Here is a 113,235-nt window from a genome sequence, read left to right on the forward strand (position 1 = left end):
GCTGCACATCGACATGGGCTCACGAAAGGTGGCGGCCTTTCCACCAGACATCCGCGAGCGCATTGCGGCGGTGGTCAAGGCCCACAGTGCCGTGCCGCGGCCCGAGGGCATCGGCCGAAGCGTGGCGATGCCCTCGAAGCGGTAGTGCATGATCCGGAAAAGTGCGAAGCGGTTTTCCGGCAAGATCATGCACCAAATCAAACCGCGCTAGACCCTGGTACGGCCGCGAGCCAATCCAACAACGGCCGAGACCAGGAACAGCACGACCGCGATGAAGAAGATGATCTTGGCGATTTCGATCGACGCGCCGGCGAGGCCGCCAAAGCCCAGAATACCGGCGATCAGGGCGATAACCAGAAACGTCACAACCCAGCTAAGCATGATCCGAACCTCTGTTTCGATGTCTGTCTGCGATCGGCGCGGCTGACGCGCCTCACTTGCAGGACCAATCGCCAACTCGGAACAATGGTTCCGGGCCGCTGAAGCCGGAAATTCGCCTGACCGACAGGAACAAATTGGCTTTCCACGCACGTGGAAAACCCTTCCCCGCCGCCCCATATAGGGATCGATCCCTGTTAAGAAGGCTCCCCTTTCACCACCCCGCGGTGCCAACGTGGGGCCAAATGATTCGCATGACCGAGCCGAGCAAGATCACGTCCCAGAGCGTCCCCGACCACCAGCCCGCAGCCGGCGGCATCGCCGCGCGCGCGCGCGCCTCGGTGGGCCCGAAATATCTGTCCGGGCTCAATCCGGAGCAGCGCGAGGCGGTAGAGACGCTGGACGGCCCGGTTCTGGTGCTGGCCGGCGCCGGCACCGGCAAGACCCGCGTGCTGACCACGCGCATCGCCCATATCCTGAGCCAGGGCCGCGCGCGCCCCGCCGAGATCCTGTCGGTGACCTTCACCAACAAGGCCGCCCGCGAGATGAAGCACCGGCTCGGCCAGATGCTCGGCCATGCCGTCGAAGGCATGCCGTGGCTCGGCACCTTTCACTCCATCGGCGGGCGCATCCTGCGCACCCATGCCGAGCTGGCGCAGCTCAAGTCGAACTTCACCGTGCTCGACGTCGACGATCAGGTCCGGCTGCTCAAGCAGCTCCTGCAAGCCGACAATATCGACGACAAGCGCTGGCCGGCGCGCATGCTGGCCGGCCTGATCGACGGCTGGAAAAACCGCGGCCTGACACCGTCGCAGGTGCCGTCAGGCGAAGCCGCCGTCTTCGCCAACGGCAAGGGCGGCAAGCTCTATGCGAGCTACCAGGAGCGGCTGAAGATCCTGAACGCCGCCGATTTCGGCGATCTGCTGCTCGAGGACATCCGCATCTTCCGCGAGCACCCCGATATCCTGCGGCAGTACCAGCAGCGCTTCAAATTCATCCTGGTCGATGAATATCAGGACACCAACGTCGCGCAGTATCTGTGGCTGCGGTTGTTGTCGCAGGCGCCATCGAAGCCAACTACACCCGCTGTCATTCCGGAGCGGCTCGTAGAGCCGAACTCTTACGTACAATTGCACGTCGGAGAATCCAGAGGTGAGTCCGACAATCGAGATTCCGCGCCTTTGGCACATCCCGGAATGACGACTCCTTCCCCCGTCAAAAACATCTGCTGCGTTGGCGACGACGACCAGTCGATCTATGGCTGGCGCGGGGCGGAGGTCGACAACATTCTGCGCTTCGACCATGATTTCCCCGGCGCCAAGGTCATCCGCCTCGAGCGCAACTACCGCTCGACCGGCCACATCCTCGCCGCCGCCTCGCACCTGATCGCGCACAACGAGGGCCGGCTCGGCAAGACGCTGCGCACCGAGGACCAGGACGGCGAGAAGGTCACGGTGACGGGTTCTTGGGATTCGGAAGAGGAAGCCCGCGGCATCGGCGAGGAGATCGAGCAGATCCAGCGCCAGGGCGACAAGCTCAACGAGATCGCAATTCTCGTGCGCGCCTCCTACCAGATGCGCGAGTTCGAGGATCGTTTCGTCACGCTCGGCCTGCCCTATCGCGTCATCGGCGGCCCGCGCTTCTACGAGCGCGCCGAAATCCGTGATGCGCTGGCTTATCTGCGCGTCATCAACTCGCCGGCCGACGATCTCGCCTTCGAGCGCATCGTCAACACGCCCAAGCGGGGCCTTGGCGACGCCACCGTGCAGATGCTGCACGACCACGCCCGCAAGCGCCGCATCCCCTTGTTCGAGGCGGCGCGCGCCGTGGTCGAGACCGACGAGCTGAAGCCGAAGGCGCGCGGAAGCCTGCGCGAGGTCGTCGCCCAGTTCGACCGCTGGCGCGCCCAGCGCGAGGTCACGGCTCATACTGATCTGGCCCAGATCGTGCTGGACGAGAGCGGCTACACCGAGATGTGGCAGAAGGACCGTTCGGCGGACGCCGCGGGCCGGCTCGAAAACCTCAAGGAGCTGGTGCGCTCGATGGAGGAGTTCGAGAACCTGCAAGGGTTTTTGGAGCACATCTCGCTGGTGATGGACCGTGACAGCGGCGCCGATGAGGACGCGGTGTCGCTGATGACGCTGCATTCGGCCAAAGGCCTGGAATTCGACAACGTGTTCCTGCCCGGCTGGGAGGAAGGCCTGTTTCCGAGCCAGCGCACGCTGGACGAACAGGGCCGCGCCGGCCTCGAGGAAGAGCGCCGACTCGGCCATGTCGGCATTACCCGCGCCCGTCGCCGCGCCAAAATCTATTTCGCGACCAACCGCCGGATCCATGGCACCTGGTCGACCACGATCCCGTCGCGCTTCCTCGACGAGCTGCCGGCGGCCAATGTCGAGATCACGGAATCCAAGGGGGGCTCGGCCTGGGGCGGCACCGGCGGCTACGGCGCCTCCCGCTTCGACGACATGGAGGCGTTCGGCTCCACCTATTCGACCCCGGGCTGGCAGCGCGCCCAGGCCAATCGCAATCGCGGCGGCGGCGGGGGCGGCAATGGCGGCCGCGGCAGCTTCGAGGAACAGGCCTCGTCGTTTTCGTCCCAGTCGTCCTCGCCAGATTTCGGCAGCTTCTCCTCGCGCCGCCGCGGCCCGATGACGATCGAGGGCGAGCTGGTCGCCAAATCCACCGGCACGACCTCGGAATTCTCCCTCTCCGACCGCGTCTTCCACCAGAAATTCGGCTACGGCCACGTCACCAAGATCGACGGCAACAAGCTCACCATCCATTTCGACAAGGCAGGCGAGAAGAAGGTCGTGGACAGCTTTGTGCAGCGCGCGTGAGCGATTGCGGCGCGCTCACTAAGCGCTAGTTGGCCCGGACTAGTTTTAGGTCAGATGATTCTTTGGGAGAACGTCATGGCTGACCGCGAGCCGCGATATCATTCGGCGCCCGGAACGAGAGGGGTGGAAGCTTGTGCGCGTTACCGGCTCCCACCACGTGTTCAAAAGCCCCGTCTCAGGGGAAACGCTCGTCATTCCGTACCCCAAGAAGGACTTGGGAAAGCGATTGGTCCGTGCCATCTATAAGGGCGCGGGTTGGAAGCCCGACTGAGGTCGAAATGGCTCACTACATTGCCATCATTGAGGACGCCGGTCCGGACCACGCCGTTGGCGTATCGTTTCCCGACCTGCCCGGCTGCGTTTCCGGTGGCGACGATATCGACGAGGCCTTGCACAATGCGCCCGAGGCTCTGGAGCTCTACGCGCAAGATCTGAGTGGGGATGGCCGCCAGCTTCCCCGGCCCAGGACCCTGACCGAGCTCAAGGCCGATCCGAACGTCGCCGACGATCTCAGGAACTACATGGTCGTCCTGATCGAATTGCCGGCCCGCGCAGACGCTGCGGAGTGAGGACTGTTCGCCGCACTGGCCGGCCTGTCGACAGTTCTGGTCCGAACAGGCCTTGACCACCGCGAACTTCCCCGTATCAGATGCAGCCATGGTCCGGGGCTCCATCACACTGATCTTGCTGGCATTGGGTATGCCGTCGCTTGCGGCGGCGGAGACCATGAGCTTTGGCGATTCACTCGGGCTCCTGGCCAAGAGTTGCGGTGCGGAAATCGTTGCCAATTGCCGCGGCGTCAACCCGGACTCGACCCGCCTGAAGGAGTGCCTTTCCCGCAATCGCGACGTGCTCTCGCAGCAGTGCCAGAGCGACTATCTCGGCGCCTTCGATGCCATCCAGAAGCGCGTTGCCGCCCGCGTCACCGTGGCGAACGTCTGCCAGCGCGAGATCGTCAAGGTCTGCGGCGGCTCGACCAAGGAGACCAGCAAGGCGATCCCCTGCCTGATCTCGACGCCCAAGGGCATCAGCAACAACTGCCTGAAGGCCGTCGACGACGCGGGATATCGGTGATGCGCGCGAACAGGCTTTCCACCGCCGCAATTGGCATCGCGCTCGGTCTTGCCCTGCTCGCGGGCGCGGCAGAAGCGCAGACGGCGCCGCCGACCCGCGACGACATCGTCGCCAAGCTCAACCATTTCGAACAACCCGCTGAGATCGATATCCCCGCGCTGAAGCTGCAGGTGATGGAGCGGGCCAAGGCCAGGATCAAGAACGATCCGGGTCCGGTGAACCGGCCGCTGATCGCGCCGGATCTGGCCAATTTGCCGACCTTCACCGCGCAGATCCAGTTCGACGCCGACACGCCGATCATCCAGCCGGCGTCCTACCAGGCCGTCGGCCGCATTGCCGACGCGCTGGTCCATGCCTCGCTGCTGCCCTACACCTTCCTGATCGTCGGCCATGTCGAATCCAACGTGAAGACGCGCGAGGCTAACGCGATCCTGAGCCAGCGCCGCGCGGACGCGATCCGCGACGTGCTGGTGAACACGTTCAAGATTTCGACCAAGCGGCTGCATCCGATCGGCCTCGGCGAGGAGCAGTTTCTCGACCGGGCCAGGCCGACTTCGGCCGCCAACGGCCAGTTGCAGATCCAGACCTTTGCCAAGCTGCCGGAGGACGAGCCTGCGCGCCCGGCTGCGGCGCCTGCGCCTGCGACGAAAAAGCCGGCCAGGAAGCACTGAGCGCATGCGCCCCGGCGCCTGACGGAACCCTTTGAAGTGTTGCCGTTTTGTGACCTGTCTCACAGCGCGACAGACCGGCTTTGCGCGACAATAACGCCGGTTTGTGCACCGCGCTATCAGGTGCTATAGGCTTTTTTCGCCCTTCCCCGACCCCATGCTGCACGAGACCGAGATGGCCAGTTATTTTCAACGCCAACTGGCCGACTACGTCGAATATCATCGCGATCCCTGGAATTGCGCGATGCACGTGGTCGGCATCCTCCTGCTCTTCACCGGCGCCGTACTGCCGCTGACCCTGGTGCACGTCCCGCTGTTCGGGATCGAGGTGAGCCTGGCCGTGATTTTTGCCCTGCCCGTGCTGGTCTACTGGCTGATGCTGGACGCCGGGATCGGGCTCGGCATCCTCGCCTCGATGATCGTGCTGCTTTCTGTCGCAACCGCGATCGGCAATCAGGTCTCGATCGTCATGATGTGGTCGATTTTTGCGGTGCTGATCGGGTCTGGCGTCGCATCGCAGATCGTCGGTCACAAGGTTTTTGAGGAGCGGCAGCCGTCGATGGTTGACCACCCCGCCCATTTCTTGCTCGGACCGATGTTTGTCATGGCGAAATTATTCATTGCATTGGGCTTCCGTCGCGACCTTGCCGCGATTCTGGCGCCTCTTCCGACCAATTCCCTTTCAACCCGATAGTTCTAGACGCGAAACAAGCAAACCTCTGCATGGCTCTCGTACTGGTTACCGGTGGCAGCGGCTTCATCGGACATCATCTCGTAGAAGTGCTCCGCGCCCGTGGGCAGCGGGTGCGTGTTCTCGATGTGCGTGCGCCGGCGACGGCGAATGCCGACGTTGAATATGCCCATGGCTCGGTGCTGGACGGCGCCGCGGTCGATGCAGCGATCATGGGCGTCGATCAGGTCTATCACCTCGCCGGCCTGCCCGGCATGTGGGTCGCCGACAAGCAGGCCTTTCACGACGTCAATTGCCGCGGCACAGAGATCGTGCTCGCGGCGGCGATGAAGCGCGGCGTCTCCCGCTTCCTGCACTGCTCGACGGAATCGATCCTGTTCCCGTATTCTGACCTGGGCGGTGTTCCCGCCGAAGAAGCGCTGCAGCCGGCTGATGCGATGCCGGGCGCCTACACGCGGTCGAAATCGCTGGCCGAGCATTGCGCCGCGAAGGCCGCGGCTGAAGGTTTTCCGCTGGTGATCGGCACGCCGACCATGCCGATCGGTGCCGCCGACCACAATCTGACGCCGCCGACCGCGATGCTGTGGTACTTCCTCCAGAAGAAGGTGCAGCCGCACCTCAACTTCCTGGTCAATCTCGTCGACGTCCGCGACGTGGCCATGGGCCTCGTGCTGACCATGGAACGCGGCCGCATCGGCCAGCGCTACATCCTCGGCGGCGATTGCGTTCCGCTCGGCCAGATCCTGCGAATGATGTCCACGATGAGGGGCCGCCGGCAGTTCCCGGTCGTCGTTCCCGGCAAGATTGCCGAGCTCTCCGCGATCATGCTCGAATATCTATCCGATCACGTCACGCGCCGGCCGCCCAACGGCACCGCCGAGGGCGTGCGCATCGCGCTCGCCGCGAGCGACCTCTCGATCGACAAGGCGCGCACCGAGCTCGGCTACTCGCCGCGCCCGGTCGAACCGGTCCTGCGCGAAACCATCACCCATCTTCTCGCCCGCGGCGGCGCGCTTGCCTCCAGCGCCATCGAGCATCACGCGCTCTCCTCGCGCGCCAGCTGAGCTGCCGCCAACCCAAAGAACCTTTCCGCATGTCCTTCGATTTCAGCAAGCTTCTCTCTGTCGCCTGGGGTGGTTGGACCACGACCTGGCCGACGCAACTGCTCGCCCTGATCTGGCTCGCCTGGCTCGCAAGCTGGGTCGGCGCCTCGTTCTGGCAAGGCCGCACCCAGAAGCAGGTGATGACGCTGGAGTCCGGGCGCTATCGCATCCCGATCCTGGTCGGCGGCATCCTGTTCACGCCGTGGACCGCGGAAGTGCTCGGTGAGAAGCCGCTCTGGGTGTTCAGCAATACCGCTGTCTACATCACGGCCCTGATCGTGCTGGCCGGTATCTCCTTCACCTGGTGGGGACGGCTGCATCTCGGACAATTTTGGTCCAACACCATCACTCACAAGCAAGACCACCGCGTCATCGACACCGGCCCGTACGGCATCGTGCGCCATCCGATCTACACCGGCCTGATCCTCGGCATGCTGGTAACCGGCATCGCGGTCGGCACGGTGACTGCGATGCTCGGCGCGATCCTGATCTCGCTCGGCATGTGGCAGAAGGGCCGGATGGAAGAGGTGTTCCTGTCCAAGGAGCTCGGCGAAGACGCCTACGGCGCCTATTGCCGCCGCGTGCCGATGATCATCCCGTTCCTGGCGCCGCGGTGAAATTCAGTCTCGTGTCCCGGACGCGTTGCAATGCTCTTGCGTTGCGACGCAGAGCCGGGACCCAGATGGCGAGGCATGCACTGTCGTAAGATGGGCCCTGGCTCAGCAGCGCACCGCGGAAGGCGCGCTGCGTTGCGTCCGGGGCACGAGCGCACAGCCCGACGCGCTAAGGAACCGCCTCTCCACTCGTCCGTTAGCCCTCGACACCTGCACTGACCGCAGAGCATCGAGCATGTCCGACGCCTACGATTATTTTCGCGAGCACGCGATCGCTGCCGTCCGCAAGGCGCGGGCACTGCCGCCCGGGCAGTCGAAGCAGAAGCAGCGCACGGTGGCGCGAGTCTATCAGCTCCTGTCCAAAGAGGCTGCGCTCGCGCCGACCATCCATCATCTGGATGATTTTCGCGCTGCGCGCGGGCGGGAGCGGCAGATCGGCCGCTGATCTCCGGGCACAGCCCGTCGGCGGTCGTCCCATGCAAATTCGAACGGCTGCCATTCCACGGGAATAGAGCCCGACGGCGTGCCACACAGGTTGACGTCTGCCCCGTCAGCCAGTTGGATGCGCGCGCAAACAGGGGCTTCTCATGACTTTTTCCAGCATCTTTGCGCAGTTCGTTGCGCTCCTCGGTGGCATCGCGCTGCAATGGCGGAAGCTGTCGGGCACCGTGCCCGCGCCGGCCTGGGGTCAGTCGCCCGCCATTCCCCAAGCAAAGCCGCAAGGCGCCATCCCGACATTGAAGATGCCGACGGCGCGCGGCTGGAGCGAGGGACAGAAGCCGACGGTCGCTCCCGGGCTCAAGGTCAATGCGTTCGCGACCGGCCTCGACCATCCGCGCTGGATCGAAGTGCTGCCCAATGGCGACGTGCTGATTGCGGAAGCGACGCAGATCGCGGGCGCGCCGAGGTCGGTGTTTCATTACGCGATGCAGGCGACGATGCGGCGCGCCGCCGCGCTCGGCGTCAGCGCCAACCGCATCACGCTGCTGCGCGACAAGGACGGCGACGGCGTCGCGGATTATCGCGGCGCGTTCATGGAGAACCTCAGCCAGCCGTTCGGCATGGCGCTGGTCGGCGACACCTTCTATGTCGGCAACACCGATGGCGTGATGGCCTTCCCGTACGTGGCGAACGCCGACCGCATCACCGCGCCGGGCAAGCGCCTCACCACATTCAAGCCGAACGGCCACTGGACGCGCAGCCTGCTGGCAAGCCCCGACGGCAAGAAGCTTTATGCCGGCGTCGGCTCGCTCAGCAACATCGCCGAGATGGGCATGGAGGTCGAGCAAGGCCGCGCCGGGGTCTACGAGCTCGATCTCGTCGCCGGGACGCACCGCATCTTCGGTGCCGGCCTGCGCAATCCGGTCGGATTGGCCTGGGAGCCAAACACGAACGTGCTCTGGACCGTCGTCAACGAGCGCGACGGCCTCGGCGACGAGACGCCGCCGGACTATCTGACCTCGGTGCGCGACGGCGGCTTCTACGGCTGGCCCTATTGCTACTGGGGCAAGACGGTGGACGATCGCGTGCCGCAGGATCCGACGCTGGTCGCCAAGGCGCTCACGCCGGACTATGCGCTCGGCGGACACACCGCTTCGCTCGGCCTGTGCTGGATGCCGGCGGGTACACTGCCCGGCTTCCCGGACGGCATGGCGATCGGCCAGCACGGCTCGTGGAATCGCAGCAAGCTGTCCGGCTACAAACTGGTGTTCATCCCGTTCGAGAACGGAAAGCCCTCCGGTCCCGGTCGCGACATCCTGTCGGGCTTCCTGGCCCCGGACGAGAAGGAATCCTACGGCCGCCCGGTTGGCGTCGTGATTGGCCCCGATAAGAAGTCGCTGCTGATGGCCGACGACGTCGGCAACGTGATCTGGCGCGTGACGGGCGCGTGAAGGTTACGTTCCGACGCAGAGCGTGGCGCGCTGCTTGCGGAGCAGCGCGATCACGGACAGCGCCGTGATCAGGCCGGTCTTGGGATTCTCGGACGGGATGTTCTCGATCGACATCGAGAACCGCGCCGAATCCGCCTCGACCTCGAGGCGGTGAACATTGCGTGTCACGGTCGGGTCGGCCCAGATCTGCACCAAGGTGCGGTCCGGCCCGACGCCCGCGAGCGACAGCGCGACCGCGACGTTGAGATTGGCCGGAAAACCCTTTGCAGCCTCGCGCGCGGAGCCTTCGAACAGCTTGAGCGGCTCGCGCAGATTGTCGATATCGATATTGTTCTCGACGATGAACGGCGCGCCCCGCAAGCCGTCGATCGGCTTGCGCGTCACCATCTTCACCGAATGAATGGTGCCGATGGCGGCGGCGTTGACGGCGTCGAGTCCGATCAGCGCGCCGGTAGGCACCAGGATGCGGCCGCCATTGGCGCGGGCGAGATCGACAAGATCGAAATTGTCGAGCAGCCCACCGACGCTGACGACGACCGCGGCCTTGCCGCGCTTCACCGCGGGCTCGACGATCGCGCGCAACTGGCTGCTCGGCGCACACTCCACCACAATATCGGCGGCGTCCCCGAGTTGGTCGATCGGCATGATTTGCGGCGGATGACGCAGGCCGGAGAGGAATGTCTGATGCTTTGCGGGATCGCGCACCGCCACGGCAGAGAGAGTCAGGCCCTCGATGCCCTGATCGAGCGCGGTTGCGATCTTGGTGCCGATCGAGCCGAGCCCTGCGATGGCAACCCGCAATTCGTCCGAAGCTCGCCGTTCAGTCATCGCATCCACCCTCTCGCCAGCCGATGTCATAGCCGCTCAGGCGTCGCGCGCATAGCTGCGCAGGCGCGTCTCGAGCACCGACAGCATCGCGTCGCGGGCCGGGTCGCGCGAGCCGCGCAGCCATACGGCAGCGAGCGGCAGCCGGCCGACGGGACCGATCTGCTTGGGCCGCAGCGGCACGAAGCGCACGCCTGATACCGCCATCCGCGTAGTCCAGCGCGGCACGATCGCAACCCCGAGCTTCGTTGCGACGAGATTGATGATGGTCTGCTTCTCGTCGGCGACCTGCACGATGCGCGGCGTCAATCCGGCCTGCTCGAACAGTTTTATCGTGAGGTCGTGGCTGTGCGGCCGCGAGCGGCGATCCGGCACCAGCATCGCCTCGTCGGCGATCTGGGACAGCGTGATCGCCTTGCGTTCGGCGAGCGCGTGGCGCTGCGGGAACGCCACGATGGCTGTCTCCTGCAGGAGATCGCGGAATTCGAGCCGCTTGTCCCGCTGATGGGGGGGACGCACGAAGGCGAGATCGAGCGCGCCGGTCAAAATCTTCGGCAGCAGCCGCACCGTCTTGTCCTCGAGAAGCTGCACCGCGACCTCCGGATGCTTTCCGCGAAAATCGCGGAGTAACGCCGGCAGAAGTCCTGCTGCGGCACTGTCGATGGCACCGACCCGGAGTTTTCGAGCAGCCCCCGCGCGCGAGCGATTGCGCAGATTGCTCTCGACCGCCTCGACGCGGGCGAGGATGGCACGCGCATCGCGCAGCAGAGTCGCGCCATCTTCCGTCAGCGACACCGCACGCGTCGTCCGCGCGAACAGCCGCGTGCCCAGATCCTCCTCAAGCAGCCTGATCTGGCGGCCGAGCGCGGAAGGCAGCATCTGGAGATGCTGCGCCGCGCGGCCGAAATGCAACTGCTCGGCCGCCGCCACGAAGCATCGAAGCTGATGCAATTCCATTCCCTATCCTCTCGTCCCGCTCCCCCGAGACGATTATATCATTTTTTTGTATAAACCAGCGCCAATTGAGTCCCGGGCCTTCCTCCGCCTAGGCTCCTTGTCGGCATGGACCACCGGGTCTGCCGATAACGAGAAAAACGGGACAGGGAGGCTGGGATGGCGAGCGAGATTCAGACGCGCGTGCTGCGCAAGATCACATGGCGCATCGTTCCGTTCATCATGCTGCTCTACTTCGTGGCCTTCATCGACCGCGTCAATATCGGCTTCGCTTCGCTGACGATGAACAAGGACATCGGCCTGTCGCCGACCGTCTACGGTTTTGGCGCCGGCATCTTCTTCTGGGGCTACTTCCTGTTCGAGGTGCCCTCCAACATCATCCTGCACAAGGTCGGTGCGCGGATCTGGATCGCGCGGGTGATGATCACCTGGGGCATCGTCTCGGCCGCGATGGCCTTCGTGCAGGGCCCGACCAGCTTCTATGTGCTTCGCTTCCTGCTCGGCGTCGCCGAGGCCGGGTTCTTTCCCGGCATCATCCTCTATCTCTCCTACTGGTTCCCAGCGCGCCAGCGTGCCGCGGTGACCGCGCTGTTCATGGCGGCGGCGCCGCTCTCGACCGTGCTGGGCTCGCCAGTCTCCGGCGCGCTCCTGGAGATGGACGGAATGCTCGGCTTCAAGGGCTGGCAATGGCTGTTCGTGCTGGAAGCGTTTCCGGCCGTGCTGCTCGGCTTCGTCGTGCTGGCATTCCTCACCGACCGCCCGGAGAAAGCCAAATGGCTCGCGGATGACGAGCGGCGCTGGCTGGTCGAGACCATGAACGTAGAGAGCACCAGCAAGGCTGCGACCTCGAAGCATAGCATCTGGCGCGGGCTCGCCGATCCGCGCGTGCTGGCGCTGGCGCTGATCTATTTCGGCACTTCGGCCGGCCTCTACACGCTCGGCGTCTGGGCGCCGCAGATCATCAAGCAGTTCGGCCTGTCCACGCTCCAGGTCGGGTTCCTCAATGCGTTGCCGGCGAGCGCCGCCGTCGTCGCCATGGTGCTGTGGGCGCGGCATTCGGACCGCACGGGCGAACGCACCTGGCACGTCGTGCTGGCCTGCCTGCTCGCGGCCGCGGGGCTTGCGTTTGCCGGACTTGCGACCGGCGTCGTGACCGTGCTGGTCGCGCTGACACTCGTCAATATCGGCATCTCCTCGGCAAAACCGCCGCTCTGGAGCATGCCGACGCTGTTCCTGTCGGGCCCTGCGGCCGCAGCCGGCATCGCCACGATCAACTCGATCGGCAATCTCGGCGGCTTCGTCGGTCCCGCCATGATCGGGTGGATCAAGGAGCAAACCGGCAGCTTCGTTGGCGGGCTCCACTTCGTCGCCGGCCTGCTCGTTCTCTCCGCGGTCCTGACCCTGCTATTGTCGCGCGTGAAGACCGCGCCCGTCGAACCCGTCACACAATCCCATTGATATCTGAAACGGAGCACCCCATGCGCAGCCATTCGATTGCAGCGATCCCCGCCGACGGCATCGGCCCCGAAGTCATCTCCGCCGGCGTTCGCGTGCTGGAGGCGCTGGCCAAACGCAGCGGCGATCTCGCCTTCAACATCAAAACCTTCGACTGGGGCTCGGACTATTACAAGAAGCACGGCGTGATGATGCCGGCTGACGGCCTTGCCGAGCTCAAGAAATTCGACGCGATCTATTTCGGCGCGGTCGGCGCGCCCGACGTGCCCGATCACATCACGCTGTGGGGCCTGCGGCTGCCGATCTGCCAGGGCTTTGACCAATACGCCAATGTGCGGCCGACCAAGATCTTGCCGGGCGTCGCCTCGCCGCTGCGCAATGTCGGCGTCGGCGATCTCGACTGGGTGATCGTGCGCGAGAATTCGGAGGGCGAGTATGCCGGCATGGGCGGCCGCGCCCACAGGGGTCTCCCCGAAGAGGTCGGCACCGAGGTCGCGGTGTTCACCCGCGTCGGCGTGACGCGGATCATGCGCTACGCGTTCAAGCTCGCGCAGTCGCGGCCGCGCAAATTCCTGACGGTCGTGACAAAGTCGAACGCTCAGCGGCACGGCATGGTGATGTGGGACGAGATCGCCGCCGAGGTCGCGGCCGAATTCCCTGATGTCACCTGGGACAAGATGCTGGTCGACGCCATGACCGTGCGCATGACGCTGCATCCCAAGAGCCTCGACACCATCGTGGCAACCAACCTGCACGCCGACATCCTCTCCGACCTCGCCGGCGCGCTGGCCGGCAGCCTCGGCGTGGCGCCGACCGGCAACATCGATCCGGAGCGCCGCTTCCCCTCGATGTTCGAGCCGATCCACGGTTCGGCCTTCGACATCACCGGCAAGGGCATCGCCAACCCGGTCGCGACGTTCTGGACCGGCGCGCAGATGCTGGAGCATCTCGGCGAGAAGGACGCTGCAATCCGATTGATGGCGGCCGTCGAGCGCGTCTGCGCGGCCGGCGTCCTGACGCCCGATGTCGGCGGCAAGGCGACGACACGGGAAGTGACCGACGCCGTGATCGACGCGATCCACGGATCGAACGCTTAAGATCGCTGCCTCCAATTGAGGTTAGTCTTGCGGCAGATTCGCTGCACTTCTCCCGCTTGCGGGGGAGCTCGACGCGCGAAGCGCGGCGGGTGGGGGCTCTCTCCTCTGGGGGGTTCTCGATCGCGGAGGCACCCTCTCCCCACCCCGCTCCCGCACGCGGGAGAGGGAGCGCACGGCCGCCGTGGTCGCGATGAGACCAGGCTTCTACCTCCGCCCAGCAGGCGGAGTTGCCATCGCCGCAGCCGGCGCGGGCGGCGTCAGATGGCGCGGGACGATGATGGACTGGCCGGGGGTGAGCTGTGCGTTCTCCGCCAGCGAATTGCTCTGCGCGAGCGACCACAGCGGCACGCGATTGGCTGCGGCGATGCTCTCCATGGTGTCGCCCCTGCGCACCGGTAGACGCACGCCGCTGTCCCACAATTCGACCAGCGTATTCGCCGGCACGAGATAACGCAGCGGCACGGCATCGATTTGGGTCTGGGGCGGGATCCGCGGCAACTGCGTGACCATCTCGATGATCTGACGATGGATGTCGTCGGACTTCTCGATGTTGATGTGCGAGACTCGCGAATTCTCCTTCAGGTCGTAGCTCGCATAATGACCGCGATAGCCCGGCACGGCCACCACGTTGCCACCGCCGAGCACGCTGTCGGAGAGGAAGATGTTGATGAAGCGCTCGACATTGAGCGGCACGTCGCCGGTCGCATGCGCGGGATCGATGGTGATGACGAGGCTGATCGGGATGTTCTCCTTGGCCGCCATCTCGGAGATGACGATCGAGCACAGCCCCCCCATCGAATGCCCGATCAGCACGATCGGCGCCGGTGCCTCCTTGTAGCTGGAGATAGCGCGGTCACCGATCCATCGGCAGATGGTGAATTCATAGACGTTGGCCGAAAAGCCGGCCTGCGTCAGCTTCTCTTCGAGCCGGTCCATGCCGGTGGAGAAGAACGGCCCCATGGCGCCACGAAAGAGGTAGATTTTCGGCGGCGCCAATGGCTCGAACGGTGGGGGCGGTGGCGCGGCGGGTGCGGCCGCAATGGGCTTCGATTTGGCGGGTGAGGCAACGGCCATGCCGTGGCTGAGGGCGAGCAGCGCAACCGCTGCCAGCACGACTGGTCGCCTCAAATCCATCATCAGTCCAGCAGTCCCACCACGGAAGGCAGCAGCCTCCCCCGGGGGCTTAATGACCACCGATTGGGTGGATTTTGGGGCACGGAACCGGCCCCTGCGGAAACTCGACCACGCGCCTCGCTTTTGCCGGGGGCCGTCCGCGAGCTTAAAGCGGCAGAAGCAAGCTGCACCACAAGCCGGAGCTGGCCCGCAACGCGTTCGGGGAAGGGCTGCGTTATGATTCACCAGTGCAGACGTTCTTTCGCACCACCTCGCGCGATCGAAATCGGCGGCGGCGTGATCCCCGCACACCGCAAGGCGCTGCTGTTCATCGCCTCCGCCAATCGCGACACCGCGCGCTGGGACAGACCCGACCGCTTCGACGTCGAACGGCTCGCGACCGGGCATGTCGGTTTCGGCGCCGGCATCCACGCCTGCGTCGGCCAGATGATCGCACGTCTGGAGGGCGAATTGATCTTCAGCGAGCTCGCAAGGCGTGTGAAGACCATCGAGCTCACGGCAGAGCCGAGGCGCAGACTCAATAATTCCCTGCGTGGGCTTGAGAGTATGCCCGTGCGGGTGACGGCCGCCTAGTGCATAATCGGTTCTGATTGAATCAGAACCGAAGCTCTCTAGATTCTCTTTTTTGACGCGTTTTCTTCCCGCGAACCGGTGCGCACTTCGCTCGAAAACGCGCTAGTTCCTGGCCGGAGCCATTGCCGCCGCCGACCGTGCCGGCCTGGGCCTGCCGGGCTCGGCAACCGGAGCAGGTGCGCGCGAGTGCATGATTGCGGCGTCGATCTCGGCAATCACGCGGCGCTGGATCGCCTCGTTCTTGTCGATCGAGATGTGGCCGACGCCGGACCCGCGGACGTCGACATTGTCGAGCTTGCCGCGGAAACCGTCCGCGCGCTTCACCGGTTCGCCGGGGCCGTCGCCGATGTAGATGTTGATGTAACGCTCCGCGCCGGTCGAGAGCTTGGTCTTGAACACGGAGTCGAGCCCGATCGCGAGCTTCACGGGAACGCCAAGACGGTTGAGCTTGGCGATCATGTCCGGCAGCGCGGTCGCGCCGGAGGAGTGCCCGACCAGCACGATGGTCTTGAGCCGCCCGGCCTTGTAGGCGATGGCGGCTTCATCCGCGAGCGAGGACCAGGACACAAAGTTCGAGACGGTCACCGGGATGCCCTGCGCCTGGAGCCGGGCGCCGATCGTATCGAGCCCGAGCGAGAAGATGTTGAGCACGCCGCGGAGCAGGTAGACATGCGTGGTCGCGGCCGCGGACTGGCTCGGAGCCGCGTGGGCGGTGGTCGGGCTCATGGCAACAGCTGACAGCAGGAGCAGGCTCATCGCCCACACACGGAGAGCAGACAACTGGCTGGTGCCGGCGGTGTGACGGCCGTTCGGTCTCATCGATCTTTTCCCCGGGGAATACGCTTCGCGATTGGCCGGAATCGTAGCCATGGCCTGCTCGCAGACGCAACAAAGAGCCGCGTGAACGACGATCTTAGCAGCAAGCCGTGACCATCGCGCAACACTTGCCCGAAACCTGCCACGGAAGGGCCTGCTTTGAGACCATTTTTCTCTCGGCAATTGCAGCCGGGCAAGGGCATTCCTATCTGAGGGCTCCGCTGACCCGCCCTTCCCGGCTGGTTCCAGCCTCCCCTCCCCAGCATTCAGCCCCTCAGACTTGCGGCCATCATGTCCTCCATCATTTCCGTCGCCAATTTGTCGAAGACCTATGGGTCCGGCTTCAAGGCGCTCAACAACGTCAATCTCGACATCAAGCCCGGCGAAATCTTCGCATTGCTCGGTCCCAACGGCGCGGGCAAGACCACGCTGATCTCGATCATCTGCGGCATCGCCAATCCGAGCGAAGGCAAGGTTCTGGTCGGCGGCGAGAACATTCAGACCTCCTATCGCAAGGCGCGTTCGCTGATCGGGCTGGTGCCGCAGGAATTGCATACCGACGCCTTCGAGAGCGTCTGGGCGACCGTGAGCTTCTCCCGCGGCCTGTTCGGCAAGCCGAAGAATCCTGCGCATATCGAGAAGGTGCTGAAGGACCTCTCGCTGTGGGACAAGAAGGACAGCAAGATCATCACGCTCTCCGGCGGCATGAAGCGCCGCGTGATGATCGCGAAAGCGCTGTCGCACGAGCCGCAGATCCTGTTCCTGGACGAGCCCACCGCCGGCGTCGACGTCGAGCTGCGCAAGGGCATGTGGGAAGTGGTGCGCACGCTTCAGCAATCCGGCGTCACCATCATCCTGACCACGCATTACATCGAGGAAGCCGAGGAGATGGCCGACCGCATCGGCGTCATCAACAAGGGTGAGATCGTGCTGGTCGAGGACAAGGCCACCTTGATGCAGAAGCTCGGCAAGAAGCGGCTGACGCTGCATCTGCAAGGCAAGCTCGATGCGCTGCCGGAGAGCCTTGGCCATTACGAGCTCGACCTCTGCGATGGCGGCGCGACGCTGGTCTACGACTACGACACCAAGGGCGAGCGTACCGGCATCACCAGCCTGCTCGGCGACCTCCGCACCGCCGGCATCCGCTTCAACGATCTCGACACGACCCAATCGTCGCTCGAGGACATCTTCGTCGACCTCGTGAGGGCGTCATGAACTACCGGGCCGTCCGCGCCATCTATCTGTTCGAAATGGCGCGCACCTGGCGCACGCTGCTGCAAAGCATCGTCTCTCCGGTGGTCTCGACCTCGCTGTATTTCGTGGTGTTCGGCGCCGCGATCGGCTCGCGCATCAGCCAGGTCGAGGGCGTCAGCTACGGCACCTTCATCGTGCCGGGCCTGATCATGCTCTCGGTGCTGACGCAGAGCATCGCCAACGCCTCGTTCGGCATCTACTTCCCGAAATTCACCGGCACGATCTACGAGATCCTGTCGGCGCCGATCTCCTATTTCGAGATCGTGCTCGGCTATGTCGGCGCGGCCGCGACCAAGTCGATCATCCTCGGCCTGATCATCCTCGCCACGGCCGGCCTGTTCGTGCCGCTGCACATCCATCATCCGGTCTGGATGCTGGCCTTCCTGGTGCTGACGGCGGTGACGTTCAGCCTGTTCGGTTTCATCATCGGCATCTGGGCCGACGGCTTCGAAAAGCTGCAGATGATCCCGATGCTGGTGGTGACGCCGCTGACCTTCCTCGGCGGCAGCTTCTATTCCATCGACATGCTGCCGTCCGCCTGGCGCACGGTGGCGCTGCTCAATCCGGTCGTTTATCTGATCTCCGGCTTCCGCTGGAGCTTTTACGAGATCGCCGATGTCAGCGTGTCTGTCAGCGTCGGCATGACGACGGCGTTCCTGATGATCTGCCTGGTCCTGATCTGGTGGATTTTCCGGACGGGATATCGGTTGAAGAATTGACCCTGGCCGTCATTCCGGGGCGCGCGCGCCTCGGAATTGCCAGCGGCTACCGATAGCAGTGGAAGCGGTGGTACCCGTCGTAATAGCCGCGGCAGCGTCGATGGCCGCGATGGGGAATGCCGAACACACCCTCGACCGCGCCAACGGCACCGCCGACACCGGCGCCGACGACGCCTCCGACTGCACCGCCCACCGGGCCGGCAATACGATTGCCTTCATAGGAGCCTTCCTGGGCGCCGCGCACGATACCCTGGGCGTGGCCAGCTTGCGGCAGCGACAATAGCGCGAGGAGGATGGCGGCGGCTGCGAGCAGCAGGCGGAGGGGCAGACCCGCCGGCAATGACGCGGCGGCGATGCGGGCTTTGTTCATCTTCAATCCCAAGGAAAATATAAAGGGTAACGGCGGCGGGCGCCGCCAGTCGAGCGTGGCCACAGTCAACGCACCGAGCGGCCAAATGGTTGCGCCATTGTGACGAATTGTCGGCGTTGTGAACGCATCCCCGCTCGCGAAAATGTCAGCACCGCCGCTGGCTTTGCGGCACAAAGCGGCCTTGCTTACGCCGGGCGTCCCGTTAACGATGGGCGAGGCAGGCCGCTGGAACGAAAGCCGGATTGCAGGCATAGTGCACGCCGGGGACGGAGAGCCGCGGCGCCTAGCGTGAACAGGCCGGAGGCCAGAAGTCAGATGCGTTCGTTTTTTATTGTTTTCACCTCGCTGATGCTTTTGACCGCGGGCACCGCGCAAGCCAAGGTCGAGATCACCATCGACAAGGACAATCAGCAGATGACCGTCGCCGTCGACGGCGTCGCCCGCTACCACTGGCCGGTGTCGACAGGCATCCCCTCGCGCGAGACGCCAAACGGCGCGTTCCGCACCTTCCGCATGGAAGAGGATCACTACTCCAAGGAATTCGACGACGCGCCGATGCCGCACGCGATCTTCTTCACCAAGGTCGGGCATGCCATCCACGGCACGGACTCGGTCGGCCGGCTCGGCTCGCCCGCCTCCCACGGCTGCGTACGGCTGTCGCGCCAGAATGCCACGACGCTCTACGCGCTGGTGCAGCAGCAGGGCGTGCTCAACACAACGGTGACGCTGACAGGATCGGCGCAGGTGGCGCTTGCGCGCAATCCGCGCGGCCGCAACCCCACAGCGGTGGCCCGCGCGCCGCAACCCGCCGAAGAGCAGTACGCCACATCAGGCGATCCCGTGAACCTGACGCCGCCGGCCGCACCCGCCCGCCGCTACATGCCGCAGGACGACAATTACATCTATCCCGCCGACGGCAGCGACAACGGCGCGCGCTATCCCGCGCCGCGCGCGACGAGCCGCCCGCTCTACGACGCGCAGGTCTATCAGCAACAGCCGCAGCAATACTACAATCAGGGCAACGGCCAGCAGGGCAACTACTACCAGCCGCAGCCCCGGCAGGTTTATCAGCCGCGCGGCTATTACTATCAGAACTGACGTTATCTGAACGCGGCGTTGCCGCGCTCGACGATTTTTCGCGCAGCTTGGACGAAGGCACGGGCGACCGGCTCGAGGAGCTCGGGCCCGGTCGCGGGGAGATCGTCCGACGGCGTGTGGAAAGTCCGATGGCGGCCGGCCATGCCGAGGAAATTGGCGTAGCCCGCCGCATGCACATCGCGCAGTTCGCCGACCGCCTGCTTCTCCGTCACCAGCCGTTTTGCATCGACCTTGGCGAAGGCTTCGTCAGTCAGCGCGACGGCGGATTTGCTCAGCACGAGATAACGCTCCTCCTCAGGCCGATCGGTGCGGGCGCCCTCCGCGAAGGCGTAGCAGGCGTTCGATGAGCCGAAGTGAATCCACGCCAGTGTTTCCTTCGGCGCGGGCGCTCCGTTCTTCAGGAACAGCTCCATGCCGCCATGGCCGATCTCATGGCCGATCTCATGGCCGGCGGTCGCGATGAAGACGACATGCGCCGGCCATTTTTCGGCAGCGACCGTGCGCGCCAGCGCAAGGAAGTTGGCAATGCCGGGGCCACGTTCGCACACGCAGCCAAGCACGACGGGCTGGGATCTGACCTCGAATCCGGCGGCCTTGAGCTCAGCGGCGATCCACTCGCCGGTGGCGCGATCGCCGGGCGAACCGAACCGGTGCAGACCGAAGGACGCATAACGCGTCACGTCTTCATAGAGGCTCGCACCCGAAAGCACATCCTTGGCTGCCGCCTGCCCGGCCATAAGAACCGCCATGATCGCGATGAACATATGCCGCATGTGGGTTGCACCCGGTGCCGATCATTTTTTCTTGGCGGCCAGTTTCGGCCCTCCGCGGCCGTCGTCAACCGCCCTCGCCGAATCAAATCACTGCCGCGCTGGATGGACGCAGGCAGGATCCGACAAGAACCGCGGGGACAGAAGCGCCTCGCAAACGAGCCCAAGCACGGAAATCGCGCCAGCCTGTGCACGGATTGAGCACTCGGACGACGCAGGAAAGCAACAGTCCCCAACCTTCAACGCTGCGGCGTTCCGGCCAAATTGACAACCAGTAGGTCGCCCGTATTGTCATTCTGATTGTTTCTGGGACATGACATGACACGCGAGCAGATTTCGGATTTCTGCGTTACCGCCCTGGCGAATATCCTGCGAATTTCGAGGGACCGAGTTGACATCGGCACAAAATTCAATCGTCTCGGCCTCGATTCGGCGATGTTGGTCTACCTGATGATGGAACTCGAGGAGAAGCTCGACCTCGAACTGTCGACGGACGACTTTTACGACCATCCGACCGTTGAGGCCTTGTCGCGATTTCTCGCTGACAAGCGTGCAATCCGCCCCGCCGCCTGAGGGCGGCTGAAGCCGCCGCAATCCACATGGAAACCTTCCGCTCGCTGGTGGCACTGCTGGCCCGGCGTGCGGCGGAGCAGGCCGACGACCGTGCCTATGTCTTCGTCTCCGATCGCGGGACGGAGGAAGCTGTGCTCACCTTCCGCCAGCTGCATGACTCCGCATCTACGCTTGCGTCGCGCCTGACCGCGGCCGCACGGCCCGGCGACCGCGCCATCCTGGTGTTTCCGCCGGGCATCGAATTCATGGTGGCGTTCTTCGGCTGCCTGATGGCCGGCATCATCGCCGTGCCGATGATGATGCCGCGGCGAAACAGCGCGCGCGATGCCAGCGCCGCCATCCTCGCCAATTGCACGCCGGCGCTGGCGCTGACCAATTCGGCCGTCGCGCTCCGTGGTGAACTGAGAGCACGCTTCGCGCAGGAGAACATTCGCTGGATCGAGGCCGATCTCGCCGTGGCCGACGGTGAGACATTCGAACTTCCCGAGCCGGCGCCTGACGACACCGCCTTCCTGCAATATACCTCCGGCTCTACCTCCGAGCCCAAAGGCGTGATGGTGAGCCATGCCAATCTGCTCGCCAATCTCGAGATGATCCGGATCGCGCTCGGCAACACCCGGCAATCGACTTACGTCAATTGGGTGCCGCTCTATCACGACATGGGGCTGATCCTGAACGCGCTGCAAGCACTCTATGTCGGCGCGACCTGCGTGCTGATGGCGCCGAACGCGTTCATGCAGCGGCCGCTCGGCTGGCTGCGCGCGATCTCGCACTATCGCGCGGAAGTCGCGTGCAGCCCGAACTTCGGCTTCGACCTCTGCGTCAACCGCTTCCGCGCCGATCAGATGGAGGGCATCGACCTGTCCTCGCTCAGGATCGCGCTGAACGGCGCAGAGCCGGTGCATGCGGGAACCATCGAACGGTTCATCCAGACATTCGCGCCGCACGGCTTCGATCCGCGCGCGATGTATCCCGCCTACGGCATGGCGGAAGCGACGCTCCTGATTTCCGGCGGACACCGCGGCGACGGTCATGTCACACGCAGCGTGAGCCGCACGGCGCTTCAGGCGCACGCGGCGGAGACGCCTTCCGATGCGGAAGACACGCAAGCCGCCGTCGGCTGCGGGCGCGCACTCACCGGCGAGCGGATCGCCATCGTGGACGCGGACGACCGCACACGCCTGCCCGCCGACCGCGTCGGTGAGATATGGGTGAATGGCGCCAATATTGCCCGCGCCTATTGGCGCAACGACGAGGCGACGCGCGAGGGGCTCAATGCGCAGATTGCCGGCGAAGGCGGGCCGTGGCTGCGCACAGGCGACCTCGGCTTCGTCGACGTCACAGGCGAACTGTTCGTCACGGGTCGGATCAAGGACCTCATCATCATCCGCGGCATCAACCATTATCCGCAGGACGTCGAGCGCACCGTGCAATCGCTCGACGGAGCTTTGCGCGAAAACTGCGGCGCGGCGTTCTCGGTGCAGGACGAGAGCGGCGAAGAGACGCTCGTCATCGTCCAGGAGATCGAGCGCACCGCGCGCCACTCGATCGACACCGATGCGATCAAGGGCCTGGTCCGCGAGGCTGTCGCCGACCACCACGAGCTCTCCGCGCGCCACATCGCGCTGATCCGTCCCGGCGCGCTGCCGAAGACCACCAGCGGCAAGATCCAGCGCAAGCTGGCGCGCAGGCTCTGGCTCGACGGTGGCTTCGAGGGGATCGGCTGAGCCGGCTCAGAAATCGATCTTCGCACCCTCCCCGTCGCGCAGGCTCGCTGCGATTCCCTGCTCGAGCTTACGCGCGTGGATTGCGCGGTAGTGGATGAAGTCGGCAAAATTGGAGCGGTCGCGCGTGAGATCGTTGTCGACGCGATAGCTGATGAAATTGCTGCGCGGCCGGCCCGCGACCACCTGTTTCAGCGCGGCGTCGCAGGCGCTGCGCTCCAGGGCGGTTTCTGTCCCGGGCTTCGGCACCGTGGTTGCGAGGGTCGGCGGCACGATGATCACGACGGGCACATCGGCCGGCAATGTCCTGACGGTATGTGCCAGCACAGCGATCTCGGGAAATGTCGCCCGCATCTTGGCGGACAAGGACGGCGCCGGATCCCTGGGCCAGCCGACTTCCTTGAATTGGCCCGGCGGCCAGATATCCTCGTAGCTGACAAAGCCGTCGGGGTTCATCCGTGGTCGCCGGCCGAGCCCGATACTGATCCGTTGAAAAGCCTGCTCGATCGCCTGCCAGGAGATCAGACGGGCAGCGTAAGTGACGACGCTTCTGTCATAGAGCCAGTCGGGAAACGGGACGCCGCCCACCTCCTTCGCCCGCGCATGCTCGCACCAGCCGGGGTCGGCCACGATCACCAGTGCGCCGACCTCCCGGTGATTGCGGAGGAAGAACTCCAGCACCGCAAGCTCCTGGCGGGGAAACGCGCCGGTCATGTAGAGCTGCACGAATCGCAGGCCGGTCGCACGCGACAATTCCGTCGGCTCGATCATCTGCGCTGTCGAATTGCCCAGGATCGCAGCATTGAAATCCGGATTCCTGGCGCGGCTCGCGGCCGTGATTTGGGTGAGCCGATTGTCGACGCCGTCGATGCCGAGCAGGCCGAGCTTGCCGCTGTCATAGGGATCGACCGCCACCATCAGTGCGAGCACCAGCAGCGCAGCGCCGATCAGCGTGCCCAGGCACGCGAGCAGGCTCCGGCCCCAGCCGGGGTCGGTCTCAGAACTTGAAGTAGACGAAGTCATGGAGATCCCGACCACCCATGTGGAGCAGCAATGCGAATAGCCCAAGACCGAGCAGACCCGCGAGCCACGGATTGGGACGGCGCGTGAGCACCGCCACGATGTCCTGGCTCGCCGGCAGCAGGAAGGCGAAGAGCGGCGCTGCAATCAGCGGCCACAAATGCTTTCCGCGCGCGAGCGGCAGCGGCGAAACCAGTCCGGCAAAGACATGCCAGGCCGCTTCCACCGATCCCGCACGGAAGATCACGCCGGTCGCGAGCACGAACAGCACGGTAAGCGCCCAGCCGAGCGATGACGGCAAATCCGGGCCATAGCGGCGCCACAGCGTGCAGGCGACCAGCGCAAGCCCGTGCAGCACGCCCCACAGCACGAAGGTCCAACTCGCGCCGTGCCAGAGGCCGCACAGCGCCATAGTGATCATCATCGCGGCGAAAAACTGGACGGGAAGCCAGCGCCGCGGCAGCAGGCGCAGATTGACCAGCGGATAGAACACGTAATCGCGCAGGAACAGCATCAGGGTGATGTGCCAGCGCTGCCAGAAATCCTGGATGTTGGTCGAGCGCAGCGGCGCATTGAAATTGTACGGCAGCTGCACGCCGAACAGCAGGCCAAGGCCGATCGCGATGTCGGAATAGCCGGAGAAATCGAACAGGATCTGGAAGGAGAAGCAGAAGGCGAGCCAGGCATCGCCGCTCGGGAGCGGCCCGTTCGCTGCCTGGGTGTAGATGGGATCGAGCAGATGCGCGATGCCGTCGGCGATCACGACTTTCTCGAACAGGCCGATCGCAATGAAGCAGGTCGCGACGCAGAACTGACGCTGCCAGCCCGGCACGTAGACCTGCCTGCCGAACTGATGCATCACCTCCGACCAGCGCGCCAGGGGGCCGGCGATCGCCTGCGGGAAGAAGGCGATGTAGAGCGCGTAGCGGTCGAGCGCATAGAGCGGCGCCCTGCCGCGCTTCAGATCGACCAGATACATGATGTGGTGGAAGGTGAAGAAGGAGATGCCGAGCGGCAGCCCGATGTCGAGCGCCGGCAGCGTCATACCGAGCACGAGGCCGAGATTGGCGAGAAGGAAGTTGGCGTATTTGAACAGCGCCAGCACCGCGAGATCGAGCACGATCACGAGCGTCAGCAGCGTCGGCCACTTCACGCGCCCATAGGCGACCGAGGCAAGCCAATTGATCGCGATCGAGCCGATCAGGAGCAGGATGAAGGACGGGCTGCCCCAGGCATAGAAGGCGAGCGACAGCGCGACCTGCACGCCGATGCGCAAATGCGGATAGGGATCGGCCAGGCGGTAGGTCAGCAGCGCCGCCGGCAGGAAGACCAAGAGAAAGGGATAGTCGTTGAACAGCATCGGTTCAAAGCTGAGCCATCGCCGGCGTTGCGCCGGCCGATGATGCTCAGCCCGTTTCCAGGTCGGGCGTCGCCTCGCCCGGCTGCCGCGACATGCGCCGGGCGATCTTCTCCTCGCTGGGCACCTTGACGTCCCAGGCTAGTCCGAGCGCTTCCAGTGCGCGGATGAAGATAAAGCCGGGATCGAACTCGAACCAGCGCAGGCCGAAGGCCGCGGAATACGGAAAGGCATGGTGATTGTTGTGCCAGCCCTCGCCCCAGGCGAGCCAGGCCATCACGCCGAGATTCCTGCTGCTGTCGTCACGGGTGACGAAGGGCTGCGCGCCAAAGCTGTGCATGACGGAGTTGATGGCGGACATGGTCTGCTCGACCACGAACATGCGCACCACGCCGCCCCAGAGCAAGCCGGTCAGCGCGCCCCACAGGCTCATGGTGGCAAGGCCGCCGATCGCGGCCGGCAGCACCAAGCCGAGACCGACCCAAGTGTAATAGTAGCTGTTGACGGCAACCAGCCTGCGATCCGCCATCAGATCCGGGACATAGTGCGCGACGTTGGGATAATCGTGCGCGATCATCCAGGTCAGGTGCGCGTGCAGGAAGCCGCGCAGGCGGCCGAACGGGCCGTCGCCATGCAGCCGCGGCGAATGCAGATCGCCATCGTGATCAGACAATTCATGATGCCGGCGGTGCATTGCCGCCCAGGACAGCATGGGACCGCGGCCTGCCATCGATCCCATCACCGTCAGGATCGCGCTCATTGCCGTAGAGGTCGCGAAGGCGCGGTGGGTGAAGAGGCGGTGATAGCCGACGGTGAGGCCGAGGCCGGTGACCAGCCAGAAGCCGAAGAACAGGCCGAACTCCATCGCGCCGATCGGGCGGTAGAACAGAAGGGCCAGTGCCACCAGCGTGCCGGCCAAGGGTAAAACGTCGAAAAGGATGAAATGCCGCCGCTGCATCCGATGAAAATGCCGGCTGCGGATAATGCGGTGATCGCGTTTCTGTTGCACGTCGGGATTCCAGGGCAGCTTCCATGAGTACATACCCGCCGGGCGAGCGCAACCCAAGCCACCCCCCAAGGTTTCAACAGGCGCGAAAGCCTATAGAATGGATCCGCCGCGCCGAAATGCGTTCAGATTCGGCTCTTTTCCGCTTGCCCTGCGAGCCACCATGCCATCACGTGCTGCGACAATCTTGACCGTGCTGTTACTTCTCATTGCGGGAAAGGCCATGGGATCTGATTCGGGATTGGGATTCGACCTCGAGGCCCATCGCGGCGGGCGGGCACTGTTGCCGGAAAACACTCTTCCGGCCTTCGCCAATGCGCTGTCGATGGGCGTGGGCACGCTGGAGCTCGACGTCGGCATTACCGCCGACGGCGAGGTCGTTGTCTCGCATGAGCGCGGGCTGAATCCCGATCTGGCGCGGGATGCGAGCGGCACCTATGTCGCCCCGCCCGGCACGCCTTTCGCAAGATTGCGTTTCGCCGAGGTCAGGACCTACGACGTCGGCCAGATCCGGCCAGACAGCCCTTACGCCAAGCAATTCCCCGACCAGCGCGCCGTGCCCGGGACACGCATTCCGACCTTGAGCGAGCTGTTCACGCTGGTGCGCAAATCCGGCAACACGCGCGTGCGCTTCAACATCGAGACCAAGATCGATCCGAACCATCCGGACGAGACGCTCGATCCGCAAGCTTTCGTCACCAAGCTGCTCGGGCTGATCGAAGCCGAAAAATTCTCCGACCGCGTCATGATCCAGTCGTTCGACTGGCGAACCCTGCAGCTCGTCCAGCAGCGGGCACCGAAGATGCCGACGGTGTACCTGACGCTCCAGCGCGGCTCGGGCCAGACGGTGGCGCTGGACAAGGCGACCAGCTGGACGGCGGGATTCAGCCCGGCCGACCACGGCGGCTCGCTGCCGCGAACGATCAAGGCTGCGGGCGGCGCGATCTGGTCGCCCTATTTCGGCGATGTGACCACAGCGCTCGTCTCGGAGGCGCACGGGCTCGGGCTGCGCGTCGTGGTCTGGACCGTCAACAAGCCGGAAGACATGGCGCGCATGATCGAGATCGGCGTCGACGGCATCATCTCCGACAAGCCTGACCTGCTGCGACAGGTCGCGGGCGAGAAGGGAATTGCGTTGCCCGCGGGGACACCGGTGGAGCCGTAGAAGCGGCCCCTACTCCCCGTCCCGCAAACGCCGGTACAGCGCGCCCAGAATATTGGAGTAATCGTCGGTCCAGACCCGCACCCTGTCGTCAGCTTCGGTCTGCTCCCAAACTTTCGACGATGCGAGCCTGCCGACATCTTCCTCCTCGCGGGCGGAGATGACGACGTCGGTCGAGAAGATGTAGTCACCATCGCGGCCGGAATCCTCGTTGTAGACCCAGCTCTTGAGATCGTTGGCGTCGGCGATGCCGACCACGACGGTCTCGAGATCGAGGTGCCGGTTGGAGACGTGCATCACCACGGCGCCGTGCGGAGCGAGCTTGTCCTTGTAGATCTTCATCGCCTCTTCGGTCGCAAGATGGATCGGGATGGCATCCGACGAATAGGCATCGACGATGATGAGATCGTAGGCACCGTCGGGCTCCTTCGCGAAGGTGAGGCGGGCATCGCCGATCACCGGCTTCAAATCCGGCAGGCAACTCGAGATATAGCGGAAATTCTTCGGATCACGGGCGGCATCGACCATGGACTGATCGATCTCGAAGAATGTCCAGCTCTCGCCGGGCTCGGCGGCGCAGGCGAGCGTGCCCGATCCGACGCCGATCGCGGCGACCTTCAGCGGCACGCCCTTGCGTTCCCGGATCGCGCTGACGGCCTGACCGATGCCGCCGTCCTTGTGATAATAGGTGATCGGTTCGGGCCGCCCGGTGACCGGCGTGCCGTCATTGTTGAGGAAGCGCTCGGCGCCGTGGATCGTGGTACCGTGCATCAAGACGTGGAAATAGCCGCCGGGCGTCACCACGATCTTGTGCACGCCGAAGAAACTGCGCACCGTGGTGACGCGGCCTTCGTCCGCCGGATAAATGCGGATCAGCGCCAGCGCCAGCGCGACGGTGGCGAAGATCTTCCAGCGGCCGGCGTTGACCGCCAGGACCAGCAACGCGGCGAGTACGCCGACGCTACCGGCCACCCAGACGCGGTGATCCTCGAACCAGGCCGACAGCCCCCCCGTCGTAATGGACGGCGCAACGAGCACGACGGCGAGCGCGGCCAGCGCCAGCCAGTACCATTTGACGATGCCCGCCAGCCGCTCGCTCGCGGGCGGCCGGCACAGCGCGGCAAGCGCAACCAGGATCGGATATTCGGCGATCCAGGAGAAGGTAAAGGGCGCAACGAGCCCTGCAAACAGGCCGCCGACCATGCCGCCGAACGACAGCGCGACATAGAATCCGGTGAGATATTTGGCGGCCGGCCGGGTCCGCGCCAGTTCGCCGTGGCAGGCCATGGCGATGACGAAGAAGCACAATTGATGGCCGCCAAGCGTCAGCAGCAGGTTCTGTTCGCCGCCGAACGCCAGCAGGAAGACAACGCCCGCGATGGCGACCGGCTGGAGCATCAGCATCCATTTGTGCGGCAGCAGCGGCCGCGACTGGAACACCACCACCCAGGTCAGGAGGTACAGCGACAGCGGCAGCACCCACAGCAATGGCGCCGCCGCAACGTCGGTCGAGATGTGCGCGGTGACGGCGATGAGCAGGCCGGACGGCACTCCGGCGAGAAAGATCCAGCGCAGCCGCGTCAGGAAACCCGGCGCCGGAGCATTCAGATCCTCGGTTTCCGCATCGACCATTGCGAGCTTCGGCGAGCGCAATAACAGCACACCGCATGCGGCGATCAGGAGGATCAGAATGCCATAACCGCCGGTCCAGAGCCGGTTCTGCGTGTGCAGCGTGAACATCGGCTCCAGCAGGAACGGATAGGATAGCAGGGCGAGGAAGCTGCCGATGTTGGAGGACGCATAGAGGAAATATGGGTCGTGTCCGGCAGGATGCCCGGTGCGGACGAACCAGGCCTGCAACAACGGATTGTTGGCGGCGAGCGCGAAGAACGGCAACCCGATCGAGATCACGAACAGGCCGAGCAGCCAGATCGCGTAGCCCGAAGCGGGCGGATCGCCATAGGCGGAGGCGATGCCGAGCGGCAACGTGACGAACGCCGTAATCAGCAGCAGGAGATGCACCACCACCGGAACGATGCGGTTCCTCACCTGCATCAACAAATGCGCATAGGCGTAGCCCGCCAGCAGCAGCGACTGGAAGAACACCATCGCCACCGACCACACCGCCGGCGAGCCGCCGAGCCGCGGCAGCACCATTTTCGTGAACAGCGGCTGCACCGAGAACAGCAGTAGCGCGCTAACGAAGATCGCGGCGGTGTAGACCGTCAGCAGCAGCCGGTTGCGTGACGAGGACGGCTGCTCCGTGGCGGCGGGTTGCACGATCGAATCCATGGAAGCTCCAGCAAGAACGTTTTCCAGCGAAATGGGCACCGGTTCGTGCGCGAAAACGCGTCGGATTACTCCTCCGGCGGGCACCGGACGCGCGCAATGGAGCACACGGCGCCTGAACGGGCAATAAAGGGTGTCGTGATGTTGCAGCGGAGAATGCTTGATATACAGATGTCATTCCGAACCTGGTCGTCAGACCGTCCCGGAATGAATGTGGAACAGCTTGGCGCCTTCATGATCGAAACCGACGTCATCATCATCGGCGCTGGCCATAACGGCCTGACCTGCGCGGCCTATCTCGCGATGGCCGGCTTGCGCGTGCGCGTGGTCGAGCGCCGCAAGGTGGTCGGCGGGGCCGCGGTCACGGAGGAGTTTCATCCGGGCTTCCGCAATTCGGTCGCTGCCTACACCGTGAGCCTGCTCAATCCGCAGGTGGCCCGTGACCTCAAGCTGGCCGAGCAGGGCCTGCGGGTCGTCGAGCGGCGCGCGCAGAATTTCCTGCCCGCGCCCGACGGCAGTTATCTCCTCACCGGTGAAGGACGGACGAAGGCGTCCGTCGCACGGCTGAGCGCCCATGACGCAAACGCGTTCGACGGATTTTCGCGCGAGCTGGAAGATATCGCCGACGTGCTCAGGCAATTCGTGCTGCGCGCGCCGCCCAATATGCTCGACGGTTTTGGCGCGCCTGCGATACGCGAGGCCGTGAATGCATTCCAGAGCGCCAACATCCTGCGCGGGCTGACGCTGGAGCAGAGCCGCAATCTGCTTGATCTCTTCACCCGATCGGCCGGCGAGATGCTGGACGAACGTTTCGAGCACGATCTGGTCAAGGCGCTGTTCGGCTTCGACGCCATCGTCGGCAACTACGCCAGCCCCTACGCCGCGGGCTCCGCCTATGTGATGCTGCATCACGCCTTCGGCGAGGTGAACGGCAAGAAGGGTGTCTGGGGCCACGCCATCGGCGGCATGGGCGCGATCACGCAAGCCATGGCGCGCGCCGCGCGCGACCGCGGCGTTGTGATCGACACCGATGCGGGCGTGCGCGAGGTCATCGTCGAGCGCGACCGCGCGGTCGGCGTGGCGCTGGAGAACGGGACGACCATCCGCGCGAAATATGTCGCGGCCAGCGTCAATCCGAAGCTGCTCTATACGCGGCTGATCGCCGCCGATGCCCTGCCCCAAAACTTCCTCGACCGCATCCGGCACTGGAAGAACGGCTCCGGTACCTTCCGCATGAACGTGGCGCTGGACCGTCTGCCCTCCTTCACGGCGCTGCCAGGCGACGGCGATCATCTCACCTCGGGCATCATCCTGGCCCCCAGTCTCGGCTACATGGACCGCGCCTTTCTCGATGCCCGCGCGCACGGCTGGAGCCGAGAGCCTGTCGTGGAAATGCTGATCCCCTCCACGCTCGACGAGACGCTCGCACCCGCAGGGCAACATGTCGCGAGCCTGTTCTGCCAGCATGTCGCGCCGGAGCTTCCCGATGGAAAGTCGTGGGACGACCATCGCGACGAGGTTGCCGACCTCATGATCGCAACCGTGGACAAATACGCGCCGGGTTTTGCGACAAGCGTGCTCGGCCGCCAGATCCTGTCACCGCTCGACCTTGAACGGCAGTTCGGCTTGTTGGGAGGCGACATATTCCACGGCGCGCTGACGCTGAACCAGCTGTTCTCGGCGCGGCCGATGCTGGGCCACGCCGATTATCGCGGGCCCCTGAAGGGCCTTTATCACTGCGGCTCCGGCGCCCACCCCGGCGGCGGCGTCACCGGCGCTCCCGGCCACAACGCCGCCCAGGCGATCCTGAGGGATCACCGATCGCTGTTCGGAAGCCGTGGATAGGCCTGTGGACAGGCTGTTGGTAGCGCGGTGGATGGGCGGTGAGTTGCCCGTCTCGAGCCGCCGGGTCAAGCCGGGTACAAGACGGTGGAAAATCTGGGGACGAACGGGGGATAAGGCCGTGGACAATGTCCGGAGAACGAGCGGATAGCCTGTGGGCATCTCCTTCGAAAACCAGTCCCCAAAACGACTTCGCCCGCCAGGGGCAATCCCCCGACGGGCGCTGGTCGAAATCAGTCTTATGAAGAAAGTAACGCCGCTGAAAAATGGGAGGCGGAAATTACTTCAAGGAGGTGCTAATCGAAGTGAACTTCTCGTTCATCGTGGTACCCAGGCTGTTCACCACCGTGATGATCGCCAGCGCGATACCGGCTGCGATCAGGCCGTACTCGATTGCGGTTGCACCCGAATCGTCGGACCAGAACTTCAAAATCATGCGCTTCAAGTTTCGCCTCCATTTCCATTTCAAGCTGTGTTGGTTGACCTCAACGTCCGGAAATATACGGAGCACAACCTGCGGTCGGGTTAACCCCAAGATTGCAAGTTGTGCGAAAAATTGCGAACAAAAGTTCCAAAAATTGAACCGGACAGAACCCTAGGATGCAGCCTTCCCCCACCCATCGCGCCAGCTTTTCGATCGGCAGCGAGATCGCCGCCAAGCGTGTTGTGGACGTGCTCAACGAGGTGTTTTTCGAGGGCGATGCCGCGGTCGCCGCCTTCGAGCAGCCGAACGGACAATGGGACGTCGCGCTGCATTTCGCGGACGCGCCGGACCAGGCATGGCTGCGCGAACTCATTGCAACCTCAGCAGGAAACGAGTTCGCGGCAACGCTCGCCTTCGACACGATCGAGGCCAAGGACTGGGTCAAGGCGAGCCTGGAAGATCTCGTCCCGGTGCCGGCTGGGCGCTTCGTCGTCCATGGCAGCCACGACCGCGACCGCGTGACGCCAAACAAGCTCGCCATAGAGATCGAGGCGGCCCTCGCCTTCGGCACCGGGCATCACGGCACCACGCGCGGCTGTTTACTGCTGCTTGACCATGTCCTGAAGAGTTCCCGGCCAAGGAACCTGCTCGACCTCGGCACCGGGACCGGCGTGCTGGGAATAGCGGCAGCGAAGGCGCTGCATCGCACCGTGCTGGCCTCCGACATCGACCCGGCCTCGGTACGGGTAGCAGCCGAGAACGCCTCCCTGAATGAGGTTGGTCACCAAATGCGGCTGATCTGCGCCACCGGCTTCGCCGCGCCTGATTTTGGCAGATGCGGCCCGTTCGACCTGGTGCTGGCCAACATCCTTGCCAATCCGTTACGGCAATTGGCGGGCCCGATGACGGCCCACCTCGCGCCCGGCGGACGCGTCATCCTCTCCGGCCTGTTGACACACCAGGCCCCCGCCGTGATCGCCGCCTACCGCGCGCGCGGCCTCGTGCCGCTGAAGCATTTGCGGATCGAAGGGTGGAGCAGCCTGTTGCTGCGGAAGCTTTCGTAGGATGGATTGGCGCTGCGTTCGGCGCCGCGCTACTTCGCAGGCTTCTCGTCACGGCGCGTCGATGCGCGCAACGCCCGCTTTGCGCGGCGTTCGGCGAAACGGTCGATCATCTGGCTGAGGAGGCCGCGCGGCTTCTTCGGTGTCGCCGCAACCGGGGCGCGGCGCACCGGCGGCGGAATCTTCTCAAACGTGAACGCTGGCATCGTGTGTCCCCTCGCCGTTGAGACGAACCACTTGCTCGAATTTCCCTGTTATCCGGACGAAGCGCAACTGCATCCTGTACTCCACTCAATTCGAATGGAACTTGTTCAAGCACAGTCCATGCCAGATGCGGCCTCGAATGCGTCTACATTGCGGACTGATCGTCATGATCCTAAAGTGATCCACCATGTTCGAAGCGCATTTCCAGACATTCGAGGAGCCTGAGGCCGGCGTCGCATTGGCGGCCCGGCTGGCCATGCTCCGTGAAGAGCTCGCCCGCCGCAAGTTGACCGGCTTCGTGATCCCGCGCGCCGATCAGCAGCAAAATGAGTATGTGCCGCCCTCGGAAGAGCGTCTGGCCTGGCTGACCGGTTTTACTGGCTCAGCGGGATTGGCGGTGGCGCTAACCCACGAGGCCGCATTGTTCGTCGATGGCCGCTACACGATCCAGGCGGCCAAGCAGGTCGATGCAAGGGCCTGGACCGTGGAATCCCTGATCGATCCCCCGCCGGAAAGCTGGGTATCGGCACACCTGAAGGCAGGTGACCGCCTCGGATTTGATCCGTGGCTGCACACTTTTGCGGCAGCCGAGCGTTTGTCCGCCGCCTGCGCCAAGGCCGGCGCCGAGCTGGTTGCCGTCGACAGCAATCCGGTGGATGCGATCTGGCAGGACCGGCCGCAGCCGCCGATTGCGCCGGTCGCGGTGCACGGGATGCAACATGCCGGCGTCACTGAAGCCGAGAAGCTGACGCGGATCAGGAGCGAGATCGGCAAGCTCGGCGCCGAGGCGCTGGTGCTGTCCGACAGCCATGCCGTGGCCTGGACCTTCAACATCCGCGGCGCCGACGTCGCGCATACGCCGCTGCCGCTGTCCTATGCGCTGGTGCCGAAGGACGGCCGGCCGACCATCTTCATCGACCACCGCAAGCTCTCCAATCTGACCCGCGACCATCTCGAGCAGTCCGCCGACGTGCGCGAGCCCGACGCGATGGCGCCGACGCTGATGGCGCTCGCCAAGAGCGGTGCATCGATCGCACTCGACAATGCGACTGCGGCCGACGCCCTCAGCCGGCTGATCACGGGCGCCGGCGGCAAGCCGGTGCGCGGCAGCGATCCGATTGCGCTGCTCAAGGCGGTCAAGAACGCGACAGAGATCAAGGGCACGCAGACGGCGCACCGGCGCGACGCCGTGGCGCTGGCGCGCTTCCTCGCCTTCATCGACCGCGAGGCGGCAAGCGGCAAGCTCACCGAGATCGACGCGGTCGAGGCGCTGGAAACATTCCGCCGCGACACCGGCGCGCTGAAGGACGTGTCATTCCCGACCATATCAGGCACGGGCCCGAACGGTGCCATCGTGCACTACCGCGTCACCCGCAAAAGCAACCGGCGGATCGTCCCCGGCGATCTCCTGCTGATCGATTCCGGCGCGCAATATGAAGACGGCACCACCGACGTCACCCGCACCATGGCGGTCGGCGACCCCACCGGCGAGATGCGCGACCGCTTCACGCGCGTGCTGCGCGGACACATCGCGATCGCACGCGCGATCTTTCCCGACGGCACCACCGGCGCGCAGCTCGACACACTCGCGCGACAATATCTCTGGGCCGCCGGCGTCGATTTCGAGCATGGCACCGGCCACGGCGTCGGCAGCTATCTCTCGGTGCACGAAGGACCGGCGAGGATTTCGAAGCTCGGCACCACAGCGCTGAAGCGCGGCATGATCCTGTCCAACGAGCCCGGCTACTACAAGACCGACGGTTTCGGCATCCGCATCGAGAACCTCGAACTGGTGGTCGAAGCCGACATCAAGGGCGCGGAGAAATCGATGAACGCGTTCGAGACTCTGACCCTGGCGCCGATCGACCGCCGGCTGATCGATGTGGCGATGCTGGGCAAGGACGAGCTCGACTGGCTCAATGCCTACCACGCGCGTGTGAGGGCCGAGGTCCGGCCGGCGCTGGACGAGGCGACCAAGGCCTGGCTCGATCAAGCGACGGCGGAACTAAAGGCGTAAGCACGCCGTCCCGAAGCCGCATGGCACCACGCGATTTGCGCAAGGCTGCTTTCGCAACGGACTCTCATTCTGGCGCGAACCGCGCCCAATTGGTCGCCATCGCGCTGTTATCATAACCGTCCCGGAATCTGGATAGCCGCATTCCGAAACGCCGATATCCGTCTTGCGCGAGCACGCTACAGTCCGATTCGAATTTCCACGAGACGGACGCGCATGCACGGCATAATCAGCAAGCCGCCGGAAACGGCGAAGAACATCGCGACCTCGCGCCTGGTGTTGCTGCTGCTCGTCGTCATGACCGGGATCGCGCCGATCTCGCTCTATATGCTGGTTCCGGCGCTGCCGGTGCTGGCGACAACATTTGGCAGTGACATCTCGGTCGCGCAGATGACGGTGTCGCTCTACATGGTCGGCATCGCGCTGTCGCAACTCATCATGGGCCCGCTGTCGGACCGGTTCGGGCGACGCCCGGTGGTGCTCGGAGGACTGGCGCTGATGGTGGTCGCCAGCATCGCCTGCATCTTCGCGGAAACCCTGCCGCAGCTGATCGCCGCGCGCTTCTTCCAGGCGCTGGGCGGCGCCGCCGGCATGGTGGTGAGCCGCGCCATCATCCGCGACATCTACGCGCGCGACCGCGTCGCCTCGATGATCAGCCTCGTGGTCGCGGCGCTGATGATCGGACAGATGGTCTCCCCGCTCACCGGCGGCCTGATCGAGACCGCATTCGGCTGGCGCGCGATCTTCTACGTCATCACCATCGCCGCGATCATTGTCGCCGTCGGCATCGCGGTCGCGCTCCCGGAGACGCGCCGCACCCGCGCCGCCAGCGGGGGGTTTCGCGGCGACGTCGGCATTCTCATTCGCAACCGCGCCTTCGTCGGCTACGTGATGTGCCAGGTGCTGGCCTCGCAGATCATCTTCACCTTCGCCGGCGGCGGTCCCTACATCGTGGTGACGCAGATGGGCAGGACCAGCGCCGAATACGGCGCGTGGTTTGCAACGACGGGCTTTGCGTATCTCGTCGGCAATCTGCTCTGCGTGCGCTTCGCGCCCAGGCATTCGCTGGAGAAGTTGATCTGGTTCGGCCTCGCGCTCCAGCTTTGCGGCAGCCTTTTGAACCTGCTCTGGAGCTTCACAGGCTGGAACGAGGCGCCGGCATGGCTGTTCGGCACGCAGATGATCGTGATGGCCGGCAATGCCTTCGTGATGGCGAACTCGGCCGCGGGCGCGATCAGCATCCGCCCGGAGGCCGCGGGTACCGCATCAGGCGCGATGGGCTTCCTCCAGCAAGGCATCGGCGCGCTGATGTCGCAGTTCGGCGCCTATCTCGGCGGCCATTCCGCGACCACGCTGCCGCTCACTTCCGCCGTGCTGGCAATCTCCCTGCTCTGCGCCTGCACGATGATCTTCCTCGTCCCCCGCCGCGAGGTGGTGGTGAGCGAGACCTTGATCGAGCAGGCGGAGGAGGAAGAGAGCGGGATGATGTGAGGGGGCGGTATGCCGCCTCCCCGTCATTGCGAAGGAGAACCTCACTCCCCGATCAGCGTCAACCACTCGTCCTCGGTCAGCACCTTGACGCCATGCTTGTTGGCTTCCGCGAGCTTCGAACCCGCTCCGGGGCCGGCGACGACGAGATCGGTTTTCTTGGACACCGATCCGGACACCTTTGCACCTAACCGCTCAGCGGTGGCTTTGGCCTCGTCGCGTGTCATCTTCTCCAGCGAGCCCGTGAACACCACGGTCTTGCCGGCGACGGCGGAGTTGCTCTTCGGCTTCTCGGCGTCGATGATCTCGACCTCCCTGGTGAGCCGCTCGACGATGCCGCGATTGTGGCTCTCGCCGAAATAATCGGCGATGCTCTTGATCACGGTCTCTCCGATCTGGTCGAGCGCATCCATCTCGGCCATCGCCTCCTCGTCGCCCTTGGCGACCTTGAGGCTGGCATCGTGGAAAGCGTCCCAGGAGCCGTAGCCGCGCGCCAGCGCCAGCCCTGTGGTCTCGCCGATATGGCGCATGCCGAGCGCGTAGATAAAGCGCTCCAGTGCAATCTTCCGACGGCTCTCGATCGCGCCAAACAGATTTCGCACCGAGGTTTCGCCGTAACCCTCGATGTCCTCCAGCTTGAGTTTTGCGTTGCGTTTCTCCAACGTGAAGATGTCGGCCGGCTCCTTCACAAAGTCCTCGTCGAAGAAGTACTGAAGCTGCTTCTCGCCAAGACCGTCGATGTCGAAGGCGCGGCGCGACACGAACAGTTTCAAATGCTCGATCTTCTGATAGGGACAGGCGAACTCGCCGGTGCAGCGGGCGCGTGAACCCTCTTCGCCCGCCGCCGTCTCCTCGCGCGTGACATCGGTGTGCAACGGGCACGGGCACTTCTTCGGAAACTGGAATTCCTTGGCAGCCTTCGGCCGCTTGTCGAGGACGACGTCGACCACCTGCGGGATGACGTCGCCGGCGCGCTGGATCACGACGGTGTCGCCGATCCTGATGTCGCGGCCCTCGCGCAGCACCTCGCCCTTGTTGCCGATGCCCTTGATGTAGTCCTCGTTGTGCAGCGTGACGTTCTGCACGATCACGCCGCCGACGCCGACCGGTTCGAGCTTGCCGACCGGCGTGAACGAGCCGGTGCGGCCGACCTGGATCTCGATGTCGCGCAGCACCGTCATGGCCTGCTCGGCCGGGAATTTGTGCGCGATGCCCCAGCGCGGCGTGCGCGAGACGAAGCCGAGCCGTTCCTGCCAGTCGATGCGATCGACCTTGTAGACGACGCCGTCGATGTCGTAGTCGAGTTTTGCGCGCTGCTCCTCGATCGAATGATGGAAAGCGAGCAGCTCCTCGACAGAGTGACAGAGCCTGGTCAGCGGGTTGGTCTTGAAGCCGCAGCGCTCGAACCAGTGGATCATGCCGCTCTGCGTGCCCTCCGGCATCGCGCTCATCTCGCCCCAGGCATAGGCGAAGAAGCCGAGGGGGCGCGAGGCGGTGATGGTCGGATCCTTCTGCCGGAGCGAGCCCGCGGCCGAGTTGCGCGGATTGGCGAAGATGGTGCTGCCTTCAGCCTTCTGCCGCTCGTTGAGCGCGAGGAAGGCCTTCTTGGTCATGTAGACCTCGCCGCGCACCTCGCAGATTTCGGGGACGTTGCGGCCCTTCAGCCTCTCGGGCACGTCTTCGAGCGTGCGGATGTTGGCGGTGACGTCCTCGCCTACCGCGCCGTCGCCGCGAGTCGCCGCGGTGACGAGTTCACCGCCCTCATAGCGCAGCGACATCGAGAGGCCGTCGATCTTCGGCTCGGCGGAGAAATCGATCTTGTCGTCGTCGAGCTTCAGGAAACGCACGATCCGGCCGACGAAGTCGCGCAGATCCTCTTCTGCAAAGGCGTTGTCGAGCGACAGCATGGGGACGGCATGCCGCACCTTCTTGAAGCGGCCTGACGGTGCAGCACCGACTTTCTGCGACGGCGAGTCCGCGCTGACGAATTCCGGAAAACGCTTCTCGATCGCGTTGAAGCGCTGGCGTAGTGCGTCATACTCGGCATCGGTGACGGTGGGCGCGTCGTCCTGGTAGTAGCGTTCGTTATGCCCCTCGATCTCGAGCGCGAGCCGCATGTGCTCGACCTTGGCCTGCGCCTTGGTGAGGTCGGCGACGTCGGGAAGCGGTTTTGCTTTGGATTTTGCTGCTCTGGCCATGGTGCTTGGATACGACGGAGCGGGCGGGAGGGTAAAGGCGGTTACAGTTTCGTACCCCGGACATAACGTTCTGGGTCCCGGCTCGCGCTTGCGCGCGTCCGGGACACGGGGCCTACGCCGTCGCCGCCTTGAGCAGCCGGTCGGCGGCCGCCCTCGCCTCGGCCGTGATCTCGGCGCCGGCGAGCATGCGGGCGATTTCCTCGCGGCGGTGGTCGGCGGCCAGAGCATTGACGCGGGTGGCGACGCGCTTGCCCTTATCCAGCGCGTCCTTGGAGATCAGCAAATGCAGGTCGGCACGGGCGGCGACCTGCGGGGCGTGGGTCACGGCCATCACCTGGACCTTGCCGGCGAGCCGCGCCAGGCGCCCGCCGATGGCGTCCGCGACCGCGCCGCCGACGCCGGTGTCGATCTCGTCGAATACCAGGGTCGGCGCCGAGCCGCGGTCGGACAGCACGACCTTGAGCGCCAGCAGGAAACGCGACAGCTCGCCGCCGGAGGCGACCTTCATCATCGGTCCTGGCTTGGTGCCCGGGTTGGTCTGCACCCAGAACTCGACGCGGTCGAACCCTTGCGGACCCGGCGTGGCCTCGTCGGTCTGGACCTGGGTCATGAACTTTGCGCGTTCGAGCTTGAGCGGCGCGAGTTCGGCATTGACGGCCTTGTTGAGCTTTTCGGACGATTTCTGCCGCGCCATCGACAGCTTCTTGGCGGCGGCGGCATAGCGGGCGTCGGCCTCGATCGCGGCCTGCTCCAGCTTTTTCAGCCGCGAGGCGCCGGCATTGATCAGCACGATTTCCGCAGCATATCTGGCGGCAAGCGCGGCAAGCCCGTCGACCGGCGTCGAATGTTTGCGAGACGCTGCACGCAAGGCGAAGAGCCGCTCCTCGATGCGTTCGAGCTCCGAAGGATCGAAGTCCGTCGCGGCCAAGGCTGCCTGGAGATGCTGGTCGGCCTCTTCCAGCGCGTTGATCGCGATGTCGATCGCCTTCACCGCCGGCTCGACCAGTGCTGGCGAACTGGCGCCGCGGCGCTCCAACCGGCGCACCGCGGCCGACAGGGTCGCGACCGGCGAATGGTGGCCGCCGACCGCTTCCTGCGCTTCGCGCAGGTCGGAGGCGATCTTCTCGCCCTGCATCATGGTCGTGCGGCGGGAAGCCAGCGAGGTCTCCTCGCCGTCCCTGGGCGCGAGCTGCTTCAATTCGTCCGAGGCGTGGCGGAGGTAGTCCGCTTCGCGCGCGGCGCGCTCCATGCCGGCGCGATGTTCCTCCAGCGCGGTGTTGGCGGTGCGACGTGCATCCCAGAGCGCTTCGACCGCCGAGACATCTTTTTCGAGACCGGCGAAGGCGTCGAGCAGGCGGCGGTGGGTGGCGGCGTCGACCAGGGCGCGCTCGTCGTGCTGGCCGTGGATCTCGACCAGGGCGGCGCCGACCGCCTTCTGCGTCTGCACGCTGATCGACTGGTCGTTGATGAAGGCGCGGGTGCGGCCGTCGGCGAACTGGACCCGGCGGAGAATCATCTCGCCGGTATCCTCCAGCCCGTTCTCCGCAAGGATCTTCGCGGCGGGGTGATTTTTGGGGATATCGAACACGGCAGTGACCTGCCCCTGCTCCGCGCCGTGGCGCACGAGGCCGGCGTCGCCGCGGCCGCCGAGCGCCAACGCAAAGGCATCGAGCAGGATGGATTTGCCCGCTCCGGTCTCGCCGGTCAAAACCGCGAGCCCCGTTGCGAATTCGATATCGAGCCGTTCGATCAGGACGATGTCACGGATCGACAGACGCGCGAGCATGGAATTCTATTTCCTAGCCGAGGCCCATTTTCTTGAAGGTCTTGCTAATCCAGGACCCCTGATTCTCGCTCGGTTCGAGACCGCCTGATTTTACAAGATTATAGGCGTCCTTGTACCAGCGGCTGTCAGGAAAATTGTGCCCGAGCACGGCAGCGGCCGTCTGAGCCTCGCCGACGATGCCGATTGCCATATAGGCCTCGGTCAAGCGGTACAGCGCCTCCTCCACATGGCGGGTGGTCTGGTACTGCGTCACCACGGCCTTGTAGCGGTTGATCGCCGCCGTGTAATCGCGCTTCTGCGCGTAGTAGCGGCCGACATTCATTTCCTTGCCGGCGAGCTGGTCGCGCGCACCCTCGATCTTGGCCTTGGCCGAGGTCGCATATTCGGATGTCGGATATTTGCGCACCACCTCTTCCAGCGAGGCGATCGCCTTCTCGGTGCGGGTCTGGTCGCGGCTGATGTCCGGGATCTGGTCGTAATGCGAGGCGGCGATCAGGTATTGCGCATAGGCCGCATCCGGGCTGCCGGGATGCAGCGTGACGTAGCGGGTGGCCGCGCCGATGCAGCTGTCATAGTCGCCGGCCTGATAGGACGAATAGGCGGACATCAGCAGCGATTTGCGGGCCCAGTCGGAATAAGGATGCTGGCGGTCGACCTCTTCGAACTTCTTGTTCGCCGCCTTCATGTCCTTCTTCTCGTTCATGAGGTACAGGCCCTCATTGTAGATCTTGTCGGCGGGCTCCTCGACGAAGGTGTCGTCCTTGGCGGTGAACTTGTCCCAAAGCGCGCCGGTGCCGCAGCCGCCCAGCGGCAGCGCGAGTACGAAGAAGGTGGCAGCCTTGAGCGATCCACGGACTCGAGACGAGACCTGGAGATATCCGCGCGTCATACGCTGTGCCGACATGAGTATTGCCCTGACGCCCTATGGTGCGGTGTCCGCCAGCCCATGAACCGCGTCATGGGCGCGAAAAGTAGCCGTGGTGCCTGCCATGCGACTACGCCGGTGTAACCGAAAAACGATCTTGAACCAACCGGATAGGCAGGCATTTCGCCCGGATTAAGGCGAACGCGCCGCGATCCTAGCCGATCATCGTTACCAGGAGTTTCCCGGGGTCGGCGGGTACAAGTGGCCGCGACGAGAGGTCGGTCAGGACACGTCTCTCTTCAGGAAACGTCCGGCCCGTAGGCCGCGGCGATCCGGCCGCCGACGATGCCACGACCGACTTCGCCCACGGGACGCGCGGTGGTGCGGCGGGCCGCCTCGCCCTCGACCACCCGCCAGGCGGTCCGGTCGGCGAGCAGCGCGGTCAGGACGGCGTGGTTGAGCTTGTGGCCGCCACGGACCGAGCGATAGGCGCCAAGCAGCGGCAGACCGGCCAGCGCGAGGTCGCCGATCACGTCCAACACCTTGTGGCGGGCGCATTCGTCGGCGTAGCGGAGACCCTCGGTGTTGAGCAGCCGCTCCTCGTCGAACACGACGGTGTTGTCGAAGGAGGCGCCGAGCGCATAGCCGGCGCTCCAGAGTCGCGCGACGTCGCACATCAGACCGAAAGTCCGAGCCCGGCCGACTTCGCGGCGAAAACGCTCCGGGTTGAGGTCGAAGGCGTAGCTCTGCTGGCCGATGACAGGATTGGTGAAGTCGATCTCGACCTCGGCGCGGAACCCGTTGGCGTAGGGCCTGATCTCGCCGAAGGAATCGCCGACCTTGACCGAGATCGGCTTCAAAACCTGAATGAAGCGGCGCTGTGCCGATTGGGTCACGATGCCGGCCTGATCGATCGCTGCAATGAAGGCCGCGGCGCTGCCGTCCATGATCGGCACTTCCGGCCCGTCGATCTCGATAATGGCGTTGTCGACGCCCATGCCCCGCAGCGCAGCAAGTACATGCTCGGCGGTGGAAACCAGCGGGCCGCTGCGATCGCCGAGGACGGTGGCGAAATCGGTCGCGATCACCTGCTCGGCGGTCGCCTGAACTTCGCGGTCACTTCCCTCGAGCCCTGTGCGGACAAAAATAAAACCCGCGTCGACAGAAGCGGGCCCAAGCGTGAGAGTGACGGGAAGACCGGAATGAACGCCGACGCCTGCCACGGAGGCTTGCGCACGAAGCGTTGTTTGCCGGCTAAATTTCATCAGGAACCGCCCCACTACGACCATCGCGACTTATACTGAACCCGACTGACCGGCCAAGGCCGCCCGCTCCGAATCCGTATCCCCAAGTCACGGCGAACCATAGTCACTGCCTCAAACAGCGCCAACTCACGCTTTTTTACCGATTGTTACCCCAAACCTGCCGTATTCGCGCCAAGGCTTAACCAAATTAGAGCGAAGTTCGGGACCGTTATCGGCAGTTTTACTGAACCATCGAATACGTAATTAATGATTTAAAATCAGCTACTTGGCGATGAAATCCGGATATGTACCGGACAAAAAGAAAGGTCCCGGCAAGCTTCCCGCCGGGACCTTTTTTCATCTGCCTTATTGTAACAATCCTCAGGTCGCCTGCCGCCGCAGGAAGGCCGGGATATCAAGATGATCGTCTCCCTGTGGCGCCGGGGCAACAGGCGCGGGACGGCCATGCATGTCCAGGCCCTGCGGCGCGGGACGGCGGGCATACTCGGACACCGGCTCGTTGGACGCGATTTGCTGCGCCACGGTCTTCTGGGTCCGGCGATCGGGCAGCGGCGGCATCGCGGGACCGGCGGTACGAGCCGCGATCGGTGCCTCGCTCTCCTCGTCGCGACGGCCTAGGCCGACATTGGCGAGGCGCTGGAGCAGCGACAGGCGGGTCTTCTGCGGGGTCTCTTCTTCAAGCTCGCCGCGGGCCTGGCGAAGCTCGGCCTGGGCCGGCATCGGCAGTTCTTCGATTCGCGGCATCCGCGGTGTGCGGACCGGCGCACGCTCCGCCTGCGGCGGGATGAAGGTTTCCGGCGTCATCTGCTCATGGATGGCCATCGGCGCCTGCTCAGGCTCCGGGAACAGCGTGGGCTTCTGCGCGATCGGGCGCACGGTGACGTCGCCATAGGTCTGCATCGGGGCGGGAGCCTGCGGCACGTCCGCAACGGCGGCAGCGATGGCGGCGAGCGCAGCGCGCTCGACGTTCGCACGCGGAGCCATGGGAGCGGCGGCAAACTGGCCCGGTGCGGCGGCCGGGATCTGCGTTTCCAGCTTCTGGGCGCGCTCGGCCATGCGCTGATTGTCGGCGCGCAGCCGCGCGGTCAGATCGGCGAGGCGGCTCTCGGCAACCGCGGCCGGAGCAGCGGGAGCCTGCTGTGCCTGCGGCGCCGCGTTCGCGACGGGAGCGCTGGTGGTCTGGCTGTTGCGGGCGATCGCGGCCTGTTCGATGCCGGTGGCGACGACCGAGACGCGGATCAGGCCGTCGAGCGCTTCGTCGAAGGTTGCGCCGACGATGATGTTGGCGTCCTGGTCGACTTCCTCGCGGATGCGGGTCGCAGCTTCGTCGACCTCGAACAGGGTGAGATCCTTGCCGCCCGTGATGGAGATGAGGAGGCCCTTGGCGCCCTTCATCGAGCTATCGTCGATCAGCGGGTTGGCGATCGCGGCTTCAGCGGCGGTCAGCGCGCGCTTGTCGCCGGAGGCTTCGCCCGTGCCCATCATCGCCTTGCCCATTTCCTTCATCACCGCTCTCACGTCGGCGAAGTCGAGGTTGATCAGGCCTTCCTTGACCATCAGATCGGTGATGCAGGCAACGCCGGAGTAGAGCACCTGGTCGGCCATCGCGAAGGCGTCGGCGAAGGTGGTCTTCTCGTTGGCGACTCGGAACAGGTTCTGGTTCGGGATGATCAGGAGCGTATCGACGACCTTGTGCAGCTCGTTAATGCCCGCTTCCGCGGTGCGCATGCGGCGGCCGCCCTCGAAGTGGAAGGGCTTGGTCACGACGCCGACGGTAAGGATGCCCATCTCGCGCGCGATCTTGGCAATCACGGGAGCCGCACCGGTGCCGGTGCCGCCGCCCATGCCGGCGGTGACAAACACCATGTTGGCGCCCGAGAGATGGTCGCGGAGTTCGTCCATCACTTCTTCGGCCGCGGCCGCGCCGACGACCGGCTGCGAGCCTGCGCCCAATCCTTGCGTCGCCGCCGTGCCCATCTGCACGATGCGCTGCGCCTTCGACATCGTCAGCGCCTGCGCGTCGGTGTTGGCGACGACGAAGTCGACGCCCTGAAGGCCCGCCGTGATCATGTTGTTGACGGCGTTACCACCGGCGCCGCCGACGCCGAACACGGTGATGCGGGGCTTCAGTTCGTGAATATCAGGAACATTGATGCTGATGGTCATGTTTGCCTCTCGATCACGCGCGCGTGGGTTCGCCCCGGCCGACGGCCGCGGGAGTTGGTGAAATTCGAAGATTGCGGAACCGGTTCATCAGAAGCCCTCGCGTAGCCATCGTCCGACCTTTCCAAAATAGCCGCCCGTCCCTGTCTTGACCTGCTGCCGCGTATGCCGCGGTTCGACATGTTCCTGGTGAACATATTGCGGGTAGACGAGAAGTCCGGCGGGCACCGCGAACGCGGCGTTCTTCGCCTCGTTGGGCAGCCGGCCGAAACCGAGCGGACGTCCGACCCGCACGGGCCGGCCGAGAATCTGCGTTCCCAGTTCGACGAGACCCGTGAGCTGCGAGGCCCCGCCGGAGAGCACGACGCGGCCGTTGGGCTCCGAGGCGAAGGGCGAATCCTTCAGCTTGTCCCGAACCATTTCGAAGACTTCCTCGGCACGGTGCTTGACGATATTGGCGATGGTAGCGCGGGAGACGATCTGCGGCAGATCCTGTTCGTCACCGGCTGTCGGTACAGACATCAGCTCACGCGAGTCCGATCCGCCGGTGATGACGGTCCCGTATAACGTCTTGATTCGCTCGGCATCGGCAATGGTCGCGGAGAGTCCGCGCGCCAGATCCATCGTGATATGTTGCCCGCCGACCGCAAAACCCGCGGCATGCACGAACCGGCCGCCGGAATAGACCGCGATCGTTGTCGTGCCCGCGCCCATCTCGACGACGGCCGCGCCCAGATCGGCCTCGTCGTCGGTCAGCACCGACAGGCCGGCCACATAGGGGCTCGCCGCCATGGCTTCGACGTTGATGTGGCAGCGTTCGACCGCCAGCATCAGGTTGCGCGCCACGGTGGCGTCGCAGGTGACGACGTTCATGTCGACGCCGAACTGATGCGCGACCATGCCGCGGGGATCGCGGATGCCTTTGACGCCGTCGAGCGTGTAGCCGACCGGCAGCGCGTGCAGCACCGTGCGGCCTTCGCCGGTGGCGTGGCGCATGCCGGTGGAGGTGACGCGGCTGACATCGGCCGGCGTCACGGCGCCACCGCGGATGTCGGCCGCAGCTTCGACCAGTTGGCCGGAGAGCCGGCCGCCGGAGACCGACAGCAACACGGACTCGACCCGCACCTTGGCCATTTTCTCCGCAAGCCCGACGGCCTGGCGCACTGCCTGCTCGCATTCGCCTAGATCGACCACCGCGCCGGCCTTCATGCCGCGCGACTGGATCTGGCTGTAACCGATCAGTTCCACCGCATGGGTCCGATCGCGCAGGGCTTCGCTCGGCGCCGACGGCCTCAGCCGCGCGATCATGCAGGCGATCTTGCTGGTGCCGATGTCGAGGCAGGCGACGAGGCCGCTGCGCTTGTGCGACATCGGGCGTGTCTTCGGCGTCTGGGTGCGATCAAGACCGGTCATGCGGCGTCCCCGGTCTTTTTCTTCTTCTTGTCCTTGAACAAATCTTCGCGCGCTTTGGCGGCGTCCTCGGACAGCTGCACCACGAGCCGATCGGACAGGCGCAGGTCGACGGCGACGATGTCGCGGGAGAACAGCCTGTCCTCCTTGTCGAGCCTGGACAGCATCGCAAGCGCGTTGCCGACGTCCTGCTCGGGCAGTCGGATATCGAGGCCATCCTTGAGCCTCAGGTTCCAGCGCCGCTCGCCGACGAAGATCGCGGCCTTGGTGATCGAATTGACTTGCGGATAGCGCGCCAGCAGCGCGAGGAAATCGCGGGCCTGCGTATCGGCACCCTTGCCGACCACGAGCGGCAGCGACAGGAACCGGCGCGAGACATAGGCCTCGAGCACGGCGCCGTCATCGGCGATGACGGAAAGCCGGCCGGCCTCCTGCCACAGCGCGAACGCCTTGCGCTCGGTGAGCTCGATCATGAGCTGGCCCGGATAGAGCTTCAGCACGGTCGCATCCGCGATCCAGGGATTGCCCTTGAGCTTGTCGCGCACGGCGTCGGCGTCGAGGAACAGCAGCGATGAGCGGCCGCTGACGCCGCCGATCGCCAGAATCTCATCCTGGCTGAGCTGCTTGCGGCCGTTGATCACGACGGAGGTGATGCGGAAGCCCGCGGAATTGGCCAGCGCGTTGCGGGTGTCGTTGACCGCGGTGATGAAATCCTGGAGATGGCCGCCCTTGACGATACCGAAGCCGCAGCTTCCGATCAGGAGCAGCACCGTCATGCTGATCCCGACCCGGCGCGGCATAAAGCGCTCGACCAGCGCGACCACGCGCGGCGGCGGCTCGCGCTCGACGACGGCTTTGGCCTTGGTCTTGTCCCTGGCGGCCGCGCGGGCGCCGTGAAGTCTTTCCTCGCGCTTGTCCTGCACCCACTCGCGCAGAAGCACGACCGCTCCGATAGCGGCCGCCTTCAGGTCAGCTTGGGGCCTCAGCGATCTGAAAAGCGACCGAGTGAGGCTTCCTGCTCCATCCATTGCACGAGCTCGTCAACAGTTTGCCCGCGACATCGCGCGGATCCTGGCGAATATGACGTCTCGGACTTGCCGGGCCGGGTGCTGGTCTTCAGCAGAAGAAAACCTCTCCCCTTCAGAGCGTTCGCTGGAGGTGACAACACCCGCAACGGTCCACGCGCCGGCAGCCAAAGCGTCATATGCGCCGCCAGCGTTAACCTTCGGACGTCCTGGTAAACAAAAGGTAAAGTTCGTTAACGGCGAGAGCTTTTTGCCCAGGCCGGTGAGGCATTTATGCCGCAATGTCCGGCATTTTACCGGTTTTGGGTTCCAAAACCGGCCGTTTCGCCACTTCGGCCGTTAACCAATCCTAATTATTTTCGCACACCGGGCACGGCGAGCTCGACCAGGCCGCGCAGGAAGTCGACGAATTCGATGCCCTCGGCCTTCAGCGCCTTGGGATAGAGCGATGACTTGGTCAGGCCCGGCAGCGTATTGGTTTCGAGATAGACCAGGCCCTTGTCCGAGACGATGAAGTCCGAACGGGAATAGCCGGTACAGGACATCGCCCGGTGCGCCAGCATCGATTGCTGCTTCAGTGCGGCGGTGATCTCCGCCGTGAAGCGGCCGGGGCAGATCTCCTGGGTCGACTTCAAGAGATATTTCGCGGCGTAGTCGAAGCTACCCTCGCCCGGAATGATCTCGATCGGCGGCAGCGCGATGATCGACCCGTCCGGCCGCTCCAGCACGCCGCAGGTCGCCTCGACGCCGGCGATGTAGGGTTCGATCACGTATTCTTCGTGCTTCGCCGCGTTGCGGACGGCGACGAGATCCTGCTTGGCGTTGACGAAGATCAGGCCGTAGCTCGAGCCATCCTTCGCGGGCTTTGCGATCAGCCGGCCGTATTCGGCGAACGCCTCGTCGATCTCGTCCAGCGCAACGTTGGCCGGCGGCGTCACGCCGCCGAGCGCGGCGAAATGCTTGGCCGCGATCTTGTCGAAGGCAAGATGCGAGGAGGCCGAGCCCGAGCCGGTGAAGGCCACGCCGCGCGCCTCGCACATCACCTGCAATTCGCCGTTCTCGGCACGCCCGCCATGCAGGCCGAGCACCAGCACGCGACCTTCGGCCTTGGCCTGGTCGAGCGCCTGCGCCAGCGGAATGCCTGATGTACCCGGCTTGAACTCGTCCTCGAACGGGCGGGCATGTTCGAGCAGCTGCTTGGACTGCACGACATGCACCTTGTCCTCGACGTCCCACCACCAGAGATCGGCCTCGGGCAGCGCCTGATGCAGCGCCTGGGCTGACGCGACCGAAACCAGACGTTCGCGGTTGGAGCCGCCGAAGAGGATGGTGATGCGCATGTTCTCTCGTCGCTTGTCCAAATTAGCGGGGAATTCCGATCCGCTTGATTTCCCAGTGTAGCTCAATTCCGGAATTTGCCTTCACCCGTTCACGCACGGTCTCGCCCAGCGTCTCGATGTCGTGCGCGGTGGCGTCACCCGTGTTGATCAGGAAATTGCAGTGCATCTCGGAGACCTCAGCCCCGCCGACGCGCAAACCGCGGCAACCGGCGGCATCGACCAGCTTCCAGGCGGAATGGCCTTGCGGATTCTTGAAGGTCGAACCGCCGGTCTTTTCGCGGATCGGTTGCGCGGTCTCGCGATGAGTCTGCACCTCCGCCATGCGCGCGCGGATCGCCTCGGCATCCCTGATCTTGCCGCGGAAACCCGCGGAGGTGAAGATGATGGAGGAATCGACGCCGCTGTTGCGGTAGACGAACTTCATGTCGGCATTGGAGAAGACGTGCTTCGTGCCGTCGCGCCCGACGCCTCGCGCCTCGATCAACACGTCCTTGGTCTCACCGCCATTGGCGCCCGCATTCATGCGCAGCGCCCCGCCGATCGTGCCGGGAATGCCGAAGTAGAATTCGAGCCCGCCGATATTGGCGGAAGCGGCGACTTCCGCCACGCGCTTGTCGAGCGCGGCGGCTCCAGCTGTGACGACATCGCCACTCGCGCTCGCCTCGCCAAAGGCGCGCGGCGCCAGCCGGATCACCACGCCCGCTATGCCGCCGTCGCGCACGATCAGGTTGGAGCCGACGCCGACGACGTAGACGGGAATGTCGCTTGCGAGATGCGCGAGGAAATAAGCGAGATCGTCCTCGTCCGCCGGCGTGAACAGCACCTGCGCGGGACCGCCGACGCGAAACCAGCTGAGCTCGGCGAGCGACTGGTTCGCGAGCAGCCGGCCGCGAAGTTTCGGCATCGCGGCTTTGAGAGCGGGGGTGATGTCGGGAAAGCTCACTGCCTTACCCCAGCGCCTTCAATTCGCCGGGGAGCGCATACGCCCATTGCGTGATGTTGCCGGCGCCCAGGCACACGACGAGATCGCCCGGCTTTGCGATTGCGTTGATGATGCCCGCAAGCTCCGGTGCCGCCGGCAGCGGAATCACCTCGCGGTGGCCGTGCGCGCGAAGGCCTGAGACGAAATGGTCGCGGTCGATGCCTTCGATCGGCGTCTCGCCTGCGGCATAGACCTCGGCGACGATCACCGCATCCGCATCATTGAAGCAGGTGCAGAATTCCTCGAACAGCGACTCCAGGCGGGTGTAGCGATGCGGCTGCACCACGGCGACGATCTTGCCGTTGGTGGACTCCCGCGCGGCCTTCAGCACCGCGGCGATCTCGACCGGATGATGGCCGTAATCGTCGATCACGGTGACGCCGTTCCACTCGCCGGTCTTGGTGAAGCGGCGCTTGACGCCGCCGAAGCCGGCGATCGCCTTGCGGATCGCCTCGTCCGACACCCCGAGTTCGCGCACGACCGCAATCGCGGCCGTCGCGTTGGAGGCGTTGTGGCGTCCCGGCATCGGCAGCATGAGATCGGCGATCTCGTGCACGCGGCCGGTCTTGCGATCGCGGAACCCGACCTTGAACTTCGATCCTCCGCCCATCGGTGTCAGATCGAGGAAACGCACGTCGGCCTGCGGATTCTCGCCATAGGTGATGATGCGGCGGTCCTCGATCTTGCCGACCAGGGTTTGCACCACGGGATGGTCGATGCACATCACGGCAAAGCCGTAGAACGGCAGGTTCTCGACGAAGTTTCGGAACGCGTCCTGCACGGCCTCGAAGGTCTTGAAGTGATCGAGATGCTCGGGATCGACATTGGTGACGATCGCGACCTCCGTCGGCAGCTTCAGGAATGTGCCGTCGCTCTCGTCGGCTTCGACCACCATCCAGTCGCCCGCACCGAGACGCGCGTTGGAGCCATAAGCGTTGATGATGCCGCCGTTGATCACAGTGGGATCGAGGCCTCCGGCGTCGAGCAGCGTCGCGACCATCGTGGTCGTCGTGGTCTTGCCGTGGGTGCCGGCGATGGCGACACAGCTCTTCAGCCGCATCAGCTCGGCCAGCATCTCGGCGCGGCGCACCACGGGGATGCGCCGTTCGCGCGCCGCCATCAGTTCCGGATTGTCGCGCTTGATCGCGGTGGAGACCACGACGACCTCGGCGCCGTCGACGTTCTCCGCCATGTGGCCGACCGAGACCTTCGCGCCGTTCTTGCGCAGACGGTCGAGATTGTAATTGTCGGACGCGTCCGAGCCCTGCACGGAATAGCCGAGATTGAGCAGCACTTCGGCGATGCCGCTCATGCCGATCCCGCCGATCCCGACGAAGTGGATGGGTCCGATCTCGCGCGGCAGTCTCATGCGTTGTTCCCTGACCTTGCCGCACTGCAAGAGCGGCTCTGGCGATGGTCACGGCCAAATCAGCCGCGGGCCTTTCCTACTGGATGCCCCGCTTTAGAAGGCGAAGACAAGGGCTTTTTCGCGTCAGATTCCCGCAACTTTGACCACAAGATCCGCCAGCCGCTCGGCCGCGTCGAGCCGGCCGGCGCTGCGGGCGGCCTCGGCCATGGCGGCAAGACGCGCGGGCTCGGCGGCAAAGGCGGAGATCTCGGCGGCGAGGCGATCGGAGGAAAACTCGGTCTGCAGGATGCGGATCGCGCCATCGACCTTGGCCAGCACGCCGGCATTGGCGAACTGGTCCTGGTCGATCGCGCCGGGCAGCGGCACGAGGATCGAGGGCCGCCCGATCGCGGCGAGTTCGGCCACGGTGCCGGCACCGGAGCGCGACACCACCAGATGGTTGGAGGCGAGCCTTGCCGGCAGATCTGTGAAGAACGGCGCAAGCTCGGCATTGATCTTGAGCTTGTCGTAGACCGCGCGCACGCGCGCCATGTCCTCGTCGCGCACCTGCTGGGTGAGAACGAGCCGGCTCCACAACGCAGGCTCGAGGCGCTCGATCGCGCCAGGCACGATGTCGGCCATGATGCGTGCACCCTGGCTGCCGCCGACGACGAGCAGGCGCAGCGGGCCGTTCACTTCAGGCGCAGCATATGGCACGTCGGCTGCGGCGAGAATTGCCGGTCGCATCGGCGTTCCGACGGTCGTGGTCTTGCCGGATAGCGCCCGATCGCGGTCGAGCACGCCCGGCAACGACGTCGCGATGGCGCGGACGCGGCTCGACAGGAACCGGTTGGCGCGGCCGAGCACCGCATTGGCGTCATGGATGATGCCGGGCACGCCGGCGAATTTTGCCGCGACCAGCGGTGGCAGCGTCGGATAGCCGCCGAAGCCGACGACGGCGACCGGCTTCAATCGCTTGATCAGGCCGTAGGCGGACAGCGTGCCGGCGGCGAGCGTCAGGCCGGCATAGGCAAGCTGCAGCGGATTGCGGCCGCGCGCGGTCTCGCTCGATACGACATCGATCATGTCCTTGGTGAACAGCCCACTGTAGCGCAGCGCGCGCTCGTCGGTGACGAGGCGGACACGGAAGCCGCGCCGGATCAATTCGACGCCGAGCGCCTCGGCCGGAAACAGATGGCCGCCGGTGCCGCCCGCGGCGAGAAGAATCAGGGGGGATTTGTCCATGGTGGGGGAGTTTTACAGTGTCTCCCTCGTTATTGCGAGCGAGCCGGCCAGACTGCCTGATCCTCATCCTGAGGAGCGCATCTTCGCGCGTCTCGAAGGATGCAGGCCCGGCCGGTGGCCTCGCCCTTCGAGACGCCGCGCGTAGCGCGGCTCCTCAGGGTGAGGGTCACGCGTAGCTGCGCATCGCCTCGGCGTGGCCGGTTGCCTCGACCTCCGTGCGCGAGCGCAGCCGCGTCAGCGCCAGCATCATGCCGACGCCATAGGCCAGCGACACGATCGAGGAGCCGCCATAGGAGATGAACGGCAGCGTCATGCCCTTGGCGGGGATGAGCTGGAGGTTGACCGACATGTTGATCGCCGCCTGCACGCCGAACAGGATCGCGAGACCCGAGGCCGCAAAGCGCGAGAACATGTCCTCGTTGGCATAGGCGCGCGACAACGTGCGGATGACGACGAAGGCGAACAGCGCCAGCATGGCGAGGCACAGGATGATGCCGAACTCTTCGGCGGCGACCGCGAACACGAAGTCTGTGTGGCTGTCCGGCAGGCTGCGCTTGGCGATGCCCTCGCCCGGTCCGAGCCCGAACCAGCCGCCGTTGTAGAAGGCTTCCATCGCGGTATCGACCTGGAAGGTGTCGCCGGAGGCCGGATTCATGAAGCGCTTGATGCGGCCGGCGACGTGGGGGACGAACAGGTAAGCACTGAACAGTCCGGCCGCTCCGAGCCCGGCAAGGCCGAACACCCAGATCATCCGCATGCCCGCGATGAAGAACAGCGAGCCCCACACCATCAGGATCAGCATGGTCTGGCCGAAGTCCGGCTCCATCACCAGCAGCGACACCAGCATCAAGAGCAGCACCAGCGCCATCGAGGTCGCCGGCATTTCCGGACGCTTGGTCGATTCCGCGAACAGCCAGGCCGCGATGACGACGAAGGATGGCTTGGCCACTTCAGAGGCCTGGATATTGACGCCGAGCAGCGTGATCCAGCGCCGCGAGCCCTTGACCTCAGGGCCGATCGCGAGCGTCAGCACGATCAGGATGATGCTGACCGTGAAGATGATCAGCGCGCTGCGGCGGATCGCGCGCGGCGACAGGAAGGAGACCCCGAGCAGCACGATGCAGGACGGCACCAGGAACAGCACGTGACGGCTGAAGAAATGGAAGGGATCGAGCCCGATGCGGGTCGCAACCGGCGGGCTCGCCGCCAGCGACAGGATCACGCCGGTCAGCATCAGCGCCAGGATGGCGCCCATCAGCGGCTTGTCGACGGTCCACCACCACTCGGAAAAGGGGGTGCGTTCTTCACGGGAGAGCATGGCGGCCACTTTCGGACAGAGGTCGGTCCATTGGTCGCCGAGGTTGGTTTACGGGGGGTTAATGAATCGCGGATGTTTCGGGGAGTCCCACCTCAAATGCCCGTCATGCTGGATCGCCCGCCTGTGCGGACGACAGTGGAGAACAACGAGCCGGCCGCGCCCTACACCACCGGCTTCACACCCGGCAGTGCTTGCACCAATTCGCGGAACCTGGTGCCGCGGATTTCGAAGTTGCGGTACTGATCGAAGGACGCGCAGGCGGGTGACAGCAGGACGACCGCGTCAGTGATGCCCGACGCCTCCGCATCGCGCGCGGCATGCTCGACGGCGACGTCGAGGGTCTGGCTGATCTCGTGCGGAACTTGCGTGCCGAGCGTGCCGGAAAACTCCGGTGCGGCCTCGCCGATCAGATAGGCCTTGCGGATGCGCGGGAAGTAGCCGGTGAGCCCAGTGATGCCGCCCGCCTTCGGCTTGCCGCCGGCGATCCAGAAGATATCGCCGAAGGACGACAGCGCATGTGCGGTGGCGTCCGCGTTGGTGCCCTTGGAGTCGTTGACGAACAGCACGTTGCCGCGGCGGCCGACCTGCTCCATGCGATGTGCAAGGCCCGGAAAGCTGCGCAGGCCGTTCTGAAGCACATCGAGGCTGATGCCCATCGCGAGCGCGGCGGCTGCGGCGCACGCCGCGTTCTGCGCATTGTGCAGGCCGCGCAGCGAGCCGATGCCACCAAGTCTGGCAACCTCGCTGCGGGCGCCGCCCGAATTGCGCACGATGGTGCCGTGCTCGACATGGATGCCGCTCGCCAACGGGTTCTTGACGGAAATGCGCTCCACCTTCTTGCCTGCGCGATCGAGCCGGTCGGCGATGTCGCGGCAAAACCCGTCGTCGACACCGACGATCGCGGTGCCGCCGCCCTGCACACCAGCAACGAGGCGTTCCTTCACCGCGGCGTAATGCGCGATGGTGCCGTGACGGTCGATATGGTCCTCGCTGACATTGAGCAAAATGCCGACGGAGGGATCGAGCGAGGGCGTGAGGTCGATCTGGTAGGACGACATCTCGATGACGTGGACGCGGCCCATGCGCGGCGGCTCCAGCGACAGGATCGCAGTGCCGATATTGCCGCCCATCTGGGTGTCGTAGCCGGCAACTTTCGTCAGGTGCGCGATCAGCGCCGTGGTGGTCGACTTGCCGTTGGTGCCGGTGATGGCGACCAACGGCGCGTCCGGCGCGTTCCGCCGCCGCTCGCGGCAGAACAGCTCGATGTCGCCGATCACCTCGACGCCCACCTCGCGCGCCTTCAGCACGCTCCAATGCGGGACCGGATGTGTCAGCGGCACGCCGGGCGCGAGCACCAGCGCCGCGAAATTCGCCCAGGAGACGTTTCGCAAATCAGCCGTGATGAAGCCCGCCTGCGCGGCCTTGGCGACGTTCTCGGCACTGTCGTCGGCGGCGATCACCTCGGCGCCGCCCGCTTTCAACGCGTGACAGGACGCGAGCCCCGAGCCGCCGAGGCCGAACACTGCGACCGTCTTGCCGGCAAAGGACGTGACGGGGATCATCGACCGGTCACCGCAGCTTCAAGGTCGACAAGCCCGCCAGCGCCAGCATCACCGAGATGATCCAGAAGCGAATCACGATCTGCGGCTCGGTCCAGCCGAGTTGCTCGAAATGGTGATGGATCGGCGCCATCCGGAAGATGCGTTTTCCGGTCATCTTGAACGACACCACCTGCACGATGACGGAGACCGCCTCCAGCACGAACAGGCCGCCGATCACCGCGAGCACGATCTCGTGCTTCACCGCCACCGCGATCGCACCCAGCATGCCGCCGAGCGCAAGCGAGCCGGTGTCGCCCATGAAGATCGAGGCCGGCGGCGCGTTGAACCAGAGGAAGCCGAGGCCGGCGCCCAGCAGCGCGCCGCAGAGCACCGCGAGTTCGCCGGTACCGGCGACATATTTGATCTGGAGATAATCGGCGAACACCGCGTTGCCGGCGAGATAGGCGATCATCGCAAAGCTCGCGGTCGCGATCATCACAGGCACGATGGCAAGGCCGTCGAGACCGTCGGTGAGGTTCACCGCGTTACCGGCGCCGACGATGACAAAGGCACCGAACACGATAAAGAACCAGCCAAAATGCAGCACCGTGTCCTTCAGGAAAGGAATCGTCAGCGCGGTCGACGCGGGATCGCGGTTCAGCCGCACCAGTGCGTAGCAGGCGACCAGCGCGATGGCCGCCTCGATCAGCAGGCGAAGCTTGCTGCCGAAGCCCGTCGTGGTCTGCTTGGTCACCTTGAGATAATCGTCATAGAAGCCAACGAACCCGAAGCCGAGCGTCACTGCCAGCACGATCCAGACGTAGGGGTTGAGCGGATTGGCCCACAACACGGTGCCGACCGTGAGGCCAGACAGGATCATCAGCCCGCCCATGGTGGGCGTGCCTTTCTTGGCGAGATGCGATTGCGGGCCATCGGCCCGGATCGGCTGGCCCTTGCCCTGGCGGAGGCGCAGATGGTCGATGATCCAGGGCCCGAACAGGAACACGAACAGCGCGCCGGTGACGACCGCGCCGCCGGTGCGGAAGGTGATGTAGCGGAAGACGTTCAGGAAGGTGCGAACGGCACCGAAGCCCGGAAATGTGTTGGAGAGCTCGATCAGCCAGTAAAACATTCAGACGGTCCTATGGCGCTTTTCGCACGCGTTCTTGGCCGTGGTTATGGCCGTGTTCTTGGTATTGGACTCGACGTGCCTCACGCGCATTCGCTGGTCTTCATCATGGGGTCGGGCGACCTCTAAAGAAAACGGACGGTTTCGCGCCGCAAAGGGTGGGATTCGGGAGCAGCGCCTTCCAAGCAGTTTACGCCTTTGCCTGCAAGGCGGCCACTAGGCCCGGCACAAACTTGTTGACCCAGAACATCTTCTTGCTGCCCTTGACAACCACGACATCGCCTGCCCTCAGCAGATTTGCGACCTCGCCCGGCTTCAGCGTGACGGGATCGTCGTGCCAGCCGAGACCCTTGCCGGCGGGGAGCACCTCGAAGAGGTGACGCATCAAGGGCCCGACGCAATAGACGCCGTCGATGCCGTTGAGATGCTTGGCGAGGTCGGTGTGATAGCCCGGCGCGCCGTCGCCCAGTTCCAGCATGTCGCCGAGCACCGCAATGCGGCGGCCGCTTGTCATGTTGCGCGCCTGGAGGCTTTGCAGCGCAGCAGCAACGCTGGCCGGGTTGCCGTTGAAACTGTCGTCGATCACGGTAACGCCGCCGACCGCTTGCTCGACGCCGCGGCCGGTCATGATGCCGACGCGGTCGAGCTTGGTCGCAAGCGTCGCCGCATCGAGGTTCGCCGCACGAATCGAAGCAAGCGCGGCGAGCGCATTCTGCACACGGTGCGGCGCGCCCGGCGTCAGGCTGAAGGCGATCTCCTTCTTGCCGAGCGCGGCCACGACCTGCCAGCTGTCGCCATGCGGCGCGTGCGCGACCTCGTGCACTTCGGCTTTCTCGCCGAAGCGTGCGACCTTGCCCTTCCAGTCCGGCGCCTTGATCCCGGCGGGCAGCACCAGCACGCCGTCCGAGGACAGGCCGAGGGCGATCGACACCTTCTCGCGGCGGATGGCTTCGAGCGAGCCGAGCTTCTCGAGATGCACCGGCTGGACGTTGACGACGAGCGCAACCGTCGGCCGCGTCAGTTCGCTGAGCCGCCCGATCTCGCCGGTCTGGTTCATGCCCATCTCGACGACCCAGAGACTGGCATCGGGCCGCGCATTGCACAGCGTCAGCGGCACGCCCCAGAAATTGTTGAAGCTCGCCGGACTGGCATAAGCGCCGGGATAGGCGGCCAGAAACTCCTTGGTGCTGGTCTTGCCGGCGCTGCCGGTGAGCCCGATGACTGGTCCTTTGAAGCGTGCGCGTGCGGCACGCGCGAGGCCCCAGAGACCGTCGATCAGCGTGTCCTTGACGACGATCTGGGGAATGCGGATGCCAGCGATCTGGTGCGGCACGATCATCGCGACCGCGCCGGAAGCTTCCGCCTTGTCCGCGAACTCCCAACCATCACGCGCGCTGGCGAAGGCCGAGATGAAGCCGCCACTCGGCGTGCCACTCAGCGCGACGAACAGGCTGCCCGGTTTCACCAGCCGGCTGTCCTGGGTGACGACATCGATCGGCGTGTCCGGGAATGATCCGGCAGCGCCCAGCGCATGTGCCACTTGAGCCACCGTCCATATTGGCGCACTCATGCAACCCTCGACGCTAGTGCGGCGGCGACCGCCTCGTGATCGCTGAAGGGCAAAACCTCTCCGCCGACGATCTGCCCGGTCTCGTGTCCCTTGCCGGCGATGAGCAGCGCATCGCCGTCTTCCAATTCCTCGATCGCAATGCGGATCGCCGCGGCGCGGTCGCCGATTTCGCGCGCGCCTTTGGCGGCCGCGAGGATCTCGGCGCGGATGGCCTCCGGCTTCTCACTGCGCGGATTGTCGTCGGTGACGATGATTCCGTCGGCGTTGTCAGCGGCGATCTCGCCCATGATCGGACGCTTGCCGGCATCGCGGTCGCCGCCGGCGCCGAACACGACGACCAGCCTGCGCCTGGCGTAGGGACGCAACGCCTGCAGCGCCTTCGCCAGCGCATCGGGCTTGTGCGCGTAATCGACGAAGATCGGCGCGCCATTGCGTTCGCCGACGCGCTCCAACCGACCCTTGGCGCCTTCGAGATGCTCCAGGCTTGCAAACACATTTGCGGCGTCGCTGCCGGTGCCGATGGCAAGGCCGGCCGACACCAGCGCGTTCTCGATCTGGAATTCGCCGACCAGCGGCAGCCGGATCGCATAGCGGTTGCCGCGATGCTCGAGCGCGAGCACTTGCGAAAACCCTTCGACTTCGGCACCAGCGAGACGAATGCCCTCGCCTGCCCCGTCGCCGTTGCGACCGACCGCCATCACGCGCAAGCCGCGCGACTTTGCCGCGTCGATCGCCTCTGCCGAGCAATCATGATCGGCCGAAATCACCGCCGCGCCTCCAGGCTGAACCAGCTCACTGAACAGGCGCAGCTTGGCCGCGAGGTAATGCGCGACGGTCGGGTGATAATCCATGTGGTCGCGCGAGAGATTGGTGAAGCCGCCGGCGGAAATGCGCACGCCGTCGAGGCGATACTGATCGAGCCCGTGCGAGGACGCCTCGAAAGCGAGATGCGTGACGCCCTCGCGCGCGATCTCGTCGAGCTGCCGGTGCAGCGCGATCGGATCGGGCGTCGTCAGCGAGCCGTAGACGGTGCGCTTGGGTGAAACGAGACCGATGGTTCCGATGCTGGCGGAGGCATGCCCGAGCCGTTCCCAGATCTGGCGCGTGAACGCCGCGACCGAGGTCTTGCCGCTGGTGCCGGTCACCGCGGCGATGGTCGCGGGCTGCGTCGGAAAAAAACTTGCTGCGGCCAACGCCAGCGCACGGCGCGGATTGGCGACAGTGATGAACGGCACCTTGTCAGCCGCCGGCGCATGGTCGCCGACCACCGCCACCGCGCCTGCGGCAATCGCAGCATCGATGAAGCGCGCACCGTCGGTCTTGCTGCCCGCAAGTGCGAAGAAGAGATCGCCCGGCTTGACCACGCGGCTGTCGAGGGCAACGCCGTTCACATCGAGCGCCGCGACAGCGGGCTCGAGTGCGGCATCATTGCCCAGAACATCCTGACCTAGGAGGTCGCGCAGCTTCATGGTCTTCCAGTCGACATGCCGCACCGGAGCGCCGAATCTTCAGAGAAATCCCGACTCAGCGGCGGCAACGGCCCACCCGGTTGATTACTGGGTTGTCCTGGATGCTGCAAGAATAAGGCGCTCGGACGGCGGCAGGTCGAACCGCGGCTCGATGCCCAGAAGCGGCGCGATCCGCTCGATCACCTTGCCGCCGGTCGGCACCGCGTTCCAACCGGAGGTGATGAAACCCTTCGTTTCAGGAATCGCCTGCGGCTCGTCGAGCATGATCAGGATCTGATATTTCGGATCGTCGCAGGGCATGATCGCGGTGAAGGAGTTGAGCACGCGCTTCTTGGCATAGCGGCCGTTGATGACCTTTTCGGACGTGCCGGTCTTGCCGCCGACATAGTAACCCTTGACGTCGGCGGTCTTGGCGGTGCCGATTTCGGCATTGAGCCGCATCAGGAACCGCATCTTGTCGCTGGTGTCCTGCTTGATCACGCGTTTCGCCATCGCCGCCGCTTCGGACTCCGTGCGCTTCATGAAGGTCGGCGGAATCAAATAGCCGCCGTTCACCAGCGCGTTGATGCCCATCACCGCCTGCAGTGGCGCCACCGACATGCCCTGGCCGAACGCGATGGTGACCGTGTTCAGCTCGCCCCAGCGGCGCGGTATCAGCGGAGCCGCGCTCTCCGGCAGCTCGGTGCGCAGCCGGGTCAACTGGCCCATCTTGGCGAGGAACGCCTTGTGCGCCTCGACGCCCTGGCCGAGCGCGATCCGCGCGGCACCGATGTTGGACGAGAACGTGAACACTTCCTTGGTGTTGATGAAACGTCCGAGCGAATGGCTGTCATGGATGGTGAACTTGCCGTAGTGCAGGTTTCCCCGTGCATCCCACATCGAGTTCAAATTGATCTTGCCGGAATCGAGCGCCATCGCCAGCGTGAACGCCTTGAAGGTCGAGCCCATCTCGTAGACGCCGGTGGTCAGGCGATTGATGCGGTCGGGGTCGTGCGCTTCCTTCGGATTGTTGGGATCGAAGTCCGGAAGGGAGACCATCGCCACGATCTCGCCGGTCTTGACGTTGGAGACGATGCCGGAGGCGGCCTTGGTGTGGTACTTCTCCTTGGCCTTCAGGAGCTCGTCGCGCAGGGCGTGCTCGACGCGCAGATCGACCGAGAGCTCGATCGGCTTTTGCAGCCGGTCGGTGGCAAAACCTGCGCGGTGGAGATCGGCCAGCCCTTGATTGTCGAGCCACTTCTCCATGCCGGCGATGCCCTGGTTGTCGATGTTGACGAGACCGATGAGGTGGGCGACCTCGTTGCCGGTCGGATAGACGCGCTTGTTCTCGCGCAGGAAACCGATGCCGGGAATGCCGAGCTTGTGGATGTCCTGCTGCTGCTTCGCCGTGATCTCGCGCTTGAGCCAGACGAAGCCCTTGCGCGACGACAGGCGCTCGCGAACCTCGACCTCGTCGAGATCGGGCACGGTGGCGGTCAGGAGCTCGATCGCCTCATCCTTGTCGATGATGCGGCGCGGCTCGCCGAACAGGCTCGACGCTTTGACGTCGGTCGCGAGGATCGCGCCGTTGCGATCGATGATGTCGGGCCGCGCGGTCGCGACCACCTCCTGCGCCGCGGCGCGGCGCGCGCCGTGAGCGTCGGCGCCGATCGCGAACATCACGAGCCGGCCGCCGATGAGGGCGTAGACCGCGACGAAGGCGAGCATCGCCAGGCCGACGCGCGCGCGTGCCTTCGCGGCGCGATCGACGTTGCGCCCATAAAGCAGGCTGCGGATCAGCCGCTGCCGCCAGGGCTCAGTCGGCTTTGCTGCAGGTTTGGCCGGGGTCACAGCACTCATTGCTTGTCCTCGGGCTGAGGCACGGAACCCGTCACCGTGTCGGGATCGCTCGCGGCTTCGATGGTGTTGAGCATGGCGCCGATCGGATCCGGCTCGCCCGGCCTGAACATCCGCGGCGGACGCTCGGGCAGGTTCTTCAGTGAATCGTACTGCGTGCCGTTGACCGGCTTGAGCTGCAGATGCCGGTCCGACAGGCCTTGCAGGCGCAGGGGCGCGTCGAGCTTGGCCCATTCGGAGCGGAGCGCCGCGATGGCGTCGCGCTGCTCGCGAATTTCGGCATGCAGCCGCAGCACCTTTTCGGTGCGCGCCGTGGAGTCCATCTTGATCCGGTAGACATAGGCCGCCGCAAAGACCAGCGCGCCGATGACGAGGAGGTGGATGAAGCGCATGCGCTAGCCGCCCCTCATGACGTCGGAGAGTTTTGGCCAGGGCGATTGCTCGCCATCATCATGCGCAGGCGCCGAGGTGCGCTCGGCGGCGCGCAGTTTTGCAGACCGCGCGCGCGGGTTCTGCGCGACCTCGTCTTCACCTGCGATCACCGGCCGCCGCGTCAAAAGCTGGAAGCTGGGCACAGCCTGCGACACTTCCGGCAGATGCCGTGAGCCGCCACCGGTCTTGCTACGCTCGGCGAGAAAATTCTTGACGATGCGGTCTTCCAGCGAATGGAACGAGACGACCACGAGGCGACCGCCGGGCTTGAGCACACGCTCCGCCGCGGCAAGCGCGGTCTGAAGCTCTTCGAGCTCTTCGTTGACGAAGATGCGCAGGGCCTGGAACGTCCGCGTCGCCGGGTGAATATCGCCGGGCTTGGAACGAACCACCCTGCCGACGAGATCGGCGAGCGCGCGCGTGGTCGTGAACGGCGTCTCCTGCCGGTCCGCGACGATGGCGCGGGCAACGCGGCGCGAATGCCGCTCTTCGCCGAGGAGATAAATGATGTCGGCGAGATCGCCTTCGGAGGCACGCGCCACGACGTCGGCTGCGGTCGGTCCCGCCTGCCCCATCCGCATGTCGAGCGGACCGTCGAGACGGAAGGAGAAGCCGCGGCCGGCCTGGTCGAGCTGCATCGAGGATACCCCGACGTCCATCACGACGCCGTCGACGCCGTCGACGCCTTGAGCCGCGCAGACCTCGGCGAGGTTGGAGAAGCGATCTTCAACGAGCGTCAGCCGGCCCGCGGAGCGTTCGACCAGCCCGGCACCGCCTGCGATCGCAGTGCGGTCGCGGTCGATCGCGATCAGGCGGGTTCCCGGCACGTCGAGAATCGCGCGGCTGTAACCGCCGGCACCGAAGGTGGCGTCGACATAAAGGCCGCCTTCGCGCAGGGCGAGGCGGTCGACAGCCTCGCGGCCAAGAACGGGGATGTGCGGAGCCGAGTTCATGCGCCAAGCCTGCCGAGCGCCCCGCCGGACGTCCATGCGAGATCTGGGACGAACAAGCTCATAACGCCTCGCATGATTCCGCGTCGCGGCGGTTCCACGACCCAACCCCCGTCCAGCATGGTTACCGAGCCCGGTGACCCTGAGCCGCCAACCCAGTGTTCCCAGTGGAATTTGTCGGGCAGCCATGGGATTTCAAGCCAAAATACGCTTTTGGCCGCCTCCGGACACGGGTCGGCTCTTCATCTCTCAGTAACGGCCCTTAGCGTTAAGAAAGCGTTGATCGGCTCGTGACAAGTCGAAAACCTGACGCGACGGTGATGCTGCATCCACACACATGCGCCAAAATGCACCCGTTAACCCCGTCTCCCGATTGCGCACGGTGGAGGGTAAAGAAATAGTAAAGAGAAGGGCTTGGCCCACTCTCTGTCTGTCTCGAGCTGTTTATGTCGTCCGGTTCGTCCACGCCGTCTGGATCTGATTCGAAGCGTCAACGCGTTCTCCCGGTTCCCAAGGCCGCGGCGAACATGCGGACGTTCGAGCCGGATTCCTCGATCGTCTCCGACATCATCCCCTCACCGAACCATGGCGACCGCAACAAGGGCCGGCAGCCCGATATGATCGTGCTGCACTACACCGGCATGCCCGACGTCGAAGGTGCATTGGCGCGGCTCTGCTCCGCGGGCACCGAGGTGTCAGCGCACTACGTCGTGCTGGAAGACGGCCGCATCGTACAATGTGTGCCGGAGGCCAGGCGCGCCTGGCATGCCGGCGTTTCGTCCTGGGGCGGCGAGGATGACATCAACTCCTGCTCGATCGGGATCGAGATCGTCAATCGCGGCCACGACTGGGGCTATCCGGAATACCCGCTGCGCCAGATCGCCGCCGTGATCGCGCTGTGCCGCGGCATCATGCTCCGTCGCAAGGTGCCCGCGCACCGGGTGCTCGGCCATTCCGACGTCGCGCCCGCGCGCAAGAAGGATCCCGGCGAAAAATTTCCGTGGCATTCGCTGGCCAATTCAGGCGTCGGCCACTGGGTCACGCCCGCGCCGGTCGTGCGCGGCGAGAGCCTGATGCTCGGCACCATCAGCGACGAGGTGTTGAGCCTGCAGCAGGCGCTCGCCAGATACGGCTACGGCGTTCCCCTGACCGGCAAATACGACGCCGGGACGATGGAAGTCGTCACCGCGTTTCAGCGGCACTTCCGGCCGGCGCGACTGGATGGAGTCGCGGATCACTCCACCCTGTCGACCTTGCAGGCGCTGTTGGGGAGTCTCCCCCAGGAGGCAACGACCATCGCGACGAAGTGAGGGCGACTGCCACACACCCTGTCATTGCGAGCGAAGCGAAGCAATCCAGACTGCCTCCGCGGAAGCAGTCTGGATTGCTTCGTCGCAAGTGCTCCTCGCAATGACGGAGTATGAGGCAGGAACTACTCCATCTCCCTCATCCTTCGCGCATATAGCCGTCGCAGCGGCTCCAACTGCGTCGCGTCCGTCGCCGCGCGATAGGCCTGGCGCGCCTCCTCATTCCGGCCAAGCCGCCGCAACAGATCCGCCCGCACCGCCGGCAACAGCTCGTAGCCATCGAGCCCGCCTCGGGCGGCGATCGCATCCACCAGATCGAGCGCGCGTGCCGGCCCGTCGACCATCGACACCGCCGCCGCGTGATTCAGTTCAACCACCGGCGACGGGTTGATACGCAGCAGGACCTCGTAGAGCCCGGCAATCTGCGGCCAGTCGGTCTGCTCATAGCTCGGCGCACGCGCATGCAGTGCGGCGATCGCGGCTTGTACTGCATAGGGCTGCGGCCGGCCGGGCACGCGTAGCGCGTCGTCCACCAGACGCAGGCCCTCCTCGATCTGTGCACGGTCCCACCGCGAGCGGTCCTGCTCTTCCAGCAGCACGATATCGCCGGCGGCGGTCTCACGCCCGGCGCGGCGCGCATCGTGCAGGAGCATCAGCGCCAGCAGGCCCTTGATGCCGGTCCGGTCGGGCAGCAGCCGGTCGAGCAAACGGCCGAGCCTGATAGCCTCGGCCGCAAGATCGGGCCGCATCAAATCCGCACCCGACGTCGCCACATAGCCTTCGGTGAACACGAGATAGATCACGGCGAGCACACCGTCGAGCCGCGGCACCAGCGTGTCGCGCTCGGGCACCTCATAGGGAATGCCGGCGAGCCTGATCTTCTGCTTGGCGCGGACGAGACGCTGCGCCATCGCCTCCTCACCGACAAGGAAGGCGCGCGCCACCTGCGCGGTGGAGAGCCCGCAGACGGTGCGCAGCGTCAGCGCGACCTGGACCTCGGGCGCGAACGCGGGATGGCAGCAGGTGAAGATCAGCCGCAGCATGTCGTCGTCGAGCATCGCCGACGGCTCGTCGGTCGCCTGCGCGTTCAGCTCGAGCTCGTGCACAAGTGCCTGCTGCTTGCCGCGGAAGACGGCCTGCCGGCGAATCCGGTCGATCACCTTGTGCTTGGCGACATTGACCAACCAGGCGCGCGGGTTGTCGGGAAACTCGCCCGCCGGCCAGTGCTCCAGCGCAACCGCGAAAGCGTCCTGGAGCGCATCCTCGGCGAGATCGAAATCGCCGACGAGGCGGATCAGCGTGGCCAGCGCCCGCCCCGCCTCGTCGCGGAAGATTTTGTCGATCTCGGACAGTGTCATGCGCCGATGCGCGGCTGCGCCATCACTTGTCGTAGACCCAGATCGGCCGCACCTCGATCGAACCGATGCGCGCCGACGGAATCCGGGACGCGATCTCGATCGCAGTATCGAGATCCTTGGCCTCCACGAGGTAATAGCCGCCGAGTTGCTCGCGCGTTTCGGCAAACGGGCCGTCGGTCGTCAGCGTCTTGCCGTCGCGCACGCGGACCGTCGTCGCGGTCGTGGTCGGCTGCAACCGGTCGCCGGCCTTGAAATTGCCGCTCTGGATGATGCCTTGCGTGAAGGCCTGGTATTCGCTCATCATCTTCTGGGCCGTGGCAGCGTCGTTCTTCGCGTATTCGACCTCGTTCTGGTAGATCATCAGCAGATACTGCATCGCTTCACTCCTGTGTGTTCGGGGGATCACCGACATCCAGTCGAACGAGCCAGACCCCAAACGACATGTTCAGGATAAATTATCTGAAGGTCGCGTGCGCGGCGATATCGGCTTGACGGAACCGTCGCAAATGCTCCATGCGTAAGCCGTCAGTCGGCCGGACGGCCGCTCCGGCAAGTGCCGAAAGGCCGCCGGGGAGGAAAGTCCGGGCTCCCTTGACATACGGTGCCGGATAACGTCCGGCGGGGGCGACCCCAGGGAAAGTGCCACAGAGAACGAACCGCCCGCCTTCGCCCCTAACGGGGCTGTGGCGTGACAAGCCCGCAAGGCTCGCCACGCCGAAGCAGCGCAAGCTGCATAGGCGGGTAAGGGTGAAAAGGTGCGGTAAGAGCGCACCGCGGCTCCGGCAACGGCGCCGGCATGGTAAACCCCACCGGGAGCAAAACCGAATAGGGACGGCGTAGCGGGCTGTTCGCGAAAGCGATAACGCCGCGGGGCGATGTCAGGCCCGCCGTCCGGGTAGGTTGCTCGAGGCCATGTGCAAACATGGTCCCAGAGGAATGGCCGTCACGTATCGTTCGCGCAAGCGGACGATGCCTTACAGAACCCGGCTTACAGGCCGGCTGATATTCTAAAGCGTTTTCGAGCAGAAGAAAACGTGTCTACCAAGAAGTGACGAGGGGTTCGATGCTGACCGCATCGGGCCCCTCACCATTTTGGGGCTCGCTATCCACGATCTCTTGCAACACCGCCATCAGCGCCTCTGGCGCCGTGACGTTCGGAGTAGCGGCCAGTCGCGCGATGTAAACGCTACGGCCCGGAGGCCGCGCGCGCGTCCGCTTTCACGAAGACGGGCGCAAGCTGACCGGCCTCGCGCCGCAGTTTACCCGGCTCAAAACCGTGCATGCCGATCCGCCATTGCAGCCCGACGATGGCGCCCTTGGTCGGTTGCAGCAGCGCGAGCGAAGCGAACAGCGTCACCGGCAGCCACACCGCCAATTGCAACCAGACTGCCGGCGCGTAGGCGGTCTCGACCGCGAGGATCGCCGGGACCACGAGATGGCCGACGACGACCATCACGAGATAGGCCGGAAAATCATCGGCGCGCTGGTGAAACAGCTCCTCGCCGCAATGGTCGCAGGCGTCAGCCACTTTCAGGAAACGGCCGAACGCATGCCCTTCGCCGCAATTCGGGCATTTGCCCACGAAACCGCGCCACATCGCTTTCGTGAGAGAGACTGAACCGGTTGCCATGACAGCACCTCTTCCTTTCCGCTGATCCATACAATACTATCTTGTATCCATACATTCAAAGGATATGGGCTCAAATTGCATGGATTGGACCCCTACAATCTCGGAGCTGAATGGCCCGCGTTATCAACGCATCGTCGATACCATGGAGGCCGACATCGCCGCCGGCCGCCTCGTACGCGGGCAGCAACTCCCGACGCAGCGCGCCCTCGCAAAAGCGCTCGGCATTGACCTCACCACGGTGACGCGCGCCTACACCGAGGCGCGGCGCCGCGGCATCATGGAAGCCCGGGTCGGTCAGGGCTCGTTCGTGTCGGAGACCAGCGTGCGCCGCGCGGTCGATCTGCCGCATCCCGTCGCGATCGACCTCGCGATGAACGTGCCGCCGCATCCGCTCGAAGCGCAGCTGGACGAGCGAATCATCGCAGGGCTCGAGGCCATCCGCGCGCAATCGGGCCTGACCGCGCATCTCAACTACCAGCCGCCCGGCGGCAGCGGCCATGAGCGCGCGGTCGCAGCGCGCTGGATGCGCGCACGCGTTCCGCACGCACATGCCGACAAGCTCGTGATCTTTCCCGGTACGCAGACGATCCTATTCAACCTGCTCGCCCATCTCGCCAGGCCCGGCGACGTGGTGCTGACGGAGGCCCTCACCTTCCCCGGCATCAAGGCCGCCGCGGCGCGGCTCGGCGTCAAGCTCGTCGGCATCGCCATGGATGACGGCGGCGTCCTGCCTGACGCGCTGGCGAAAGCGTGTCGCGCGCATAAGCCGAAAGCGGTCTACCTCATTCCGACGCTGCACAACCCAACCACCGCGACGCTTCTCCCCGAGCGCCGCAGCGCCATCGCAAGGATCATCAGCGATGCCGATACGATGCTGATCGAGGATGACGCCTACGGTCTGCTCGACCGCTCCGCATTGCCGATCGCCAATCTCATTCCGGAGCGGACATATCTGGCGACCACGCTGTCAAAGTGCATCGCGCCGGCGCTACGGGTGGCCTATCTGGTGACGCCCGACGAGAGCTCCCAGCAGGAGATGCGCAACCATTTGCAGGCGACCGTGCAGATGCCGGCGCCACTTATGGTCGCCCTGGTGACGCATTGGATCGAGACCGGCATCGCCGATCGCATCATCACCGCCATTCGCAGCGAGGCGATCGGACGCCAGCAGCTTGCGCAACGGACACTGAAGGGTTTTCAATTTCTGGCCAAGCCCGCAGCTCATCATCTATGGCTGCGGCTGCCGGAGGGCCGCCCCGACGTCGCGGCGCATCTGTTGCGAAATGGTCTCGCCATCGTCGCCGGCGAGGCCTTCACCGTCGACGGGACCGCGCCACACGCGGCACGCGTCTCGCTTGGCGCAGCGCGCAACAGAGCCGAATTGACCGAAGCGCTGCGCATCCTGGTCGGCGCGCTGCACAGGCCCGCCGACACCAGACAGATCGTCTAGCAATACTTATCGATGCTGGCGGCGATGGTGGTGGGAGCGAACAGCCGGCGCGACGGGGGACGGATAGGCCGCATAGGCCTCGCTCGGCGCAACGGTCTCGCCGCGGGCCCCGCGCGCGGCGGGCGTGAGCTGGCCGCCATTCAGAACATCGCGGTCCGGATGGGCAGCCTGATAGGCCGCAGGCTCGGAAAACTGCGCCTGCGCCATTGTCGGCATCAAAGTCGCTGCCGACAATAGCGCGGCTGCAACGGCAATCTTCGTGCGGGTCATCGTCCTTCTCCATATTCTCATTCGGGTGACCGGCCGATCGAACCGCATGATGGCGTCGGACGGCCCCCCAGATTGCAGTACGAGCATCATGTGGGCCTGTCTTTCGCGAACGCCCGCCGTCGGGGATCACGCTTGCGTGCAGTTTTGAAATTGACCGACACGGCCGCAGCTGTGCTATGCGAGCGATGGCGATCAACAGTTCGGGATCGCCCAGATAACAGGGACAATCTGTTGGATACGCTCACCTACGCGCTGCTGCTGTTCGGCGCATTGGCCGGGGGCTTCGTCTCGGGCCTTGCCGGATTCGGCACGGCGCTGATGGCGCTTGGCATCTGGCTCTACGTGCTGCCGCCGTCGCTCGCGGTGCCCCTGGTGCTGATCTGCTCGGTGATCGCGCAGAGCTCGACACTGCCGTCGATGTGGAAGAGTTTTGATCTCTCGCTGGTCTGGCCGTTCCTGATCGGAGGACTGATCGGCGTGCCGCTGGGCACCATGCTGGTCGCCTCCGCCGATCCAAACGTGTTCAAGCTGAGCGTCGGCGTGCTGCTGCTGATCTTCTCGAGCGCGCTGTACCTCAACAAGAAGCCGCTCGCCATTGCCTTCGGCGGTCGGATCGCCGACGGCGCGATCGGCTTTGCCGGCGGCATTCTTGGCGGTCTCGCCGGATTGTCGGGCCCGCTGCCTATCCTGTGGGCCAACATCCGCGGCTGGAACAAGCACGAGCGGCGCGGCATCTTCCAGCTCTTCAATTTCACGGTGCTCGCCACCGCTTTGGTGTTGCAGACGGCCTCGGGCCTCGTTGAGTTCAAGGTCGTCTGGCTCGCGGTGGTCGCATTTCCGGGCACGCTGATCGGCGCATGGGCCGGCGCGCGCGTCTATCACGCATTGAGCGACAAGCATTTTGGCGATGTCGTGCTCGGTCTGTTGTTTCTGTCGGGCCTCGGCCTCGTCTGGAACAGTTTTGGCACGCACTAAATCCGCATTTTCTTCCGGGAACAAGCGATCGCTACGCGGGCGCACGTGCAGGAGACGGCACGGGTTCGGGTGCAGCCTGCTCTGGAGCCGCCTCGTGCACCACCAGGCGCTTCCCGAATTCGCGGCGTAGCAGCCACAAGCTCAGGGCCGCCTGCAACGTGGTTGCCGCGATCGACAGGTACCAGACGTACTCCATCCGAAAGCCCGGCCGCGTCGACAGCCAGATCGCAGGCAGCGAATAGGTGAACACGCGCGTTGCCGAGCTCCACAACACAGGCTTGGTATTGCCGAGGCCCTGGAACATGCTCGAGCAGGTGAAGATCAGGCCCTGCGCCACCATGTTGAGCGAGATGATCCGCAGGAACAGGAAAGCGACCTCCATGGTTTCGCGATCGTTCGAGAAGCCGGCGAGCAGGAGCTGCGGCTTCGACTGAGCAAGGCACATGAAGCCGATCATCACGGCACTGGTGATCAGCGCCGCCTTGACGAAGGTTTCGCGCACGCGCTCGCCTTTTCCGGCGCCCATGTTCTGGCCGGCGATCGGCCCGGCGGCGAGCGCGATCGCAAGCGCCGGCATCTGGATCAGGCCCAGCACACGTTGTCCGATCCCGAAACCCGCCTGCGCTGCCGCGCCGAAATCGCGCAGCACGAAATAGACCACCGCCATGAGGATGAACATCATCGCGAACTCGCCACCGGCGGGCAGACCGACGTTGAGAATGCGCTTCAGATGGTGCGCCTGCGGACGCCACTGCGCCGGATTGAAGGCGACATAGCGCTCGACCTTGCGGAAATACGCAAGCAGCATCACGACGCCGATCAACACCGCGATCGAACTCGCCAGCCCCGCCCCGGCAACGCCGAGCGCATGGCCCGTGCCCCAGCCCAAAATAAGGACCGGCGCCAGCGCGATATTGATGACCACCGCAAGCGCCTGCACCAACATGGCGGGACGTACGATGCCGGTGGCCCGCAGCGCGGATCCCATCACCTGGGTCGCGAACTGCAGCGCGAGCGCCGGCATGAACCACAACAGGTACGTGGTCCCCGCCTCGATCGTGGCTTGATCCGCGGCAACCGAACGCATGTAGGCGCGCGACAGCGCGGCGCCCGCGACCAGGGTCAACAGGCCGAACAGCACCGACAGCACGATCGCCTGGTTGAAGATCAAATTGGCATCGGGCCGATCCTTGCGACCCACCGCATGCGCGATCAGCGCCACCGAGCCGACGCCGAGCACCTGCATCAGCGCGTTGACGAGAAAGCCGGCATTGCCGGCCGCCGCTACGCCCGCGACCGCGGCATCGCCCAAGCCCGAGACGAAGTACAGATCGACCAGCTGGCAGAGCATGATCGTGATCATGCCCACCATGATCGGCGGTGCCATGGCCAGGATGTGCTTCGCGACGGAGCCGTTGGTCAGGTCTTTCATGTCATCCCACCCTTGACGACGCAGCCTCCGGATCTTCGTCCGCCGGCCGCGCGTCACTCATTCAGCTGCTGCGAGATGTCCGAGCTCCACCACCTGGCGCTCGAACAGTCCGCGATAAATACCGTCTGGCTTGGCCGCGAGCTTGGCATGCGTGCCTTGCTCGACGATCTCGCCGCGGTCGAACACCAGGATCCGATCCATGCTCCGCACCGTCGACAGCCGGTGCGCGATCACGATCGAGGTCCGGCCCCTCATCAGCCGCTCCATCGCTTGCTGGATCAGCGCCTCCGATTCCGAATCGAGGCTCGATGTCGCCTCGTCCAGGATCAGCACCGGCGCGTCCGCCAGGAAGGCGCGCGCCAGCGCCACGCGCTGCCGCTCGCCGCCCGAGAGTTTGACGCCGCGCTCGCCGACAAGCGTGCCGTAGCCCTTCGGCAGGCGCAGGATGAAGTCGTGCGCATTCGCCAGCCTCGCCGCCTGCTCGATCGCCTCCACGCCGGCCCCGGGCCGGCCATAGGCGATGTTCTCGGCGAGCGAGCGGTGAAACAGGATCGGGTCCTGCTGCACGATCGCGATCTGGCTGCGCAGCGCTTGCTGCGTGGCCAGCGCGATGTCCTGCCCGTCGATCAGCACGCGGCCGCCGGTGACGTCGTAGAGCCGCTGCACCAGCTTGACGAAGGTGGTCTTGCCGGAGCCAGAGCGGCCGACGAGACCGACGCGTTCGCCGGCGCGGATCGTGACCGACAGTCCGTCGTACAGCGGCGCGCTATGGCCGCCATAGTGGAACGTGACGCCGTCGAACACGATCTCGCCGCTCTCGATCGCAATCGGCCGCGCGTCCGTCGCATCCGCAATCCCGATCGGCTCGTCATGGATCGCCACCAGCTCCTCCATGTCGTTGACCGAGCGCTGGAGGTTGTTGATGTGCATTCCGACGTCGCGCAAATAGGCGTGGATGACGTAGTAGCTCGTCAGCACATAGGTGACGTCGCCGGGCGAAGCATGCCCGGACATCCACAGCAGCACCGCGCCGCCGATCACGGAGGCGCGCAAGACCAGCAGCAGCGAGAGCTGCGCCACGGCGGTGGTGTTGTAGCGAAGCCAGGTCCGCCGCACGCGTACGCGCCAGCGGTTGATGACGCGGGCGAGCCGCGCATCCTCGCGCGCTTCCGCGCCGAAGGATTTCACCACGGCGTTGCAGGTCAGCGCATCCGCCAGCGTGCCGCCGACCTTGGTGTCCCAGGCGTTGGAGACGCGCGCGGCCGGCGCGATGTAGCGCGTCGAGAACAGCACCGTCATCGTGACATAGACCAGCGCGCCGAGCGCGATCACCCCGCCGAGCGAGGCCCAGTGCACGCCGAGCAGGACCATCGACCCGATCAGCACGACCAGCGAGGGCAGCAGCGCCAGCAGGACGGTGTCGTTCAACAGGTCGAGCGCCCACATGCCGCGCGTGATCTTGCGCACGGTCGAGCCCGCGAACGAGTTGGCGTGCCAGTCGGTCGAGAAGCGCTGCACGCGCATGAACGCGTCCTGCGCGACCTCGGACATGATCTTCAGCGTGAACGGCACGATCACCTGCAGTCCTGCGAGCCGCAGCACCATCGAGGCCGCGCCGAGCGCCACGATGGCGCCGAACGCGACCAGCGCCGCGTGACGCGCATCGGAATCCGACGAACCGCGCGTCAGGGCATCGATCAGGTGCCCCGAGAATACCGGCATGAACAAGTCGGCGGCGGTCGCGCCCAGCAGGCTGCCAACGACGACAAGCGTACGCCCCGGCTGCTTCAGCCAGTGCCGGAACACGAAGGGCAGCACGACGCGTATCGCTGCGGGCTTTTTTGACAGAGCGGTCATGGCATCATCCGGCCGCTTTTGGCGCAGGCCGGCTCCATTGATGGACGCAGGCCGGCCGCGAGGGCCGAGACGGCGTCACTTGAACTTGGCTTTGACTTGGGGAGCGGAGCGATCGGAACTGGAAGCCCAATCGAAGCTGGCGGAAGAGGCCTCTAGGAGGCCGAGCACATACCGAGCCAGAACATCATCGAGCGCGGGCGTACGATCTGCGAATGCGACGAAATCATGCAAATCCTCCCGGTTCGATTGAATGAGGTGCGCTTTATAGATGTGCCATTGGTGATTTGCAACGGGGCTCGCGCGAGATCACGCACGAGTGTTGCAAATTAGTGCGCGTCGCCGCTGGCGCCGAACGGCGAGGCAGGCCTCTTCAGCAGCGTGACCGTGAGGGTGAGGCCGAGATAGAACAGCGTCAGGATGAAGAAAGCATCGCCGAAGCTCATCACCACGGCCTGGCGATGCACGATCTGGCTGAGCTGCTTCATCGCCATCAGCGTGGAGTCGCCGAGCCCCTGAAACTTCTGCATGAACATGGTCAGGGTTTCGGTCGCGGTGGCATTGCCCCAGGTCACGCGCTCCTGCAGGCGGGTGATGTGCAGGTCCGTGCGGTCGTTGAGCACGGTATTGATGACCGCAAGCCCGACCGCGCCGCCGAGGTTGCGCATCAGGTTGAACAGGCCCGAGGCATTCTTCACCCGGTCCGGCGCCAGCGTGCCGAGCGCGATGTTGTTGGTCGGCACCATCGCGAACATCATGCCGATGCCGCGCAGGATCTGCGGCACGAGCAGCTCGTAGAAATCGTAGTCGCGCGTGATCCAGGTCATCTGGTAGGAGCCGATCGCGAACACGACGAGGCCGAACGCGATCATGTAGCGCATGTCGTACTTCGCCATGAGACGGCCGACCAGCGGCGCGACCAGGAACATGGTGATGCCCGAGACGAACATGGTCTCGCCGATCATCAGCGCGCTGTAGCCGCGCACCTCGGCAAGATAGCGCGGATAGATATAGGTCAGGCCGTAGAGGCCGATGCCGATGCAGAACTGAAGTACGCAGCCGATTGCGAAATTGCGATTGGAAAAGGTGCGCAGATTGACGATCGGCTCGGCCGCCGTGAACACGCGCCAGAAGAAGGCGATCCCCGAGACGGCGCAGACCGCGGCGCAGATCGCGACCGAGGGGTCCTGCAGCCATTCGTATTGCGGGCCTTCCTCCAGTACGTATTCCAGCGTGCCGAGGAAGCCGGCCATGAACAGCAGGCCCCACCAGTCGAAGCGGTCGAGCAATTCGAAGTGCGGCTCGTCGAAATCGACCAGCGCCAGCACCCCCAGGGTGATGCCGATGCCGGGCACGATGTTGATGAAGAACAGCCAGTTCCACGACATCAGGTCGGTGATGTAGCCGCCGACGGTCGGCCCAATGGTCGGGGCCAGCGTCGCGACCAAGCCGATGATGGGACCGACGATGTGGAATTTGGAGCGCGGGAAGACAGTGTAAGCCGAGGCGAACACGGTCGGGATCATGCCGGCGCCCAGAAAGCCCTGGAGCGCACGCCAGAGGATCATCTCCTCGATGGTGGTGGCGAAGCCGCAGAACAGGCTCGAAGCAGTAAAGCCGGCGGCAGAAATCGCGAACAACAGCCGCGTGCCGAAGGCGCGCGACAAAAATCCCGACAGCGGGATCGCGATCACTTCGGCGATCAGATAGGCGGTCTGGACCCAGGAGACCTCACTGGAGCTTGCCGACAGGCCGGCCTGGATCTCGCTCAGGGACGCCGAGACGATCTGGATGTCCAGGATCGACATGAACATCCCGAACACCATGATGATGAAAGCGAACAGCCGCTTCGGCGCGATGCGCTCCGAAGCGGGATCCGCCATCATGGCAGGTGAAGCGGTGGTGGCGTTCGCCATGGCCTGACCTCGAAGCGCCGGCGCGCTACTGCGGATGGACCGTGGTGGGATCGTCCAGATCGATTTCGCTGTCGGCGTCGACCGCGCCCTTGTTGGTGTCGACGGTCGCATAGACCGACATGCCGGCGCGGAGCAGGTTTTGCCTCGCGACCGACTTCGGCACGCGGATGCGGACCGGCACGCGCTGCACGATCTTGGTGAAGTTGCCGGTGGCGTTGTCAGGCGGGAGCAGCGTGAACACCGAGCCCGAACCCGCCGCGATGCTGTCGACGACGCCGGAGAACTTGCGCATGCCGTAGGCATCGACCTTGATCGTCACCGGCTGGCCGGGACGGATGCGCTTGAGCTGGGTTTCCTTGAAATTGGCGTCGATATAGACGTTGTCGAGCGGCACGACGTTGCCGAGCCGCTGGCCGACCGCGACGAAGTCGCCGGCACTGACGAGGCGGTTCGAGAACGTGCCGTCGACCGGCGCGCGCACCGCAGTGAAGCTGAGATCACGCTCGGCCTTGGCGAGCGTGGTCTTGAGCTCGGCGAGTTGCGCCTGCGCTTCGGCTTGCTGCGCCTTGGCGACGTCGACATTGCTGACCGCGACATCATAGGCGGCCTGTGCGGCCTTGACCGCGGCGGCGCCCTGGTCACGTCCGGCTTCCGAAGTTTCGAAGGTGGCGCGTGAGGCAAAGCCCTTGCTGTTCAGCGCCTGCTGGCGCTCGTAATCAAGGTCGGCGCGCTTGAGGCCGGCTTCGGCGGACACGAACTGCGCCTTGGCCTGTGCGACCTGGCTGTCGAGCGCCGCAACCTGGCGGCCGATGCGATCGATGGTGGCCTGCTGGGTCGCGATCCTGGTCGCGGCGGCGTCGACTGCGATCTTGTAGTCGCCGTCGTCGATGCGGAAGACGATGTCGCCGGCACGCACCGTGGCGTTGTCGCCAGCAAGGATCGAGGAGATGTGACCGGCAACGCGCGCGCCCAGCATGGTATTGTTGGCGCGGACATAGGCGTCGTCAGTGGCAACGTAGAAGCGCCCGACCAGCGTGTAATAGCCGGCATAGCTCGCGGCCGCGAGCGCCAGCACCAGGCCTACTCCCATCATCACGAATTTGCGCTTGCCCGATTTCGGCGCGGCGGGGGCGGCGGTCGCCTCTGGGGCTGCGGCCGGCTTGTCGGTCACGGGCTTCTCCGGCGCATCGCTGGTGCGGCGCTTGGTTTCCTCGGTCACATGAGAGCGCAACTGCTCGGCGAGAACTGCGGGCGTCTCGGTGGTGGCGTCACCGCCCGCGGGCGCCGGCGTCTCCACCGTATCCTGGCGAAGAACGCGCGCAGACTGGTCTCTCAATACGGCCATAAAGGCTTCCCCAAAAGCGCGATGAGGGACGGTCGCCGTGCGGCCGGTTCCCCCTCGCCTGTCTCAAATATCATTGACCGAACGGTTCGGTCAATATAGATAATATTCCCGGGCAGACCCTACTGGTCCGAATCCTTTATTTCGGTTTCATGGCCCTGGACCGATCCAAAAACCTTCCGAGACCCTAAACCAATGGTTGTAACCGGCCGCGAACAACTACACGTCGTCCAAGAAGAGGACAGCTCCAAGCGGCGCCAGATCCTGGACGGGGCGCGTAAGGTGTTCATGGATCTCGGTTTCGACGGTGCCAGCATGGGCGAGATCGCCCGCGCGGCGCAGGTCTCCAAGGGCACGCTTTACGTCTACTTCGCCGACAAATCCGCGCTGTTCGAAGCCATCCTCGAGCAGGAGGCGCTCCAGCACGGTCAGGTCGTGTTCAATTTCGATCCCGCCCGCGATGCCGAGACGACGCTGAAGGATTTCGGCCAGGCCTACATCCATCTGCTGTGCCGGCCCGGCGGCGGGTCCGCAATCCGCACCGTGATGGCGATCGCCGAACGCATGCCCGATGTCGGCCGCCGCTATTATGCGCGGGTGCTGGACAAGACCATCAACCGCCTCTCCGACTATCTCAAAGCCCATGTCGTCCCTGGCGATCTCGATATCGACGATTGCGAACTTGCGGCGTCGCAGTTCATGGAGCTGTGCAAGGCCTCGCTCTTCCTGCCCTTCGTCTTCCAGGCCGCACCCGCGCCGTCCGAAGAGCGCATGACCGAAGTCGTCGACAGCGCGACGCGGATGTTCCTGGCGGCTTATCGGGCGAAGTAGCGGCAAGCCGGGCATGCGTTGCAGGCCGTTCCGGCGGTCCTATATTGGGGCCCATGTCCCGTGATCTTCGGCCGCCGGTCGATATCCTCCATTACGAGATCGTTCAGGAACAGGCCTCCGCGCTTGGACGGATGGGCCGCACGCTCGAACAGGCGCTGGCGCGCTTACGCGAGTTCGACGCCGCCCATGCCCTCCCCGAGGTGCCGGCCCCGATGCAGCCGGCCAGGCGCAAGCTGGTGATGGAAGCCGGCCACGCGCTCTGGATGTTCGTGGTGCAGCGTGAGGCATCCGGCTTGCGCGACAGCCGCCACATCATGCGGACCTACAATGTCCCGGCCGAGGTGCAGCGCTGCATGGGGCTGGTCCCAGTACCGTCGAAGTCGGCCTGAAGATGATTTTTCTACGGCACCGGGCGCTAGGCGTGCACTCATTGAGCGGCCGGCCGCCTGATGTCCGGCTTAACGCCAACACCGGCCGAACAGCGGATGGCCTCCGAGGTCGCAGATGTGCCAGACGCGGACCTCTGCTCGTAAGTAATCAATGAAGATCGTGGTCACCTCAGTGCTCGCGAACGCCAGCTTTTCTGAGTCCTTCGACGATGTCGTCGTACTCACGACGAAACTGCGGATTGCTCGAACGTGCGTAGCCGATTTGCTGGAACCACTGGATCGTGAAGTCCGGTCGGATTGCATTCAATTCGACCAATACCTGTTGGGCCATTTCCAATTGGCCAGTTGCTCCATAAGCTGAAATCAGATCCGGATACGGAAACCAGTCCGATTTGTTCAAGTTGATGGAGCGCTTACATTCCTCGATGGCCTCCTTGTATTGGCGAAGATGGATTTGAGCATGGCAGAGGAAAAATCGCCAAGTGCCAGCGGCCGGATCTTTGGGGCTTAGGCGCAAAGCGATCTGAATCGGGGAAAACGCTTCGCGCGCGCGTCCCGCCGTAATAAGTACGATTCCCTTGGATGCATACGCGACGGGCGAATTAGGATCGATTTCTAAGGCTGCGTCGTATTCAGGCAAGGCTTGCTCAGGATTTCCATAGTTCAATATGTTTCCCTTGGCTGCGTGCGCGATTGCGGTCGCAGGGCGTTGTGCGAGAACTTGATCAATTAGCTTGAGCGCCGTCCGTTTGTCCTCGACTACGGACGTTGACCATCCGTAGATCACGCCATCCGCTATACACAACGCCTTGCCGATCATTGCATCGATGTTGTCCGGATCGAGGCGCAGTGCGCGCTCGAACAAGTCGTTTGCCTGTGCATTCGTTAACTTGGTCCGGGGCCCATAGCGCTTCGCCCAGCCACGCATGCTGAAATCCACAGCGTCTGGATTGGTTACCCTGTCCATTTGGCTGCGCCGGCTTTCGGCCTGGATGAGTTCGACGTTCAGAGAGCGAGCGAGCCGCGCCGTGACTTGCTCCTGCAAGGCCGCAAGATTGGTCCGATCGCCGTCAAAGCGGTCCGACCAGACGTCGCGACCGCTCGACAGGTCGGCAAGTGACACGTTCATCCGGACCCGATCTCCAGCCCGTTGCACGGCCCCCTGTACCGCCCATCGGATACCAAGATCCTTTCCAAGCGTCTTGAGATCGACCTGCTTGTTCTTATAGGTGAAAGCCGTCCCGCGCCCGATGACGAATGTATCGGGAATTTGCGAGAGGTCGGTCGTCAGATCGGTCGTAATACCCTCAGCGAAATAGTCCTGCTCTGGGTCGTTGTTGAGGTTTGCGAATGGCAGGACAACGAGAGACAAACGCGGAGCAATGTCGGGCCGGGTCGTAGCTTCCTTCTGCGTTTTTTGGCTTCCCGGAAACACGTCCGTGCGGAGCGTGTTCCAAACAGTCCAGTAGCCGACGAGGCCGCCCGCGATCGCACCGACGGCGGCAATCGAGGCGAGCGCGCCCCCGATCAACTGCAATCGTGCCCGCAGCCGCATCTTCAAATTGCGATCCGATGGCGGCTTCCCCGGTTGCTCCTCATGGAATGGCGCTTTTTCGGCTGCTCATTATCGGGCGGTTTGCTAGGTGGTTCGTTGGAGACGTCCGAGTTTGTCACCGTTGCCTCCGCGCACGGGCCCCACGTCCGGACTTCTAACAATAGCAGAATTACGCGGGTTCAGGTTGGTCAACGCTTCTGACTCATTCGCCCTTTTTTCTAAGTGTCGCCTCTACAATCGCCGGATAGATGTCCGGTTTGGGTCAAAAGCGTCGGTCTAGCGCTCCACTGCAAATTTCCGATCTACCCCTCTGAACCGACATGTAGCGGCACCGTCTTAACGGCAGCGATGGGCCACAAGCGGTTCTGCCACTCAGCTTAGGGCCTATCGAGACCTTGCGGCAGACTGATCCAGAGCACTGTCTGTTCTTGCGGCGAATGTAGCGATTTATGTCCCTTGCCATCCACGTCCTCAAACAAGACAAAGCTACCGGCTGGCACGCGCCTCTCATCTCCGTCACTTGTCTGGTATTCTGCCGATCCATCGAGCCTCACCGTCAGCACGCGCTCAGGCACTGTATGCCAATCAACCTCGCGCGCTCCCGCCGGGATGTGCGTGAAACGCAGGCCTGACGCCACGTACTTTCCCGACACTTCGAATGCGACGGCATTGGGGTGAACCTGTCGAGAGGTCGTCGGGATTTCGACTTCATCGAAGTGAGACTCGCCATCGGCAGTCGAGTAAACACGCAGACACTTCATCTTAGCCACCGTTCATTCAGATGCAGTCAATCAGCCGCCCTAGGCGTACTGACCGTACGACATGTCTTCCAGTCGTCCCGCGCGCCTAAGGATCGCAGAAGGTCGGCTTGGGGTCACAAGTGGACCCAGATAAGCATGTGCTAAACCTGCGCCGGTTTCGCATCTCGGCCATTTCGACCCAGCCGCGGCTCAGTTCCCGCCAAAAGCCTTTGGATGTTGGAACGATGGCGGATGATCACGTAAAGACCGCCTCCGATCACCATCAACCGATACGGCAATGGGTGCTCGACCGCGCAGACAACGACGATTGCCGTCAACGCTGCGAGCATCGAGCTCAAGGAAACGATCTGGGTCATAGCCACCACGACGCCAAAGACGGTCGCAGCCCCCAATCCCACGGGCCACGACAGCGCCAGCAACACACCGAGCCCGGCCGCAGCCGACTTGCCGCCCGTGAAGTTCAGCCAGACCGATCGGCTATGTCCCAACAGCACGGCAATTCCGGCCAGACAAACAGCCCATGGCACCCCGATTTGCAGATCAGACCCTGTCGACGGAGGGGATAGTTCTGCATAGAGCCAAGGACAGAGCGAGCGTGCGACGATGATGGCAGCCACGCCCTTCAGCACATCGCCGACGAGCACGAACAAGGCAGGCCATTTACCGAGGGTCCGCAAGACATTCGTTGCCCCGGTGGACTTGGAGCCATGCCTTCGAATGTCGATGCCTCTGAGCAGTTTTCCCGCGAGATAGCCCGTGGGGAACGAGCCGAGTAGATAGGCGATCACCAACGCGACCGCGCCCGCTGTCCAAAAAGCCATGGGTTTATGTCCAGTTTTCTGAACGCTGTTTTATCTCCGACTTCGTCTGACCGCTATCGGCCACAAACGGAAAGCTGTAGTCCCGCTTCTCCGGGAAACAAGTCGTGACGATCAAGGGGCGGCAACTGCAACCGTTTCTTCGATTATCCTCGGCTGTCCGCCCTCGCTAGTAAGAATGGATGAGTAATAACCGTGAAAAGAACGATCACCTACCTTGGCCTGCCATGTTCCCGCATTGAAAACGAAGATGCCCTCGGGACGCGAGATGGTTCTTTGAACCGAATAATCATGCAATCCGAGCTTGAGGGCGTCGCTGAAACTCTGGCGGATGGCGTCCCGCCCCTGAAAGATGCCGCTGGGCGTCACCCGCACAGCGTTCTCTGCAAATGTCGCGGCCATAGTGTCCAGATCACCGCGATTGTACGCTTCTGAGAAATGCTTGTGCATGTCGTCCATGGCGGCATCACCAAGCGTGTCTCCCGCAATCGAGTTGCGCGGAATGGCAAGCACCAACCAAACAAGAATGGTCGCTAATCTGACTGCCATGTTCCCTCCGTTTCACTATAGTCGATTGACAGCGCTCTCTGTTACGCCAGAGTATGGAACGCAGCCACGTGTGACAACAACGTCTCTTTAGGGTCACAACACGAAGTACTCCAGGTGATCAAATCTGGTACGCCATTCCTTCGTAAGCGGACCTCGTGGAGGGGTGCCGCCAGCTCGCCTATGGGCCCGTAGCGCCATCCTCAATGGGAAGATTTGTCCAGTTTTAGATGACCAACACAGGTCGGCGATATGGGTTCGAGGGCAATTGCGGGCAAGAGCAGATCATTTACAAACCGCATGCTTCCGCCGGGAATGCTCGCGAGAGACGCCACGGCCAAGACAAGATCAAGTTCTGGGACAACGTAGATAATCTGACTACCCGTGCCTGCGGCGAAGAAAGCGTGGAGCCCTGTGCTGGTGCGCGTCACCCACCAAAGGTAGCCATAAGCCGCTCTGACCGGAGGGCCACCATCATTGTGCTTCGCACTGGAGGCAGCTACGTATTCGCTCGACACAACCTGCTCATCTCCCCACCGTCCGCGTTGAAGATACAATTGGCCAAGCTTGACCATGTCCCTCGCGGTTAAAGAGAGTGTTGTTGCGCCAATAAGGTGGCCTTCTCCATCCGCTCTCCAATCATAATTCGCGATTTCCAGAGGGCCGAACAGGTTTTGCTCTACGAAGCTCTTTGAGTCTTGTTGAAGCGCCCGCGCCAAAACCACCGACAACAGATTAACGCTGTCGTCGTCGTAGTCGAACTGAGTGCCGGGTTTGTACTGAATGGGCCGATAGAGTGTCCACTCCCACATTTCGCGTGGCGGAGCGGTGACCTTCGCTCCAAACGGCGCGCCTGAATCAAAGCCCGAGGTCATCGTCAGCAAATCCCGAAGCGTGATGTCACGTACGCGGGGATCCACTGTCGGACTCAATGCCTCGGGTAGTAACTCGGAAAGCGTTTTATCGACGCGCAGGTATCCCTTGTCGAGCGCGATCCCGATCAAAATCGAGAGTACACTCTTCGTGATTGAGTGCACCGGTAACAGGCTCTGCGCATTCAGGCCGACCCTGTAATACTCGAACTCGACGCACCCATGTCGCGCGAACACAACGCTCCGAACTGCGGGGTATTGCTCGGCAAGCTGCGAACTGAGGTGTGCCAGCGTGCCCGAATTGAGTTGCCCTTCTGTCAGGCAGGGGGAGCCTATGAGCAGGGGAAGCAGTATCGAGGCAAGTCCAACGCACCACTTTCTCCGCAATTGCCAAAAACAGACGCCGTTGACCATTTGCCTGCCCCTCTTCTTGGGCCGCCATTGCGATCCATCTCATGCGGCTAAATTGCGGCAAGTCCGCTCCGGGTCACAAGCCGCCCATCATGCTCAAGGCGGGAGACTTCCGTTTGCGTCGGTAAGCTGACCTTTATGAGTACACCCCTAATCGGTAACCTGCCTCCTCAGCGCGGCGAGATCGTTGACGACCATCTTGGTCGGGCCGGTCGAGATGATGCCGTCGTCCTGGAGGCGGCTGAGGATCAGGCTGATCGACTGGCGCGTGGCGCCGATCATGCGCGCGAGATTGGCCTGCGTGATGCGGCCAAGCGAGATCGGGCCGCTCTCGTCCTGGGCCGCGTTCTCGCACAGCTTGACCAGGAGCAGGACCAACCGTTCCGCCGCCTTCTGTCCCGCCAGCGTCTGCGCCAGCATCGAATAGGTCTCGCCCTTGAAGCCGAGGCACTCGATCAGCGCGACTGCGAACGAGGGCGACTGCGCGATCAACCGGCGGACCGCATCCTGGTCGAGATGCAGTGCTTCGACCCGCCCAAGCGCGCGGGCTGACCAGCTGTGGCGATGATCGCCGAGGATATAGGGCGCGCCGACGAAGTCACCTGCCTCCCAGGTCGACAGCATCAGTTCGCGCCCTTGCGTGCCAGCATGGGTGCTTTCGACGATCCCGGTCAGGATGATGTGGATGCCATTCGCGGGCTCGCCCTCCCGCAGCAGATATTCGCGGTTCTGGTAGGTCGCGAGCCTGCCGGTTCGCATCACCAGGTCCAGATCGGGCTTGTCCAACGCCTTCAGCACATAACGTCCGGTCCCGGGCCGTGACAGTTCAGCGCGCGGCTCAGCTGGATCGGCCACCTCATGCGCATCGCTGCGCCCCACGATCAGTCTCCCTTCGAGTGACGGCTCGAAGGCTAGGAGGTCTCCGCTCCGACTGCAACGCGGCGCAGATGGTCGGGCCCGGCTGAAGCCTCCACGAAAGCGCACGCCAGATCGGTGAGCAGGCGCTCCCGGCCGGCCGGTGCCAGGAACGTGACGCCATAGGGCACGCCGGCTGCGGTGACGGCGTTCGGAACGGCGATGGCGGCCAGGCCCAGCGGGTTGGCGTAATTGGTGTAATAGCCGTTGTTGAAGTTGGCCGTCAGCGGATCGCGCGCGACGTCGTCGATGCTCAGCACGGTGCCGACCGTCGGCACGACCAGCGCATCGTGATCTTGCCAGAAATCGCGCAACGATCGCTGGACCTCCTTGACCTTGTAGAGCGCACGATAGGCGTCGGCTGCCGTGAACTTCCGGCTGCCGATGACGAGGTCGCGCACGATCTTCACCCCCGCGTCCGGGCTGGCGTCGAGGAACGCGCCGACCGAGACGTCCCGCTCGGCGAGGAAAGGTCCGAAAAACATCAGGTCGTTGACCGAAATGAATGGCGAGAAATCGATCGATGCGACCGACAGATCGAGCTGCCGCAGCTTGCGGAGCCCATCGCCGAACAGCGCCTCCGTCTCCGAATTGCCGAAGAACCTGAGCTGATCCGGACGCGGCGTTGCGATGTTGAGCGGCCGCGCTGGGGATGCCTGCTCCGTCCATCCGGCGAAATCTACCGGTGAAAAGCAGTCCTCGGCATCGCGCCGCGCCAACACGCGATAGACGTCGTGGCCATCGCGGGGATCGCGCGTGTAGAGCGAAATGGTATCAAAACATCGGCACGCGTAGACCATGCCGCGCTGACTGAAGGCGCCGGGCGCGGGCTTGAAGCCGGTCACGCCACAATAGGACGCCGGCACCCTGCCCGATCCGCCGGTATCCGTGCCGAAAGCAAAGGACGAGGTGCCTGTCGCGACCGATACCGCGGCGCCCGAGCTGGAGCCGCCGGGAATGTAGTCCGGGTTATGCGGGTTGCGGGCGATGCCATAGGGCGAGCGCACGCCCACGAGGCCGGTCGCGAACTGATCCATATTGGTTTTGCCGAGATAGATCGCGCCGGCGGCGATGGCGTCGGCGACAACCGGGCTCGTGTCTTTCGCGGTGTAGGCGAATTCCGGGCAGGCCGAGGTGGTCTGCTCGCCGGCCACATCGATACAATCCTTGACCGAGAACACGAGGCCGTAGAGCGGCAGTTGGCCGATCTCGCCTATGCGAGCATCGAGCGCGCGGGCCTTTGCCATGACGCTTTCGGGATTTGCCGTCGAGATCCAGACGCCGCTCTGGTCGGCGTCGTCGAGGCGCGAAAGCGCATGCGCGGCGACATCGGACGGCTTGAGCTCACCGCTGCGATAGGCGGCACGGAGGTGGCGAGGTGCGAGATTCATGTCGGTCACGTGCTTGCAGGAATTGGCAATGCGCCGGCGAGACAAGCCCGCCGGCACCGACCTTAGCGGCCGATCACCTTCTCCAGATATGCGGGCTGGATGAAGGCTTCGAAGTCGGCGCGCGGCAGCAGCTTCGGCAGGCGCTCCTGCTTCACCAGGAAGTCGGCGGTCGAGACCAGCGTGTCGACGAACTTGCCCTTCTTCGCGGATGTGCCGAGATACTCCTCCGTGAGCTGCCTGTTGCAGGGAACCATCCCGGTGCCCTCCATCATTCGCTGCGCGTCCTCGATGGCCAGCGAAAGCTCTTCCGCGATGATCTCCGCGGTCTTTTCCGGATTCTTCAGCCAGAATTCGATTCCTTCGCATTCGGCCCTGATGAACTTGTCGACGTAGGACGGGTACTTCTCCGCGAACGCGTTCATGACGACGCCGATGTCCCAGGTCGGGTAACCGCGCTTGGCCATGTCGCCCGAGGTGACGAGGATCTTGCCGCCGTTCTTCACGGCCTTGCCGAGATTAGGCTCCCAGAACCAGGCAGCGTCGATGTCGCCGCGAAGCCAAGCCGCCGCGATGTCCGACGGCGCGAGGTCCAAGATCTTCATCGAGGCGGGATCGACACCCTCGTCCTTGAGCGCCTGGAGCAGGAGGTAGTGTGTCGTGGAGCCGAACGGCGCCGCCACCGTCTTGCCCTTGAGGTCCTTGAGCGAGGTGATGTTCTTGTCGGTGCGAACCACCATCGACTCGACGTAGTCGAGCATGTTGATCACCAGGATGCCCTTGATCGGCAGGGCGCGCGTCGCGCCGATCGCGGTCGGCGGGTTGCCGAGATCGCCGAAGTCGACGTCGTTGCCGGCGATCGCGCGTAGCATGTCGCCGCCGCCGCCGATCTTGACGTACTTGATGTCGACGCCCGGCATCTCCTTGGCGAGCAGGCCAAGATGCTTGGTGACCAGCTGCGCGTTCACGAGGTTCAGATAGCCGACGGTCACCTTCGCCGGCTTGTCCTCGGCGCGTACCGCGGCCGTGAGCGCCAACGTGGCAACTGCGAGCGTCGCAATCAGTCTCTTTATCATGAAGGTCTCCCCTACGATCAGGATTGGATTCAGGCCCACGGCATCAGCAGTTTCGCGATGCCGCGCATAATGAGGTCGAGCGCGACGCCGGTGAGACCGAGCACGATCAGCCCCATGATCACGATGTCGGAGAGTAGGAATTTTGCCGCGTCCCAGATCATCCAGCCGATGCCGGCGGATGCCGCGACGATTTCGGCGGCGACGAGAACGGTGTAGGTAAATCCGAGCGAGATGCGCATGCCGGCGAGAATCAGCGGTCCCGCCGCCGGCAGGTAGACGTGAAAGAGCAGGTGGCGCCGGGTCGCGCCAAGCGACTGAGCGGCGCGCACATAGACCGGGTCCACGCTGGTGACGGCCTGGATCGTCGAGATGACGATGCCCGGCAAGCCGGCAAGAAACAGCAGCGACAGCTTCGAGCTCTCGCCTATGCCGAGCCACATCACCAGCAGCGTGTAAAGGCCGAGCGGCGGCAGTGGCCGGTAGAACTCGATCAACGGATTGAGCAGCGCGCGTGCGTTGCGCGACACGCCCATGATGACGCCGAGCGGAATGCCGATCAGGCAGGCCAGTGTGAACGCCGTGAGGATACGACAGAGGCTTGCGCCGAGATGCTGAAACAGCGTTGCACCCTGATAGCCCCTCGTCATCGTCTTGACGAACGCGGCCCATACCGCCTGCGGCTTCGGCAGGAACAGCTCGTTGGCCCAACCCCTCTCCGTGACGATGGCCCAGCCAGCCAGCAGCACTGCGACGGTAAGCGTCGAGAGCAGCACCGATCGAGAGACCTTCGGAAGCCGCAGCGGCAGGCTGCCGCGTCGCGTGCGATCCGCCGAGATCGGAATGGCCATGGGGCTCGCCTCGACGCTCATGTCCGCACTCCCAGGATCTGCATGATGGTCAGCGCGTAGATCCGCGTCGCCATCACCGACTTGGTGATCGAGATGTTCTCGTTGTCGACGGCCCAGCCGTCTTCTCCGGGACCGAACGTCACTGCATTGATGCCGGCTTCGCGGAAGCGGATCGTGTCGTTGAAGGCATTCTTGCGGTTGACCCCGAGCTCGCGGCCCATCAGACGCCGGTAAACCGTGCGCAAGGAGCGGCAGGGCTCCTCCTCGACCGGCACCGGTTCGGTCGCGTTGACGAACAGCGATCCAGGCACCTGGCGCACCCCCACCTTGACGTCGTTCACGCCCGCAAAAGTGTCCCGTCCGAGACGCTCGATGTCCGAGATCACGCTCGACAGCGTCATGCCGGGCACGATGCCGACCACGGCGAGCGTAATGGTGCAGGCATCCGGCGAGAACTGCATCTCGCCAGGCAGGCCGGCCCGAATGCGCACCACGGCGCAGCAGGGCGGCGTATGGCCCATGAACTTGCTCGGCACATGCGTGAACGCCATGTCCTTCAACTTCGGCAACAGCTTTGCCGCTTCCATGATGGCGTTGACGCTGATGTCCGGCCGCCAGATGTGCGACTTGATCCCGTGAACGGTGAGCTCGATCAGGCAGTGGCCGGAATTGGCCACCGACAGGTTCATGCCCCAGTCCTTGTTGACGTCACCCCACGCGGTCGGCTCGGCGGTGATCTCGTAGTCGGCGGTAAGGCCGACCTTGTTCAGCATGTAGATGGAGCCCTCGGTGCCGTTCCGCTCCTCATCGACGGTGTAGCAACACATCAAGGTGCCATCGAACTTCACACCCGCTTCGATCAGGGCCTGCACTGCGAGCAGCGATGCTGCGAGGTTCCCGCGCGTGTCGGACGTGCCGCGTGCATAAAGCAGATCGCCGTGGCGCGTCGCCTTGAACGGATCGAAATCCGTCATGTGCCATTTCTCGGGCTCGACGACCGGATAGGTGTCGAGGTGATCGTTGAGAATGAGCGAGGGCGCGCCGGCCCGTCCCTTGAGCACGCCGAGCACGTTCGGCCGGTGCGGCTGCGCGCTGTGCTTGGTGACCTCCATGCCGAGCGCTTCGAGCTTGCCCGCGACCAGCATCGAGGTCGCCTCTTCCTCGGCAGGCGGCAAATCGGGATCCAGCGGATTGCCGGAACGGGGCTGGCCGGTGCGGATCAGTTCGGATGCGAGTTCAAGCCAGCGCTCCTCCGTGATGTGCGACAGCACGCGCCGTTCGATATCCGAGTAAGGAGGGGCGACAGGCATCTGCATGACGGGGTCCGCTGGCTCACGGCGCCGGCAGCGCCGTTTCGTGGCAGCCTCCCCATTGCAGCGATTGTGCCAACTTCCGGCAAAGCCCGCCACGACACAATTGTCGTTTTGATTTCAACGATTTAGACAAGAACTGCGAGTGCGCAAATTTTTGCGCCCGAGATGCGCTCTGCCGAAGACGCGGCGTCGGCTGAACAGGCAGGGCTCAGCGCAAGGCCGGCCGGTCCAGATATTCCATGCGGCGCCACGCGTGCAGGACTCGGCGCCCGTTGCGCGCGAACGCGAAACAATGACCGCCGCCGGCGGAGCGGGCCTGCAATGATCTCGGCGGTCTCGATCGCCTTGCGCTCGCCGCTGGAGACGATCTGCGTGGTGCTTCAGAGCCAGCTCGCATTCGCAAGCCCCCCGGTGCGCGTTCGGCCGATCGGACTGAGGCTCCATTGTGGCACCGGCACCGCGGGGTCGATTTGCACCTGCGGGTGGGTGAGATAGCGGACGATATCAGCGGACATTTCTAGTCGTCCGCATACTCGTCTTCTTCGCGCTTGTGCGCGGCGCTCTTACGCGCACCGAGCGAGCCGGTCACGGAGGGATCGCGCGCATTCGCATAAGGATTGCGCCGGCCCGCTCGCGCGGCAACCTCTTCGCCGGAGACGGCGGCGGGCTGGCAGATCAGGCGACGGCTGGCACGGCGCATCAGATCGACGTGGATGTGATCGTAGTGATAGACGTTCGATCCCGGCGCCAACACCGTGGTGAAATGCGCGCACGCGCCGGACTGCACGTCACGCAAAAATCCCTGCTCTTCCGGCATCCCGCGCCAACCATCCTTCACGGTGACGCGGCGGCCGTCGGCGAGCACGAACGCTGCGATGTCGAGCGCATTGCCGAACGCGTGCTCGGAGATGTGGGCGTGCGAATTGCCGTTCATGCCGCGGCAGGAATAGGCGGAGATCTGCTTGATCTCGGCGACGCGAGCGCCAAACCAGCGCATTGCCGAGGGCTGCACGGTATCGGCAAGCCAACGGTCGAGCTCGGAGACGATCGGACAGGCCAGCGTCGCGGTCGGCTTCACGGCGACGGGGCCGACGGCGGTGACGGGATTGCCCTGCGCCGGACCAAGACGCGGCAGCGGCTGCTGCGCGGGCGCCTGCGAATACGGCGCCGGCCGCGCCGGATAGCTTGGTGCATTCATGTAGCGCGCGGCGCCCGATGCATCGGTGCCCTCGGGCGGCAGGTCGATCTCGTCCTCCTGCTGCGCCACGCCGGGTGCATTCAGAGGCATTGGACCAGGCGAGGCGCCATAGCCGGAAGGCTGCCGCACCGCGCTCTCGGGATAGTTTGAGCGTTGCGGATAGTTCTGGCCTTGCGGGTAATTCGATCGCGGCTGCGTCACCGGCCAGCGCGGCTGGTTGCCGACGCTCCCGGGCGGACGCAGTTCCTCATCGGCAAAGCCGTAGCTGCTCGAGCCTTCGCCGAGGGCGGCGACCTTGAGCGGAAACTCCGCGCCGCACATCCCCGGCCCGGAGATCGGGTCGATGCGGACGAGATCCGGCCCCTCTTTCACCGCGCCTGATTTCAGGCATGCGGCTTCGGCCTCGGCCCGCCACGGTTCACGTTCGGCCTGGAAGAAGCCGCGTCCGCAACCCGCTAGCGAAACAAGGACGATGGAGCCGACGAGATACAAACGAACTCCGCGCGTCATGCACGCACGTTCGGTGAATTTACTTAAAGACTCTTCAACGTGTTGATTTCAGTCTTCTTTAACCATGCCGGCCCGCGCTCGCAGGCGCGCCTGCCGGTGACGAGCGACAGCAAGGCTGGCTTTTTCGGAAAGAGACTCTCTGTTAACCATGACGCTCTCGCGCAGGGCGGCGCGACAGCGGGAGCGACCTCATGACGTTCGCCGGGAGACTGAGCGTTATCACCGCGTACCTCGCCATCGCCTTCGTCGGCGCCATCGTGCTCGGCATGATCTAGCGGCTTCAATCGGCGGTATCGAACGCTTCCCTTACGACCGCGCGCTCCACTGCCGCGACATTGTGATCATTTTCTCCGGCTGCTCTTCGGCTCGCCTCCGGTCGTTTCCGGAACACCAGAAGTGGCCGAGTGCGCAGGCTTCGACGTGGAACTTGGCAGGCTTCGACGTGGAACTTGCCGGAGCTCTTCAGCGTCATCGTCGCATAATAGGTGCTGCCGCTGGAGCGGCTGTAGATGTTGCCGGTCCAGACGTCGTGCGTTTTTGGCTTCATATTGACGAGCACGCTCTCGCCCCTGGTCGACGCTTCAGTGAGCGCCATCAGCGCGATCAATTTGCCAAGCGAAGTCACAAGCCGCATCATCGGCGCCTCCCTCTGTGTCCCGAGACGTTACGCAGATGGAATCGCGGCTGAATGTGCGCTGCCTCACCCAGCGGCGGCGAGCCGTTGTGACGTCTATCACAGAACGCTCGATCGGCCCGGCGTAGGGTCGAACCACGCTTCATCCACGGGTGACTTCAGTCCTATCGGGACCACACATTTTTCGGAGGTTGTCATGAACAAGCTCACCATCGCCGCCACTGCCCTCTTCCTCGCTTCGACCGCCGCCGCGCATGCCGGCAATTCGCTCTCGTTCCAGATCGAAGGCCAGCACATCCGCATCGAGACGCCGCGCAACTGCGCCTCGCTCAACTGCGTGACCATCGTCGCGCCGGGCCTGTCGGACAAGCCGATCAAGCTGAACAACATCAATCTCAAGGGCCTTGGCTCCAAAGACTTTGGCTCGAAGGACGATGACATCGACACCACACCGGCTCCGGCCACGACCGCGCAGCCCGCGCCGACTCCGGAGCAGCAACAGCCCGCGCAGCAGGCCCCGGTACAGGCGACCGCACCGGCGGCTCCAACTATCGCCGCTCCGGCAACGACGGTTTCCGCTGCCCCGGCCGCCGGCTACGACACCACGACGCAGACTGCGCCCGTTGCGACTCCTGCTCCCGCTGCCGCCCCCGCGCCGGTCGCGGTTGCGCCGGCTCCGGTTGCCGCCGCGCCTGCGCTGGCCGCCAACACGCCGATCGGCGTCTGGGCCACCGAAGAGAACAAGGGCAATGTCCGCGTCGAACAGTGCGGCGCCAATCTCTGCGGCTACGCCGCGAAGACCAACGAGCGCATCCTGATCAACATGAAGCCCGAGGGCGCGAAGTGGAGCGGCCGCATCCACGACCCCGACTCCGGCAAGAACTACGATTCGACCATCGCGATGAAAGGCCCGAATGCAATGCGCGTGCAGGGTTGCGCCTTCGGCGGCATGTTCTGCGGCGGCCAGACCTGGAAGCGCGTGAGCTGACGCACCACCGTCGTCCTATACTATCGTCATCCCGGGCGATGCAAAGCATCGACCCGGGATCTCGCGCGACAGCTTCACTTTATCCCCTCACCCTGAGGAGCCTGCGAAGCAGGCGTCTCGAAGGGCGAGGCCCGGGATCGAGAGCCGGGCCGGCATGGTTCGAGACGCGCGCAAGAGCGCGCTCCTCACCATGAGGGGAAAGAGTTGCATTTGAACGTTCACCGCTCCCGTGCGATAGACATTCATCCGCCGTTCAGCTGTATCAGGCTGATATCGGTCGATCTCGCCTCGCGTTTCTCACCGGGACCTCTTCGTGACTTTTATCGTGGCTTGGCGCCGCCTCGTGTTCGCGCTTGTGCTGCTGGCGTTGCCACCGGCCTGTGCAAGTGTTGCGTTCGCATCCGATGCGATCGAGCTTGCGCAGGCGCAGCCGCAAGCACAACCGACGCCCGCCCCCTCTCCGACGCCCTCAGCTTCACCCGCTCCCGCGACGGATGCGCAGTCCGCCGCCGTCGAGCCGATCGGCAACGTCGCGACGGTGACAGGCATCGCGACCGTGATCCGCGACAGGAATTCCTACCCGCTGCGGGTGCGAGACGACATCTATCTCAACGACGTCGTGCAGACTTCGTCCAACTCCTCGCTCGGCATTACCTTCAACGACGCGACCACATTCAATCTGTCGGCCAGCGCCAAAATCACCATCGACACTTACGTCTATGAGGACGGCGGCAAGCAGAACGCAGGCGCCTTCGACATCGGCAAGGGCACCGTCGCGTTCGTCGCTGCGGCGGTGGCAAAGACCGGCGACATGAAGATCACGACGCCGACGGCGACGCTCGGCATCCGCGGCACCACCGGCGTCATCGACGTGCCGGAAGGCGCGGCCGCGAACAACGCCAACAATGTCAACATCAAGCTCTATCCCGACGCCGACGGCCGGGTCGGACACATCGATGTCGACGACCGCACGAGCGGGACGCGGCTCGGCGCACTGACGCAAGGATCGAGCGGTTTTGCGATCCGACCGGGCACAGCCGCTGCTGGCGTCATGCGCTTTGCCGCGGTGCCGATCACGATCGCGCCACAGCAGATCGCGCGCGACCGCGGCTTCGTCAGCCAGGTGCATCTGGCGCAGACCACGGGCCGGCAGATCGTCATCGAGCAGCGCGACTTCCGCCGCGCCAATCCGACCGCGAGCCCGCGCATCCCGCGTCCGTTCCAGCCGCCGCAACAGCAGCAATTGCGGCCGAACACGGCGCCCGGACAACAGCCGCAGCGGCCGAACGGCCAGCCCGGTCAGAACAACCGTCCAGGCCAGCAGCAGCCGGGCGCACCGAACCGTCAAGGCGCCCAGCCACCGCAGCGGCAGGGCCAAGGGCAAGGCCAAGGTGGCGCCGTGCAGCCGGGCACGCCGCGCGCGGGTCAGGGTCAGCAACAGCAAGGCCAGAAGCAAGGCGCGGGACGTCCGGTAGGTGCGCCACGCAGCGGGCAAGGCACGCAGCCTAACGGCGCGCCGCAAACCCAGCCGCAGCGCGGTGGACAAATTCAAACTCAGCCCGGAGGAGTCGCGCCGCCGCCGGGCGGGACACAGCAGCAGCCCGGCCAGCAGCTGCAACTGCCACGCACCGGCATGCAGCCGGGGCAGCCGCCCGCCGGTCAACAGCCAGGCCTGCAGCGCCCGGGCGGATTCCAGCAACGCCTGCCGGGCGCACAACGACCCGGAGCGCCACGCAAACCGGCGCCCGCTCCGAAGGAGAAGGAGCGGCGGTGATTGTGCCGCCCCTCACCCTGAGGTGCTTGCGAAGCAAGCGTCTCGAAGGGCGAGGCCACAGTTGGGCCTCGTGGTTCGAGACGCGCGCGATGCGCGCTCCTCACCATGAGGATTGACGTCGAGCGCAATCAGCCTCCCTCCTCTCCGTCAGAGAGCTGGTGCGCTCTCCCCAACCGTATCAGCCCGCGGATGCTTACGCGCCCGCAAGCGCGGCACGATGAGAACTCATGCCTCGCCGCGCAACCACGCTCGTACCTTCTGCAACAGGCCATGACGCAGTCCGGCGATGGAGGCGGCTTCTACCGGTGTCCGGGTCTGCATCGCGGCGTCGACATCGCCGTTTGCCAACGGCGGCGTCGGCTCCGCATCGGCCGGCGCAAGCCCGGCCGATGCGAGTGCGATCGGGCCGACTTGTACCAGGAACGCGCGCTCATATTCGCGCGACAGGCGCGCAAGCGCGTCTTCCAGCGTCAGCCAATCGATCGCCTTGATGTCGTTCATCAGCTTGCGGACGGGACCGCCCTCGACCTCCATGCGCCAGAAATGCACGACCTTGGAGCGACCACCGGACTGGTAGACGAGCGTGCCCAAAAACTCGCGGATAGCGACGTCGTGGCCGGTCTCTTCCAGGACCTCGCGATGCGCGGCTTGCTTCGGCGTCTCGCCGTCGTCGAGCTTGCCCTTGGGCAGAACCCATTCGTTGCGCTTGCGCTGGCGCACGACGGCAATCAGCGGCGGCGCACCACGCCGCAGCACAATACCCCCCGCCGCCATGACCGGCGCCCGTGCCATCACCGAATCCGTAGTCGTAGAAACCTCCCCGCGAACGATATAGGCGGCCGACGCGGCGGATTGAAGGCTAGTTTTTTCTCAGCAGCGCTTGACCCGCCCGGATGCGCGTACCTTCGGCGATGTCGTCGCAGAACGTGAAATCGCCGGGCGCAAGCATGATGATGGTCGAACCGTGTTCGAACCAGCCGAGTTCCTCGCCCTTGCTCACGTTGACGTCGCAGGGAAAATTGACCGGCCCTCTGGTCTGCGCATTCAGCACCATGTCGAGGAAATGCAGACGGATGCTCGCGACCAGGATCGCGGCAACCGGCACCAGCGTCACGGCTTCGCCGGTTGGCAAATGCGTGCGGATCACCGCGCGCTCATTCTTGCAGAACAGGCGCTCGACGCGCTTGAGCGCGATCGGGTTGACGTTCCAGACGTCGCCATGGATCAGCGTGACGCGCTCGATATATGCGTCACAAGGCGCGTGGAAGCGGTGATACATGCTCGAGGTCAGCCGCAGCGTGACGAACGAGCCGTTGCGGTGCTGGTCCACCAGCGCGGAATCGCCGAGCAGATCGAGCAGCGAGTAAGGCGCGCCCTTGACCTGGAACAGCTCGGTGTCGGCGATCCGGCCATGGGCGCCGACGATGCCGTCGGACGGGCTGGCGACGATCGCAGGATCGGGATCGAACGGCCGCAAGCCGGGCTTGAGCTCCCGGGTAAAGCAATCGTGCAGGCTCCTGAAATGGGTCTTGCGCGCCTCCGACAGATCGAGGTCGGAGAACAGCTTCCACAGTGCGATCGAGAAGTCCCGGACAAGCGGACTCTCGATCTTGGAGAACCAGCCCATGAAGCGGGTCAGGGCCGCGCGGGGGATGCGGTTGGTCAACAGGAAGTTGAGGTCTTCCTGCTGGGTGAATGAAGCGATGAGGGCTTTAACTGTCATGAATCTGTCAGCTCGCAGTATTAGCGCTTGTTGTCATGGAAACGACACTCCCGATTCTCTCTTTGTCCGTGGCCGCCGCAGCGTCCGCTGCCGCCGCCTTCCCGACGCTTAAAGCGCGCCTGGAGCTGTCCCGCGCCAAGCATCGCTCGCTCTCCGGGCATTCCAAGATGTCGCGCCGGGTGGCGAAGCTGGTCCCGTTCTACGAATTCGAAGGCGATGCGTACTTCGCCTGCGATGGCGCGCCGGCAAACGTCGCAACGCAGCGCAAGGACGCCTTCTTCCGTCTCGCCGCCCTCTACGCGGAGCGCTACCCCAAGGGCCGCGCGATGACAAAGGAAGCGGCGGAGACAATCTCCGACCTGCACTTCACCGAGACCTACCGCGTGCCGTTCCCCTTCTCGCGTCTCGTCCGCGAGCATCTGGGCACCTCGACCTTCTTGGAGTCCTCGATCGGCGTCACCGTTACGGATGTCGATGGCAACACCTCCTACGACCTCACGGGGTCCTACGGCGTCAACATCTTCGGCAACGACTTCTACAAGGAGTGCATCGAGGGCTCCGAGAAGCGCGCGCATGCGCTCGGCCCGGTGCTCGGCCCCTACCATCCCGTCATCCTCGAGAACGTGCAGCGGCTCTGCCAGATCTCCGGCCTCGACGAAGTCTCGTTCCACATGTCCGGCACCGAAGCCGTGATGCAGGCGGTCCGGCTTGCGCGCTACCACACCAAGCGCACGCATCTGGTTCGTTTCGCCGGCGCCTATCACGGCTGGTGGGGCGACGTGCAGCCCGGCGTCGGCAATCCGATCGCCGCGCACGAGACCTACACCCTCGCCGAGATGTCGGAGAAGACGCTGCACGTATTGCGGTCGCGCAAAGACATTGCCTGCGTGCTGGTCAACCCGCTGCAGGGGCTCCATCCAAATGCCAGCGCGCCCGGCGATTCCGCGCTGGTGGACTCGTCCCGCGGCGGCAGTTTCGATCGCGCCGCCTACACCGAATGGCTGAAGAAGCTGCGCGAGGTCTGCACCGAACGCGGCATCGTTCTGATCCTCGACGAGGTCTTCGTCGGTTTCCGTCTCGCCGCAGGCGGCGCCCAGGAGTATTTCGGCGTGCGTGCCGACATGGTGACCTACGGCAAGAGCCTTGCCGGCGGCCTGCCGGTCGGCGTCGTCTGCGGCAAGAAGGAATTGATGCGCCGCTTCCGTGACGATCGTCCCGCCGACGTCTGCTTCGCCCGCGGCACCTTCAACTCCCACCCCTACGTCATGACGGCGATGGACGAGTTTCTGAGCCGGCTCGCCAGCCCGAACTTCCGCGCCGTCTATGACGGATTGGAAGAGACCTGGAACGGCCGCGCGCAAAAGCTCAACCGGACGATGACCGATGCTGACCTTCCGGTACGGTTCGCAAACTTCTCGTCGATCTGGACGGTGAAGTACACCACGCCGTCCCGCTACAATTGGATGCTGCAATACTACCTGCGCGCGGAAGGCCTGTCCTTGAGCTGGGTCGGCACCGGACGGCTGATCTTCAGCCTGAACTACACCGACGCCGACTTCACCGAAGTCGCCGAGCGCTTCGTCCGCGCCGCCGAAAAGATGAGAGCCGATGGCTTCTGGTGGCACGATGGTGTGCTCACCAACAAAAGCATCAAGCGACAGATCCTGAAAGAGATGCTGGCCAAGCGCCTCGGGCGCTGAGGCCGACGCAAACACCGCTGTCGCCTCCCTCCAGACGTGGATGCCCGGGACAAGCCCAGGCATGACGCAACCATCAGACATCGGAATGCTGGATCTGCGCGGCGTGCTCAGGCGCGCTGCTCTTCGAGCGTGGTCTCGCCGATGAGGCCCAGCGTGTGCTCGGGGTTGAGATGCAGGCCGGGGTCCATCAACTCGCCGCGCAGCAGCGCCAGCGGCGCGTTGCGGTAGAGCATCAAATCGTGGAAGGGGTCGGTCAGGATCTTGGTCATCCAGACGAGGCCGGTCTCGACGTCGCGGATGAAGAACAGGTGCACGGTGCGGAACATGAGACCGCCGCCGCCGACCACGAGCCAGATCTTGGCCACCTGCCGCATGAAGTCGGTCGCGCCTGCCCAGGGCGTGAACAGTCCGAACAGCGTGGGATCGACCAACAACACCGCCGGCGACAGCGCCCAGATCGACATCAGCACCACCTTGCGCCGAAGGTTGTAGCCGACCTTGATCTCTTCCTTGTGCTCGTGCGTCGCCTGGTTGAGCTGGTCGTAGCCGTGCGGCTCGAAGAAGAAGTGACCGGCCTGGCGCGAGGTCATCGACACCAGCCAGCCGACCAGCGCGGAGATCATGGGGTCGACGAACAGCCAGACATAGGCGAACAGAAAGCTCAGCGCGCTGACGAAGTGCAGGCTCTGATTGATGCGGCTGTGGTGATAGTAGCGATGGTCGTCCCAGCGCTGGATCCGCAGCTGCTCGAGATAATTCTTGATCATGCTCTCCCCCAAAATGCTTTCGGGTTCAGGATTTACAGGGATTCGGTGTAGGCGGTGTGACATCATCATTTTGTCATGTGACGATGTGCAGCGGCGCGATGACGCACGGTTACTTTCTCCCCTCATCCTGAGGAGCGCGGAACGCGCGTCTCGAAGGATGAAGGCCCGAGTGCAGCAGCGTGGGCCTTCATGGTTCGAGACGGCGCTTGCGCGCCTCCTCACCATGAGGAGCGGCAGTCAAGCCGCCTTGGCGACGTCGATCTTGCGGAAGCGCACCAGCGAGAAATGACCGAGCGGCGGAATCAGGCGGCGCTCGGCAAGCTCGATGCCGTCGGCACCGGCCAGCCACTTGGCGTAGCGCGACCAGGCGAATTCGGCGGTGCGGAAGCCGAGCGGACGCACCACCGGCTGGAGCTTCTGCTCGATGAAGCGGCGCATGCCGGTATCGGCGCTGACGCGGGTGAGGATGATCAGCTCGCCGCCCGGACGCAGCACGCGGGCGAATTCGTCGAGCGCGACTTCCGGATTCGGCACGGCCGTGACGACATACTGGGCCATCACGACGTCGAAGGAATTGTCGGGGAATTCGAGCTTCTCGGCATCCATCACCGCGAGGCCTTCGACGTTCCCCAGCTTGCCCTCGACGACGCGCTGGCGCGCCTTGTCGAGCATCGCTTCCGAAATGTCGGTGCCGAAGATGCGCAGATGCGGCGCGTAGAGCGGCAGCGAGATTCCGGTGCCGACGCCGACCTCGAGCACGCGGCCGCCGATCTTGTTGGTGGCCGCGATCGCGGCCTGCCGACCCTTGGCGAACACGCCTCCGAACACGAGGTCGTAGACCGGCGCCCAGCGGTCATACGCCTGCTCGACCGTACCACGGGTGAGGTCGAGCTGCTGGGTGCCGTCAAGGTTCATGATCTTAGCCATCGATGGGGTTCTCGCTGTGGTCGAACGGTTGAGATCAGCCGCGCACCGGCCGCCGCGCCATGACCGGCGAGGCCCGCAAGGCACGGCTGGGCTGAAGTGAAGTGAGGTTGCCGACGAACTGGCGCGCGCTGTTTTCCCAGGAACGCTCCAGCGCGAAATGACGACAGGTCTGGCGCGACATGGTGAGCGCGCGCAGGCACGCGGTACGCAGATCGTGATCGATCGCGCCGATCGGATGATCGGCGATGACATCCTTCGGACCCGTCACCGGAAACGCCGCAACCGGCGTGCCGCAGGCGAGCGCTTCGAGCTGCACCACGCCGAACGTATCGGTCAGGCTCGGAAACACGAACACGTCGGCGGCGGCAAGATGCGCGCTGAGATCGGCGCCCTTCTTCTCGCCGAGGAAGACGACATCGGGGTACTTCTTTTCAAGTGCGGCCTTCTGCGGGCCGTCGCCGACGACGACCTTGGTGCCGGGCAGGTCGAGCGAGAGGAAAGCCTCGAGATTCTTCTCCACCGCCACGCGGCCCATCGTCATGAAGATCGGTCCGGGCAGATCGAGCTTTGCCGGCGAGTCGGGATGAAACAGCTTGGTGTTGACGCCGCGCGTCCAGAAGCCGAGCCGCTTGAAGCCGCGCTCGGAGAGCTCCTGCCGCAGCGAGGGCGTCGCCACCATGGTCATGGCGGCGGCATCGTGGAAGTGGCGCAGAACGGCATAGCCGACGGCGGCGGGGATGCCGGTCCGCACCGAGACGTATTCCGGAAAACGCGTGGTGTAGGAGGTCGTGAAGGCGAGCCGGTTGCGACGGCAATAGGCCCGCGTCGCCCAGCCGATCGGCCCTTCGGTCGCGATGTGCAGCGCCTCGGGCGCCGCCTTCTCGATCCGCCGCGCGATCTCTTTGCCGCTCGGCAGGGCAATGCGCAGCCCCGGATAGGTCGGCAGCGGCCACGATCGAAAGCCGTCCGGCGTGACGAAGTCGATCTCGACATCCAGTGCCTTGGCGGCACCAGCCAGCGAGGTCAGCGTCCGGACCACACCGTTAACCTGCGGATGCCAGGCGTCAGTCGCGATTAATACCCGCATGGGGAAATCCCGAGAGTTTGATGATTCTCGGCTTAGGACCATCAACCACGGATATTTCAGGCGTGTGACGCCATAGAAATGTCGGCCCGCTGTTTTGTTCGTTAACGGGTCCGCGCAGCCACGAAACCGTCATGAAACAATCCTTTCCGCCATGAAACCGTTTTCGGTTTTCCGCGCAAACGTCCCGAAACTTCTTGCCGTTAGTGATCTACGCAACAGAGCACCGAAACGGTGCCGGGGTGACTAAGAACACCGCGCAAACAGGGGCGACCAATGATCAATCTGGACATGTTGAAGACTTATTCGCGCGCCGTTGCTTTTGGCGCAGTGGCTGTGACCGCGATCGCGTTCGCCGGCCCGGCCAAGGCCGCGCCCGTGCAGCTCTTCCCCTTCTTCCAGCCGTTGCCGACGATCGCAGCGCCGCAGCCATACCAGCCTTATCAAGCCACGCCCTATCAGGCCGCGCCGTCCGAAGATCGGGACGCTGTCGAAACGCCGGCGCGGTTCCGTCGCCAGACGGTCTCCTATGCGACGCGTGAGGCGCCGGGCACCATCATCATCGATACGCCCAACACCTATCTCTATCTCGTGCTCGGCAACGGGCAGGCGATGCGCTACGGCATCGGCGTCGGCCGTGACGGCTTCACCTGGTCCGGCACCCAGTCGGTGACCAAGAAGGCCGAGTGGCCGGATTGGACCCCACCGCCGGAGATGATCCAGCGCCAGCCCTATCTGCCGCGCCACATGGCCGGCGGCCCCGGCAATCCGCTCGGCGCCCGCGCCATGTATCTCGGCGGCACCATCTACCGCATCCACGGCACCAACGCGCCCGACACCATCGGCAAGCACGTGTCTTCCGGGTGCATCCGCCTGACCAATGACGACGTCGCGGACCTCTACTCCCGCGTCAACGTCGGCACCAAGGTGATCGTGCTGCCGATGACGGAACGCCGCGCCGACCTCGGAGCCGCGACGCGGTAAGCGGCAGGACATTGTGACGCAAACGGCCCCGGAACCCACCGGGGCCGTTTTCGTTTGCCCTCGGCATCCCGATGCGCGCGCGTGCTGCGGCGCGATTCCCCGATGGAGGCGCAAATGCAATCACGCCCGCAAACGACGCCGGGCACATGGCTGCGCACGATGAGCCGCGCCGGCGCATTGACGCTGCTGCTGACCGCGCCCGTCTCGCTGGCACAGCAGCCGGACAGCGACGACGCAGCCCGGCAGGCCTTCAACAATTCCTGCCGCACCTGCCACTCGGTGAAAGAGGGCGACAATCGTCTGGGTCCCAACCTCAATAAAATCGTCGGACGCAAGGCCGGCTCGCTGTCGAACTACAACTATTCTCCGTCGATGAAAGAAGCCGGCTTCGTCTGGGACCAGGACAAGCTCACCCGCTTCATGGTCAAGCCGGACGAGGTCGTGTCCGGCAACAAGATGCAGCCCTATGGCGGCGTCTCGGCGGAGGAAGCGGCGAAGGTGGTTGGTTATTTGCAGGCGGCTTCGCAGTAACCAGCCCCGCGATGCAGGGGCCGCTTCGTTTGGATTCGGTGATCGTGGCCATGCTTCGAGACGCCCGCCTGCGGCGGGCTCCTCAGGATGAGGACTGTACTTGCGGCTCAGCCGGGTCAACCACCACTTGTCCCTTGCACCATGTCACGGATGCCAGTTAGCCTCATCCTGAGGAGCGCGCTCTTGCGCGCGTCTCGAAGGACGAGGCGGGCACGATGACCGATGGCGCGTACCTCTACATTCTCGCATGTGCCGATGGCAGCTACTACATCGGAACGACGCGCACTGAGCTTGAGATCAGAATCGCGCAGCACAACGCCGGCACATTCGGCGGCTATACGAAGTCACGCAGACCGGTGACGCTGGCCTTCTCCCGATGGTTCGACAGGATCACCGACGCGATCGAGTGCGAGCGCAAACTCAAGAAATGGAGCCGCGCCAAGAAGGAAGCCTTCATGCGCGGCGATTTTTCCGAGCTGCATGAGCTAGCGAAGCGCGGATCTCATCATCCTTCGAGGCGCCCGCCTGCGGCGGGCTCCTCAGGATGAGGGCGGAGTGCGCAGCTCCGGGTTGAAAAGAAACTTCCACAAATGCTTGCCGCAACTCGCGAGAGGCCAGTTGAGCCTCATCCTGAGGAGCCGCGCCAGCGGCGTCTCGAAGGGCGAGGCGGGCACGATGTGAGACAGCGCCTATCGGCCCACCCGAGATCAGCCTCAGCCATGCCGCCGAATGAAACGCGCTCATCAGCAGATACATCGGCACCATCCCGCCCAGCAAAGATTCGTGTCCGGCGGCGCACAGCATGTCCGCCGAGCCGCCGCCGAGCACGGCCGTCAGCACGGCCATGATCGCGAAGGTGGGCGTGGCCGCCAGCCCCAGCCATCTGGCGAGGTGACGCGCGGCCACGACGCGGTCACGGCTTGCACTGGGGACCGCGCTGACGGGATGGGTCATTTCCTTTCGCCTGCGGCCTCCTCGCGAAAAGCCTTCTCGCCGGCGGCCGAGATCTCGACCCATTTCTTGTCGGGCGCCGCACCTTCGGTGTAGCTGTCATGCCAGTTCCACCATTTGTAGGTCGGCGTCTGGGGATAGCCTTTCGGCGAATCCTCCCAGACCTCCTGCCGTCCCAGCGGCGTGATGTCGAGATAGTTCCAGGTGCCGCCCATCTGCTCGTCGCCACGGCTCTTGACGAAGTAGGTGCGGAAGATGCGGTCGCCGTCGCGGTAGAACACGTTCGTGCCGTGCCATTCGTCCACGCCGAAATCGGCATCGAAACTGTCGGTGATGGTGACCCATGGCATGGTCCAGCCCATCCGCTTCTTCAGCCGTGCGATATCGGCCTGCGGCGCGCGCGAGGCGAACACCAGCGTGGTGTCGCGGGCGTTCAGATGCGCGACATGGGCGACCTGGTCGGCCACCATGGAGCAGCCGCGGCAGGCATGATCGGGCCAGCCGAACACGCCAGGTTCGAAGAAGGCGCGGTAGACGATCAGCTGCCGCCGGCCCTGGAAAAGGTCGGGCAGACTGACCTTGCCGCCGGGCCCCTCGAACGCATAGGTATTGGTGACTTCCATCCACGGCATGCGCCGGCGTTCGGCGGCCAGGGCGTCGCGGGCACGGGTATGCGCCTTTTCCTTCACGAGCAGTTGCTGACGGGCGGCCTCCCAGTCCTGCGGCGACACCACCGGCGGTGTTTGCATGGCAGCCTGTCTGTTAGTTCCTGCGTTTTCTGCTGATGTCATCATGGCTCTCCTGTTTCCGCACATTGTCGGCCGTCAACGATTTCTCGCACCGGACAGTTGCGGAGTGGGAGTAACAAGTGTGGCGGGATTCGAATGGAGTCGCTGATCACGGCCGCGGCGCGCGCGCTCGAAGCCGGCGATCCGCTCGGCGCCTTGAACCGCGTTGCGCTGCGCAACGATGCACCTTCGCTGGCGCTGCGCGGCATCGCGATGGCGCAGCTCGGCGATCTCGCGAAGGCGAAGACGCTGCTGCGGAGTGCCGCACGCGCCTTCGGGCCGAAAGAGGCGGTCGCGCGCGCAAGATGCGTGGTCGCGGAAGCCGAGATCGCGCTCGTCTCGCGCGACCTGAACTGGCCGGCGACGACGCTCGCGGCCGCGCGGGCGACGCTCGCAAGCCACGGTGACCTCGCCAACGCGGCCCATGCGGGTCACATCGAGGCGCGCCGTCTTCTTCTCGTCGGGCGCCTCGAGGAGGCCGAACGCACGCTGGCGGAGATCAAGACCACGCCGCTCCCCCCGGCTTCGCAGGTCGTCCGCGAGCTTGTGATCGCCGGCATCGCCCTCAGGCGGCTCAGAACGAAAGACGCGCGCGTGGCGCTCGGTCGCGCGGTGCGCGCAGCACGGCAGGCCGGCATTCCCGCGCTTGCGGCCGAGGTCGAGATCACGACCTTCGTGCTCGACACGCCCGCAGCGCGCCTGATCACGCGCGGGCACGAACGGCCATTGCTGCCCGAGGAGGTCGAGGACCTCGCGACATCAGAGGCGCTCGTGGTGGATACGTTTCATCACGCGGTTCGCAGGCGAGGCATCGTCGTGCCGCTCGGAAGGCGGCCAGTGCTGTTCACGCTCGCCCGCGTCCTGGCGCAGGCCTGGCCCGCGGATGTCTCGCGAGAGGCTCTGATCGCCGGCGCGTTCCGGGCGAAGCACGCCGATGAATCGCATCGCGCGCGGTTGCGGGTGGAGATCGGGCGGCTCCGCACACAGCTCAAGCCGCTCGCCGATGTCAGCGCGACCAGGCACGGTTTTGCGCTGACACCGCGCAAGACGCGGCAAGTTCTGGTGTTGGCACGGCCCGTCGAAGAAAAGCACGCCACTGTGCTCGCCTTCCTCTCCGACGGCGAGCCCTGGGCGAGTTCGGCCCTCGCGCTGGCGCTGGGAACGAGCGCGCGCACCGTGCAGCGTGCCCTCGAAGAGCTGGCGCGGTCGAACAAGGTGCAGTCCTTCGGACACGGCCGGGCGCGGCGCTGGATGACGCCGCCCGTCCCGGGTTTCCCGACAGGCTTGTTACTCCCCGGACCGCTTCTGAAGACGTAAGGTGGGGTCACACCACAGGGACCGAGCAACATGAAGCGTTCAGCCGCCGAGATCGTCAGGGAATACGGGCCCTTTGCGGGCGTCGAAGCCGTGCACGGCGTCACCTATGACGGCGCCCATATGTGGTTCGCGTCCGGCGACAGGTTGAACGCGGTCGATCCGGCCAATGGCAAGATCGCCCGCTGCATCGATGTCGCCGCGCATGCGGGAACGGCGTTCGACGGCCGGCACCTGTTCCAGATCGCCGAGGACCGCATCCAGAAGATTGACGCTGCGACCGGCAAGGTGCTCGCCACCATCCCCGCACCTGGCGGCGGCGGCGATTCCGGATTGGCCTGGGCCGAAGGCTCGCTCTGGGTCGGGCAATATCGGGAACGCAAGATCCATCAGGTGGATCCCCAGACTGGCAAGGTTCTCCGCACCATCGAAAGCAAGCGCTTCGTCACCGGGGTTACCTGGGTGGACGGCGAATTCTGGCACGGCACCTGGGAAGGCGAGGACAGCGACATCAGACGGATCGACCCCGAGACCGGCAAGGTGCTGGAGCAGCTCGACCTGCCCGCCGGGACCATGGTGTCAGGACTGGAGTCCGACGGCGGCGACCGCTTCTTCTGCGGCGGCGGCAGTCGCGGCAATGTGAGAGCGGTCCGCCGTCCCAAGCGCAGCTAGGTGCGCACGAACGAATGCGCGGCAACGGCGCATCGCGGCCGTTAACCTGTTCGCCCCAATTCCACCCCATCGGTGCGCTCTAGCGCCCTCCTCGCCTGCCCTGTAGACTTCTGCCCCGGGCGGCCTGGGGGATTGATGCGACTAACGCTGAACTTGAAGACTGTCCTGATCGCCGTGGTGGTGCTCGCGGCGTCGTTTTTCGTCAGCCTGAAGGCGATGGACTGGCTGTCGCCGCGGGCGACGAATTCCGCGCCACCGGTCGCGCAATTGCCGCCGCTGCCGCCGGTCGCGAAGAGCTCAATCGTGGTGGCGCCGGTCGCCATCGCGCTGTCGGCGATCCGCGAGCAGGCCGAGAAGGCCGCGCCGCGCAATTTCGCCGGCAAGGCCGAGAACCCGATCTCACAGATCCTGCAGGACGCCGACATCGGCTGGTCCGCCGTGCGCGGACCGATGTCGGCTGCCGGCGACAAGGACGTGCTGACAATCTCGACGCCGCTCAACGGCAAGCTGAACGTGACGGGCTCGCTGTCGTCGAAGGCGACCGGCGCGCTCGGCGAAGCACTCGGCAGCGTGCTCGGCGGTGACGCAGCGAAACGGATCGGCGCAGTCAACATCAAGAATCTGAACGCCAGCGCCGAGATCAAGGGCAACGTGGTCGTCACCTCGCGACCGAAGCTCGCGGCCAACTGGCACCTCGAGCCCAATCTCGGCGCCCAGGTCAATCTCGGCGACACCAACCTCAACGTCGCCGGCGCCAAGGTCAACGTGCCGGCGCAGGTGAAGCCGCTGATCGACAAGAATGTCGGCGAGCAGATCAACATCGTCTCCGAGCGCATCCGCAACGATCCTTCGCTGCGGGAGAACGCGAAAGTGCAATGGGCCAAGGCCTGCCGCTCGATCGCGCTGCAAGGCTCGGGCTCCTCGGCCGCGCTGCCGTCGCTCTGGCTGGAGATGAAGCCGATCCGCGCCATCGCGGCGCAGCCGCGCGTCGACGCGCAGGCCGTGACCTTGCTGATGGGCCTCGAGCTTGAGACGCGCGTCACCGCTACCCCGACCAAGCCAGACTGCCCGTTCCCCGACAAGATCTCGATCGTGCCGCCGACCGGCACCGGCGTGAACATCGGTGTTCCCATCGACGTGCCCTTCACCGAGATCAACAAGCTGGTCGCGGCGCAGATGGTCGGCCACACTTATCCCGAGGACGGCTCCGGTCCGGTGGACGTCACCGTCAAGAGCGTCAACGTGATCCCGTCGGGCGAGCGCCTGCTGATCTCGCTGCTGGTACGCGCCAAGGAGAAGAAGAGCTGGCTCGGTCTCGGCGCCGAAGCGACCGTGCACATCTGGGGCCGGCCGATGCTCGACCAGGCACAGCAGACGCTGCGGCTCGCCGACATCCAGCTCGCGGTGGAGTCCGAGGCGGCCTTCGGTCTGCTGGGGGCCGCGGCGCGCGCGGTGGTGCCGCAGATGCAACAGGCGCTGGTGCAGAAAGCGACGATTGATCTGAAGCCGATCGCCGCCAATGCGCGCGAGAAGGTCGCGGCCGTGATTGCTGACTTCCAGAAGAGCGAGGACGGCGTCAAGGTCGACGCGAAGATCGACAGCCTGACCCTCGCCGACATCGCCTTCGATTCCAAGACGCTGCGCATCATCGCGGAAGCCGGCGGCACGCTGAATGTGTCCGTGACGAAACTGTCGGGGATGTAGCGAACCTTCACTCGGGTCTCGCCCACGACTTGGTCGCTTGCGCCACTGGCATTCTCGTCGGAGAATGCTAAGCTGTTCTTCGCAACCTCGAACGAGGTGCCGACGGCACTGTAGAGGACACCGCGAGGACACATGGAAGCCGGCATGGTCACGCCCGCGCCGGCGCTGGTGCGCTTTTCCGGCATTCAGAAGACCTATGATGGCGAGTTCCTCGTGGTGAAGAACCTCGATCTCGACATCAGGAGGGGCGAGTTCATCACCCTGCTCGGCCCGTCGGGCTCGGGCAAGACGACCACGCTGATGATGCTGGCTGGCTTCGAGGTTCCGACCCATGGCGAGATCTACCTCGCGGACAGGCCGATCAAGAACGTGCCGCCACATAAGCGCGACATCGGTATGGTGTTCCAGAACTATGCCTTGTTTCCGCACCTGACGATCGCGGAGAATATCGCCTTCCCGCTATCCGTCCGCAACACGAACAAGGCGGAAACGCAGGAGCGCGTAAAGGCGGCCTTGCGCATGATCAAGATGGAAACCCTGGCGCAGCGCCGGCCCGGGCAGCTGTCCGGCGGTCAGCAGCAGCGTGTGGCGCTCGCCCGCGCGCTGGTGTTCAATCCGCAACTCGTGCTGATGGACGAGCCCCTGGGCGCCCTGGACAAGCGCCTGCGGGAGCAGATGCAACTGGAGATCAAGCAACTGCACGAGACCATGGGCATCACCGTCGTCTACGTCACCCACGATCAGAGCGAAGCGCTCACCATGTCGGACCGCATCGCCGTGTTCAACGACGGCATTGTGCAGCAGATCGACAGGCCCGACGCGCTGTATGAGCATCCGGTGAACAGCTTCGTCGCCCACTTCATCGGCGAGAACAATGTGCTGGCCGGCACTGTCGAGACAATCGAAAAGGAATATTGCCGCGTCGCTCTTGCTGGTGGCGGCGTCGTGACCGCACGGGCGATCAATGTATCAGGCGCTGGCGCATCGACCTCCCTGTCGGTGCGGCCGGAGCGAATCGCCATTGTCTCGGATCGCACCTCCAGCGAGGGGCCGAACCGGCTGCCCGCCAAGGTGCAGAACACGATATATCTCGGCGACCACGCGCTGGCCGTGCTCGATGTCGCCGGCAACCGCGAGTTCATGGTCAAGCTTCAACCGGGGGCGCGTGACAACTTAAGACCTGGCGAAAGCGTGGTCGTCACCTTCCGCCCCGAGGACTGCCTGGCCCTCGATCCCGTCTGATCCAACCCTGCAGCTCCAAGTGGACCGGCATCGATCAACCTCAACGCAACTCTCATGAAGAAGGAACAAGACCATGCTGAAGCGCAAGATTGCTCTGGGTTTCGCCGCGGCGCTCAGCGCCAGCGCTGCGCTGGCAACGGCCGCGCAGGCGCGTGACCTCACCGTCGTTTCGTGGGGCGGCGCGTATCAGGATGCCCAGAAGAAGGTCTATTTCGAGCCGTTCAAGAAGGCAGCGGGTGTTCCGATGAACGACGAGTCCTGGGACGGCGGCGTCGGCGTGTTGCGCGCCAAGGTGCAGGGTGGCGCCGCGACCTGGGACCTCGTCCAGGTCGAGAGCGACGAACTCGCGGTCGGCTGCGAGGAAGGCCTGTTCGAGAAGATGGACTATTCCAGAATCGGCGGCGAGGCCGCCTATATCCCGCCGTCGGTCAATCCCTGCGGTGTCGGCGCCATCCTCTACGATTTCGTTCTCGGCTACGACAGGGACAAGCTGAAGGAGGCCCCCAAAGGCTGGGCCGACTTCTTCGACACCAAGAAGATTCCAGGCAAGCGCGGCTTGCGTCAGGGTCCGAAGACCACGCTGGAGATCGCGCTCATCGCCGACGGCGTCGCACCGAAGGACGTCTACAAGGTGCTGGCGACCGACGATGGCGTCGAGCGTGCGTTCAAGAAACTGGATACCATCAAGAACGACATCGTCTGGTGGAAGGCCGGGGCCCAGCCGCCGCAATTGCTCGCCTCCGGCGAGGTGGCGATGACCTCAGTCTACAATGGCCGCATCGACACGGCGAACAAGAACGACAAGAAGAATTTCGGCATGGTGTGGGACGGAGCGCTTTTCACCCTCGACAGTTGGGTTATCCTGAAGGGCAGCCCGAACAAGGACGCGGCCTACAAGTTCCTGGACTTCGCCGGCAAGGCGGAGAACCAGTCAAAACTGTCGGAGAACATTGCTTACGGCACCTCGAACAAGGACGCCGCGGCTCTGCTCGCGCCCGCCGTTCTGAAGGACCTGCCGACGGCGCCGGACAACATCAAGAACGCAGTCGAGATCAACGTTGCCTTCTGGCTCGAGAACATCGACCGCCTGACCGAGCGCTTCAACAAATGGGCAGCGAAATAGGCCGCGACAGCACCGGCGTGCGGCGCGCATTGAAAGCAGTTTCGTCGCGGCCATCCGTCGAGACGCCCGCCTTAGGCGGGCTCCTCAGGATGAGGACGGAGTGCGCGGCAGCGACTTCAGAGAGCCTCATCCCGAGGAGACCGCGAAGCGGTCGTCTCGAAGGACGAGGCGCTTGCTCAGGTTGCTCCGAAAGGCCACACGGCATTGCCACAGCCAAAATGGCGAGAGATGTCCAGTCACAGTGGGGCTCCCGATGACGGCAGCCTCCTCAACCGGCGCCGATGCCCGGACCGAGGTGCCGCTCAAGCGCCGCCTGAAGCGGGCGGAGCGCGCGCGCCAGATCAGGGCGTTGGCACTGATTCTGCCGCTTCTGCTGTTTCTGCTCTTCACCTTCGCGGGCCCGATCGCCGGCATGCTGTGGCGCTCGGTCGATGACAGGGAGGTGCGCCGGGTTCTGCCTCAAACGGTCGCTGCTCTCGCCAACTGGGATGGCAAGGACCTGCCGGACGAAAAGGCCTACGCGGCGTTGGCAAGCGACATCCTGGCGGCGCGCGCCTCCGGCACCATCGCCATTGCGGCCAAGCGGCTCAACTACGCACTGAACGGCTTCCGCACGATCCTGACCAGCACAGCACGCAATCTGAAGGCGGAGCCGGAGCCTGGAACGGCCAGGGAGGCGCTGGGCAAGATCAACCCGGCCTGGCGCGAACGCATCACCTGGACGACGATCAAGGACGCCAGTGGCCCGATGACCGGCTTCTACCTTCTGTCGGCCCTCGACCTGACGCGAAACGTGGATGGCGCGATCGTCGCAGCCCCACCGGATCAGGCCATCTACCGCAACGTTTTCGCCCGCACCTTCATCATCAGCCTTAGCGTCACGGCGCTCTGCCTGATCCTTGGCTTCCCGGTCGCCTACCTGTTGGCGACGCTGCCGGCGGGCCGGTCGAATCTGCTGATGATCTTCGTCCTGCTGCCGTTCTGGACGTCGCTTCTGGTTCGCACCTGCGCCTGGATCGTCTTGTTGCAGAGCAAAGGCGTCGTGAACGACAGCCTGCTCTGGCTTGGCATCATCGACGAGCCGTTGCGCCTGATCTACAACCGCTTCGGTGTGTGCGTGGCAATGACCCACGTTCTCTTGCCGTTCATGATCCTGCCGCTGTACAGCAGCATGAAGGCGATCTCGCCTGCTTACATGCGTGCCGCCGCCTCGCTCGGTGCGCCACCGGCCACAGCCTTCCTGCGGATCTACCTGCCTCAAACCCTGCCCGGCATCGGCGCCGGAAGCCTGCTCGTCTTCATCCTGGCGCTCGGCTACTACATCACGCCGGCACTCGTCGGGGGCGCCGCGGATCAAATGATCAGCTACTTCATCGCGCTCTACACGACCGAGACCGCCAACTGGGGCCTTGCTTCGGCGTCGGGTGCGGTTCTGCTGCTCGCCACTGTTCTGCTCGCTCTCGTCTACGGAAAGCTGGTGCAGGGCCAGCAGGTCACGGGAGGAATGAAAAATTGAGCGATAATCCTTCCCTTCGCACGGCCAGCCAGCGCATCGCGTGGACCACGACCATCGTGATTTCCACGCTGGTGTTCATCTTCCTGATCGCGCCGATCCTGGCGATCATGCCGCTGTCCTTCAGCTCGGGTTCCTACCTGACCTATCCGCTGCCGGGCCTCTCCTTGCGCTGGTATGACGACTTCATCAATTCGCCGCGCTGGATGAATTCGCTGAAGAACAGCATGATCATCGGTGTCGCCTCGACCCTGCTGTCCATGGTGCTTGGCACGCTGGCCGCACTGGGCCTGGCGCAGTGGAACAGCCGGTTCAAACCGCTCGTGCTGGCGTTCGTGTTGTCGCCGGTCGTCGTGCCCGGTGTCATCACCGCGGTCGGCCTGTATTTCTTCTTCGCACCGATCGGACTGACCGGTACTTATCTCGGCCTGATCCTGGCCCACACCGCGCTGGCGACGCCCTTTGTGGTGATCACGGTCGGCGCGACGCTGCAAAGCTTCGACACCAATTTGGCGCGCGCCGCCGCCTCGCTTGGCGCCTCACCGCTTTACGCGTTCCGCCGCGTGATCCTGCCGCTGATCCTGCCCGGCGTGGCGTCGGGGGCGTTGTTCGCATTCGCGACCAGCTTCGATGAGGTGGTGATCGTGCTGTTCATGGCCGGTCCCGAGCAGCGCACCCTGCCACGCGAGATGTTCAGCGGCATCCGCGAGAACATCAGCCCGACCATCACGGCAGCGGCGGTGATTCTGACGACGGTATCGGTCATCCTCCTCGCCACACTGGAAGGCTTGCGCCGACGCAACGAACGGCTCAAGTGCAGCAGCGCCTGACCGGCGGCGTTCTTCTTCCTGCCCCCTTGTGGGAGAAGGTAAACACCGCAGCCCCCTACTTTTTCTCAACCCTCCTCACACATCCCTGGCTTTGCCCCCGCGACGGTTTGTCGGTAGAACAATCCCCGCAACAAAGCCCAAACAACAAGACTGAGGGAGAAAACGATATGCAGAAACTCATCGCCGCCGTCGCGGCCGGCTTCGCCATCGCCGCGACCTGCGGCGCGGCGCAGGCGCAGATTTCCGACGATGTCGTCAAGATCGGCGTGCTCACGGACATGTCGAGCCTCTATGCGGACGCGACCGGCAAGGGCTCGCTTGCCGCCGTCGAGATGGCGGTCGCCGATTATGGCGCCAAGGTCGCCGGCAAGCCCGTGCAGGTGGTCGCCGCCGATCACCAGAACAAGCCTGATGTCGGCGTCAACATTGCCCGCAACTGGTACGACAACGACAAGGTCGACGCGATCTTCGATGTGCCGACGTCCTCGGTGGCGCTGCCGATCTCGGCGCTGACGCGCGAGAAGAACAAGATCCACATCAATTCCGGCGGCGGCTCATCCGATATCACGGGCGTCGCCTGCTCGCCCAACACCGTGCATTGGACCTACGACACCTATGCGCTGTCGAACGTCGCCGGCAAGGCGATGGTGAAGCGCGGCGAGGACACCTGGTTCTTCGTCACCGCCGACTACGCCTTCGGCATGGCGCTGCAACGCGACGCCGCCAACGTGGTCAAGGAGAGCGGCGGCAAGGTGCTCGGCGAGGTCCGTCACCCGCTCAACTCGTCGGACTTCTCCTCCTTCCTGCTCCAGGCCCAAGCCTCCAAGGCCAAGGTGGTCGCGCTGGCCAATGCCGGCGGCGACACCACCAATGCGCTGAAACAGGCGGCCGAGTTCGGCCTGATGCAGGGCGGCCAGAAGATGATCGCCTTGCTCATGGAGATCACCGACGTTCATTCGCTCGGCATCAAGGCGACGCAAGGCCTGATCATCACCGATGCGTTCTACTGGGACACAAACGAGGAGACGCGCGCCTTCTCGAAGCGCTTCAACGAGAAGGTCGGTCACATGCCGACCATGATCCAGGCCGGCCTCTATTCGGCGACCATGCATTATCTGAAGGCGATCGAGGCCATCAAGACCGACGAGGCGCCGAAGGTGATGGAACAGATGCGTGCCACGCCGGTCAACGACTTCTTCGCCAAGAACGGCAAGATCCGCATCGACGGCCGCATGGTCCATGATATGTATCTGTTCGAGGTCAAGAAGCCCGAGGAGTCCAAGGGCGAGTGGGACCTCTACAAGCTGATCGCCACCGTGCCCGGCGACGAAGCCTTCCGCCCGCTCGACAAGGGCGGCTGCCCGCTGGTGAAGGGGAACTAGGGACAGCTAACCGGCCGGCGTCAATTCCTCATCCTGAAGGAGCGCGTCTTCGCGCGTCTCGAAGGATGAAGGCCCGGCCGGTGGCCTTGCCCTTTGAGACGCGCGCAAAAAGCGCGCTTCTCAGGATGAGGGTCAACAGCTCGCAATGACGCAAAAAGACACGACAGCGCGCCCAGTGAAAACCGGGCGCGCTTCGTTTAGGCGTTCAGAAGCCCATTACTCCGAGTACTTGAACTCGGGCATCTTCTTCAGATCGTCCTTGCTCGCATTGAACACGGCGTGGTCCGGATACCACTTCGAGCCTGACGACGCCGTCGCAGTCTTGTCGGTGCCGGTCGAAGCGCCCGTGGTGGTGGTCGACTTGCTCATCGTGCCGGGTCCGCCCGGAGCCGTACCGGCGCCGGAATAGGCCACCGCCTCATTGACGAATTTCAGCTTCTCGTACGGAACGGCGACGAGATGCTCGCCCATGCCGAGAAAGCCGCCGACGCCGATCACGGCGATCTTGATCGCACCGCCTTTGTCCATCAGCAGGTCGTTGATCGAGCCGATGTTCTCGTTGGCGTCGTTGTAGATCTTCAGACCCGCCATCTTCGATGCGCGCCACTCACCCGACGCCGTCGTACTTGTCGTCGTCGCGGTGCTTGCCGCGGTTGGCGACTTGTCGGTGGTAGTCGGGTTTTGCGCAAATGCAACGGTCGCAAACAGTGCCGTGCCGGCAAGGCCGGCGGCGATCGATTTGATCAACATGGTGTCCTCTCCTTCAGCACTTGTGCGGAGAGAACAAATACGATCACCAGCAGTTCCTGAGCTACGGCAATTTCGTTGCGCAATTGCGCTGCGTTGCGACGAAAGTTCCTGCGTCGCACAGGAACGTTGCGCGGTTCCCACCGACGATCTTGCGCTTTGGGATGTAGCACAATCGCGGCGAAGAACGCGCCGACCTGCGTCGCTCAGGTCAGCTCTTGTAGTCGATCAGCAGCGCAGAAAAATCCGAACTGCTCGGCGAACTCGTCGTGCTGCCATTGGTGCCGTAAGACGAACTCGACGACGATTGAGACTGCTGCAGCGCCTCGAGGAACTGCTTGAGGATATCGGCCGTGGTGGAGGTGGTCGACGTGCTGCTGGTCGAGTCCGCCGACGACGAATCCGAAGAGCTGTCATCCGGCGGCGGACCGGGCGGCGGCCCTCCGGCACCACCGGGACCGCCGGCACCGCCGGGGCCATTGGCGAAGGCGGACTGAAACACGTTCTTCAGCTCGTCGGCCTGGTCCGAGG

General features: G+C 64.6%; 104 protein-coding genes, 1 other RNA gene and 1 pseudogene (2 of these 106 running past the window's edge). 44 read left to right on the forward strand and 62 right to left on the reverse strand.

The features are described from left to right. Positions 1–145, forward strand: the final stretch of a protein-coding gene (locus IVA74_RS20505; protein WP_247347640.1) for a thioesterase family protein. Its footprint begins 350 nt before the window's first position; the window shows 145 of its 495 coding nt (coding positions 351–495); its start codon lies off the left edge, out of view; it ends in the stop codon at positions 143–145. A 62-nt stretch (positions 146–207) separates the two neighbouring features. Here IVA74_RS20505 and IVA74_RS20510 read toward each other — a convergent pair whose 3' ends face one another. Continuing rightward, positions 208–381, reverse strand: a complete 174-nt coding sequence (locus tag IVA74_RS20510; protein WP_007613448.1) for a DUF1328 domain-containing protein — start codon at positions 379–381, stop codon at positions 208–210. A gap of 242 nt (positions 382–623) precedes the next feature. Between IVA74_RS20510 and IVA74_RS20515 the strand changes: the two genes are divergently transcribed. The 10 genes from IVA74_RS20515 to IVA74_RS20560 all read left to right on the forward strand — a co-directional run bounded on the left by IVA74_RS20515 (position 624) and on the right by IVA74_RS20560 (position 9,260). Then, a complete protein-coding gene (locus IVA74_RS20515) occupies positions 624–3,218 on the forward strand; it encodes a UvrD-helicase domain-containing protein (protein ID WP_247347641.1) in 2,595 nt (864 codons plus the stop codon). Positions 3,219–3,318: 100 nt separating this feature from the next. Continuing rightward, positions 3,319–3,489 carry a type II toxin-antitoxin system HicA family toxin gene (locus tag IVA74_RS20520; protein ID WP_346730964.1) on the forward strand — a complete coding sequence of 57 codons (171 nt, stop codon included), beginning with the start codon at positions 3,319–3,321 and terminating at the stop codon, positions 3,487–3,489. A 7-nt stretch (positions 3,490–3,496) separates the two neighbouring features. Then, positions 3,497–3,787 carry a type II toxin-antitoxin system HicB family antitoxin gene (locus IVA74_RS20525; RefSeq protein WP_247347649.1) on the forward strand — a complete coding sequence of 97 codons (291 nt, stop codon included), beginning with the start codon at positions 3,497–3,499 and terminating at the stop codon, positions 3,785–3,787. Positions 3,788–3,875: 88 nt separating this feature from the next. After that, a complete protein-coding gene (locus IVA74_RS20530) occupies positions 3,876–4,292 on the forward strand; it encodes a hypothetical protein (protein ID WP_247347651.1) in 417 nt (138 codons plus the stop codon). Beyond that, positions 4,292–4,963 (forward strand): OmpA family protein, encoded by a 672-nt coding sequence (locus tag IVA74_RS20535; protein WP_247347653.1) that lies wholly within the window; start codon positions 4,292–4,294, stop codon positions 4,961–4,963. The genes IVA74_RS20530 and IVA74_RS20535 overlap by 1 nt, the downstream gene beginning before the upstream one ends. Positions 4,964–5,117: 154 nt before the next feature. Then, complete coding sequence (locus IVA74_RS20540) at positions 5,118–5,654, forward strand: Mpo1-like protein (RefSeq protein ID WP_247347655.1); 537 nt, start codon at positions 5,118–5,120, stop codon at positions 5,652–5,654. A 29-nt stretch (positions 5,655–5,683) separates the two neighbouring features. After that, positions 5,684–6,715 carry an NAD-dependent epimerase/dehydratase family protein gene (locus tag IVA74_RS20545; RefSeq protein ID WP_247347657.1) on the forward strand — a complete coding sequence of 344 codons (1,032 nt, stop codon included), beginning with the start codon at positions 5,684–5,686 and terminating at the stop codon, positions 6,713–6,715. Between the two features lie 29 nt (positions 6,716–6,744). Beyond that, positions 6,745–7,371, forward strand: coding sequence for an isoprenylcysteine carboxylmethyltransferase family protein (locus IVA74_RS20550; RefSeq protein WP_247347659.1), 627 nt, complete (start codon positions 6,745–6,747; stop codon positions 7,369–7,371). A 232-nt stretch (positions 7,372–7,603) separates the two neighbouring features. Then, a complete protein-coding gene (locus tag IVA74_RS20555; protein WP_247347661.1) occupies positions 7,604–7,813 on the forward strand; it encodes a hypothetical protein in 210 nt (69 codons plus the stop codon). A 142-nt stretch (positions 7,814–7,955) separates the two neighbouring features. Then, on the forward strand, positions 7,956–9,260 hold the full coding sequence (locus IVA74_RS20560; RefSeq protein ID WP_247347663.1) for a sorbosone dehydrogenase family protein: 1,305 nt from the start codon (positions 7,956–7,958) through the stop codon (positions 9,258–9,260). A gap of 3 nt (positions 9,261–9,263) precedes the next feature. Here the strand turns inward: IVA74_RS20560 and IVA74_RS20565 are convergent, their stop codons facing one another. Beyond that, positions 9,264–10,088: an aspartate dehydrogenase gene (locus IVA74_RS20565; protein ID WP_247347665.1), complete on the reverse strand. Its 825-nt coding sequence runs from the start codon at positions 10,086–10,088 to the stop codon at positions 9,264–9,266. Positions 10,089–10,124: 36 nt separating this feature from the next. After that, positions 10,125–11,042, reverse strand: coding sequence for a LysR substrate-binding domain-containing protein (locus IVA74_RS20570; RefSeq protein WP_247347667.1), 918 nt, complete (start codon positions 11,040–11,042; stop codon positions 10,125–10,127). A 156-nt stretch (positions 11,043–11,198) separates the two neighbouring features. On the opposite strand from IVA74_RS20570, the gene IVA74_RS20575 reads away from it, so the two are divergent. Together IVA74_RS20575 and IVA74_RS20580 are read left to right on the forward strand one after the other, a co-directional pair. Continuing rightward, positions 11,199–12,497, forward strand: coding sequence for an MFS transporter (locus IVA74_RS20575; protein ID WP_247347669.1), 1,299 nt, complete (start codon positions 11,199–11,201; stop codon positions 12,495–12,497). Between the two features lie 20 nt (positions 12,498–12,517). Next, positions 12,518–13,591, forward strand: coding sequence for a tartrate dehydrogenase (locus IVA74_RS20580; RefSeq protein WP_247347671.1), 1,074 nt, complete (start codon positions 12,518–12,520; stop codon positions 13,589–13,591). 204 nt (positions 13,592–13,795) lie between these two features. Here the strand turns inward: IVA74_RS20580 and IVA74_RS20585 are convergent, their stop codons facing one another. Next, entirely contained in the window at positions 13,796–14,728 is a 933-nt protein-coding gene (locus tag IVA74_RS20585; RefSeq protein ID WP_247347673.1) for a LysM peptidoglycan-binding domain-containing protein, read from the reverse strand. Positions 14,729–15,001: 273 nt separating this feature from the next. On the opposite strand from IVA74_RS20585, the gene IVA74_RS20590 reads away from it, so the two are divergent. Continuing rightward, on the forward strand, positions 15,002–15,298 hold the full coding sequence (locus IVA74_RS20590) for a cytochrome P450 (protein WP_346730962.1): 297 nt from the start codon (positions 15,002–15,004) through the stop codon (positions 15,296–15,298). A gap of 102 nt (positions 15,299–15,400) precedes the next feature. Here IVA74_RS20590 and IVA74_RS20595 read toward each other — a convergent pair whose 3' ends face one another. Then, on the reverse strand, positions 15,401–16,117 hold the full coding sequence (locus IVA74_RS20595) for a hypothetical protein (RefSeq protein ID WP_247347676.1): 717 nt from the start codon (positions 16,115–16,117) through the stop codon (positions 15,401–15,403). Positions 16,118–16,405: 288 nt separating this feature from the next. On the opposite strand from IVA74_RS20595, the gene IVA74_RS20600 reads away from it, so the two are divergent. Further along, positions 16,406–17,329: an ABC transporter ATP-binding protein gene (locus IVA74_RS20600; RefSeq protein WP_247347679.1), complete on the forward strand. Its 924-nt coding sequence runs from the start codon at positions 16,406–16,408 to the stop codon at positions 17,327–17,329. Then, on the forward strand, positions 17,326–18,087 hold the full coding sequence (locus IVA74_RS20605) for an ABC transporter permease (protein WP_247347682.1): 762 nt from the start codon (positions 17,326–17,328) through the stop codon (positions 18,085–18,087). Before IVA74_RS20600 ends, IVA74_RS20605 begins: the two co-directional genes overlap by 4 nt. A 46-nt stretch (positions 18,088–18,133) precedes the next feature. Here IVA74_RS20605 and IVA74_RS20610 read toward each other — a convergent pair whose 3' ends face one another. Further along, the gene (locus tag IVA74_RS20610) at positions 18,134–18,457 is read right to left on the reverse strand and encodes a hypothetical protein (protein ID WP_247347869.1); all 324 of its coding nucleotides are present in this window, start codon (positions 18,455–18,457) and stop codon (positions 18,134–18,136) included. 315 nt (positions 18,458–18,772) lie between these two features. Between IVA74_RS20610 and IVA74_RS20615 the strand changes: the two genes are divergently transcribed. After that, complete coding sequence (locus tag IVA74_RS20615) at positions 18,773–19,555, forward strand: L,D-transpeptidase (RefSeq protein WP_247347684.1); 783 nt, start codon at positions 18,773–18,775, stop codon at positions 19,553–19,555. A 2-nt stretch (positions 19,556–19,557) separates the two neighbouring features. Here the strand turns inward: IVA74_RS20615 and IVA74_RS20620 are convergent, their stop codons facing one another. Beyond that, positions 19,558–20,328 (reverse strand): hypothetical protein, encoded by a 771-nt coding sequence (locus tag IVA74_RS20620; RefSeq protein ID WP_247347686.1) that lies wholly within the window; start codon positions 20,326–20,328, stop codon positions 19,558–19,560. 315 nt (positions 20,329–20,643) lie between these two features. Here IVA74_RS20620 and IVA74_RS20625 point away from each other — a divergent pair, with 315 nt between their 5' ends. Together IVA74_RS20625 and IVA74_RS20630 are read left to right on the forward strand one after the other, a co-directional pair. Further along, a complete protein-coding gene (locus tag IVA74_RS20625; RefSeq protein WP_247347689.1) occupies positions 20,644–20,898 on the forward strand; it encodes an acyl carrier protein in 255 nt (84 codons plus the stop codon). A 26-nt stretch (positions 20,899–20,924) separates the two neighbouring features. Beyond that, complete coding sequence (locus IVA74_RS20630) at positions 20,925–22,625, forward strand: fatty acyl-AMP ligase (protein ID WP_247347691.1); 1,701 nt, start codon at positions 20,925–20,927, stop codon at positions 22,623–22,625. A 6-nt stretch (positions 22,626–22,631) separates the two neighbouring features. Here IVA74_RS20630 and IVA74_RS20635 read toward each other — a convergent pair whose 3' ends face one another. From IVA74_RS20635 to IVA74_RS20645, 3 genes are read right to left on the reverse strand one after another with little or no spacing between them, the layout of a single operon-like run. Further along, a complete protein-coding gene (locus IVA74_RS20635; protein WP_247347693.1) occupies positions 22,632–23,645 on the reverse strand; it encodes a hypothetical protein in 1,014 nt (337 codons plus the stop codon). Then, a complete protein-coding gene (locus IVA74_RS20640; protein WP_247347695.1) occupies positions 23,620–25,002 on the reverse strand; it encodes an MBOAT family O-acyltransferase in 1,383 nt (460 codons plus the stop codon). The genes IVA74_RS20635 and IVA74_RS20640 overlap by 26 nt, the downstream gene beginning before the upstream one ends. A 46-nt stretch (positions 25,003–25,048) precedes the next feature. Then, positions 25,049–26,008: a fatty acid desaturase gene (locus IVA74_RS20645; protein ID WP_247347697.1), complete on the reverse strand. Its 960-nt coding sequence runs from the start codon at positions 26,006–26,008 to the stop codon at positions 25,049–25,051. Positions 26,009–26,228: 220 nt separating this feature from the next. On the opposite strand from IVA74_RS20645, the gene IVA74_RS20650 reads away from it, so the two are divergent. Then, positions 26,229–27,170, forward strand: a complete 942-nt coding sequence (locus tag IVA74_RS20650) for a glycerophosphodiester phosphodiesterase (RefSeq protein ID WP_247347699.1) — start codon at positions 26,229–26,231, stop codon at positions 27,168–27,170. Between the two features lie 9 nt (positions 27,171–27,179). On the opposite strand, the gene IVA74_RS20655 is transcribed toward IVA74_RS20650, so the two are convergent. Next, positions 27,180–29,459, reverse strand: coding sequence for a fused MFS/spermidine synthase (locus IVA74_RS20655; protein ID WP_247347701.1), 2,280 nt, complete (start codon positions 29,457–29,459; stop codon positions 27,180–27,182). Between the two features lie 231 nt (positions 29,460–29,690). On the opposite strand from IVA74_RS20655, the gene IVA74_RS20660 reads away from it, so the two are divergent. Beyond that, positions 29,691–31,301: an NAD(P)/FAD-dependent oxidoreductase gene (locus IVA74_RS20660; protein WP_247347870.1), complete on the forward strand. Its 1,611-nt coding sequence runs from the start codon at positions 29,691–29,693 to the stop codon at positions 31,299–31,301. Positions 31,302–31,578: 277 nt separating this feature from the next. Here the strand turns inward: IVA74_RS20660 and IVA74_RS20665 are convergent, their stop codons facing one another. Next, the gene (locus IVA74_RS20665; protein ID WP_247347706.1) at positions 31,579–31,743 is read right to left on the reverse strand and encodes a Flp family type IVb pilin; all 165 of its coding nucleotides are present in this window, start codon (positions 31,741–31,743) and stop codon (positions 31,579–31,581) included. Positions 31,744–31,898: 155 nt separating this feature from the next. Between IVA74_RS20665 and IVA74_RS20670 the strand changes: the two genes are divergently transcribed. Then, complete coding sequence (locus tag IVA74_RS20670) at positions 31,899–32,786, forward strand: 50S ribosomal protein L11 methyltransferase (RefSeq protein ID WP_247347707.1); 888 nt, start codon at positions 31,899–31,901, stop codon at positions 32,784–32,786. 29 nt (positions 32,787–32,815) lie between these two features. Here IVA74_RS20670 and IVA74_RS20675 read toward each other — a convergent pair whose 3' ends face one another. After that, complete coding sequence (locus tag IVA74_RS20675) at positions 32,816–32,989, reverse strand: hypothetical protein (protein ID WP_247347708.1); 174 nt, start codon at positions 32,987–32,989, stop codon at positions 32,816–32,818. A 185-nt stretch (positions 32,990–33,174) separates the two neighbouring features. On the opposite strand from IVA74_RS20675, the gene IVA74_RS20680 reads away from it, so the two are divergent. Both IVA74_RS20680 and IVA74_RS20685 read left to right on the forward strand, forming a co-directional pair. Further along, positions 33,175–35,004 (forward strand): aminopeptidase P family protein, encoded by a 1,830-nt coding sequence (locus IVA74_RS20680; protein ID WP_247347710.1) that lies wholly within the window; start codon positions 33,175–33,177, stop codon positions 35,002–35,004. A 213-nt stretch (positions 35,005–35,217) separates the two neighbouring features. Next, positions 35,218–36,492, forward strand: coding sequence for a multidrug effflux MFS transporter (locus tag IVA74_RS20685; RefSeq protein WP_247347713.1), 1,275 nt, complete (start codon positions 35,218–35,220; stop codon positions 36,490–36,492). A 41-nt stretch (positions 36,493–36,533) separates the two neighbouring features. On the opposite strand, the gene ligA is transcribed toward IVA74_RS20685, so the two are convergent. The 19 genes from ligA to rsmH all read right to left on the reverse strand — a co-directional run bounded on the left by ligA (position 36,534) and on the right by rsmH (position 62,364). Continuing rightward, positions 36,534–38,687: an NAD-dependent DNA ligase LigA gene (gene ligA, locus IVA74_RS20690; protein WP_247347715.1), complete on the reverse strand. Its 2,154-nt coding sequence runs from the start codon at positions 38,685–38,687 to the stop codon at positions 36,534–36,536. 112 nt (positions 38,688–38,799) lie between these two features. Continuing rightward, positions 38,800–40,473 carry a DNA repair protein RecN gene (recN, locus tag IVA74_RS20695; protein WP_247347717.1) on the reverse strand — a complete coding sequence of 558 codons (1,674 nt, stop codon included), beginning with the start codon at positions 40,471–40,473 and terminating at the stop codon, positions 38,800–38,802. A gap of 13 nt (positions 40,474–40,486) precedes the next feature. Next, positions 40,487–41,377, reverse strand: a complete 891-nt coding sequence (locus IVA74_RS20700; protein ID WP_247347720.1) for an outer membrane protein assembly factor BamD — start codon at positions 41,375–41,377, stop codon at positions 40,487–40,489. Positions 41,378–41,637: 260 nt separating this feature from the next. After that, positions 41,638–42,603, reverse strand: a complete 966-nt coding sequence (lpxC, locus tag IVA74_RS20705) for a UDP-3-O-acyl-N-acetylglucosamine deacetylase (RefSeq protein ID WP_247347722.1) — start codon at positions 42,601–42,603, stop codon at positions 41,638–41,640. 360 nt (positions 42,604–42,963) lie between these two features. Further along, positions 42,964–44,769 (reverse strand): cell division protein FtsZ, encoded by a 1,806-nt coding sequence (gene ftsZ, locus IVA74_RS20710; protein WP_247347724.1) that lies wholly within the window; start codon positions 44,767–44,769, stop codon positions 42,964–42,966. 87 nt (positions 44,770–44,856) lie between these two features. Continuing rightward, positions 44,857–46,179 carry a cell division protein FtsA gene (ftsA, locus tag IVA74_RS20715; RefSeq protein ID WP_247347727.1) on the reverse strand — a complete coding sequence of 441 codons (1,323 nt, stop codon included), beginning with the start codon at positions 46,177–46,179 and terminating at the stop codon, positions 44,857–44,859. Further along, entirely contained in the window at positions 46,176–47,204 is a 1,029-nt protein-coding gene (locus IVA74_RS20720) for a cell division protein FtsQ/DivIB (RefSeq protein WP_247347729.1), read from the reverse strand. The genes ftsA and IVA74_RS20720 overlap by 4 nt, the downstream gene beginning before the upstream one ends. A gap of 350 nt (positions 47,205–47,554) precedes the next feature. After that, positions 47,555–48,541: a D-alanine--D-alanine ligase gene (locus IVA74_RS20725; protein WP_247347731.1), complete on the reverse strand. Its 987-nt coding sequence runs from the start codon at positions 48,539–48,541 to the stop codon at positions 47,555–47,557. Between the two features lie 22 nt (positions 48,542–48,563). Then, a complete protein-coding gene (murB, locus tag IVA74_RS20730) occupies positions 48,564–49,484 on the reverse strand; it encodes a UDP-N-acetylmuramate dehydrogenase (RefSeq protein ID WP_247347733.1) in 921 nt (306 codons plus the stop codon). Positions 49,485–49,488: 4 nt separating this feature from the next. Then, positions 49,489–50,892 (reverse strand): UDP-N-acetylmuramate--L-alanine ligase, encoded by a 1,404-nt coding sequence (gene murC, locus IVA74_RS20735; RefSeq protein WP_247347735.1) that lies wholly within the window; start codon positions 50,890–50,892, stop codon positions 49,489–49,491. A gap of 123 nt (positions 50,893–51,015) precedes the next feature. Beyond that, a complete protein-coding gene (murG, locus tag IVA74_RS20740) occupies positions 51,016–52,116 on the reverse strand; it encodes an undecaprenyldiphospho-muramoylpentapeptide beta-N-acetylglucosaminyltransferase (protein WP_247347737.1) in 1,101 nt (366 codons plus the stop codon). A gap of 166 nt (positions 52,117–52,282) precedes the next feature. Next, a complete protein-coding gene (ftsW, locus tag IVA74_RS20745) occupies positions 52,283–53,434 on the reverse strand; it encodes a putative lipid II flippase FtsW (protein ID WP_247347739.1) in 1,152 nt (383 codons plus the stop codon). Between the two features lie 161 nt (positions 53,435–53,595). Next, the gene (gene murD, locus IVA74_RS20750) at positions 53,596–54,996 is read right to left on the reverse strand and encodes a UDP-N-acetylmuramoyl-L-alanine--D-glutamate ligase (RefSeq protein ID WP_247347742.1); all 1,401 of its coding nucleotides are present in this window, start codon (positions 54,994–54,996) and stop codon (positions 53,596–53,598) included. 7 nt (positions 54,997–55,003) lie between these two features. Further along, on the reverse strand, positions 55,004–56,107 hold the full coding sequence (gene mraY, locus IVA74_RS20755) for a phospho-N-acetylmuramoyl-pentapeptide-transferase (protein WP_247347744.1): 1,104 nt from the start codon (positions 56,105–56,107) through the stop codon (positions 55,004–55,006). 187 nt (positions 56,108–56,294) lie between these two features. Beyond that, entirely contained in the window at positions 56,295–57,674 is a 1,380-nt protein-coding gene (gene murF / locus IVA74_RS20760) for a UDP-N-acetylmuramoyl-tripeptide--D-alanyl-D-alanine ligase (RefSeq protein ID WP_247347746.1), read from the reverse strand. Then, complete coding sequence (locus IVA74_RS20765; protein WP_247347871.1) at positions 57,671–59,143, reverse strand: UDP-N-acetylmuramoyl-L-alanyl-D-glutamate--2,6-diaminopimelate ligase; 1,473 nt, start codon at positions 59,141–59,143, stop codon at positions 57,671–57,673. The genes murF and IVA74_RS20765 overlap by 4 nt, the downstream gene beginning before the upstream one ends. Positions 59,144–59,227: 84 nt before the next feature. After that, positions 59,228–60,982: a penicillin-binding protein 2 gene (locus IVA74_RS20770; RefSeq protein WP_247347748.1), complete on the reverse strand. Its 1,755-nt coding sequence runs from the start codon at positions 60,980–60,982 to the stop codon at positions 59,228–59,230. Continuing rightward, positions 60,979–61,371, reverse strand: coding sequence for a hypothetical protein (locus IVA74_RS20775; protein WP_247347749.1), 393 nt, complete (start codon positions 61,369–61,371; stop codon positions 60,979–60,981). Before IVA74_RS20775 ends, IVA74_RS20770 begins: the two co-directional genes overlap by 4 nt. Before the next feature lie 3 nt (positions 61,372–61,374). Beyond that, on the reverse strand, positions 61,375–62,364 hold the full coding sequence (rsmH, locus tag IVA74_RS20780) for a 16S rRNA (cytosine(1402)-N(4))-methyltransferase RsmH (RefSeq protein WP_247347750.1): 990 nt from the start codon (positions 62,362–62,364) through the stop codon (positions 61,375–61,377). Positions 62,365–62,888: 524 nt separating this feature from the next. Between rsmH and IVA74_RS20785 the strand changes: the two genes are divergently transcribed. Next, positions 62,889–63,671 carry an N-acetylmuramoyl-L-alanine amidase gene (locus tag IVA74_RS20785; protein ID WP_247347751.1) on the forward strand — a complete coding sequence of 261 codons (783 nt, stop codon included), beginning with the start codon at positions 62,889–62,891 and terminating at the stop codon, positions 63,669–63,671. Positions 63,672–63,793: 122 nt separating this feature from the next. Here the strand turns inward: IVA74_RS20785 and IVA74_RS20790 are convergent, their stop codons facing one another. Next, positions 63,794–65,026 (reverse strand): RNA polymerase sigma factor, encoded by a 1,233-nt coding sequence (locus IVA74_RS20790; protein ID WP_247347752.1) that lies wholly within the window; start codon positions 65,024–65,026, stop codon positions 63,794–63,796. A 22-nt stretch (positions 65,027–65,048) separates the two neighbouring features. Continuing rightward, positions 65,049–65,402, reverse strand: a complete 354-nt coding sequence (locus IVA74_RS20795; RefSeq protein ID WP_247347753.1) for a YciI family protein — start codon at positions 65,400–65,402, stop codon at positions 65,049–65,051. Positions 65,403–65,551: 149 nt separating this feature from the next. Between IVA74_RS20795 and rnpB the strand changes: the two genes are divergently transcribed. Beyond that, positions 65,552–66,033: RNase P RNA component class A (gene rnpB / locus IVA74_RS20800), an RNA gene on the forward strand. A gap of 179 nt (positions 66,034–66,212) precedes the next feature. Here rnpB and IVA74_RS20805 read toward each other — a convergent pair. Next, the gene (locus tag IVA74_RS20805; protein ID WP_256467565.1) at positions 66,213–66,686 is read right to left on the reverse strand and encodes a DUF983 domain-containing protein; all 474 of its coding nucleotides are present in this window, start codon (positions 66,684–66,686) and stop codon (positions 66,213–66,215) included. Between the two features lie 49 nt (positions 66,687–66,735). Here IVA74_RS20805 and IVA74_RS20810 point away from each other — a divergent pair, with 49 nt between their 5' ends. Continuing rightward, on the forward strand, positions 66,736–68,106 hold the full coding sequence (locus tag IVA74_RS20810; RefSeq protein ID WP_247347755.1) for a PLP-dependent aminotransferase family protein: 1,371 nt from the start codon (positions 66,736–66,738) through the stop codon (positions 68,104–68,106). A 6-nt stretch (positions 68,107–68,112) separates the two neighbouring features. Here IVA74_RS20810 and IVA74_RS20815 read toward each other — a convergent pair whose 3' ends face one another. Beyond that, positions 68,113–68,376, reverse strand: a complete 264-nt coding sequence (locus IVA74_RS20815) for a hypothetical protein (protein WP_247347756.1) — start codon at positions 68,374–68,376, stop codon at positions 68,113–68,115. Between the two features lie 231 nt (positions 68,377–68,607). Between IVA74_RS20815 and IVA74_RS20820 the strand changes: the two genes are divergently transcribed. Continuing rightward, positions 68,608–69,351, forward strand: coding sequence for a sulfite exporter TauE/SafE family protein (locus IVA74_RS20820; RefSeq protein ID WP_247347757.1), 744 nt, complete (start codon positions 68,608–68,610; stop codon positions 69,349–69,351). Between the two features lie 31 nt (positions 69,352–69,382). Here IVA74_RS20820 and IVA74_RS20825 read toward each other — a convergent pair whose 3' ends face one another. The 4 genes from IVA74_RS20825 to IVA74_RS20840 form a co-directional block, all read right to left on the reverse strand. Beyond that, a complete protein-coding gene (locus IVA74_RS20825) occupies positions 69,383–70,783 on the reverse strand; it encodes an MATE family efflux transporter (RefSeq protein ID WP_247347758.1) in 1,401 nt (466 codons plus the stop codon). A gap of 57 nt (positions 70,784–70,840) precedes the next feature. Then, the gene (locus tag IVA74_RS20830) at positions 70,841–72,640 is read right to left on the reverse strand and encodes an ABC transporter ATP-binding protein (protein WP_247347759.1); all 1,800 of its coding nucleotides are present in this window, start codon (positions 72,638–72,640) and stop codon (positions 70,841–70,843) included. Between the two features lie 326 nt (positions 72,641–72,966). Beyond that, entirely contained in the window at positions 72,967–74,553 is a 1,587-nt protein-coding gene (locus IVA74_RS20835; protein ID WP_247347760.1) for a DHA2 family efflux MFS transporter permease subunit, read from the reverse strand. Positions 74,554–74,578: 25 nt separating this feature from the next. After that, complete coding sequence (locus tag IVA74_RS20840) at positions 74,579–75,898, reverse strand: HlyD family secretion protein (protein ID WP_247347761.1); 1,320 nt, start codon at positions 75,896–75,898, stop codon at positions 74,579–74,581. 192 nt (positions 75,899–76,090) lie between these two features. Here IVA74_RS20840 and IVA74_RS20845 point away from each other — a divergent pair, with 192 nt between their 5' ends. Together IVA74_RS20845 and IVA74_RS20850 are read left to right on the forward strand one after the other, a co-directional pair. After that, on the forward strand, positions 76,091–76,726 hold the full coding sequence (locus tag IVA74_RS20845; RefSeq protein ID WP_247347762.1) for a TetR/AcrR family transcriptional regulator: 636 nt from the start codon (positions 76,091–76,093) through the stop codon (positions 76,724–76,726). 53 nt (positions 76,727–76,779) lie between these two features. Beyond that, positions 76,780–77,115 carry a DUF6665 family protein gene (locus IVA74_RS20850; protein ID WP_247347763.1) on the forward strand — a complete coding sequence of 112 codons (336 nt, stop codon included), beginning with the start codon at positions 76,780–76,782 and terminating at the stop codon, positions 77,113–77,115. Positions 77,116–77,284: 169 nt separating this feature from the next. Here IVA74_RS20850 and IVA74_RS20855 read toward each other — a convergent pair whose 3' ends face one another. The 13 genes from IVA74_RS20855 to IVA74_RS20910 form a co-directional block, all read right to left on the reverse strand. Then, complete coding sequence (locus IVA74_RS20855; RefSeq protein WP_247347872.1) at positions 77,285–78,670, reverse strand: tetratricopeptide repeat protein; 1,386 nt, start codon at positions 78,668–78,670, stop codon at positions 77,285–77,287. A gap of 377 nt (positions 78,671–79,047) precedes the next feature. Next, positions 79,048–79,431, reverse strand: a complete 384-nt coding sequence (locus IVA74_RS20860; protein ID WP_247347873.1) for a hypothetical protein — start codon at positions 79,429–79,431, stop codon at positions 79,048–79,050. A gap of 140 nt (positions 79,432–79,571) precedes the next feature. Beyond that, complete coding sequence (plsY, locus tag IVA74_RS20865; protein ID WP_247347764.1) at positions 79,572–80,252, reverse strand: glycerol-3-phosphate 1-O-acyltransferase PlsY; 681 nt, start codon at positions 80,250–80,252, stop codon at positions 79,572–79,574. A gap of 111 nt (positions 80,253–80,363) precedes the next feature. Further along, a complete protein-coding gene (locus IVA74_RS20870) occupies positions 80,364–80,798 on the reverse strand; it encodes a nuclear transport factor 2 family protein (protein ID WP_247347765.1) in 435 nt (144 codons plus the stop codon). 200 nt (positions 80,799–80,998) lie between these two features. Further along, the gene (locus IVA74_RS20875) at positions 80,999–82,081 is read right to left on the reverse strand and encodes a serine hydrolase (protein ID WP_247347766.1); all 1,083 of its coding nucleotides are present in this window, start codon (positions 82,079–82,081) and stop codon (positions 80,999–81,001) included. A gap of 147 nt (positions 82,082–82,228) precedes the next feature. Then, positions 82,229–82,957, reverse strand: coding sequence for a Crp/Fnr family transcriptional regulator (locus tag IVA74_RS20880; RefSeq protein ID WP_247347767.1), 729 nt, complete (start codon positions 82,955–82,957; stop codon positions 82,229–82,231). Between the two features lie 32 nt (positions 82,958–82,989). Continuing rightward, complete coding sequence (locus IVA74_RS20885) at positions 82,990–84,384, reverse strand: amidase family protein (protein WP_247347768.1); 1,395 nt, start codon at positions 84,382–84,384, stop codon at positions 82,990–82,992. 62 nt (positions 84,385–84,446) lie between these two features. After that, the gene (locus IVA74_RS20890) at positions 84,447–85,457 is read right to left on the reverse strand and encodes an ABC transporter substrate-binding protein (RefSeq protein WP_247347769.1); all 1,011 of its coding nucleotides are present in this window, start codon (positions 85,455–85,457) and stop codon (positions 84,447–84,449) included. Positions 85,458–85,486: 29 nt separating this feature from the next. After that, positions 85,487–86,326 carry an ABC transporter permease subunit gene (locus IVA74_RS20895; protein WP_247347770.1) on the reverse strand — a complete coding sequence of 280 codons (840 nt, stop codon included), beginning with the start codon at positions 86,324–86,326 and terminating at the stop codon, positions 85,487–85,489. Then, positions 86,323–87,621 carry a M20 family metallopeptidase gene (locus tag IVA74_RS20900; protein ID WP_247347771.1) on the reverse strand — a complete coding sequence of 433 codons (1,299 nt, stop codon included), beginning with the start codon at positions 87,619–87,621 and terminating at the stop codon, positions 86,323–86,325. The genes IVA74_RS20895 and IVA74_RS20900 overlap by 4 nt, the downstream gene beginning before the upstream one ends. Before the next feature lie 377 nt (positions 87,622–87,998). Beyond that, positions 87,999–88,133 (reverse strand): hypothetical protein, encoded by a 135-nt coding sequence (locus IVA74_RS40995; RefSeq protein WP_256467566.1) that lies wholly within the window; start codon positions 88,131–88,133, stop codon positions 87,999–88,001. Positions 88,134–88,135: 2 nt separating this feature from the next. Further along, a complete protein-coding gene (locus IVA74_RS20905) occupies positions 88,136–89,326 on the reverse strand; it encodes an extensin family protein (protein ID WP_247347772.1) in 1,191 nt (396 codons plus the stop codon). Between the two features lie 280 nt (positions 89,327–89,606). Then, entirely contained in the window at positions 89,607–89,921 is a 315-nt protein-coding gene (locus IVA74_RS20910; RefSeq protein ID WP_247347773.1) for a DUF2147 domain-containing protein, read from the reverse strand. A 235-nt stretch (positions 89,922–90,156) separates the two neighbouring features. Between IVA74_RS20910 and IVA74_RS20915 the strand changes: the two genes are divergently transcribed. Together IVA74_RS20915 and IVA74_RS20920 are read left to right on the forward strand one after the other, a co-directional pair. Next, entirely contained in the window at positions 90,157–90,948 is a 792-nt protein-coding gene (locus IVA74_RS20915) for a DUF2147 domain-containing protein (protein WP_247347774.1), read from the forward strand. 322 nt (positions 90,949–91,270) lie between these two features. Next, the gene (locus tag IVA74_RS20920) at positions 91,271–92,722 is read left to right on the forward strand and encodes a FecR domain-containing protein (protein WP_247347874.1); all 1,452 of its coding nucleotides are present in this window, start codon (positions 91,271–91,273) and stop codon (positions 92,720–92,722) included. Positions 92,723–92,947: 225 nt separating this feature from the next. On the opposite strand, the gene IVA74_RS20925 is transcribed toward IVA74_RS20920, so the two are convergent. Continuing rightward, the gene (locus tag IVA74_RS20925) at positions 92,948–93,514 is read right to left on the reverse strand and encodes an NUDIX hydrolase (protein WP_247347775.1); all 567 of its coding nucleotides are present in this window, start codon (positions 93,512–93,514) and stop codon (positions 92,948–92,950) included. A gap of 67 nt (positions 93,515–93,581) precedes the next feature. Beyond that, entirely contained in the window at positions 93,582–94,445 is an 864-nt protein-coding gene (gene asd, locus IVA74_RS20930; protein WP_247347776.1) for an archaetidylserine decarboxylase, read from the reverse strand. Between the two features lie 35 nt (positions 94,446–94,480). Between asd and IVA74_RS20935 the strand changes: the two genes are divergently transcribed. After that, positions 94,481–96,145, forward strand: a complete 1,665-nt coding sequence (locus IVA74_RS20935) for an aminotransferase class III-fold pyridoxal phosphate-dependent enzyme (protein WP_247347777.1) — start codon at positions 94,481–94,483, stop codon at positions 96,143–96,145. 107 nt (positions 96,146–96,252) lie between these two features. Here the strand turns inward: IVA74_RS20935 and IVA74_RS20940 are convergent, their stop codons facing one another. From IVA74_RS20940 to IVA74_RS20950, 3 genes are all read right to left on the reverse strand, one after another. Next, positions 96,253–96,912, reverse strand: a complete 660-nt coding sequence (locus tag IVA74_RS20940) for a hypothetical protein (RefSeq protein ID WP_247347778.1) — start codon at positions 96,910–96,912, stop codon at positions 96,253–96,255. A 237-nt stretch (positions 96,913–97,149) separates the two neighbouring features. Beyond that, positions 97,150–97,839, reverse strand: a complete 690-nt coding sequence (locus IVA74_RS20945) for a methyltransferase domain-containing protein (protein ID WP_247347779.1) — start codon at positions 97,837–97,839, stop codon at positions 97,150–97,152. 34 nt (positions 97,840–97,873) lie between these two features. Continuing rightward, the gene (locus tag IVA74_RS20950; RefSeq protein ID WP_247347780.1) at positions 97,874–98,926 is read right to left on the reverse strand and encodes a glycosyltransferase family 1 protein; all 1,053 of its coding nucleotides are present in this window, start codon (positions 98,924–98,926) and stop codon (positions 97,874–97,876) included. A gap of 273 nt (positions 98,927–99,199) precedes the next feature. Here IVA74_RS20950 and IVA74_RS20955 point away from each other — a divergent pair, with 273 nt between their 5' ends. From IVA74_RS20955 to IVA74_RS20965, 3 genes are all read left to right on the forward strand, one after another. Then, on the forward strand, positions 99,200–99,907 hold the full coding sequence (locus IVA74_RS20955; RefSeq protein ID WP_247347781.1) for a L,D-transpeptidase: 708 nt from the start codon (positions 99,200–99,202) through the stop codon (positions 99,905–99,907). A gap of 114 nt (positions 99,908–100,021) precedes the next feature. Next, entirely contained in the window at positions 100,022–100,438 is a 417-nt protein-coding gene (locus IVA74_RS20960) for a c-type cytochrome (protein ID WP_247347875.1), read from the forward strand. Between the two features lie 215 nt (positions 100,439–100,653). Beyond that, complete coding sequence (locus IVA74_RS20965; RefSeq protein WP_247347782.1) at positions 100,654–100,986, forward strand: GIY-YIG nuclease family protein; 333 nt, start codon at positions 100,654–100,656, stop codon at positions 100,984–100,986. 154 nt (positions 100,987–101,140) lie between these two features. On the opposite strand, the pseudogene IVA74_RS20970 reads toward IVA74_RS20965, so the two are convergent. After that, positions 101,141–101,392 (reverse strand): annotated as a pseudogene (locus IVA74_RS20970) (hypothetical protein); the annotation flags it as partial. Beyond that, positions 101,389–102,183 carry a DUF899 domain-containing protein gene (locus IVA74_RS20975; RefSeq protein WP_247347783.1) on the reverse strand — a complete coding sequence of 265 codons (795 nt, stop codon included), beginning with the start codon at positions 102,181–102,183 and terminating at the stop codon, positions 101,389–101,391. The pseudogene IVA74_RS20970 and the gene IVA74_RS20975, both read right to left, overlap by 4 nt. Before the next feature lie 90 nt (positions 102,184–102,273). Between IVA74_RS20975 and IVA74_RS20980 the strand changes: the two genes are divergently transcribed. The 8 genes from IVA74_RS20980 (at position 102,274) to IVA74_RS21015 (ending at position 111,957) form a co-directional block, all read left to right on the forward strand. Then, positions 102,274–103,494: a helix-turn-helix domain-containing protein gene (locus IVA74_RS20980; RefSeq protein WP_247347784.1), complete on the forward strand. Its 1,221-nt coding sequence runs from the start codon at positions 102,274–102,276 to the stop codon at positions 103,492–103,494. Between the two features lie 30 nt (positions 103,495–103,524). After that, complete coding sequence (locus IVA74_RS20985) at positions 103,525–104,163, forward strand: PQQ-binding-like beta-propeller repeat protein (RefSeq protein ID WP_247347785.1); 639 nt, start codon at positions 103,525–103,527, stop codon at positions 104,161–104,163. A 135-nt stretch (positions 104,164–104,298) separates the two neighbouring features. After that, positions 104,299–105,867, forward strand: a complete 1,569-nt coding sequence (locus tag IVA74_RS20990) for a DUF4403 family protein (RefSeq protein ID WP_247347786.1) — start codon at positions 104,299–104,301, stop codon at positions 105,865–105,867. 132 nt (positions 105,868–105,999) lie between these two features. Continuing rightward, entirely contained in the window at positions 106,000–107,109 is a 1,110-nt protein-coding gene (locus IVA74_RS20995) for an ABC transporter ATP-binding protein (protein WP_247347787.1), read from the forward strand. 73 nt (positions 107,110–107,182) lie between these two features. Beyond that, the gene (locus tag IVA74_RS21000; protein ID WP_247347788.1) at positions 107,183–108,232 is read left to right on the forward strand and encodes an ABC transporter substrate-binding protein; all 1,050 of its coding nucleotides are present in this window, start codon (positions 107,183–107,185) and stop codon (positions 108,230–108,232) included. 253 nt (positions 108,233–108,485) lie between these two features. Next, positions 108,486–109,748, forward strand: coding sequence for an ABC transporter permease (locus tag IVA74_RS21005; protein ID WP_247347789.1), 1,263 nt, complete (start codon positions 108,486–108,488; stop codon positions 109,746–109,748). Further along, a complete protein-coding gene (locus tag IVA74_RS21010) occupies positions 109,745–110,575 on the forward strand; it encodes an ABC transporter permease (protein ID WP_247347790.1) in 831 nt (276 codons plus the stop codon). Before IVA74_RS21005 ends, IVA74_RS21010 begins: the two co-directional genes overlap by 4 nt. A 167-nt stretch (positions 110,576–110,742) precedes the next feature. Beyond that, the gene (locus IVA74_RS21015) at positions 110,743–111,957 is read left to right on the forward strand and encodes an ABC transporter substrate-binding protein (RefSeq protein WP_247347791.1); all 1,215 of its coding nucleotides are present in this window, start codon (positions 110,743–110,745) and stop codon (positions 111,955–111,957) included. 216 nt (positions 111,958–112,173) lie between these two features. On the opposite strand, the gene IVA74_RS21020 is transcribed toward IVA74_RS21015, so the two are convergent. Together IVA74_RS21020 and IVA74_RS21025 are read right to left on the reverse strand one after the other, a co-directional pair. Further along, positions 112,174–112,707, reverse strand: coding sequence for a PRC-barrel domain-containing protein (locus IVA74_RS21020; protein WP_247347792.1), 534 nt, complete (start codon positions 112,705–112,707; stop codon positions 112,174–112,176). Between the two features lie 208 nt (positions 112,708–112,915). After that, a protein-coding gene (locus IVA74_RS21025; protein ID WP_247347793.1) for a hypothetical protein crosses the window boundary here: on the reverse strand, positions 112,916–113,235 show its 3' portion. 262 nt of this gene lie beyond the right edge of the window; 320 of the gene's 582 nt are visible here — the last part of the coding sequence; the start codon falls outside the window, past its right edge; it ends in the stop codon at positions 112,916–112,918.

The sequence above is a fragment of the Bradyrhizobium sp. 132 genome (assembly GCF_023074185.1).
Lineage (GTDB): Bacteria > Pseudomonadota > Alphaproteobacteria > Rhizobiales > Xanthobacteraceae > Bradyrhizobium.

Excerpts from the sequence above, each read along its gene's own strand:
- IVA74_RS20510 (WP_007613448.1), bottom strand. The coding sequence starts at position 381 with ATGCTTAGCTGGGTTGTGACGTTTCTGGTTATCGCCCTGATCGCCGGT.
- IVA74_RS20515 (WP_247347641.1), top strand. The coding sequence starts at position 624 with ATGATTCGCATGACCGAGCCGAGCAAGATCACGTCCCAGAGCGTCCCC.
- IVA74_RS20525 (WP_247347649.1), top strand. The coding sequence starts at position 3,497 with ATGGCTCACTACATTGCCATCATTGAGGACGCCGGTCCGGACCACGCC.
- IVA74_RS20530 (WP_247347651.1), top strand. The coding sequence starts at position 3,876 with ATGGTCCGGGGCTCCATCACACTGATCTTGCTGGCATTGGGTATGCCG.
- IVA74_RS20535 (WP_247347653.1), top strand. The coding sequence starts at position 4,292 with ATGCGCGCGAACAGGCTTTCCACCGCCGCAATTGGCATCGCGCTCGGT.
- IVA74_RS20540 (WP_247347655.1), top strand. The coding sequence starts at position 5,118 with ATGCTGCACGAGACCGAGATGGCCAGTTATTTTCAACGCCAACTGGCC.
- IVA74_RS20545 (WP_247347657.1), top strand. The coding sequence starts at position 5,684 with ATGGCTCTCGTACTGGTTACCGGTGGCAGCGGCTTCATCGGACATCAT.
- IVA74_RS20550 (WP_247347659.1), top strand. The coding sequence starts at position 6,745 with ATGTCCTTCGATTTCAGCAAGCTTCTCTCTGTCGCCTGGGGTGGTTGG.
- IVA74_RS20555 (WP_247347661.1), top strand. The coding sequence starts at position 7,604 with ATGTCCGACGCCTACGATTATTTTCGCGAGCACGCGATCGCTGCCGTC.
- IVA74_RS20560 (WP_247347663.1), top strand. The coding sequence starts at position 7,956 with ATGACTTTTTCCAGCATCTTTGCGCAGTTCGTTGCGCTCCTCGGTGGC.
- IVA74_RS20565 (WP_247347665.1), bottom strand. The coding sequence starts at position 10,088 with ATGACTGAACGGCGAGCTTCGGACGAATTGCGGGTTGCCATCGCAGGG.
- IVA74_RS20570 (WP_247347667.1), bottom strand. The coding sequence starts at position 11,042 with ATGGAATTGCATCAGCTTCGATGCTTCGTGGCGGCGGCCGAGCAGTTG.
- IVA74_RS20575 (WP_247347669.1), top strand. The coding sequence starts at position 11,199 with ATGGCGAGCGAGATTCAGACGCGCGTGCTGCGCAAGATCACATGGCGC.
- IVA74_RS20580 (WP_247347671.1), top strand. The coding sequence starts at position 12,518 with ATGCGCAGCCATTCGATTGCAGCGATCCCCGCCGACGGCATCGGCCCC.
- IVA74_RS20585 (WP_247347673.1), bottom strand. The coding sequence starts at position 14,728 with ATGATGGATTTGAGGCGACCAGTCGTGCTGGCAGCGGTTGCGCTGCTC.
- IVA74_RS20595 (WP_247347676.1), bottom strand. The coding sequence starts at position 16,117 with ATGAGACCGAACGGCCGTCACACCGCCGGCACCAGCCAGTTGTCTGCT.
- IVA74_RS20600 (WP_247347679.1), top strand. The coding sequence starts at position 16,406 with ATGTCCTCCATCATTTCCGTCGCCAATTTGTCGAAGACCTATGGGTCC.
- IVA74_RS20605 (WP_247347682.1), top strand. The coding sequence starts at position 17,326 with ATGAACTACCGGGCCGTCCGCGCCATCTATCTGTTCGAAATGGCGCGC.
- IVA74_RS20610 (WP_247347869.1), bottom strand. The coding sequence starts at position 18,457 with ATGAACAAAGCCCGCATCGCCGCCGCGTCATTGCCGGCGGGTCTGCCC.
- IVA74_RS20615 (WP_247347684.1), top strand. The coding sequence starts at position 18,773 with ATGCGTTCGTTTTTTATTGTTTTCACCTCGCTGATGCTTTTGACCGCG.
- IVA74_RS20620 (WP_247347686.1), bottom strand. The coding sequence starts at position 20,328 with ATGCGGCATATGTTCATCGCGATCATGGCGGTTCTTATGGCCGGGCAG.
- IVA74_RS20625 (WP_247347689.1), top strand. The coding sequence starts at position 20,644 with ATGACACGCGAGCAGATTTCGGATTTCTGCGTTACCGCCCTGGCGAAT.
- IVA74_RS20630 (WP_247347691.1), top strand. The coding sequence starts at position 20,925 with ATGGAAACCTTCCGCTCGCTGGTGGCACTGCTGGCCCGGCGTGCGGCG.
- IVA74_RS20635 (WP_247347693.1), bottom strand. The coding sequence starts at position 23,645 with ATGACTTCGTCTACTTCAAGTTCTGAGACCGACCCCGGCTGGGGCCGG.
- IVA74_RS20640 (WP_247347695.1), bottom strand. The coding sequence starts at position 25,002 with ATGCTGTTCAACGACTATCCCTTTCTCTTGGTCTTCCTGCCGGCGGCG.
- IVA74_RS20650 (WP_247347699.1), top strand. The coding sequence starts at position 26,229 with ATGGGATCTGATTCGGGATTGGGATTCGACCTCGAGGCCCATCGCGGC.
- IVA74_RS20655 (WP_247347701.1), bottom strand. The coding sequence starts at position 29,459 with ATGGATTCGATCGTGCAACCCGCCGCCACGGAGCAGCCGTCCTCGTCA.
- IVA74_RS20660 (WP_247347870.1), top strand. The coding sequence starts at position 29,691 with ATGATCGAAACCGACGTCATCATCATCGGCGCTGGCCATAACGGCCTG.
- IVA74_RS20670 (WP_247347707.1), top strand. The coding sequence starts at position 31,899 with ATGCAGCCTTCCCCCACCCATCGCGCCAGCTTTTCGATCGGCAGCGAG.
- IVA74_RS20675 (WP_247347708.1), bottom strand. The coding sequence starts at position 32,989 with ATGCCAGCGTTCACGTTTGAGAAGATTCCGCCGCCGGTGCGCCGCGCC.
- IVA74_RS20680 (WP_247347710.1), top strand. The coding sequence starts at position 33,175 with ATGTTCGAAGCGCATTTCCAGACATTCGAGGAGCCTGAGGCCGGCGTC.
- IVA74_RS20685 (WP_247347713.1), top strand. The coding sequence starts at position 35,218 with ATGCACGGCATAATCAGCAAGCCGCCGGAAACGGCGAAGAACATCGCG.
- ligA (WP_247347715.1), bottom strand. The coding sequence starts at position 38,687 with ATGGCCAGAGCAGCAAAATCCAAAGCAAAACCGCTTCCCGACGTCGCC.
- recN (WP_247347717.1), bottom strand. The coding sequence starts at position 40,473 with ATGCTCGCGCGTCTGTCGATCCGTGACATCGTCCTGATCGAACGGCTC.
- IVA74_RS20700 (WP_247347720.1), bottom strand. The coding sequence starts at position 41,377 with ATGTCGGCACAGCGTATGACGCGCGGATATCTCCAGGTCTCGTCTCGA.
- lpxC (WP_247347722.1), bottom strand. The coding sequence starts at position 42,603 with ATGAAATTTAGCCGGCAAACAACGCTTCGTGCGCAAGCCTCCGTGGCA.
- ftsZ (WP_247347724.1), bottom strand. The coding sequence starts at position 44,769 with ATGACCATCAGCATCAATGTTCCTGATATTCACGAACTGAAGCCCCGC.
- ftsA (WP_247347727.1), bottom strand. The coding sequence starts at position 46,179 with ATGACCGGTCTTGATCGCACCCAGACGCCGAAGACACGCCCGATGTCG.
- IVA74_RS20720 (WP_247347729.1), bottom strand. The coding sequence starts at position 47,204 with ATGGATGGAGCAGGAAGCCTCACTCGGTCGCTTTTCAGATCGCTGAGG.
- IVA74_RS20725 (WP_247347731.1), bottom strand. The coding sequence starts at position 48,541 with ATGCGCATCACCATCCTCTTCGGCGGCTCCAACCGCGAACGTCTGGTT.
- murC (WP_247347735.1), bottom strand. The coding sequence starts at position 50,892 with ATGAGACTGCCGCGCGAGATCGGACCCATCCACTTCGTCGGGATCGGC.
- murG (WP_247347737.1), bottom strand. The coding sequence starts at position 52,116 with ATGGACAAATCCCCCCTGATTCTTCTCGCCGCGGGCGGCACCGGCGGC.
- ftsW (WP_247347739.1), bottom strand. The coding sequence starts at position 53,434 with ATGCTCTCCCGTGAAGAACGCACCCCCTTTTCCGAGTGGTGGTGGACC.
- murD (WP_247347742.1), bottom strand. The coding sequence starts at position 54,996 with ATGATCCCCGTCACGTCCTTTGCCGGCAAGACGGTCGCAGTGTTCGGC.
- mraY (WP_247347744.1), bottom strand. The coding sequence starts at position 56,107 with ATGTTTTACTGGCTGATCGAGCTCTCCAACACATTTCCGGGCTTCGGT.
- murF (WP_247347746.1), bottom strand. The coding sequence starts at position 57,674 with ATGAGTGCGCCAATATGGACGGTGGCTCAAGTGGCACATGCGCTGGGC.
- IVA74_RS20765 (WP_247347871.1), bottom strand. The coding sequence starts at position 59,143 with ATGAAGCTGCGCGACCTCCTAGGTCAGGATGTTCTGGGCAATGATGCC.
- IVA74_RS20770 (WP_247347748.1), bottom strand. The coding sequence starts at position 60,982 with ATGAGTGCTGTGACCCCGGCCAAACCTGCAGCAAAGCCGACTGAGCCC.
- IVA74_RS20775 (WP_247347749.1), bottom strand. The coding sequence starts at position 61,371 with ATGCGCTTCATCCACCTCCTCGTCATCGGCGCGCTGGTCTTTGCGGCG.
- rsmH (WP_247347750.1), bottom strand. The coding sequence starts at position 62,364 with ATGAACTCGGCTCCGCACATCCCCGTTCTTGGCCGCGAGGCTGTCGAC.
- IVA74_RS20785 (WP_247347751.1), top strand. The coding sequence starts at position 62,889 with ATGCGGACGTTCGAGCCGGATTCCTCGATCGTCTCCGACATCATCCCC.
- IVA74_RS20790 (WP_247347752.1), bottom strand. The coding sequence starts at position 65,026 with ATGACACTGTCCGAGATCGACAAAATCTTCCGCGACGAGGCGGGGCGG.
- IVA74_RS20795 (WP_247347753.1), bottom strand. The coding sequence starts at position 65,402 with ATGCAGTATCTGCTGATGATCTACCAGAACGAGGTCGAATACGCGAAG.
- IVA74_RS20805 (WP_256467565.1), bottom strand. The coding sequence starts at position 66,686 with ATGGATCAGCGGAAAGGAAGAGGTGCTGTCATGGCAACCGGTTCAGTC.
- IVA74_RS20810 (WP_247347755.1), top strand. The coding sequence starts at position 66,736 with ATGGATTGGACCCCTACAATCTCGGAGCTGAATGGCCCGCGTTATCAA.
- IVA74_RS20815 (WP_247347756.1), bottom strand. The coding sequence starts at position 68,376 with ATGACCCGCACGAAGATTGCCGTTGCAGCCGCGCTATTGTCGGCAGCG.
- IVA74_RS20825 (WP_247347758.1), bottom strand. The coding sequence starts at position 70,783 with ATGAAAGACCTGACCAACGGCTCCGTCGCGAAGCACATCCTGGCCATG.
- IVA74_RS20830 (WP_247347759.1), bottom strand. The coding sequence starts at position 72,640 with ATGACCGCTCTGTCAAAAAAGCCCGCAGCGATACGCGTCGTGCTGCCC.
- IVA74_RS20835 (WP_247347760.1), bottom strand. The coding sequence starts at position 74,553 with ATGGCGAACGCCACCACCGCTTCACCTGCCATGATGGCGGATCCCGCT.
- IVA74_RS20840 (WP_247347761.1), bottom strand. The coding sequence starts at position 75,898 with ATGGCCGTATTGAGAGACCAGTCTGCGCGCGTTCTTCGCCAGGATACG.
- IVA74_RS20845 (WP_247347762.1), top strand. The coding sequence starts at position 76,091 with ATGGTTGTAACCGGCCGCGAACAACTACACGTCGTCCAAGAAGAGGAC.
- IVA74_RS20850 (WP_247347763.1), top strand. The coding sequence starts at position 76,780 with ATGTCCCGTGATCTTCGGCCGCCGGTCGATATCCTCCATTACGAGATC.
- IVA74_RS20855 (WP_247347872.1), bottom strand. The coding sequence starts at position 78,670 with ATGCGGCTGCGGGCACGATTGCAGTTGATCGGGGGCGCGCTCGCCTCG.
- IVA74_RS20860 (WP_247347873.1), bottom strand. The coding sequence starts at position 79,431 with ATGAAGTGTCTGCGTGTTTACTCGACTGCCGATGGCGAGTCTCACTTC.
- plsY (WP_247347764.1), bottom strand. The coding sequence starts at position 80,252 with ATGGCTTTTTGGACAGCGGGCGCGGTCGCGTTGGTGATCGCCTATCTA.
- IVA74_RS20870 (WP_247347765.1), bottom strand. The coding sequence starts at position 80,798 with ATGGCAGTCAGATTAGCGACCATTCTTGTTTGGTTGGTGCTTGCCATT.
- IVA74_RS20875 (WP_247347766.1), bottom strand. The coding sequence starts at position 82,081 with ATGGTCAACGGCGTCTGTTTTTGGCAATTGCGGAGAAAGTGGTGCGTT.
- IVA74_RS20885 (WP_247347768.1), bottom strand. The coding sequence starts at position 84,384 with ATGAATCTCGCACCTCGCCACCTCCGTGCCGCCTATCGCAGCGGTGAG.
- IVA74_RS20890 (WP_247347769.1), bottom strand. The coding sequence starts at position 85,457 with ATGATAAAGAGACTGATTGCGACGCTCGCAGTTGCCACGTTGGCGCTC.
- IVA74_RS20895 (WP_247347770.1), bottom strand. The coding sequence starts at position 86,326 with ATGAGCGTCGAGGCGAGCCCCATGGCCATTCCGATCTCGGCGGATCGC.
- IVA74_RS20900 (WP_247347771.1), bottom strand. The coding sequence starts at position 87,621 with ATGCAGATGCCTGTCGCCCCTCCTTACTCGGATATCGAACGGCGCGTG.
- IVA74_RS40995 (WP_256467566.1), bottom strand. The coding sequence starts at position 88,133 with ATGTCCGCTGATATCGTCCGCTATCTCACCCACCCGCAGGTGCAAATC.
- IVA74_RS20905 (WP_247347772.1), bottom strand. The coding sequence starts at position 89,326 with ATGACGCGCGGAGTTCGTTTGTATCTCGTCGGCTCCATCGTCCTTGTT.
- IVA74_RS20910 (WP_247347773.1), bottom strand. The coding sequence starts at position 89,921 with ATGGCGCTCACTGAAGCGTCGACCAGGGGCGAGAGCGTGCTCGTCAAT.
- IVA74_RS20915 (WP_247347774.1), top strand. The coding sequence starts at position 90,157 with ATGAACAAGCTCACCATCGCCGCCACTGCCCTCTTCCTCGCTTCGACC.
- IVA74_RS20925 (WP_247347775.1), bottom strand. The coding sequence starts at position 93,514 with ATGGCACGGGCGCCGGTCATGGCGGCGGGGGGTATTGTGCTGCGGCGT.
- asd (WP_247347776.1), bottom strand. The coding sequence starts at position 94,445 with ATGACAGTTAAAGCCCTCATCGCTTCATTCACCCAGCAGGAAGACCTC.
- IVA74_RS20935 (WP_247347777.1), top strand. The coding sequence starts at position 94,481 with ATGGAAACGACACTCCCGATTCTCTCTTTGTCCGTGGCCGCCGCAGCG.
- IVA74_RS20940 (WP_247347778.1), bottom strand. The coding sequence starts at position 96,912 with ATGATCAAGAATTATCTCGAGCAGCTGCGGATCCAGCGCTGGGACGAC.
- IVA74_RS20945 (WP_247347779.1), bottom strand. The coding sequence starts at position 97,839 with ATGGCTAAGATCATGAACCTTGACGGCACCCAGCAGCTCGACCTCACC.
- IVA74_RS20950 (WP_247347780.1), bottom strand. The coding sequence starts at position 98,926 with ATGCGGGTATTAATCGCGACTGACGCCTGGCATCCGCAGGTTAACGGT.
- IVA74_RS20955 (WP_247347781.1), top strand. The coding sequence starts at position 99,200 with ATGATCAATCTGGACATGTTGAAGACTTATTCGCGCGCCGTTGCTTTT.
- IVA74_RS20960 (WP_247347875.1), top strand. The coding sequence starts at position 100,022 with ATGCAATCACGCCCGCAAACGACGCCGGGCACATGGCTGCGCACGATG.
- IVA74_RS20965 (WP_247347782.1), top strand. The coding sequence starts at position 100,654 with ATGACCGATGGCGCGTACCTCTACATTCTCGCATGTGCCGATGGCAGC.
- IVA74_RS20975 (WP_247347783.1), bottom strand. The coding sequence starts at position 102,183 with ATGATGACATCAGCAGAAAACGCAGGAACTAACAGACAGGCTGCCATG.
- IVA74_RS20980 (WP_247347784.1), top strand. The coding sequence starts at position 102,274 with ATGGAGTCGCTGATCACGGCCGCGGCGCGCGCGCTCGAAGCCGGCGAT.
- IVA74_RS20985 (WP_247347785.1), top strand. The coding sequence starts at position 103,525 with ATGAAGCGTTCAGCCGCCGAGATCGTCAGGGAATACGGGCCCTTTGCG.
- IVA74_RS20990 (WP_247347786.1), top strand. The coding sequence starts at position 104,299 with ATGCGACTAACGCTGAACTTGAAGACTGTCCTGATCGCCGTGGTGGTG.
- IVA74_RS20995 (WP_247347787.1), top strand. The coding sequence starts at position 106,000 with ATGGAAGCCGGCATGGTCACGCCCGCGCCGGCGCTGGTGCGCTTTTCC.
- IVA74_RS21000 (WP_247347788.1), top strand. The coding sequence starts at position 107,183 with ATGCTGAAGCGCAAGATTGCTCTGGGTTTCGCCGCGGCGCTCAGCGCC.
- IVA74_RS21005 (WP_247347789.1), top strand. The coding sequence starts at position 108,486 with ATGACGGCAGCCTCCTCAACCGGCGCCGATGCCCGGACCGAGGTGCCG.
- IVA74_RS21015 (WP_247347791.1), top strand. The coding sequence starts at position 110,743 with ATGCAGAAACTCATCGCCGCCGTCGCGGCCGGCTTCGCCATCGCCGCG.
- IVA74_RS21020 (WP_247347792.1), bottom strand. The coding sequence starts at position 112,707 with ATGTTGATCAAATCGATCGCCGCCGGCCTTGCCGGCACGGCACTGTTT.